Annotated in this window: 96 protein-coding genes, 1 tRNA gene, 2 pseudogenes and 1 riboswitch (2 of these 100 cut by a window edge); of the genes and pseudogenes, 27 read left to right on the forward strand and 72 right to left on the reverse strand. The window is 52.4% G+C overall.

The genetic code is table 11. The annotated features are described in order from the left end of the window. Nucleotides 1-61, forward strand: the end of a protein-coding gene (locus ACFO1S_RS00800) for a helix-turn-helix transcriptional regulator (RefSeq protein ID WP_204604003.1). Its footprint begins 890 nt before the window's first position; only the last 61 of its 951 coding nucleotides appear in the window; the start codon falls outside the window, past its left edge; the stop codon is at nt 59-61. 350 nt (nt 62-411) lie between these two features. Next, nucleotides 412-1509 (forward strand): FkbM family methyltransferase, encoded by a 1098-nt coding sequence (locus tag ACFO1S_RS00805; RefSeq protein ID WP_204604002.1) that lies wholly within the window; start codon nt 412-414, stop codon nt 1507-1509. Between the two features lie 91 nt (nt 1510-1600). Here ACFO1S_RS00805 and ACFO1S_RS00810 read toward each other — a convergent pair whose 3' ends face one another. The 6 genes from ACFO1S_RS00810 to ACFO1S_RS00835 all read right to left on the reverse strand — a co-directional run bounded on the left by ACFO1S_RS00810 (nt 1601) and on the right by ACFO1S_RS00835 (nt 9768). Next, the gene (locus ACFO1S_RS00810; RefSeq protein ID WP_204604001.1) at nt 1601-5764 is read right to left on the reverse strand and encodes an S-layer homology domain-containing protein; all 4164 of its coding nucleotides are present in this window, start codon (nt 5762-5764) and stop codon (nt 1601-1603) included. A gap of 292 nt (nt 5765-6056) precedes the next feature. Next, entirely contained in the window at nt 6057-6515 is a 459-nt protein-coding gene (locus ACFO1S_RS00815) for an SMI1/KNR4 family protein (protein ID WP_204604000.1), read from the reverse strand. Between the two features lie 62 nt (nt 6516-6577). Beyond that, entirely contained in the window at nt 6578-7144 is a 567-nt protein-coding gene (locus ACFO1S_RS00820) for a hypothetical protein (RefSeq protein WP_204603999.1), read from the reverse strand. A gap of 37 nt (nt 7145-7181) precedes the next feature. Further along, a complete protein-coding gene (locus ACFO1S_RS00825) occupies nt 7182-7931 on the reverse strand; it encodes a hypothetical protein (RefSeq protein ID WP_204603998.1) in 750 nt (249 codons plus the stop codon). A 460-nt stretch (nt 7932-8391) separates the two neighbouring features. After that, complete coding sequence (locus tag ACFO1S_RS00830; protein WP_204604109.1) at nt 8392-8550, reverse strand: hypothetical protein; 159 nt, start codon at nt 8548-8550, stop codon at nt 8392-8394. A 498-nt stretch (nt 8551-9048) separates the two neighbouring features. Further along, a complete protein-coding gene (locus ACFO1S_RS00835) occupies nt 9049-9768 on the reverse strand; it encodes a toxin regulator (protein ID WP_204603996.1) in 720 nt (239 codons plus the stop codon). 1163 nt (nt 9769-10931) lie between these two features. Between ACFO1S_RS00835 and ACFO1S_RS00840 the strand changes: the two genes are divergently transcribed. From ACFO1S_RS00840 to ACFO1S_RS00850, 3 genes are all read left to right on the forward strand, one after another. Continuing rightward, on the forward strand, nt 10932-13475 hold the full coding sequence (locus ACFO1S_RS00840; protein WP_378126048.1) for a winged helix-turn-helix domain-containing protein: 2544 nt from the start codon (nt 10932-10934) through the stop codon (nt 13473-13475). 81 nt (nt 13476-13556) lie between these two features. Continuing rightward, complete coding sequence (locus ACFO1S_RS00845; RefSeq protein WP_204603994.1) at nt 13557-14264, forward strand: DUF4386 family protein; 708 nt, start codon at nt 13557-13559, stop codon at nt 14262-14264. Nucleotides 14265-14280: 16 nt separating this feature from the next. Then, nucleotides 14281-15243, forward strand: a complete 963-nt coding sequence (locus tag ACFO1S_RS00850; RefSeq protein ID WP_204603993.1) for an NAD(P)-dependent alcohol dehydrogenase — start codon at nt 14281-14283, stop codon at nt 15241-15243. Between the two features lie 103 nt (nt 15244-15346). On the opposite strand, the gene ACFO1S_RS00855 is transcribed toward ACFO1S_RS00850, so the two are convergent. The 8 genes and pseudogenes from ACFO1S_RS00855 to ACFO1S_RS00890 form a co-directional block, all read right to left on the reverse strand. Then, a complete protein-coding gene (locus ACFO1S_RS00855; protein ID WP_378126079.1) occupies nt 15347-17317 on the reverse strand; it encodes an invasin domain 3-containing protein in 1971 nt (656 codons plus the stop codon). A 93-nt stretch (nt 17318-17410) separates the two neighbouring features. Beyond that, nucleotides 17411-18442 (reverse strand): annotated as a pseudogene (locus ACFO1S_RS00860) (RCC1 domain-containing protein); the annotation flags it as partial. A 15-nt stretch (nt 18443-18457) separates the two neighbouring features. Next, nucleotides 18458-19159 (reverse strand): response regulator transcription factor, encoded by a 702-nt coding sequence (locus tag ACFO1S_RS00865; RefSeq protein ID WP_378126080.1) that lies wholly within the window; start codon nt 19157-19159, stop codon nt 18458-18460. A gap of 146 nt (nt 19160-19305) precedes the next feature. Further along, a complete protein-coding gene (locus ACFO1S_RS00870; protein ID WP_204603990.1) occupies nt 19306-20568 on the reverse strand; it encodes a sensor histidine kinase in 1263 nt (420 codons plus the stop codon). Between the two features lie 983 nt (nt 20569-21551). Then, complete coding sequence (nrdF, locus tag ACFO1S_RS00875; protein ID WP_204603989.1) at nt 21552-22517, reverse strand: class 1b ribonucleoside-diphosphate reductase subunit beta; 966 nt, start codon at nt 22515-22517, stop codon at nt 21552-21554. Further along, the gene (gene nrdE / locus ACFO1S_RS00880) at nt 22505-24598 is read right to left on the reverse strand and encodes a class 1b ribonucleoside-diphosphate reductase subunit alpha (protein WP_204603988.1); all 2094 of its coding nucleotides are present in this window, start codon (nt 24596-24598) and stop codon (nt 22505-22507) included. The genes nrdF and nrdE overlap by 13 nt, the downstream gene beginning before the upstream one ends. Beyond that, nucleotides 24595-24966: a class Ib ribonucleoside-diphosphate reductase assembly flavoprotein NrdI gene (gene nrdI / locus ACFO1S_RS00885; RefSeq protein ID WP_204603987.1), complete on the reverse strand. Its 372-nt coding sequence runs from the start codon at nt 24964-24966 to the stop codon at nt 24595-24597. Before nrdI ends, nrdE begins: the two co-directional genes overlap by 4 nt. Further along, a complete protein-coding gene (locus ACFO1S_RS00890; RefSeq protein ID WP_204603986.1) occupies nt 24963-25187 on the reverse strand; it encodes a glutaredoxin family protein in 225 nt (74 codons plus the stop codon). The genes nrdI and ACFO1S_RS00890 overlap by 4 nt, the downstream gene beginning before the upstream one ends. Nucleotides 25188-25583: 396 nt before the next feature. Between ACFO1S_RS00890 and metE the strand changes: the two genes are divergently transcribed. Beyond that, entirely contained in the window at nt 25584-27854 is a 2271-nt protein-coding gene (gene metE / locus ACFO1S_RS00895) for a 5-methyltetrahydropteroyltriglutamate--homocysteine S-methyltransferase (protein ID WP_204603985.1), read from the forward strand. Between the two features lie 20 nt (nt 27855-27874). Here metE and ACFO1S_RS00900 read toward each other — a convergent pair whose 3' ends face one another. Both ACFO1S_RS00900 and ACFO1S_RS00905 read right to left on the reverse strand, forming a co-directional pair. Then, the gene (locus ACFO1S_RS00900; RefSeq protein ID WP_204603984.1) at nt 27875-28816 is read right to left on the reverse strand and encodes a LysR family transcriptional regulator; all 942 of its coding nucleotides are present in this window, start codon (nt 28814-28816) and stop codon (nt 27875-27877) included. A gap of 61 nt (nt 28817-28877) precedes the next feature. Further along, nucleotides 28878-29369 (reverse strand): NUDIX domain-containing protein, encoded by a 492-nt coding sequence (locus ACFO1S_RS00905; protein ID WP_378126053.1) that lies wholly within the window; start codon nt 29367-29369, stop codon nt 28878-28880. Between the two features lie 369 nt (nt 29370-29738). Beyond that, nucleotides 29739-29944: riboswitch (cobalamin riboswitch) on the reverse strand. 627 nt (nt 29945-30571) lie between these two features. Here ACFO1S_RS00905 and ACFO1S_RS00910 point away from each other — a divergent pair. After that, nucleotides 30572-31462 carry a hypothetical protein gene (locus ACFO1S_RS00910; RefSeq protein WP_204603982.1) on the forward strand — a complete coding sequence of 297 codons (891 nt, stop codon included), beginning with the start codon at nt 30572-30574 and terminating at the stop codon, nt 31460-31462. 599 nt (nt 31463-32061) lie between these two features. After that, nucleotides 32062-33477 (forward strand): MDR family MFS transporter, encoded by a 1416-nt coding sequence (locus ACFO1S_RS00915; protein WP_204603981.1) that lies wholly within the window; start codon nt 32062-32064, stop codon nt 33475-33477. A 143-nt stretch (nt 33478-33620) separates the two neighbouring features. Here the strand turns inward: ACFO1S_RS00915 and ACFO1S_RS00920 are convergent, their stop codons facing one another. Both ACFO1S_RS00920 and ACFO1S_RS00925 read right to left on the reverse strand, forming a co-directional pair. Next, nucleotides 33621-35180 carry a tetratricopeptide repeat protein gene (locus ACFO1S_RS00920; RefSeq protein ID WP_204603980.1) on the reverse strand — a complete coding sequence of 520 codons (1560 nt, stop codon included), beginning with the start codon at nt 35178-35180 and terminating at the stop codon, nt 33621-33623. A 637-nt stretch (nt 35181-35817) separates the two neighbouring features. Further along, entirely contained in the window at nt 35818-35946 is a 129-nt protein-coding gene (locus tag ACFO1S_RS00925; RefSeq protein ID WP_378126089.1) for a hypothetical protein, read from the reverse strand. Between ACFO1S_RS00925 and ACFO1S_RS00930 the strand changes: the two genes are divergently transcribed. Then, complete coding sequence (locus ACFO1S_RS00930) at nt 35945-36277, forward strand: ArsR/SmtB family transcription factor (protein ID WP_378126082.1); 333 nt, start codon at nt 35945-35947, stop codon at nt 36275-36277. The two genes, ACFO1S_RS00925 and ACFO1S_RS00930, sit on opposite strands and share 2 nt — an antisense overlap. Before the next feature lie 101 nt (nt 36278-36378). Next, nucleotides 36379-36762 (forward strand): VOC family protein, encoded by a 384-nt coding sequence (locus ACFO1S_RS00935; protein ID WP_204603979.1) that lies wholly within the window; start codon nt 36379-36381, stop codon nt 36760-36762. A gap of 322 nt (nt 36763-37084) precedes the next feature. On the opposite strand, the gene ACFO1S_RS00940 is transcribed toward ACFO1S_RS00935, so the two are convergent. The 9 genes from ACFO1S_RS00940 to ACFO1S_RS00980 form a co-directional block, all read right to left on the reverse strand. After that, the gene (locus tag ACFO1S_RS00940; RefSeq protein ID WP_204603978.1) at nt 37085-38659 is read right to left on the reverse strand and encodes an ABC-F family ATP-binding cassette domain-containing protein; all 1575 of its coding nucleotides are present in this window, start codon (nt 38657-38659) and stop codon (nt 37085-37087) included. 14 nt (nt 38660-38673) lie between these two features. After that, nucleotides 38674-40413, reverse strand: coding sequence for an ABC-F family ATP-binding cassette domain-containing protein (locus ACFO1S_RS00945; protein ID WP_204603977.1), 1740 nt, complete (start codon nt 40411-40413; stop codon nt 38674-38676). Nucleotides 40414-40758: 345 nt separating this feature from the next. Continuing rightward, complete coding sequence (locus ACFO1S_RS00950) at nt 40759-42030, reverse strand: DEAD/DEAH box helicase (RefSeq protein WP_204603976.1); 1272 nt, start codon at nt 42028-42030, stop codon at nt 40759-40761. 355 nt (nt 42031-42385) lie between these two features. After that, nucleotides 42386-42541, reverse strand: coding sequence for a hypothetical protein (locus tag ACFO1S_RS00955; protein WP_204603975.1), 156 nt, complete (start codon nt 42539-42541; stop codon nt 42386-42388). 970 nt (nt 42542-43511) lie between these two features. Then, nucleotides 43512-44228, reverse strand: coding sequence for a response regulator transcription factor (locus tag ACFO1S_RS00960; protein WP_204603974.1), 717 nt, complete (start codon nt 44226-44228; stop codon nt 43512-43514). Between the two features lie 17 nt (nt 44229-44245). Further along, the gene (locus ACFO1S_RS00965) at nt 44246-45712 is read right to left on the reverse strand and encodes a sensor histidine kinase (RefSeq protein ID WP_204603973.1); all 1467 of its coding nucleotides are present in this window, start codon (nt 45710-45712) and stop codon (nt 44246-44248) included. Between the two features lie 3 nt (nt 45713-45715). Further along, nucleotides 45716-46441, reverse strand: coding sequence for an ABC transporter permease (locus ACFO1S_RS00970; protein ID WP_204603972.1), 726 nt, complete (start codon nt 46439-46441; stop codon nt 45716-45718). Further along, nucleotides 46438-47160 (reverse strand): ABC transporter ATP-binding protein, encoded by a 723-nt coding sequence (locus ACFO1S_RS00975; protein ID WP_204603971.1) that lies wholly within the window; start codon nt 47158-47160, stop codon nt 46438-46440. Before ACFO1S_RS00975 ends, ACFO1S_RS00970 begins: the two co-directional genes overlap by 4 nt. A 27-nt stretch (nt 47161-47187) precedes the next feature. Further along, on the reverse strand, nt 47188-48159 hold the full coding sequence (locus ACFO1S_RS00980) for a hypothetical protein (protein WP_204603970.1): 972 nt from the start codon (nt 48157-48159) through the stop codon (nt 47188-47190). 539 nt (nt 48160-48698) lie between these two features. Here ACFO1S_RS00980 and ACFO1S_RS28715 point away from each other — a divergent pair. From ACFO1S_RS28715 to ACFO1S_RS00990, 3 genes and pseudogenes are all read left to right on the forward strand, one after another. After that, nucleotides 48699-49008, forward strand: a pseudogene (locus ACFO1S_RS28715) (response regulator transcription factor); the annotation flags it as partial. 44 nt (nt 49009-49052) lie between these two features. Next, nucleotides 49053-49334, forward strand: coding sequence for a winged helix-turn-helix domain-containing protein (locus ACFO1S_RS28720; RefSeq protein ID WP_417286488.1), 282 nt, complete (start codon nt 49053-49055; stop codon nt 49332-49334). After that, the gene (locus ACFO1S_RS00990) at nt 49331-50755 is read left to right on the forward strand and encodes a HAMP domain-containing sensor histidine kinase (protein ID WP_204603968.1); all 1425 of its coding nucleotides are present in this window, start codon (nt 49331-49333) and stop codon (nt 50753-50755) included. Before ACFO1S_RS28720 ends, ACFO1S_RS00990 begins: the two co-directional genes overlap by 4 nt. Before the next feature lie 76 nt (nt 50756-50831). On the opposite strand, the gene ACFO1S_RS00995 is transcribed toward ACFO1S_RS00990, so the two are convergent. After that, nucleotides 50832-53714 (reverse strand): leucine-rich repeat protein, encoded by a 2883-nt coding sequence (locus tag ACFO1S_RS00995; protein WP_378126058.1) that lies wholly within the window; start codon nt 53712-53714, stop codon nt 50832-50834. A 284-nt stretch (nt 53715-53998) separates the two neighbouring features. Then, entirely contained in the window at nt 53999-54478 is a 480-nt protein-coding gene (gene rlmH / locus ACFO1S_RS01000; protein WP_204605741.1) for a 23S rRNA (pseudouridine(1915)-N(3))-methyltransferase RlmH, read from the reverse strand. 204 nt (nt 54479-54682) lie between these two features. On the opposite strand from rlmH, the gene ACFO1S_RS01005 reads away from it, so the two are divergent. Beyond that, a complete protein-coding gene (locus tag ACFO1S_RS01005) occupies nt 54683-55744 on the forward strand; it encodes an ABC transporter substrate-binding protein (protein ID WP_204605740.1) in 1062 nt (353 codons plus the stop codon). A 108-nt stretch (nt 55745-55852) separates the two neighbouring features. Next, nucleotides 55853-57430 (forward strand): helix-turn-helix domain-containing protein, encoded by a 1578-nt coding sequence (locus ACFO1S_RS01010; RefSeq protein WP_204605739.1) that lies wholly within the window; start codon nt 55853-55855, stop codon nt 57428-57430. Nucleotides 57431-57484: 54 nt separating this feature from the next. Here ACFO1S_RS01010 and ACFO1S_RS01015 read toward each other — a convergent pair whose 3' ends face one another. Both ACFO1S_RS01015 and ACFO1S_RS01020 read right to left on the reverse strand, forming a co-directional pair. Continuing rightward, nucleotides 57485-57697, reverse strand: coding sequence for a YwbE family protein (locus ACFO1S_RS01015; protein ID WP_204605738.1), 213 nt, complete (start codon nt 57695-57697; stop codon nt 57485-57487). A 164-nt stretch (nt 57698-57861) separates the two neighbouring features. Next, nucleotides 57862-59052, reverse strand: a complete 1191-nt coding sequence (locus ACFO1S_RS01020) for a YhgE/Pip domain-containing protein (protein ID WP_204605737.1) — start codon at nt 59050-59052, stop codon at nt 57862-57864. A 174-nt stretch (nt 59053-59226) separates the two neighbouring features. On the opposite strand from ACFO1S_RS01020, the gene ACFO1S_RS01025 reads away from it, so the two are divergent. Beyond that, the gene (locus ACFO1S_RS01025) at nt 59227-59847 is read left to right on the forward strand and encodes a TetR/AcrR family transcriptional regulator (RefSeq protein WP_204605736.1); all 621 of its coding nucleotides are present in this window, start codon (nt 59227-59229) and stop codon (nt 59845-59847) included. Nucleotides 59848-59960: 113 nt separating this feature from the next. After that, nucleotides 59961-62225 carry a bifunctional diguanylate cyclase/phosphodiesterase gene (locus ACFO1S_RS01030; protein ID WP_204605735.1) on the forward strand — a complete coding sequence of 755 codons (2265 nt, stop codon included), beginning with the start codon at nt 59961-59963 and terminating at the stop codon, nt 62223-62225. 101 nt (nt 62226-62326) lie between these two features. Here ACFO1S_RS01030 and ACFO1S_RS01035 read toward each other — a convergent pair whose 3' ends face one another. Next, on the reverse strand, nt 62327-64018 hold the full coding sequence (locus tag ACFO1S_RS01035; protein ID WP_417286487.1) for a DEAD/DEAH box helicase: 1692 nt from the start codon (nt 64016-64018) through the stop codon (nt 62327-62329). Nucleotides 64019-64583: 565 nt separating this feature from the next. Here ACFO1S_RS01035 and ACFO1S_RS01040 point away from each other — a divergent pair. After that, nucleotides 64584-64739, forward strand: coding sequence for a DUF1540 domain-containing protein (locus tag ACFO1S_RS01040; RefSeq protein ID WP_204605734.1), 156 nt, complete (start codon nt 64584-64586; stop codon nt 64737-64739). A 220-nt stretch (nt 64740-64959) separates the two neighbouring features. Here the strand turns inward: ACFO1S_RS01040 and ACFO1S_RS01045 are convergent, their stop codons facing one another. From ACFO1S_RS01045 to ACFO1S_RS01060, 4 genes are read right to left on the reverse strand one after another with little or no spacing between them, the layout of a single operon-like run. Next, nucleotides 64960-66033, reverse strand: a complete 1074-nt coding sequence (locus ACFO1S_RS01045; protein WP_204605733.1) for an ABC transporter substrate-binding protein — start codon at nt 66031-66033, stop codon at nt 64960-64962. After that, entirely contained in the window at nt 66030-66839 is an 810-nt protein-coding gene (locus ACFO1S_RS01050; RefSeq protein ID WP_204605732.1) for an ABC transporter permease, read from the reverse strand. Before ACFO1S_RS01050 ends, ACFO1S_RS01045 begins: the two co-directional genes overlap by 4 nt. Then, complete coding sequence (locus ACFO1S_RS01055; protein WP_204605731.1) at nt 66836-67642, reverse strand: ABC transporter permease; 807 nt, start codon at nt 67640-67642, stop codon at nt 66836-66838. Before ACFO1S_RS01055 ends, ACFO1S_RS01050 begins: the two co-directional genes overlap by 4 nt. Beyond that, complete coding sequence (locus tag ACFO1S_RS01060; RefSeq protein ID WP_204605730.1) at nt 67639-68766, reverse strand: ABC transporter ATP-binding protein; 1128 nt, start codon at nt 68764-68766, stop codon at nt 67639-67641. Before ACFO1S_RS01060 ends, ACFO1S_RS01055 begins: the two co-directional genes overlap by 4 nt. 367 nt (nt 68767-69133) lie before the next feature. Here ACFO1S_RS01060 and ACFO1S_RS01065 point away from each other — a divergent pair, with 367 nt between their 5' ends. Beyond that, a complete protein-coding gene (locus tag ACFO1S_RS01065) occupies nt 69134-69367 on the forward strand; it encodes a hypothetical protein (RefSeq protein WP_378126062.1) in 234 nt (77 codons plus the stop codon). 71 nt (nt 69368-69438) lie between these two features. On the opposite strand, the gene ACFO1S_RS01070 is transcribed toward ACFO1S_RS01065, so the two are convergent. The 4 genes from ACFO1S_RS01070 to ACFO1S_RS01085 all read right to left on the reverse strand — a co-directional run bounded on the left by ACFO1S_RS01070 (nt 69439) and on the right by ACFO1S_RS01085 (nt 75266). After that, nucleotides 69439-71460, reverse strand: coding sequence for an ABC transporter ATP-binding protein (locus ACFO1S_RS01070; protein ID WP_204605728.1), 2022 nt, complete (start codon nt 71458-71460; stop codon nt 69439-69441). Between the two features lie 53 nt (nt 71461-71513). Then, nucleotides 71514-73265: an ABC transporter ATP-binding protein gene (locus tag ACFO1S_RS01075; RefSeq protein WP_204605727.1), complete on the reverse strand. Its 1752-nt coding sequence runs from the start codon at nt 73263-73265 to the stop codon at nt 71514-71516. Between the two features lie 503 nt (nt 73266-73768). Continuing rightward, nucleotides 73769-73936, reverse strand: coding sequence for a CxxH/CxxC protein (locus ACFO1S_RS01080; protein ID WP_204605726.1), 168 nt, complete (start codon nt 73934-73936; stop codon nt 73769-73771). A 25-nt stretch (nt 73937-73961) separates the two neighbouring features. Continuing rightward, on the reverse strand, nt 73962-75266 hold the full coding sequence (locus tag ACFO1S_RS01085) for a S1C family serine protease (protein ID WP_204605725.1): 1305 nt from the start codon (nt 75264-75266) through the stop codon (nt 73962-73964). A gap of 225 nt (nt 75267-75491) precedes the next feature. On the opposite strand from ACFO1S_RS01085, the gene ACFO1S_RS01090 reads away from it, so the two are divergent. Then, complete coding sequence (locus ACFO1S_RS01090; RefSeq protein WP_204605724.1) at nt 75492-75692, forward strand: hypothetical protein; 201 nt, start codon at nt 75492-75494, stop codon at nt 75690-75692. 16 nt (nt 75693-75708) lie between these two features. Here ACFO1S_RS01090 and ACFO1S_RS01095 read toward each other — a convergent pair whose 3' ends face one another. From ACFO1S_RS01095 to ACFO1S_RS01125, 7 genes are all read right to left on the reverse strand, one after another. Then, nucleotides 75709-76509 carry an MBL fold metallo-hydrolase gene (locus ACFO1S_RS01095; RefSeq protein ID WP_204605723.1) on the reverse strand — a complete coding sequence of 267 codons (801 nt, stop codon included), beginning with the start codon at nt 76507-76509 and terminating at the stop codon, nt 75709-75711. A gap of 57 nt (nt 76510-76566) precedes the next feature. Continuing rightward, on the reverse strand, nt 76567-77331 hold the full coding sequence (gene yycI, locus ACFO1S_RS01100) for a two-component system regulatory protein YycI (RefSeq protein ID WP_204605722.1): 765 nt from the start codon (nt 77329-77331) through the stop codon (nt 76567-76569). 19 nt (nt 77332-77350) lie between these two features. After that, nucleotides 77351-78685, reverse strand: coding sequence for a two-component system activity regulator YycH (gene yycH / locus ACFO1S_RS01105; protein ID WP_204605721.1), 1335 nt, complete (start codon nt 78683-78685; stop codon nt 77351-77353). Continuing rightward, nucleotides 78682-80517 (reverse strand): cell wall metabolism sensor histidine kinase WalK, encoded by a 1836-nt coding sequence (gene walK, locus ACFO1S_RS01110; RefSeq protein WP_204605720.1) that lies wholly within the window; start codon nt 80515-80517, stop codon nt 78682-78684. The genes yycH and walK overlap by 4 nt, the downstream gene beginning before the upstream one ends. Then, nucleotides 80514-81254: a response regulator YycF gene (gene yycF / locus ACFO1S_RS01115; protein WP_204605719.1), complete on the reverse strand. Its 741-nt coding sequence runs from the start codon at nt 81252-81254 to the stop codon at nt 80514-80516. Before yycF ends, walK begins: the two co-directional genes overlap by 4 nt. A gap of 208 nt (nt 81255-81462) precedes the next feature. After that, nucleotides 81463-83031: a peptidoglycan DD-metalloendopeptidase family protein gene (locus tag ACFO1S_RS01120; RefSeq protein WP_204605718.1), complete on the reverse strand. Its 1569-nt coding sequence runs from the start codon at nt 83029-83031 to the stop codon at nt 81463-81465. Between the two features lie 200 nt (nt 83032-83231). After that, nucleotides 83232-83990 (reverse strand): hypothetical protein, encoded by a 759-nt coding sequence (locus ACFO1S_RS01125; RefSeq protein WP_204605717.1) that lies wholly within the window; start codon nt 83988-83990, stop codon nt 83232-83234. 848 nt (nt 83991-84838) lie between these two features. Here ACFO1S_RS01125 and ACFO1S_RS01130 point away from each other — a divergent pair. Further along, entirely contained in the window at nt 84839-85003 is a 165-nt protein-coding gene (locus tag ACFO1S_RS01130) for a transposase (protein ID WP_204605716.1), read from the forward strand. Nucleotides 85004-85178: 175 nt separating this feature from the next. Here the strand turns inward: ACFO1S_RS01130 and ACFO1S_RS01135 are convergent, their stop codons facing one another. The 3 genes from ACFO1S_RS01135 to ACFO1S_RS01145 are packed head-to-tail and all read right to left on the reverse strand — an operon-like array spanning nt 85179 to nt 88153. Further along, nucleotides 85179-86081, reverse strand: coding sequence for a glycine betaine ABC transporter substrate-binding protein (locus ACFO1S_RS01135; protein WP_204605715.1), 903 nt, complete (start codon nt 86079-86081; stop codon nt 85179-85181). Between the two features lie 3 nt (nt 86082-86084). After that, entirely contained in the window at nt 86085-86921 is an 837-nt protein-coding gene (locus ACFO1S_RS01140; protein WP_378126086.1) for an ABC transporter permease, read from the reverse strand. A 2-nt stretch (nt 86922-86923) separates the two neighbouring features. Then, the gene (locus ACFO1S_RS01145) at nt 86924-88153 is read right to left on the reverse strand and encodes a quaternary amine ABC transporter ATP-binding protein (RefSeq protein WP_204605713.1); all 1230 of its coding nucleotides are present in this window, start codon (nt 88151-88153) and stop codon (nt 86924-86926) included. A gap of 260 nt (nt 88154-88413) precedes the next feature. Here ACFO1S_RS01145 and ACFO1S_RS01150 point away from each other — a divergent pair, with 260 nt between their 5' ends. Further along, a complete protein-coding gene (locus ACFO1S_RS01150) occupies nt 88414-88974 on the forward strand; it encodes a GbsR/MarR family transcriptional regulator (protein ID WP_204605712.1) in 561 nt (186 codons plus the stop codon). A gap of 132 nt (nt 88975-89106) precedes the next feature. Here ACFO1S_RS01150 and ACFO1S_RS01155 read toward each other — a convergent pair whose 3' ends face one another. The 9 genes from ACFO1S_RS01155 to ACFO1S_RS01195 form a co-directional block, all read right to left on the reverse strand. Further along, entirely contained in the window at nt 89107-90396 is a 1290-nt protein-coding gene (locus ACFO1S_RS01155; RefSeq protein ID WP_204605711.1) for an adenylosuccinate synthase, read from the reverse strand. A gap of 184 nt (nt 90397-90580) precedes the next feature. Then, entirely contained in the window at nt 90581-91957 is a 1377-nt protein-coding gene (gene dnaB, locus ACFO1S_RS01160) for a replicative DNA helicase (RefSeq protein ID WP_204605710.1), read from the reverse strand. Between the two features lie 3 nt (nt 91958-91960). Continuing rightward, a complete protein-coding gene (gene rplI / locus ACFO1S_RS01165) occupies nt 91961-92404 on the reverse strand; it encodes a 50S ribosomal protein L9 (RefSeq protein WP_204605709.1) in 444 nt (147 codons plus the stop codon). Continuing rightward, on the reverse strand, nt 92401-94365 hold the full coding sequence (locus ACFO1S_RS01170; RefSeq protein ID WP_204605708.1) for a DHH family phosphoesterase: 1965 nt from the start codon (nt 94363-94365) through the stop codon (nt 92401-92403). Before ACFO1S_RS01170 ends, rplI begins: the two co-directional genes overlap by 4 nt. A gap of 68 nt (nt 94366-94433) precedes the next feature. Next, nucleotides 94434-95330, reverse strand: coding sequence for a DUF2232 domain-containing protein (locus tag ACFO1S_RS01175; protein WP_204605707.1), 897 nt, complete (start codon nt 95328-95330; stop codon nt 94434-94436). A gap of 5 nt (nt 95331-95335) precedes the next feature. After that, on the reverse strand, nt 95336-95638 hold the full coding sequence (locus ACFO1S_RS01180; RefSeq protein ID WP_204605706.1) for a MazG-like family protein: 303 nt from the start codon (nt 95636-95638) through the stop codon (nt 95336-95338). 217 nt (nt 95639-95855) lie between these two features. Continuing rightward, nucleotides 95856-97838, reverse strand: coding sequence for an amidohydrolase family protein (locus ACFO1S_RS01185; protein ID WP_204605705.1), 1983 nt, complete (start codon nt 97836-97838; stop codon nt 95856-95858). A 29-nt stretch (nt 97839-97867) separates the two neighbouring features. Continuing rightward, entirely contained in the window at nt 97868-98308 is a 441-nt protein-coding gene (locus ACFO1S_RS01190) for a CBS domain-containing protein (RefSeq protein ID WP_204605704.1), read from the reverse strand. 109 nt (nt 98309-98417) lie between these two features. Further along, nucleotides 98418-99452, reverse strand: a complete 1035-nt coding sequence (locus ACFO1S_RS01195) for an LCP family protein (protein ID WP_204605703.1) — start codon at nt 99450-99452, stop codon at nt 98418-98420. A 294-nt stretch (nt 99453-99746) separates the two neighbouring features. On the opposite strand from ACFO1S_RS01195, the gene ACFO1S_RS01200 reads away from it, so the two are divergent. Together ACFO1S_RS01200 and ACFO1S_RS01205 are read left to right on the forward strand one after the other, a co-directional pair. Further along, on the forward strand, nt 99747-100667 hold the full coding sequence (locus ACFO1S_RS01200; RefSeq protein WP_204605702.1) for an ABC transporter ATP-binding protein: 921 nt from the start codon (nt 99747-99749) through the stop codon (nt 100665-100667). Between the two features lies 1 nt (nt 100668). Beyond that, nucleotides 100669-101616, forward strand: coding sequence for an ABC transporter permease (locus tag ACFO1S_RS01205; protein ID WP_378126087.1), 948 nt, complete (start codon nt 100669-100671; stop codon nt 101614-101616). Nucleotides 101617-101846: 230 nt separating this feature from the next. Here the strand turns inward: ACFO1S_RS01205 and ACFO1S_RS01210 are convergent, their stop codons facing one another. The 4 genes from ACFO1S_RS01210 to rpsF all read right to left on the reverse strand — a co-directional run bounded on the left by ACFO1S_RS01210 (nt 101847) and on the right by rpsF (nt 108123). Further along, nucleotides 101847-106592, reverse strand: coding sequence for an S-layer homology domain-containing protein (locus ACFO1S_RS01210; protein ID WP_204605700.1), 4746 nt, complete (start codon nt 106590-106592; stop codon nt 101847-101849). A 333-nt stretch (nt 106593-106925) separates the two neighbouring features. Next, complete coding sequence (gene rpsR, locus ACFO1S_RS01215; protein WP_204605699.1) at nt 106926-107255, reverse strand: 30S ribosomal protein S18; 330 nt, start codon at nt 107253-107255, stop codon at nt 106926-106928. Between the two features lie 20 nt (nt 107256-107275). Next, nucleotides 107276-107764, reverse strand: a complete 489-nt coding sequence (gene ssb, locus ACFO1S_RS01220) for a single-stranded DNA-binding protein (protein ID WP_204605698.1) — start codon at nt 107762-107764, stop codon at nt 107276-107278. Nucleotides 107765-107835: 71 nt separating this feature from the next. After that, the gene (rpsF, locus tag ACFO1S_RS01225; protein ID WP_204605697.1) at nt 107836-108123 is read right to left on the reverse strand and encodes a 30S ribosomal protein S6; all 288 of its coding nucleotides are present in this window, start codon (nt 108121-108123) and stop codon (nt 107836-107838) included. Nucleotides 108124-108299: 176 nt separating this feature from the next. Between rpsF and ACFO1S_RS01230 the strand changes: the two genes are divergently transcribed. Then, complete coding sequence (locus ACFO1S_RS01230) at nt 108300-108488, forward strand: YjzC family protein (protein ID WP_204605696.1); 189 nt, start codon at nt 108300-108302, stop codon at nt 108486-108488. Nucleotides 108489-108918: 430 nt separating this feature from the next. Next, entirely contained in the window at nt 108919-109350 is a 432-nt protein-coding gene (locus tag ACFO1S_RS01235; protein ID WP_204605695.1) for a hypothetical protein, read from the forward strand. 51 nt (nt 109351-109401) lie between these two features. Here the strand turns inward: ACFO1S_RS01235 and ACFO1S_RS01240 are convergent, their stop codons facing one another. The 5 genes from ACFO1S_RS01240 to ACFO1S_RS01260 form a co-directional block, all read right to left on the reverse strand. Beyond that, a complete protein-coding gene (locus ACFO1S_RS01240) occupies nt 109402-109527 on the reverse strand; it encodes a helix-turn-helix domain-containing protein (protein ID WP_204605694.1) in 126 nt (41 codons plus the stop codon). A 168-nt stretch (nt 109528-109695) separates the two neighbouring features. Continuing rightward, nucleotides 109696-109786 (reverse strand) — tRNA-Ser (locus ACFO1S_RS01245). A 55-nt stretch (nt 109787-109841) separates the two neighbouring features. Continuing rightward, entirely contained in the window at nt 109842-110063 is a 222-nt protein-coding gene (locus tag ACFO1S_RS01250; RefSeq protein WP_204605693.1) for a DUF951 domain-containing protein, read from the reverse strand. A gap of 41 nt (nt 110064-110104) precedes the next feature. Further along, nucleotides 110105-110968 carry a mechanosensitive ion channel family protein gene (locus ACFO1S_RS01255; protein ID WP_204605692.1) on the reverse strand — a complete coding sequence of 288 codons (864 nt, stop codon included), beginning with the start codon at nt 110966-110968 and terminating at the stop codon, nt 110105-110107. Between the two features lie 19 nt (nt 110969-110987). Then, complete coding sequence (locus tag ACFO1S_RS01260) at nt 110988-111233, reverse strand: putative Se/S carrier protein (protein WP_378126073.1); 246 nt, start codon at nt 111231-111233, stop codon at nt 110988-110990. Nucleotides 111234-111374: 141 nt separating this feature from the next. Between ACFO1S_RS01260 and yyaC the strand changes: the two genes are divergently transcribed. After that, nucleotides 111375-111995: a spore protease YyaC gene (yyaC, locus tag ACFO1S_RS01265; RefSeq protein ID WP_204605691.1), complete on the forward strand. Its 621-nt coding sequence runs from the start codon at nt 111375-111377 to the stop codon at nt 111993-111995. On the opposite strand, the gene ACFO1S_RS01270 is transcribed toward yyaC, so the two are convergent. From ACFO1S_RS01270 to ACFO1S_RS01285, 4 genes are all read right to left on the reverse strand, one after another. Then, complete coding sequence (locus ACFO1S_RS01270; RefSeq protein ID WP_204605690.1) at nt 111970-112461, reverse strand: DUF4446 family protein; 492 nt, start codon at nt 112459-112461, stop codon at nt 111970-111972. The two genes, yyaC and ACFO1S_RS01270, sit on opposite strands and share 26 nt — an antisense overlap. Before the next feature lie 30 nt (nt 112462-112491). Further along, complete coding sequence (locus ACFO1S_RS01275; protein WP_204605689.1) at nt 112492-113673, reverse strand: aminotransferase class V-fold PLP-dependent enzyme; 1182 nt, start codon at nt 113671-113673, stop codon at nt 112492-112494. Nucleotides 113674-113766: 93 nt separating this feature from the next. Next, complete coding sequence (locus tag ACFO1S_RS01280; RefSeq protein WP_204605688.1) at nt 113767-114618, reverse strand: ParB/RepB/Spo0J family partition protein; 852 nt, start codon at nt 114616-114618, stop codon at nt 113767-113769. After that, nucleotides 114599-115343 carry the 3' portion of a ParA family protein gene (locus tag ACFO1S_RS01285; RefSeq protein WP_204605687.1) on the reverse strand. 29 nt of this gene lie beyond the right edge of the window, so only the last 745 of its 774 coding nucleotides appear in the window; its start codon lies beyond the right edge, outside the window — the gene reads right to left on this strand; it ends in the stop codon at nt 114599-114601. Before ACFO1S_RS01285 ends, ACFO1S_RS01280 begins: the two co-directional genes overlap by 20 nt.

The raw sequence follows: 115343 nt of genomic DNA on the forward strand, positions 1-115343 counted from the left end.
AATGATGGATAATTACCGTTCATCTCCAAGCATGGATGCCTCCGATGAAATTGATTGCTGAACTGCTTTTTCAATTAAATACTCTTTAATATGGGGGGGCTCAAAATTCACGGTGATTGGTAACCATAAAATCGGCCGGAGAAGAGCTTACCCCTTATATTTGTTTTTCTTAATACTTTGCTGCGCTATTTTTTACACAAATGTACTTGAAGCCTATTTTTTTGATTGGTACATTTAGATCAAATTCTACTTCTGAAAAGCAAGTGCTTCTAATGCAGCATTATAATTTTTTGAAGATTCAGAAAGTATTTATGATTCCCTGGGGAATGTCCACCTAAAGAGAAAAATTTTCAGAGTATAGTCGCCCATACATCAAAGAAAATTGTAGCGAATTTTTGGAGGTCTATACCTATGGTGGAGGAAGAATTAATAGCAAGGCTCACAAGGCACTTCAAAGAACGTGGCGATACTATCTCGATTGATTGCCTAAAATTTCACCTTTCACGTTCTGTATATGCTGAAGAATTTTCCGGTGAGGCTGAGTATAATCAATATCTAGAAAAACGGGAGGTTTTCCTAAAAAAAGTTTCTTCCACAGGGGTCGTCATTTATGGCGCCGGAGATGAGGGAAGATTAACATTTGAAGAGTTGAATACAAATGGGATAAAAATCCATGCATTTTTAGACACTTATAAAGCAATTGATCGCGGTGAGCTTTTTCTTGGTGTTCCCATCATTACACTTGCTGAATATTTGAGTAAATATAATTCTGATAATATACCGATTGTAATAACCCCTGTTTACAGTAAACATGAAATTATTAAACATTTAGAAGATAACGGAATTTCAAATCACTGTTTACTTGTAGAGGCTGGGAAAGAGCTGGCACAAATTCTCAGTGGACGTGTCGTAATTCCTGAAGCTAAACGATTATATGAGTTAAGTGGGGAAAAAAGATATTTTTCAATATCTGAACTTATCCCAAGCGACTCCGAGGTATTTGTAGATGTAGGCGCTAAAGATGGAAATACTACCAGAGACTTTGTAGATTGGTGCGATGGAAATTATTCAAAAATACATGTGTTTGAACCTGAGCCGGACTTTTTTGAATTAACAGTTGATAATTTGAAAAAGTATAGAAATGTAACTATTTCGAGTAAGGGTTGTGGCGAACAAGATGCCATTATCAAATTCAGTACCTTGGGGCTTGTTTCACAAATTGCAGACAACGGAACAATTGAAGTTCCAATAGTCAAGCTTGATGAAGTATTAAGGGACGAAAATATAACATTTATGAAGTATGGCAATAGTGGTAATGAATTATCAGCAATAAAAGGATCGGAAAAAATTATAACTAAACATAGACCGAAGATTGCAAGTATCGTAAGTAATTATGAAAGCGTATGTGAAATACCCAGATATTTATGGCAGATAAACCCGGATTACAAAATTTATTTGCGTCACTATAGTAATTATACTTCTGTAACGGTGATGTATGCGTTACCCTAAAGCGTAAGGCTTTCCACAACAAGAAAACCTATATAACAGGATTATTTCCCCGTTATATAGGTCGTTCAGATACAAGGCAACAAACAGTTGCTCAGCGTAATGTATTCCACAAACGGAATAGAGCGACGGCCGCTTCGGCTCTCGTCGTTAATCCATCCGGCACGAATCGATTGCCCGCCTGCCCTGACAGAATTCCGTGCTCGCGGGCAGCTTCGACATAAGGTTTAGCCCAGGCTGGAATGCTCGTATCATCGGAGAAGAATGGGCTTGCCGCTCTGTCGGCCTTCCATTTCATGGCCTTCGAGACCATCGCGGCCATTTCCGACCGGGTTACCGTCTGCATCGGCCGTAACGTGCCATCGGGATACCCGGCGAGAATGCCTTCGGCAACGGCCGTCCGAATCGCAGGTCGAGCCCACTCGGGGATGCTCCCCTTATCGTTGAAAGATACATCGCTTGTCTCCATTCGGGTAGGGATACCGAGAGCCCGCTGAAGCATAACGGCGAACTCTGTGCGCGTGACGTAGCGATTAGGCTCAAAGCTATGCTTACTCACGCCTTCCACGATTGCCCGACTTGCCGCTTCGCAAATGCTGGATTTTGCCCAGTGATTCTCTATATCCGTAAACGGACATGCCCGAGAAGGGGAAGAGCTATTGTCGTTCTTAACTACGCGATTAATCGTTACGGTATACTTTTTGATCGTTCCATCCTCTGCCTGAACCGTTATCGCCAGTACGTTGGCCCCTATCGACAATGGAACGTTCGTTGTTCCATCGATGCGTTCGCCGAGTAGCTTGACAATCGCCTTGGCATGATCGGAAGTCAATTGCAGTTCTACCTGCTCAGCTTCCGTCACTGCTGCGTACTCCGTAGTCCCCGGCGTGAATGCAGGCGATAATTCCAGTGCTTTACCGGACATGGATACATTTAATTTAGCTAGATCCGCTTGACTGGATCGGGCTGCCGATGGCGCTGATGACGATGGCGTTGGCGCCGCGCCCACTGTAACCGTAGAAGAGTGGGCTGTAACCTCTGCACCATTAAGATAGACGGTTAACCTATGATTTCTAGCGGTTTGGGTCCCGTTAGCCGGTAGAGAGACGATGGCTTCTGCGCTTGTGGCACTGTTCACGCTCGCTGTGGCAGCCATGACTCCGTCCACATATACGTTTACCGTCTGCCCGATCAGGTTCGTGCCCGATATCGTCGCGACAGTGCTGCCTCCCGTGCTAGGCAAGCTTGTTGGAGTAGAGAAGATCTCCGTAATCACGGGTGCAGCGACCGCAAAGCTCGCGCTTGCTGCGTCAAGCGTATTTTGAAAGACATTCCTCACTGCGTTCCCGGCAACAAGCACCTCGTAATCTCCATCTTCCAGAGTGTCGTTAAAACTTAAAGTAAATGTTCGGGAAAGCTCTTCATAGCTTGGCGTATAGGCCGTGAATGCCTGTCCGTCCTTCTGCATGCCGATCAGCGGCAACGCATTGGCTGAAGTCAGCGGAGTTCCGCCTGCGATCCAATACACAGCTTCGCTAACGGAAACCGTAACCGTCGCAGGCGGGGCGATGAACCGTTGATTGTCTGTGAATCCGCCGAATGTCACGGTCGGCTTGGTCGTGTCGTACAGCACGTTCAACGTGTTGGATGCTGTATTGGGAATTCCTACTGTATCCGTCACTGCTCCTGCCGACACCACTACCGTCACGGCCTGACCGCTCGTCGTTGGGCTTACGGTAGCCGTATACGTCGCAGGATTCACCGACACCAGGTTCGACACCGTTCCATTCCCGATCGCCAGGTCATCTTCGGTAAAACCGCTGACGCTTTCGCTAAAGACGATGGTCACCGGAAAATCGGCGTTTACCGTCCCCCCTGCTGAGGTAGAAACCGTTACAGTCGGCGCTGTGTTATCCAGTACAAAGGGATTGGAAACCGCATCGACGATATTGCCGACTTTGTCGCTGGCTCGAACGTGCAAGTACCAGTTGCCGTCGCCGCTTGTTTGACTTAGCGTGTCTCCATCGTCGAAGGCTGTCCATCCGCCGGCCGGAACAGCCGCACTCTGCGTCCATGCATATTGCAAGGAAGCGGAATCGACACCGCTTTCCGTATCGCTTACCGTAATCACACTGGATGCGCTGGTCGCCGCCGTGGTCCGACCATTGGTGCCGAACAGTACACTCGGTTTAGTCTCATCGATCGCTAACGTAACCGTGTACGTTTTACTAGGCTTCAAATACGGCTCGACGCGAACGGGGATGTCGAAGCTGGTCGGCGCTCCCGGTACGTTAATCGTTGCGGCGCTGCCGCTCGCGACCCATTCATGATTGACATACAAGTCTGCTTGAGGCGCATTGTTAAGCGTCGCCGTGAGACTTGCGCTATTCGGCAAGGAATCCTTAAAGTAAGCCGTATAGGTAGTGTCGGAGGCTTGAAAGGATTCGTTGAAGTCTCCCTCTTGAAGCGTTAAAGCCAGTAGATTGTCATTGCCGCGCGTAGTTGCTTGACTACCATCGTTGCGTCCCCATCCAACGACGGTACCATCAGCTTTGAGCGCGAGGGAGTGGTACCCTCCGGCGGCGATTGCCACGACTCCGCTAAGTCCTGCCGGCACGGATGTCTGGCCATAAGCATTGGTTCCCCAGGCGACGACGGTGCCGTCTGATCTCAGCGCGAGTGAATGGCTTTCCCCCGTGGCGATCGACACCACGCCGGTCAGTCCTGCAGGCACGCTAATCTGATTATAATTATTCTGTCCCCATCCAACCACGGTGCCATCCGATTTCAATGCGAGTGAATGGTTGTTGGAGGCGGCGATTGCCGCCACGCTGCCCAGCCCTGCCGGCGGGGAAGCTTGACCATAAGTGTTTAGTCCCCATCCGGCGACAGTGCCGTCAGATTGGAGCGCGAGTGAATGTTCTCGTCCCGTGGCGATCGACACCACGTCCGCGAGTCCCGCCGGGGCGATCCTTTGACCATAACTGTTGTTTCCCCATCCTACAACGGTACCATCCGCTTTCAACGCGAGTGAATGATTTTGTCCCGCGGCGATTGCCGCCACGCTGCCCAGCCCTGCCGGCGGGGAAGCTTGACCATAAACGTCCTGTCCCCATCCAACGACAGTACCGTCCGATCTCAGCGCAAGCGAATGATAGGTTCCAGCGGCAATCGCCGCTACTCCGGTGAGTCCCCCTGGAATCTGATTCGCGACACCTCCTCCCCATCCGACGACCCTGCCATCCGATCTTAACGCCAGCGAATAAAACAGGCCTGCGGTAATCCGGTTGCCTTTGACGGGTAAAGATTGAGCCGCTGGTATGGTCGTTTGTCCACTATGGTTTCTTCCCCATGCGATGATGGTGCCGTCCGATTGCAGTGCAAGCGAATGCGTGGTTCCGACAGCAATCGACATCACATCGGCGAGTCCCCCCGGAACGGTACTTTGACCATTATCGTTGCCTCCCCATGCCACAGCGGTGCCATCCGCTTTCAGCGCAAGCGAGAAGTCATTTCCCGCGGCAATCGACACCACATCGGTGAGCCCCGCCGGAACGGTACTTCGACCGTTTCCATTGTGTCCCCATGCCACAACGGTGCCATCCGCTTTCAGCGCAAGAGAATGAACGTGTCCGGCCGCAATCGACACCACATCGGCGAGTCCCGCCGGTACGCTCCGTTCACCGCTGTTGTTGATTCCTCCCCATGCAACTACGGTACCGTCCGATCTCAGCGCAAGCGAATGATAGGCTCCAGCGGCAATCGATATCACATCGGCGAGTCCCCCCGGAACGGTAATTTGACCAATATCATTGTCTCCCCATGCCACAACGGTGCCATCCGCTTTCAGTGCCAGCGAATGCTCGGATCCTGCTGCGATCGACACCGCATCGACGAGTCCCGCCGGAACGGTACTTCGACCATCTACATTGTATCCCCATGCCACAACGGTGCCATCCGCTTTCAGTGCCAGCGAATGCTCGAATCCTGCTGCGATCGACACCACATCGGCGAGTCCCGCCGGAACCGTACTTTGACTTTGATTATTGCCTCCCCATGCCACAACGGTGCCATCCGCTTTCAGTGCCAGTGAATGCGAATTTCCCCCGGCGATTTGCACGATCTCTCTACTTCCATTCCCTTTGTCCGCAGCATCTGCTGAATGGAGATTGAAGGGAACGATCAAGCTGAACAACATGACGAACGCCACAGCAAGGCGAGCGCTTTTCCATCTTCTAAGCGATAACAATATGTACACTCTCCTTGATCCTCATCCTGATTTTGTCGAAGTTCCTAGAAGGGGATCTTATCATAAGGCTATGAAAGAACAATGAAAGAAAAGTAGCTTAAGATGGATACAATTGAAGATAAGCATTTTGCAATAAACGGCAGCCTATCCGCCATCAAGCTGAAGAACAAAAAAGGCGATCACAGGTTATCCCTGTGCCGCCCTTCAATGTTATGCGCCTTAGTGAGATTATTGAGATACAGCATTTTAACAAGTGGAATTCGCAGGAGAGCATGGCTATCGAACGAGAAGGAATTATTATCTAAGAACGCTCGTCAATCAGCCGTTCTAGAAACTCCGCAAATGTTGAAGCATACTGGTCGATCATATCATTCATGAGATCATAACACATGATCGGAAATTCTCCCTGTTTATCTCTAGTAGACGTATCAAAAAAATAAAGCTCGTCGCTATCCGGTACGAACAAGTCCAGTCTATGGGGAAACCGACTTACCCACCATTCCTCGGCTTTATTCAGTCTGTGTATGTAAAGAAGGTCTCCGTCGTAATAGTCTCTGTGTTCCGGAGGAGCGATCGCCAGAATATTCCCGCCACTCAACTGGGCATTACCGAAATGAACCAGCCACCAGCGATAAGATGGCGGCAGGCGGAATCCTAATTCCTCTTCGACTTCCGCTATCCAGTTCTCTTCCGCACCATGACCAGGAAACCATTTTAAAGCGGAAGTCGTTTTCAGTTTTTCTGCCAAACGTTCATACATGAGTTCGATCCTCTCTCCCTATACATGGGTTTATTGTAGGTTATGGATGTCTCTCCTGCCTTCTACAAATGATATGGCGGCGCTTTTCCTGCTACAATGTTGTCAGGATGAACGTCAGTTGGCTCATAGTCATTCATGCGGAGAAAGATATACTCAATTTCTTCTAATCGCATCTGCAATTTTTGGCTGACTTCATAGAGTTCCATGTCCTGTGAAAGAAGTATCCGTGCTTGATTTATTTTTCCATTTAGCCAATTGTTTTCAAGCATCCATTCTTTCACCAGGTCCAGTAGATGACCTTGGGTTTTCTTATCTCCATGCTTATTATATTTTGCAACTGACTCTGACAGATAGTTCCAAAGATGAATACCTAACATCTCACGTTGCTCATGCTTGGACATCCGTTGGTACTGCTCGTAGCTTATGCGGATATCTAATTCGAGGGTATGATCCCTGCTATCAAAACGTCTGAATGTTTTTCGACCGTAGCTTTCAGGTAAAACACGCAATACAAAAAAGATATCATAGGGAAACTTCCATGTATTTGCTAATTCCTCTAACGGCAGCAGCTCATCTCTCAATTGACCCACACACGTTCCATGCGTATCCAGAGTAAAAACTAGTTTCATGCATGCCTCCCTCTCCCACACTTAAGGAGCGCCCGGCTCATCTGTTATTTTCCGCAATCGCTTCGCACCCTTTCGACAAGAGCCACTGCTCCATAACGGCAAACGCCCGTTGTGCATCCTGTTCATAGATGACGGCCACCTCTTGCTGGTAGGCATAATTCAATCGTACATAGCCACCTAGTTGACGGTAGAACAGGAAGCAAGCATATCGGGTTTCAATGGACAAATCCGGCGGAAAATCCGCTTGGCACATTCCGGCAAGATCGGGCAGCGAAAGCTTGTCCTGCCCTTGCGGCAAACGCAAAAAGAGATGGCTCCGAGTGCCCGTCCACGGCTCATAATAGACGACCTCCTCTTGACTGGTCCCATACACCTGACGATAAACTTCGTTCAGCACCAAGGCGTACATCCCTTCGTCTTCCTGCTCCGGTACCTGCAGGGAAACCGCCTTTACGTGCTCCGCATGCCGAGGCAGCCAGAGCAGCCCAGCCGTCTGGGGATGAACTGCCAGAAAATCACCGTCCACCGTTGTACCTATAACGATACACTCGCCGATCTGTTGCTCAGTTATAGGGCTATCTTCCTCATGCTCCCATAACCCGTACTCGGCAAAAGGTTTAAGCACCTCCGTATCCGGAAACTGAACATTCATCCACCCTCTGTACGTCCCTTGGCCGAATCGCCGCAAAAACCGGAGGTAACCTGGTGGATACACAGTGGCGTCTACCTTCGAAAGTGCTTGGTTTTGGCCTTCAGATAGCGGTCTTGGCCGAGATACGATGTACATAAATGCTCCTCCTGTTACCAGAAACGATCAATAAGCATAGCTCAGTTTGAAATGAACCGGGTCTGCACTCCGCGCAGATGGTCATATCTGCTTTGAGACTTCGATTCTCGCAACCTATCGAGACTGTCGCTGTCGGCTCGAATTTACTTCATGGAATGCTGCGGTCATTTGCCTCTTTTGTATGAATTGGCCAATTGGGCTAGATACCAGACAGCCGCACCCACAAGGACAGTGAACACAAGATTTATGCAGCCGAACACGATCAGCGACTTCGCCTTGCCGGGGCCGATCCGGAAAGCGGCCGCGAGCTGGAAGATGGCGGGTAGAAGAAACGCCATGCAAGAGACGGTTATAAGCTTTTCTGTTTTGAAGCTCCACCATACCGCCGAACATGATGCAACGAGCAACCCAGGTAAAGATTAACTTTAACGCAAAGTTGGTAGGATGAAATTGCGCTTGCTTATGCGTTGCTTTGGCATACGTACATGACCACTTTGTTCTCTTGAGTCTCATCTCTGCCGATCACTTTGGCATGCCCTTCGCTCAGCTCTCTAAGTGCTTCAACCGTCTTCTCATGGTTATTCGACTTGATATGCAAATTAGCAAATGATCTTCCCATAGGTATCCTCCTCAAACCACAGGTGTTATTCGTTCATACCCAATCTATTAACCCTATGTAACATGAGGCTTATCTCCATTATAAAGATCGATTTTCTTGAATCCACTGACTTTTTACCTGAATTCTGGGGATGCGGCCGATCCTCTTCCGCATAAAAAAGAGGGTTTCTCTTCGTCGCTTTAGGACTTTAAGACCTCCTCTGTTGGGGCATTCGATTTCAATGCAATATTTCTGCCTGGAGTTTTAACCCCTCTAGGGATAGGATTCATAATCTGTATTTGCTAAGTTATTCGTTTTACTTGTGGTAAGCTTCGGCTTAACGGGGCTATCGACGAAGTTCACCTTTGCTTCTCCTTTCAAAAATTCGTGGACCTGAGTGTCCATCTCAGGGAAGTACCAATCGATTCTTCGCATCTTCAGCACAGTTGCTGGGCTCATAGAATTACCGCTCAGCTTCTGTGAATGGAAGCGAGCGGCTGCAATTGGTTCGTATTCGGCTTATTTTATATCAATTTTTTCAACCTTTATCAAAGGGATCGTGATATTCCCGCCCATTGTTGACTTGTATGTATAAAGACCTTCTGATACCCCATACAAGTTAACATTATCATCCTCTAGCACTCTAACTTTTGTTAATGATGAAGGATAGTAGACATATATTACATTGTTATAATTGCTATTGACCGCAACTCTAAGATTTACTTCAGAATCACCCTCCACAACTTGAAGCACTTTGCCTGAAAACTTGACCTTCTTTCCTTCATAGTCATCAGGCGTCCGCGCCAACTGCTTGAATGTAATTCCTGTTTCATAACCTTTCTTTTCATCCGCTTCTGCCTTAGCCAGTTTCCTAGCAGCTTCAGCAGCAGCCTCTTCTTTTTCTTGAGCTAGTAATTGTTCTTTAGCTTGTCTATCTTGTTCAGCTTTCAAATCATTTGCAGCTTGTTGAGCATCAACTTCAGCTTCTGACAAATTTTTATATTTAGCCTCAAGCACAGAGAATTCATCAATGCGCTTTTTTGCCGTTTCTAATTCCTCCATCGTTTTTTGTGAATCACTTTTAAGCTTGGCATTGTCATCCAATGTCTTTTGATATTCACTTTGCAGTTTGGCATTGTCTTCTAAAGCCTTTTGATATTCATCATTGGAACCACTAGAGCAAGCGGACATACTTACAGTTAGAATAAGTGCAATACCAATAAGAGATAGCTTTTTCATGTTCTTATACCCCTTTACTGATTAGAAATCTTATAACACGATGTTAGGCGGATTTCTCCGAGATACAAATAGCGAGCCGCCTTTGGGAAGCAAGCTCGCTTGGTTTATTATGGAAATCTTCCATTATGGGAGTATAGTATTGTAAATAAGCTCCCGATGTAATAATACCCCTGCACACCTATCTTGTCATCCATATTTCTACAAATTTAAACAATCGTTGATGTCATTCGTGATAATGTTACAATAAAGAACCATTCCATCGGTCGATCCAGAAATAACGAAAAGGCCTCTACATTCGTCAGCAGTGGATCGTTGCCGGCAGTACGATAATATATGCGCAACTTGATCGGTAATGAGACTCCTAACCTTTTTCCGTGTTAAGGGCCATCCTTTGTAGGATGGCCCTTACGGCGTGTTTTAAAAGTAATTTCGGTATGCTCGATGTCCGCGCTAATAACACCACTGTACCTCCGAACGGTACCGATTCAGAGTAAATTATTGAGCCGCCGTTCGTGTCATAAGACACGATCTGTTGGCTGTTGTTGGACGAATCTAATCCGGCAAATGCGGAAGATCCGAATGCCATTAACGACACAATGACAGCCACCGCCAACAAGTAACCTCTTATCTTCGCTGTGATCCTTTTCTTTCCCTGACGAATTCCTGACCCTTTCATCATCGCGCCCCTTTCTCCTGCCCTAATGATTAGAACTTTTGATACTGCGAGCTCTCCGCAAAGTAGTACAACATCGTATAGTGGCATTAACCGGCATGGCATGCGGCGGCTGGAGCGCATCAGGTAAATACGAACGTTGCAACATTTATGATGTTATTCACAAAACGCGAAAAAATGCATGTCTATCGTTACTAAATAGGTCTAACCGAACCGCAACTGACCTGAGAGCGATGACACCAACGCTGGAAGTACCGTTAGCTTCTGCTTAATCAAGGTCGAAATCACGATCCTTTCTAAATCGCCTTTGCTATCCGATGCAAATACTATTGGGGTTAAGATAAGTCATAATGAGCCGGAGCGAGCTGTGATTGACGCTAATCTTTGGTAATTTTATAATCACAGTATGACAATACCCATTCTATCTACGAAGTTATACATGCCGCCTTCCATGCGCAAAGTCGTGCCCAGGCATAGATTATTCATAAGAATGAACGAGGGGTTACGCGGCAAGTTGACTCTCGTCTCCGCACAGGCCGGCTTCGGCAAAACGACGCTCGTCGCCGAATGGGCAGCCGGTTGCGGCAGGCCAGTCGCTTGGCTGTCGCTGGACGAAGGGGATAACGACCCTGTACGTTTTCTTCACTATTTGGTCGCCGCATTGCGAACAGTCGCGACGAATATCGGGGAAGGCGTATTTAGCATGCTCCGGTCTCCGCAGATGCCACCGACCGAGTCGATCGTGTCGGCACTGATCAACGATATCTCCGCCGTCCGGAGCTCGTTCGTACTCGTCCTTGACGATTATCATTCGATCGATGCCGGACCGGTTGATCACGCGATCACGCTCCTCATCGAACGTATGCCGCCACAGGTCCATCTCATTATCACAGCCCGTCAAGACCCTGCGTTGCCGCTTGCGAGGTTGCGCGTCCGTGACCAGCTATCCGAGATTCGAAGCGACGACTTGCGCTTCACGGCTGATGAGGCCGCGCAATTCCTGAACGAATCGATGAGCTTGCAGCTCTCCGATACCGAGGTGTCGCTTCTCGAAACCCGTACCGAAGGCTGGATCGCCGGCTTGCAGCTCGCCGCGCTCTCGCTGCGAAACCACGCCAACGCTGCGGCTTACCTACATTCGTTCGCTGGCAACCATCCTTACGTGCTGGATTATTTGATTGAAGAGGTGCTGCAACAACAGCCGGATCACGTACAGACGTTTTTGCTGCGCACGTCTGTCCTTGAGCGCCTAAGCGGGCCGCTGTGCGATACGATCATCGGACGAGAAGAAACTTGCGGACAGCGTACGCTAGAGCAGCTCGAACGGATGAACTTGTTCCTCATCCCGCTAGACAGCGAACGCCAATGGTATCGGTATCACCATCTGTTCGCCGAAGCGCTGAGACAACGGTTGAAGCGCGACTCTTCCTCGGGAGAAGAGGCGGAAGTGCATCTTCGCGCCAGCGAATGGTACGAAGAGAACGGCTTTGAGCTTGATGCGTTCCGCCATGCGGCAGCGGCGGAAGACGTTGCGCGCGCAGCTCGGCTTCTGGAAGGAAACGGGGTGCCGCTGCTTTTTCGCGGCTCCGTAGGGCCCGTGCTGAAATGGCTAGCTACGTTGCCGGCCGCGACACTGAACGCGACGCCTTCGCTCTGGGTGACGTACGCTTCCGCGCTGCTGTTCGCAGCGGGGCCTACCGATGTCGAACCGAAGCTACAAGCCGCCGAGGCCATCCTTCAAAGCCGCGATCCGGACGAGGAAATCCGCGATCTGATCGGGCATATCTCGACTATCCGAGCAACAATCGCCGTTTCCCGGCACCAAGCCGATGAAATCGTCGCCCAGTCTCTTCGCGCGCTGGACTATTTGCGTCCGAACAACCTGCCCATCCGCACCGCGACGACATGGTCGCTCGGATATGCCTACCAGTTACGGGGAGAGCGCGCCGCGGCCGGCGAAGCGTATACGGAAGCGATCGCAATCAGCAGGGCGATTGGACACTATATCATCCATATCATGGCTTTAATCGGACTTGGCAACGTGCAAGAAGACGACAATCAGCTCTCTCTCGCGGAAGAAACGTACCGCGGTGTGCTTCGCCTCGCAGGTGAACCGCCGATTCCGGTCGCCTGCGAGGCGCTGCTAGGCCTGGCGAGAATTAGCTACGAACGCAATGACCACGATGCCGCCGAGGAACAGGCCCGTCACGCACTGCGCTTGGCGCGGCTCATCGAGAACACGGACCGGTTCGTTGCCTGCCAACTGTTCCAAGCGCGTATGATGCTTGCAAGGGGAGACCTATCCGGTGCCCAAGCAACGATTGTCGAGGCCGGACATACCGCGCGCTTGCATCGGTTTGTGTTGCAACTGCCCAGTATAGCCGCCGTGCAAGCGGAGACGTTATTGCGGCAAGGCAAAGAGGACGAAGCCCGAGCGGCTGTCGGCTCTTACGAACTCCCGCTTAGCCAAGCCAGAGTGAGCTTGGCCTTAGGCGACGCATCTGCCGCGCTCGCCGCGCTCGAACCCTTCATCGATCAAGCCGAAGCGAAAGGTTGGGCGAACGAACGGCTGAAGGCAACGATCTTGCGGTCGCTCGCGTTTCAAGCGAGCGGAGACAAGAAGTCGGCGCTTCGTCAACTCGGCGAGGCGCTTGCAATGGCGGAGCCCGGCGGATTCGTCCGGAGCTTCGTCGACGAAGGGATGCCGATGGCGAAGCTTTTATTGGAAGCGGCCGATCGTGGCCAATCCCCAGACTACGTTGCCAAACTATTGACCGCGTTCGAAGCGGAGAACGGCGGTAAGCCTGGGGTGCTTTGGGAGACGATCCGGCCGTTCGTCGAGCCCCTCAGCGAGCGCGAGCTCGAAGTACTGCGACTTATCGCGCAAGGGCTCTCGAACGAGGAAATCAGCAAGCGGTTATATCTCGCATTGAGCAGCGTCAAGGGGCACAACCAGAATATCTTCGGCAAGCTGCAAGTCAGACGGCGCACCGAAGCGGTGGCGCGGGCCCGCGAGTTGGGTTTGTTGCAGTAATAACGATACTTTAGTAGCTTCGCGTCAAGCGATGTTGTCGGTACACTATTCTTAAAATGCGCAAGCGGAGGAATCGTACCGATGTTTACGAATCGTAACTTGAACAACTTGACGCTTATTGGCGGCATTGCTGCGCTGATCAATGGATTCGCGTATATCGTGGGGATAGGGCTCGTATTCTCATACCTGAGTCCGATCATGGATGCCGAAACCGAAGAGTACGTTAAATTCATGGTGGATCATCAGACGTTGATGTTCGTCTGGCACCTTCTTATCTACTTGGTTGCCGGCGTGTCTATGGTTCCTCTGACACTCGCGCTACACGAAAGGCTTAAGCATGGTTCACCCTCATTGATGCTGATCACCACCGCTTTTGGGTTGATCTGGGTCGCCACGGTCATTTCCAGCGGCATGATCATCGTCAACGATCTGGGGATCATCGCCGATCTGTACGGAAAAGATCCGGAACAAGCCGTGACGGTGTGGTTATCGCTGTCTGCCGTGGAGAAAGGGTTAGGCGGAGTGATCGAGCTTCCGGGCGGATTATGGATATTGCTCGTGAGCTGGGCTGCACTGCAATCGGGTCGTCTTCCGAAGGTCTTAAACGTCACCGGTCTTGTCATCGGCGCAGCAGGGGTCTTGACGGTTGTCCCCGCGCTTTACAACGGAGGATACGTGTTCGGAATAGGTGCAATCGCATGGTTTATCGGGGTGGGCATCGTCTTGTTGCACAGTCACTACAGCGCCGCATCGTCTAAGCCCAGCGGAATCGCTTCGGGAATCGACTGAATAGGAGGAGAAACCCATGAGAGCCATGGTCCAAATCTCGTATGGTGCGCCGGAAGTGATTGTCCCGCAAGAAATCGCGAAACCGTCGCCTGGAGACAAGGAAATACTCATACGTCTCCAAGCTGCCTCGGTAGGGCCGTCGGACTGCGCTTTTCGCAAGGGCGATCCGTTTATCATTAAACTGATATACGGACTATCCAGACCGAAATTCGCGATCGGAGGATGCGAATTAGCCGGAGAGATCGAAGCCGTCGGCAAAGAGGTAAAGCATTTTAAAGTGGGAGATCGCGTTTTGGGGATGAGCGTCAAAAACTTCGGCGCTTACGCCGAATATAAGTGCCTCTCCGAAGAGAGCCCCCTTGCGGTTATACCGGACAACATCGCCTTTGAAGATGCCGTCGGCATCTGTGACGGGGGGGCTACCGCATTGACGTTTCTAAGAGATAAGGCCAAGTTGCGGAAAGGACAGAAAGTGCTGATTAACGGTGCCTCGGGGGCCGTCGGCATCTATGCCGTGCAATTATCCAAATACTTTGGCGCCGAAGTAACCGGTGTTTGCTCGGCCGGAAACGAGGCACTGGTAAGAGAAGCAGGAGCGGATTACATTATTGATTATACCCGGGAAGACTTCACTAAGGCGGACAACACCTATGATGTCGTTTTTGATGCTGTAGGCAAACGCTCCTTCTCGGCATGCAAGCGCGTGCTTACGGCCAACGGAATTTATTTGACTACCGTACCCAAGCTGTCTAGCATCTTGCAGATGGTGCGGACCTCCCTGGTTAAAGGCAGACGGGCTATTTTCGCAACGGCCGGCCTTATGCAAAACAACGCGAATTTGATGTTTCTCATGGAGCTCGCAAGAAACGGAACGCTGAAAGCCGTGATCGATCGTCGATATCCTCTGGAGCATATGCAGGATGCCCAGCGGTATGTCGAGACCGAGCGTAAAAAGGGTAACGTGATTATTAAGTTTTAAAGTCAAAGATTTTAAACCGAAAAGTGTTGGTACCGGTATAACCCCTGTACCAACACTTTTTCGTTTTGAGCATGACACTGAATAAACCTTAGTGGAGAATGGATTATTTGCGTTCCAGCATACGTTGAATGAGAACAATCGCTTCCGCTCGTGTTGCCGTGCCATTGGGCACGAATAGATTAGCTTTACGGCCTTGTACGATGCCAAGGTCGGATGCCAAGACTACGAATGGCCTCGCCCATGCCGGAATCTCCTTATCGTCTGCAAACTTCGTTGGCGAATCGGCAGCTTGCGTTAAACCCAACGCTCTTACAATTACCGATGTCAGTTCCACCCGAGAGATAAGAGCATTCGGGCGAAAGCTTCCATCGCCGAAACCCGATATTAGCTTATGCTTTACCGCCAAAGCGATAGATTGACGCGCCCAAGCCCCAATATCCTTGTCATCCTTAAATGAAACCGTCGTATCCTCATCCCTATCCGTATATCCCAAAGCTTTCACAATCAGCTTCACAAACTCGGCGCGGGTGATTTCTTGGTTTGGCTGGAAGCTGTTGTTGGCATAGCCGCTCGCCCATCCATCAATTAAAGCCCGATTAATGTAGGCTTCTGCCCAGTGACCGGCCACATCTGCGTAGGTCACTGGCTGCTTAGTGCCTGATCCCGGTTGCTCCGGATCTGGCTTGGGAACGGGTTTATCCGGCTTCGGATTCGTGTCCGTTGGATCAGGCTTCACATTTGTTCCCGGGCTTGTTCCCGGGCCTGTCCCTGGATCTGTTCCCGGACCCTCTCCTCCACCTGTGTTGCTTACAACAACGACGGGAACGGTTGTTTCGCTTCCGCCGAATCGTGCGGTCAACGTCACTTCGCCCGCTTTATGTCCACTTACAAGTCCATTGCCGCTGATTGTTGCAACCGAAGAATCCGATACCGAATAAGCGCTATCCGCGGTTACGTCCTTCGTCTCTCCATTCCAATAATGGGCAGTTACTGTCGTTGCAACGCTGGTCCCGACTACAGCTTCGTAGCGATTTTTATCAAAAACGATCCTTGAAACAACTGGGACGAAGCTCACTTCAACCTGTTTTCCCAGTAGCAAGCCGTCCCGCATCGCTGTAACCGTCGCCTTACCTGGGGTTATTGATGTAATATGCGTCGAATATACCCCATATACCGTTTCCGTAACTGACCCGATCTCGCCTAGATCCGTTGCAAAAATCACGTCACCACCGCTTTGCGTCAACGCATTGCCAAATTTGTCATAGAGATGCAACACGATCTCTGCTTTGCTCTCCCCATCGGCGGGCAGACTGTCAGGCTCAAGCTCCAGCACGGAATTGGCCGCGTCAGGATCGCTAGACAGAAAGTTTACTTCAGTTGTAAGGCCTAGAGGAACACCGTTAATAACGACACTTACAGTAGATTTACCTGCTTCGGTGGACGTTAACCGTGCTTCATACTTGCCGGAAGCAAGCTCTGTTAAAGGCTCCAGAATTCCACGTGTTGCGGTAAGCGACACATTGGGCACGCTAGACGACATTGCGTTCCCCCAAGCATCTTTAATTTCTAGCGTTAAAATAGACGAACTTGTCCCGTCAGCGGTAACCGAAGTCGGAGCCGCATAAAATGAGGAAGCGCTGGCACTTGGAGCCCCGGGGGCCACTTGAACAGTAAGCTTAGTCAAAACCCTTAATCCATTAATCGTAGCTGCTATTTCACTTACACCTACCCGCTCCGACTCGAACGTCGCCACGAATTTCCCCTCGTTCGCATAAGTTACCGTTCTGACGACTCCGTTATTTGCCTCCATTTGCACCCGATCGGTGCCTATGTCCAGAGCCGTTCCTGCGCTATCCGCAAGCTGAAGCGACACCTGAATCGGATCGCCGGCCTTTGTGGTTCGGGCTGTATCCGCTGTCCATGTCGTTTTCGAAAGAGTACCGAAGGTCAATTGCGCCAGCTTACGGATCTCCGTCTCCGTTCGATTGCCTCCCAATGCATTAGAAAAGTTACTGCCTACACTCCATACGGAGCCGTCGGCCCGCAAAATGCTTGTATGTGCATTGCCCGCCACCGCCAATACAATGTCGGTAACCGGCGTTCCGTCTTCGCTATCCGTAACTTGACCCGGTATGGGTATAGCAGGCTGGTCCCATTCTCTGCCCAATTGATATTGGAACGATCCGCTTGAGTCATTTCGGTTGGAGCCCCACGTCCACAACGTACCGTCGTTTTTTACCGCCACGTTGTGCAGAAACCCCGCGGCCATCAGCTTGACATTTCCGAAAGAGCTGCCGTCCTCTGATACGACCGGTCGTGCGCTGGTCGCCATCTGAAAATCGCCTCTCCCCAACTGCCCGCTGTAATTATCTCCCCAGGCCCATAATACACCATCCTCCTTGAGGGCGAGCGAGTTATAGCCTTTAGCCGATATTTGCTTCACTCCAGTCAAATTCCCGGATCCGTCTCCATCGATTACGGACACGGGATACGATCTATTAGCTTGCGATCCGTTTCCCAATTGGCCGTTGGTATTCATTCCCCAAGCCAACACTTCACCGGTCGAGGTCAGCGCAAGAGAATGGAATTGACCTGCCGCTACAGCTGTTATCCCGTAAAGTTTATCCGTAGAAGACGCCATTGTTTGAACGGGAGTCGCTATCTTCGAGGATTGGGTTCCATTCCCGACTTGCCCCATGATATTGCTTCCCCAAGCCCAGACGCCTCCATCCTCGTCAAGTGCAAGCGAGTGAGAGTCGCTCGTCGAAATTTGAATTATTTTGCTGTTGTTAAACCCGGCTATTTTCATGGCCACGTTTGCGTTACCCGTGCGTCCAATCTGACCCATGTTGTTTTCTCCCCAAGAGTAAACCGTACCGTCACGCTTGAGCGCGAGCGAATGCTGTGAGGCCGCCGAAACAGCTACAACATCAGACAAAAGCTGTCCGTTCCCGTCTTTGACCGCCGAAGCGTACCCCCGGTTACCCGTACCCCCTACTCCCAGTTGTCCGCTAATATTCCGGCCCCAAGACATAACCGTTCCGTCACTCATCAAGGCCAACATATGATAAGTCCCCGCAGAAATGGACTGAACGGTCAACGAGGACTGGGGTACATCTGCCGCGTTAACGGTTGGATAAGGAGTTGTCCACGAATTCGCAATGAATATAATGAATAGACTATAAATAAGCTTTTTCACTGCTCTGCCTCCAGATTAGTAGTCTTCCACCCAACAAAACTTGTAGCCAAAGCCGCGAACCGTTTGAATATACTTCGGTTCCGAAGGATTGGATTCGATTTTTTTACGTAAATAGCGAATATGAACGCTTACCGTGTTCTCCTCGCTTGTCCCTTCCAGCCCCCAAATTCTGTCGTATAGCAAGCTTGCGCTGAACACTTGATTGGGGTGATCGGCCAAAAATAAGAGAAGCTGCCGTTCCTTAGCCGATAATCCTACCGTCTGTCCGCCAACTGTCACTTCGCAGCTATCCAGATCGATGCTCAATTCCTGATTACGCAATCTATTCTTATAATTCGACTGCTTCCAATAAGCGTAGCTGCGCAACTGTGTCCGAATGCGTGCGATCACGACGTCGACATCGAAAGGCTTGACGATATAATCGTTTGCCCCTCCCTCCAAGCCGGCTACGATATCGCCGCCTTCCTTCCTGCAAGTAATCAGAATGACGGGGATATCCGAGCGGTTGCGGATTTCAGCGCACAGGCTCATTCCGTCTCCGTCCGGAAGATTAATATCCAGCAGAGCCAGATTAGGCAATTCATTGCCGAGTAAAGCTTGTGCCTCTCTCACGCTACCAGCTGTCGTCACGCGAAATCCGCTGCTCTCCACGCACAACCGCAGCAGCTCCCGAATATCCCGTTCATCTTCAACGATCATGATGTGCCCGTCCGACATTTTAAGCACCTACCCTTCACTCCGATATCGTCTTCATCCTACATTTATTGTGGTATTCCCTCTGAAAATGACGCGGCACAATGTACATCCTAGCTACGCCAGTTTAAGAGTAGATTAAGAGAATGAAAAAAAGGAGGCTCCCGCCCTTATGCGGTCTCCTCCGGCTTCTTCTCCCTTTCATGTGCATAACGCAACGGAAAACGGATATAAAATGTGCTTCCTTGAGCAGATGAACGTTCAAGTCCGACCTCGCCGCCATGAGCGTTCATAATTTCTCGACATATCGGTAATCCCAGCCCCGTTCCCGTAATCGCTCCTGTCTTAGCACCCTTCCCCCGATAATAGCGCTCGAAAATAGACTCACGCTCGCCCTCCTCTATCCCGCACCCACTGTCGATTATCCGGATAGTAATGGCTGAAGGCTGAGCCCCGAGTCCCTCCATTGTCGCCTCGATGCGAATCGTGCCTCCCGGAGCTGTAAACTTCCGCGCATTCGACAACAAGTTAGCAAACACTTGCTCCACGCGCATCGGATCGGCGTAAATGGCCGTAAATCGATCAGGCCAATAAGGCTCCGGCATCGGAACCCAGGAGAAGGTAAAGCCCTGCTCCAGCATGTCCATCTGCACCTTCGAACACAGCCTGGCGAATAAAGCCTCAAACGGAACAAGCTCATATTCGAACTGAATATGTTTATTTTCAAGCCGGACGATTTCCAGCATATCGTCGATCATCCGCTCCATCACCAGCGATTTATCATGAATGACTTGAAGATAGCGGGTTTCTCCCGCCGGAATCGTACCATTGAGCATTAACTGGACATAACCTTTAATCGCCGTAATCGGCGTGTTGAGCTCATGACTCACTTCGGAATACATATTGCTGCGAATCTGATCGATGTGGGATAGCTTTTCATTGGCTATTATGAGCTCGCCATTTACCTTCGCCAGCTCCTTGTTCGTTGAACGTAACTGTGCCATACGCATAAGCCGCATTCCCATGATTATCCCCAGACAGATGATTGCCCCGCCGAAACCAAGAAAGGTCCAGCCGATCTGGGCAAGCGCGTGATGCGACGTCAACAAGGTCCGCGTCGTAGGGAAGAGTCCGAATTGCCCGCTCACCGCCCGGCCAAGTACAAGCCCTCCAATAAACAAGGCATTTCCGATTGCAAACACCATGATTTCTGAATTTCTTCGCCGTTTAAGGGCAAGAAAAAGAACAACGATTAATGCGAGTAACAGACATGTCGAAACATAATCGTAAAAAAGTCGATAGAATAGCAGCTGCGCTTGTTCACCGAACAACAGCCAACCCGCAACCGCAACAAAGGCATAGACTAACACCGCGTAACCCAGATTACGTATCCACTTGCTGCCTTTACCGCCAACAATCGCATACGTAATCATAATCCCGCTGGCATATCCAATATACCAATTAAAGTGAATGAGCGATCCCCAGACCCATAGAGCTTCCGGTCGGAAAGCGAACTGCCAGCCTCCCCACAAGACGGTTAAATCTATAGCAAGACTCGCGAAAAAAACGGCAAAATAAATAAAAAGCGTTTGGCTGCGATTAAAAAAATACAATAGTAAAGATACCGCGCTTAACAGCGATAGCACAATTGCCCCAGCCCACATCGGCGCTTCCGTTCGTAGCAGCTTTAGCGCTAATGTCGATGAGGTTCCGAACCATACCTCGAAGCCTTCCAGATTCTGATGAGGGGAAATGCGAGCTACCAGTACCTGATCTTCATGACCCGTTATATTGTCATACGAAATCATTCTCCAAGAAATAAATCCCGATGGCAGAAGCTTCTCTGACTTGAAGACAGGCTTGCCGTCCAGAAATAAGGTAATCTCAAAATCCTTAACTTGATAGGAATAAACCAGAAGCTGCCCCGATGAAACCCCTTTTTTCGAAAGATTAGCTTTAAGCCAAAGCTCGTCGCCTGGATGAGCGCCATTCCGATCCGAATCCATCTGAGAGAATGGCTGCCATTCCGAGGGCAACTGTCCCTTCGTCATATTTCCGAAATAATAGGCTTCCCAAGCGATCTTTGATGCCCGATCTTGATCCTCTTGCGAGCTTGCCTGCACGGGGTTAGCTTGAAGAATGAAGGCAGCGGCAATCAGCACAAGGATAAGCCGTATGAGGTGTAATCTATTCGAATGGCTCACGAAATTGATCTTGTCTCCTTTGGCACACCCTCGGCTTGTTTTCTTCAGTTTAACCTGTCTCCTCATTAAGTTCCACATAGCTGGGCTTTTGTAACCTCAGAAAAGTCGCAGAAGCCTGTTTCCCAAAAAACTTGCCGCTACTTATGATACGGCTCAGCTTAACGAGGCTATCGGCGAAAGGAAAGGCACCCTCATGACAAGGGTGCCTAGTATTAAAATCGAAACGTATCGTCTGTGATCGGAGCGACCTTCGCTACTGCGTACGTGGAGCCTTTCTGTGAGAAGAAGTCATATGTCGAGCCCTCATTGCGAATTCCATTCATGACGATCGGATTCACTTCCTCGTCCGGGAACATGACTTCAAAGCCGATATTCATGAGCGCTTTGTTCGCATTATAGCGGACATAGCTTTTGACATCTGGGCTAAGTCCGGTTTCCGCGTACAAGTCGTTCGTATAGCTTACTTCGTTATGGTAAAGATCGAGCAGAAACTCGTAGGCCCAGACCGTCAGCTGCTCCTTCTGCTCCGCCGTGAATTGCTTGAAACGCTGCTGGGCGAAATACCCGATTGCAACGCCGTGAATGGACTCGTCCCGAAGAATGAGCGAAATAACTTCCGCGCTGTTCCGCAGGGTGCCTTGTCCGCCCAAGTACAGCGGGAAGAAGAACCCGGAGTAGAACAAGAAGGATTCGAGCATGACCGACGCGAACATCGCCTTCCACAAGGAGACCTCGTCGCCTTCTTTAATCGAAAGATATACGTCGCTGATTTGCTTCGCCTTATATTGCAAATACTCGTTGCGCTTGACCCAGTCGAAGATCGCGTCGATCTCGCTGTTCGTGCACAGGGTCGTGAAAATGTAAGAGTAAGATTTTGCATGAATGGCTTCGAACGAAGCGAACACCGTGTACAAGGCTTTCTCCTGCAAGTTCGGCTCATAACGGGCGATTTCGTTCATTCCGATATTGGTCTGAATGGTGTCGAGCAGCGTTAAGCCCCCGAGCACCTTCTTATAGGTATCCTGATGCGCGAAGTCCTGCCATTGCTTGATGTCTTTGCTGACCGCGATTTCTTCCGGGAACCAGATCTGCTTCCATTGCTGGTCCCAGAACACCTTGGTCAGCTCATGCTGGTTGCGGTTCCAGTTGACGGCTTCGAATGCTTTTAAATCGAACATGAAACACACTCCTCGATCGTTTGCAGGCGCTGACGTACGTAGTACACCGTCTTGATCCCTTTCATCCAGGCGTAGATGTACAGGCGGGCCAACTGCTCGGTCGTCCATTGATCGGTCACGTATAAGGTCATCGATATCCCTTGGTCAATGTGACGCTGAGCAGCTGCGTAGAGGTCTACCATTCGATACTGGTCGATCTCATAAGCTTCCTTATATAAAGAGATGTTGTCGTTGTTCAAGAACGGCATCGGATAGATGGTGCGGCTGTCGGCATAATCGCGGATCTCCACCTTCTCCGTGCATGGCGCAATCGAAGCCGTACTACTACGGATATAAGAGATGCTTCCGGTTGGCGCGATCGCGAGGCGATAGGCGTTGAACAAGCCGTGTTCCATGACCTGCTCCTTCAAGGAGCCCCACATCTCCTGCGTAATCACCGGAACGTTGCCAAGCGCCTTTCTCACTTGCTCCGGCAGCTCGGTAACTTCTTTGGACACGTATTGGTCGAAATAAGTACCGTTCGCGTAATCGCTCTGTTCGAAGCCGTGGAACGTTGCTTTCTTCTGCTGGGAAATCCGCATTGACGCAAGCAGCGTGTAGTAGTTGACGGCTTCCATGAATGCGTCAATAAACTGAACGGACTCCTTCGAGCCATACAATATTCCTTGAGAGACCAAATGGCCATGCAGGTTCATCAGGCCAAGGCCGACCGAATGCATGAGGCGATTCGCTTTAGCGATCGACGGAACGTTCTTGATCTCCGTCATCATGGACACGTTCGTCAATAGGCGCATCGACGTGTCGATCAATTGTTCGAAGTCGTTCTCTTGCACCGCCTTATGAATGTCAAGAGAGCCCAGGTTGCAGGATACGTCTAAGCCGTATTCGTTCTCCGTGCCGTAGTCGTTAATGATGCTCGTCGATTGAACCTGCAGGATTTCCGTACACAGGTTGGACATCTTCACCCGGCCTAGATTGCGCAGCGGATGCTTCTCGTTCACTTGATCGTCGAACACCTCAAACGGATAGCCCGATTCGAACTGCGCTTTCTTGACCTCCGTGTACAATTTGCGCGCATTGATCCGCTTGATCTTACGAATGTTCGGATTGTCCAACAGTTCATAGTACATTTCGCTAATGCTGATTTCGGACATCCTTTTGCCGTATTCCTTGTAAATGTCGTACGGGCTGAACAGCACGATGTCCTTGTCCCGCTTCATCAGCTCGAAGAAGATGCTCGGAACGATAATTCCAGTTGACAACGTCGCAAGGCGGATTTTATCGTCGGCGTTCGGCTTCTTGGCCGAGATGAAGTTCTCAATGTCCGCGTGGAAAATGTTCAGGTAAATCACGCCGGAGCCGTTGCGCTGACCCAATTGGTTCGAGTAGGAGAAGGAGTTCTCCAGCAGCTTCGCTACCGGCATAATGCCGCTCGCGCGGTTCAGTATCCCCTTGATCGGATCGCCAAGCGGTCTGAGGTCAGTTGCGTTTACCCCGACTCCTCCGCCTAGGCGAGACAACTCCAAGCAATAGCCGATATTCTCGGCAATGCTGCTCATTGAATCGTCCATCGTCAGCTTAAAGCAGCTGACAAGCTCCCCGCGCGCTTTTTTGCCGCTGTTGAGTGCGGTTGGAGTTGCCGGCTGATATGCCGACATCATGACCTCTACCGCTCGCTCCGCCAGCTGCTCGTCCCCTTGCGCCAAGTACAACGCGGTAATGACGATGCGATCCTCGTACTTCTCAAGTATTTCCTCGCCATTCCTGCTTTTCATCGCATAGCTTTCATAAAATTTGCTCGCGCTCATGAACGAAGGAAACCTAAATTCGTAAGCGTACGCCTTTTCGTAAAGCTGTTCGATGAACGACATGTCGTACTGCTCCAAAAATTCGGATTCATAATAGCCCTCGTCGACGAGATACCGAATTTTTTCTTCCGTATCGATGAAGTAACGCAGTTTTACGTTGACGTGCTCCAGAAAGTAGCGGCGCGTTGCCTCTTTATCCTTGGCGAGATCCAGCTTTCCCGTCCGGCTGAATTGATTCAGCATCTCGTTGTTCAATTTCAAATAGGATTTCATCCAACGTGCTCCTTTCGGAAACATTGCTCGTAATAGTCGTGAATGGCCTCATAGTCTTCCGCGAAGCCGCGCAAGTCGATCTTGCGCACGAGCGGGACTTTCAGCTGCCGCGCGATCGCATCGCCGGCTCCTCCGAACACGTTATGGCCGAAATTACTGTTGCCGCTCACGATGACGCCGCGGCAAAGCTTGCCGTTCCTCTCAAGAAACAGCTTCACCTTGGCCGGGATCTCCCCTAGGCCGTCCGTATATGTAAAAAGCAAAAAAGGCTCCGCGAGCATACGGTCTTCTTCGATTTCGATCGCAGGCAACCCAAGCCGCGAAACAATGTATCGAACGTTACCAGTACGGCTCGCAAAAGCGATCATACGTTCACCTGCTCCATAAGTTTGACCATTTCGTTCGTATCCAAAATAAACTCGCCGCCAGCTTCCATAACCGGCAAGCTCATGACTCCCGCTTCCACTAGTCTATTACGCGCCTCTTCGTCATGATCGATGTTGACGATCTCGACTGCGACACCAGAACGCGCAATTTCAGATTTGATCCACATGCATTTCGGACATACCGTTTTCGTATAAAGCTTCATACCGATTCTCCTCCGGTTTCGTTTTGGTCGAATAAAAAAGCACCCTCGGGGATGAGAGCGCGGCAACCGATACCATTCGACTCCAGTTTTAGATAGCGGGCCTTATGCCAATGGCGCGCTGAAACATAGAATCCATACGTTTTAACAGCATTAGCACCTGACCAATATTCCTATTTAATTGAGGTATACTTATAATAGCACACGTGCATCAACAGTACAATATATAGCACGATAATCGAGATTACTGTCCTTTCTCATCAATATATTGATTTAACAGGCTTTTCGTTTGGGCCATACAAAAAAACTATGCCTTGGTATAGTTTTTTTGTGTTTCCCGATAACAGTTTCCGCGCTCTATACTAAAGCCAACATATCTCACGTAAGGGGCTGTTTCAATTGAAAGCATCCATCATCGGTTATCCGCGAGTCGGCGCGCTTAGAGAGCTTAAATTCGCATCCGAAAAATACTTCAAAGGCGTACTTCCCGTCGAAGAACTGCAACAAACGGCGGCTCAGCTTAGATCGGCAAACTGGAAGCTTCAGCAGGAGAACGGCGTCGATTTCATCCCGTCCAACGATTTTTCCTTCTACGACGGACTGCTCGACACGGCTTGCTTGCTTGGGATCGTTCCGCAAAGATACGAAGCGCTCGGCCTAAGCCCGCTGGAGACGTATTTCGCAATGGCAAGAGGCTATCAAGGCGACAAAGGCGACGTTAAAGCGCTGGCGATGAAAAAATGGTTCAACACGAACTATCACTATATGGTACCCGAAATCGACGATACGACAAGCATTCGTTTGGCCGGATCGAAGCTGTTCGACGAATTTACGGAAGCAAAACAGCTCGGCATCGCAACCAAGCCTGTGCTGATCGGAGCATTCACCCTGCTCAAGCTCGCGAGATTCACCGGCTCGAAGAAAGCGAAGGATTTCGTGCCTGCGGTTGTCGAAGCTTATACGGCTGTCCTGAACCAATTGAACACTCTTGGCGCAGCATGGCTTCAACTGGATGAGCCAGCATTGGTAACGGATTTGACTGCGGAAGATATCGCGCTGTTCAAGGAGCTATATAACGGTATCCTGTCCGCCAAAGGCAGCGTAAAAGTTGTCGCGCAAACGTATTTTGGAGACGTTCGTGACTGCTATCAGGTGCTTCAAGCGTTGCCGTTCGACGGGATCGGCATCGACTTCGTCGAGGGCAAGCAGTCTTTGGACCTCGTGCGCAAGCATGGCTTCGCAAGCGACAAGGTGCTGTTCGCCGGCGTAATCAACGGCAAGAACATCTGGAAAAACCAATATAAGCAGACGATTGCCCTCGTTCGCGAGATCGGCAAGCATGCCAGCCAAGTCGTGCTCGGCACTTCCTGCTCGCTGCTTCATGTCCCATACACGATTAAGCACGAAACGAAGCTGACGGCGGCGAATAAGCAATATTTCGCGTTCGCGGAAGAGAAGCTGCGCGAGCTTGCAGAACTCAAGTCGATCCTGGAGCAAGCGAGCCCTGAAGCCTCCGCTTTTTATACAGAGAATGAGAAGCTGTTCAGCGCATCACGCCTTTCGAATGACAACTCGGTGCAGAAGAGAGTAGATGCATTGACGGATGCCGACTTCACGAGATTGCCTGCGTTCGCTGAGCGGGAAGCCATTCAGAAAGCGAAGTTCAATCTGCCGCCGCTGCCTACGACGACGATCGGCTCGTTCCCGCAAACGGCTGAAGTCCGCGCAAACCGCGCAGCCTTCAAGAAAGGCAACATCACCGAGGAACAGTACAAGCAATTCAACTTTGATCGGATCGCGGAGTGCATCGCACAGCAGGAAGAGATCGGAATTGACGTCATTGTTCACGGCGAATACGAACGCAATGACATGGTCGAATACTTTGGCGAATGCTTGGATGGCTTTATTTTCACAGAGAACGCCTGGGTACAGTCTTACGGAACACGCTGCGTAAAACCGCCGGTCGTATGGGGCGACATTAGCCGCAGCAAGCCGATTACTGTAGAATACTCGGCGTTCGCGAAGAGCCGTACTAACAAGCTGGTCAAAGGCATGCTGACGGGTCCGGTAACGATCCTGAACTGGTCGTTCCCTCGCGAGGATATCAGCCTGAAGGAAAGCGCTCTTCAGATCGGTCTTGCGATTCGTGACGAAGTGCTCGATCTCGAAGCCAACGGCATCGAGATTATTCAGATCGACGAAGCCGCATTAAGAGAGAAGCTTCCATTGCGTCATTCGGACTGGCAGAGCGAATACTTGAGCTGGGCGATTCCTGCCTTCAGACTTGTACACAGCGGCGTTAAAGCCGAAACGCAAATTCATACCCATATGTGCTACAGCCAGTTCAGCGACATCATTCGCGATATCGATGCGATGGACGCCGATGTCATTACGTTCGAAGCGTCGCGCTCGGATCTGGCCATCATCGATGCGATTAACGAATGCGGCTTCCGTACTGAAGTCGGACCAGGCGTATACGATATCCATTCGCCTCGGATTCCTAGCGTCGACGAGCTTAAACAAGGGCTGGACCGCATGCTCGACAAGATCGAAGTCTCCAAGCTATGGGTTAACCCGGACTGCGGACTTAAAACTCGCGGTGTCACGGAAACGTGGGCCAGCTTGAAAAACCTTGTCCAAGCAGCCAAAGAAGTAAGAGCAACGCTATAATAACATACAAGAGGATGGGCTCAGTCGAGCTCATCCTCTTGGTTTATGATCGGATAGCCGAAATCCGTAATGACGGTTTTGAGCTTCGTCACATAGGCGGCAGCCAGTTGGCTCAAGCTCGCCTTCTGATTCACGATGTAACCTACCCGTATGTTCTCGTCCGTACGAAGTCGTACAGATTTGATTTGCTCCCCGTTCAGATCCTTATTCAGTACGCCCGAGCTAATCGTATAGCCGTTAAGCCCGATCAGCAGGTTGAATAGCGTGGCGCGGTCACTGACCAGTATTTTCTTCTTGTACGATCGTGTACTGAGTATTTCCTCTGCGTAGTAAAAGGAATTATATTCGCCTTGCTCAAAGGCCAAACACGGGAAGTCGTCCAAATCTTCGATGTCCAACAGCGACTTGGAGGCAAGCGGATGCTCCTCACTGATGAATACGTGCGCTTCCGCTTGGAACAGCGGATGAAACTGCAGCTCGTTGTCCTTTAATATCTTCCGAATCACCTTTCGGTTGAATTCGCTCATATAAATGATTCCGAGCTCGCTTTTCATATTCCGTACGTCTTCGATAATCTCGTGGGTTCGCGTTTCGCGTAGCGTGCACTCGTACTCATCCACGTTAAGCTCCTTCAGCAGTCCGACGAAAGCCTGCACAGAGAAGGCGTAATGCTGTGTTGAGATCGAGAACAGCTTTTTCGAAGGCTTACGATTCATATACCGCTGCTCGAGAAGCTCGGCTTGCTCCACGACTTGTCTAGCGTAGGATAAAAACTCCGCTCCGTCGCTTGAGGGCACGATTCCCTTGGACGATCGAAGGAAAATCTCAATACCGGCTTCCATCTCGATTTCTTTCACCGCGTTGGACAAGCTTGGCTGCGAAATAAACAGCTTCTTTGCCGCTTCGCTTATCGAGCCGCAACTCACGATGGTCAGAATATATTTCAATTGCTGCAAGGTCATTGGAATACCCCTTCACTTCAGAATTATACCCGCCGGACATTCGCAAAATTTTTACACAAAATCATTGGCCGACCCTAAACGGATGCTCCTTAATCCATTCAGAAACAATGAGATAAACATTGTCTTTCATATATGGGCTAAATGCGGGATCTTCCATAATTTCGCTCTGTTTTGGAATTGTATCAAGCAGCATAACCTCCTCGGTTTCAAACCCTTTCGGCAACTCCCTTAGAGCGCTCACCTTGGAGATATAGATATTTTTCACAAATAGAAGCTGCCCCTGCTCATAAATTAGATATTGCCCTATCCTTTCGATCAACTCAAGCTCTCCACCAGCCTCTTCGTACATCTCCCTGATAACTGTTCGTATAATTGGTTCGCCTTCTTCTCTATTTCCCCCAGGTAATTCCCATCCGCGACTATGATGTCGAACAAGAACCAATTTCCCTTTGTAAAAGGCGATAATCAACACACAGTTAGCTTCTTCAATCAGGCACGTCTTCGTTAATATTATATTTTGATTTGGCAAAGCACCAGGAAACTCATAATTCACACTGACCACCAACTTACTTTTATTTAATTATGGCCTACTCAGCACTTGTCTCCAATCCGTCATACCGGAACCGTGCGAATGGCCACGTTAATGTGATCGATAATCATGGTAGAAACTGCTAAATAAAAAAGTATTCAATCCTAAGATCAAATACTTTGCCCAGGCGAACGGCGATATGAATATGTGCTCCCTCATGGTTGAGCCTGTTTCTCTCTTTTCAAACTAGGATTTATTTTCCTTCAGATACACGTCTTAGCGTGTTGCAACAATAAAAGGCGTCTTCCCTGTGAAGAAACATAGGGAAAGACGCCTTCATAATCGTGAAATTATGACGGTTCATCTAACACCTCCCTATCTCCCGTAGGTACAGCAGTGCTGTCAGAACAGGCAGGTCTCCTGGCTCCGGAATCGTCACTCGGCAGCGGCCTTCCCAATCAATGTAGATCAGTGGCTGGTTGAGCTGCCTGCTCCTCCGTTACAGTGGCGGGACCGCGTCGGTATTGCACCTAACTTCCCTTTTAAGTCGGAACGACAAGCACGCTCGCCGATCAGACACCTGTTCTCGATATGAAATTTATACAAAATTAATTATTATACCTACATCTTACTCGACAATGAACGATAAAAACAAGAGCAACAGATGTGTCTATTATATATAGCATAATACCAATAATTTATACTTTGATATAGATTTAAGCTATATCCATTAAGTTAATGTCCCTTTGCCTGATGAGCATATCAGTAGTGGGGATGCATTCACATGACTGCTTCCAATCAAAAAGTTTAGCCGTCATTTATGGTGAGGTTCAGCTTAACGGGTCTATCGGCGACAAATGCGAAAGAAACAGCTGCTCCGGTGATCTGCTTGTTTCGTTCAACTATCGTACCTGTTAGTTGCTCACGCCATATTGAAATGCATGTCGACTTGGGGATATTACAGCGGACAATCTTATAGTGGTAAAATATAGATAAGAAATTTTTTTGGGGGGGAAGGTATATATGGCTGAGTACAAAGATAATAGGAAGTTAAACTTACTATTACGGTACCTAGAATATCATAACACCTACAAAAAAGCGTTCAATAATGAGGAAGAAAACGAGAAGGAGCTCCTACATTTTATCGTTGATCGTCCTGGCCGAGTCGCGGGGAATCCCCCTTCGCCGCTCAGGGTGCGAGTATCTTCCTCGGGAGGGCGATGCCAATGAGGGATGCTGCGGAGGGTCAGCAGAAGCACGGGCAGCAAGAACATATCGAGACGCTGCCACTGTTCTCCACCACGGATAAGAACGGACGGATGACTATGCTCCGGCCGGGACGTCGCGTCGGACGCGCGGCTCCGCTGATGCCGTGGCTGCTCACAGCCGGTGCACTGTGGTCGCTGACAGGCTCCGTGCCGTTCGGCGCACTGCTCGGCATGGCACCGACACCGGCGATCAACATGCTCCTCGGTCATCCGGTCACAGTAGGCATCGCCGTTTTGCTGCTGTTCGTCGCGATCGGTACGACCGGCGGAGTGTACTCGCGATCGATTGATCAGTTTGGACAGACCAGGGTGGCTGGCCTGTTTGCGACGCTGTCGGTAGCAGGAGGACTCGCAGCAGTCGCGGGAGTCCTCCTGCTCTGGACGCTGACAAGCGACCTGTCGCGACCCTTTGACCTCGAGGCCATAGCGACATCGCCGACGATCCCGCCAGAGCTTGGCGCCGTCGTCGGAGCTAGCTTCGCCCTCTGGGCCGCCATCATACTCCTGCGGTTGCCCGGCTCTATTGCCCACGCCCGGCGGCGTCAGGCGGACATCGAGCGACTCCGCGTGGAGGGGCTGTCATGTACCGGGACGTTGACCGCCGTAAATTTTACTAACCGTTGGCTCTTTAATTTCCCGATGTTCACGGTTGAGGTGAATTATATTGTTGACGGCGCTCCTCGTGTCGTCTCAGCACACATGCGCACCAGCGCCGACCGCGTTCCCCTCGTCGGGTCGCGAATGAGCGTGCTGACCGATGATCGCGGAACCACCCACATGGAGCTGGACCTGGCGAGTGGAGCGGCATTCGAGCCGGACGTGGGGAAGTACGCCCCATCGGACGGTTGATTTTGCAGCCCTGAGGCAACATGGGGTTATAAGGAGTTCAAGTCAACACAGAGCTAAAGCTTCGCTTCACCATTCTTAACGCAGGACAAATTGGGCGCTCGCTCGGTATTCCTATGCGCAGCAAGCAGAAAGAGAGGCAATGGAAGATCATCCGTGACGAAAAGGAGAACGCCTGTGATGGACGTTCTCCTTTGTGCTGGCCTGATGGAGCGTATGTAGGGCTGTAAACGTATCGCTTATGGATTTTTATTGTCATGATCTACACGACAGGCTGACGATTCGGTGCCAAGGCGCTTCGAAAAGTCGGCCTTTTTATTGATTTACCTTATTGAGTTAACCGGCACGTTATCATAATCCCCAAACCTCATCCTGTCAAGAGATAATGCGCGAATACGCGAAAAAACGGGGGCGCCCCACTAATGGTTTCGAATTAGGAATGAATTTCCGAGAATGAGAAGCATTTTCGCTTTTTCCAATTCATCCAGTTTCACGTAAAATTCTCTTTAGGTCAATGGATGAGGGTAGACAGAATAACTTGCACGACAGGCCGGCCATTCGGTGTCAAGGACAGAACAAAAAGAACATTCGGGAGGTACAAGATGAACGAGCAGGCTCACGAAGCAAGCAGATTGAGAAGAGGGCCTATGTTAGCCGCGCTGCTCATAGGCGCATTTGTTGCTTTTCTTAGCGAAAATTTACTTGCCAATGCGTTTCCTGGTTTGATGCGGGAATTCAATGTTTCTGCTTCGACCATACAATGGTTATCGACGGGTTATATGCTCGTGATCGGCGTACTGGTGCCGGTGACCGCATTGCTGCAGCAGTGGTTCACGACTCGCCAGATGTTTATGTCTGCTATGGGGTTATTTTTAGCCGGCACCTGCTTGTGTGCAGGATCCCCTGGATTCGAAATTTTACTGACGGGCAGGGTCGTTCAAGCTTGCGGGACAGGATTATTGGTCCCGTTGATGATGAATACGATTCTCGCTCTTTATCCTCTAGAACGGCGGGGTGCGGCCATGGGGCTCATGGGGCTGGTCATTATGGTCGCCCCTGTCATCGGGCCAGCTTTGTCTGGACTGGTCATCGATACCTTACACTGGCGATGGCTATTCTTTATGGTGATTCCTGTTGCATTGTTTTCGATTATTTATGCATTCCTGTACTTAAAGAATGTGACAGAACTAACCAAGCCAAGGGTCGATCTTTTATCCATTGTGTTATCGACCATCGGTTTCGGTTGCGTCATCTACGGCTTCGGACGAACAAATGTTTGGTCTAAGCTTGAGGGTTACGGCTTGATTGCCCTAGGAAGCCTCTTCTTGCTCTTGCTTATATGGAGACAGCTCAAGATCAGAGAGCCGTTGATTGATCTGTCCGTATTCCGGCATCGCACTTTTTCTTTGGTTGCGGTATTGGTAGTCGTCCTGATGATGGTTCTATTCGCCACCACGACATTGCTGCCGATCTATTTGCAGAATGTGATGCAGCTGACCGCATTCGCGGCAGGTTTAATTCTGATGCCCGGCTGTATTTTAAACGCAATGATGATGCCGGTAACGGGAAAATTATTCGATAAATTCGGGCCGAGATTCGTCATAGTGCCCGGATTGCTCTTGATCGCCATATCCTTATGGCTGTTTGCCGGTATCGACAGCGATACTGCGCAAGGTTCCGTTCTTTTTAATCATATCCTCTTATTTGTTGGCATATCGTTCGTCGTCATGCCGGCACAGACAACGGGATTAAATCAACTTCCGCGTCATCTAGTCGCCCATGGCACAGCCATATACAATACGCTCCAACAAATTGCCGGGGGAATGGGCATCGCTTTGTTCGTTGGCGTCATGTCATCCGGATCCAATCGTTATCTTCAACATTCGCTCGATCCCACAGCAGTGCATGAGAAAACACAGAGCGTTCTTACCGGCCTACAAACGGTTTTTTGGATTGAGTTTATTCTCGCCATACTTGTTTTGGTGCTGGGGTATTTTGTAACAAAATCTAATCGTTAACCGAAGAAATCAAATAGCACACGAAGCAGAAGTGGATCCATCATACCCTGATCAACGTTGGCCTATTGACGTTGCTCTACTAAATAGTACAATTGATTTCCTACACAATCTTGCAATTGCTATTTTTTCCCCAAAGAAATTGACTAACTCAACTCAAAGTTGTTTAACAATGCCAATGCCTCTTCATGATCAGGCTCGAGTTCTAATAATTTCCGCACGTATCTCAGAGCATCTTCGTCTAACCCTAACTCGAAACAACAAATAGCCAGACAATAAAATACGGTCGATACGATCTCATCTTGTTCTTGATGTATTGAAATTTCCAAAAAACGTTTGGAGTCCTCGTACATTCCCGACTCAAACAGTATTAATCCAGCATCCAACGCCAAGTCATAGCGCTGCTTCATTACGTAGTGCGATGACCACATAAGCTGTATGCCTCTCAAAATATCTTGCCTTTCATCATCGTTTGCATCCAGCAACAGACTAGAGATCCGCTTCGTACTTTGAATGAAAAATTCCGCATCATATCCACCCAGACGCCAAAAACTCAAGAATTGTTGTAATCCCATATTATCTAGATTGCGATCTACCCCTATCTTCAAACTGAAAAACTCATCTGGACCAAAGCGTTTAATACATCGACGATAAGCTAATCTTGTATTGAAATAGTCCATTGGTCTATCCATATTGAGAATACAGCCCACATTTATATTTTGATAATGATGCGGGGGGAATAACGCCATGGCTCCTCTTCGTTCAAAAACATGCTGAATCGCATGGTAGTTTGCCGTTAAAGAAAAACTTCCGTGCAGGATCAACTCTGGCGGTTCTGCGAATTTCCATTTATCAAGCAAGTGGTCTCCCTTGTCTGCCGTTATTAATAGGAATCCCGCCACTTGAGATAGCCGATTCAAACGCTCCAAACAAGTGATTCCAGCGACAGGAAACAAAATATGCGAATCTTCTAGTTGTTCCTGATAGACTGCAATGACAGAACGGTATGGATAGGTTTCTTGTTCATACTCGGGTGCCCGCCGATGCTCATAATGCAAAGATATTTGGTCTAACAAATCTGAAGGTTTAAGTGATCCATGATGTTCGGGATATTCGACAAAAACATCTGCTTCATAAATTCGACCATCACCCACATAAATCAACTCTTGTGGAATGCTATCAAAAAAATAGTTGGCAACAATGATTAATGGTTGCTTTAAATCTCCCTCACTAATCGTTGTGCCTGATACAACAAGGTTCAGATCCATATCATGAACAGCATCAAATTGCGCAAAATCGAGTAATCCTTCGACAATAAAAGATTGAAGAGCAGGATGTTCCCTCCAGGCTAGAACATTGTTTATCGCCAAATCCGTCATAATATAACGGAACGAAGGTAGTGAAGTCCCAGCATAGTCTCTTAACTGGCACAACTCGCTTAACACATGGAAAGCAAGACGTCCCGTTCCTGCTCCAAGCTCCACAATCATAACAGGTTCCGAACTATATTCCTTATTCGCCCGATCTTGAAGAAACCCAAATATCATTTCGGCATAGGAAGTAGCGATCATCGGATTACTCGTTATATATTGAGGAACTTGGTCATTGTTCCAAGCCTTCGTTCCTTCTTCTTCATAGTACTTCCGCTGAATATTCCATATAGGCGCTTCACTAAAGCGGTAGCGTTGTTTGTTATTAAATGCCATTGCAACTTATCCTGCCCTCTTAAAGTTATGAGATACCTGTTGCATTACTTCATTAATAACCATTCTTACGATCATTACCATTATAGCGCACCGATATTCGCCTTCACTTATGGTAAGGTGCAGCTTAACGGGTCTATCCGCGAAAAATGCGCAGCGATGCATAATTGCCAATCTTTTGTACCCGAGCCTTGCACTGAAGACCACCGAAGTAATCGGCGGCCCAATGTCAATGATTCAACTAATGTTTTCCGTTAGAGCTTAACCCGAAAATCAAACATCCAAGCCTAATTGATCAATTAGAAAATCGCCTTGTTCGATTTTCAACGTTTTCTTTTCTAGACTATATTCCCACCCATTTGTAATTGCATATGTAATCAAACGTTCGCAATTCTTTGGCCTATGAGGGTTGAAGTGCCAACTGCCTTTCCATGTAAACAATATTTCGAAATATGAGGTTTTGGATGAATACACCTTAAAATTGACAAATTCATTACTAGGTTTTTCATTAATAACGATGTGGAATTGATAACCATTAATCGTAATCTGTTTTTCCCTTTTACGAAACGTTTTCAAAAAAGAAATCACCCTTCACCTAATGTAAGGTATCTAATTACAATAGTTCGGCAAGTTTTCTTGGCTATCCTGCCCGTTCGTATAGCTTAATAAAATGATCCAACGCCGAATCCACATCTGTGTCCGAGGGCGCCAGGCCCGATGCGTGAATATAGTTGTAGACGAAGTCGAAATCTTCCTTGAAAATGATCATGCAACTTTCCAGTTTCCTATTCTTTACACGCAACTCCGGGGTTGCTTATAATCGAAATATGAACAACGACGCTATATTCAAAGCACTTAGCGACTCAACTAGACGGCTTATATTAGACGAACTATCCGAACGAAACGAGCAGACGTTTTATGAACTTACAGTTCGTCTCATTACGAAGCACGACCTTGTCATTACACGACAGGCGGTGGCTAAACATCTTTCAACATTGGAAGATGCAGGGCTCGTAAAATCTGAAAAAAGGGGGAAATATCGAGTGATTATATTCAGTAATGAACCACTTAAAAATTTGCTGCAAGGATGGATAGAATAATCTTTTAACAACCTCTGACGAATGTATGGTTTTTGTCTGATTGGAGCCAGATTGTTAACATAGCGTCAAGATCGCAAATATTAAAGGGAGGCAAAAACACGATGAAAATCATAGTTTCCAGTATTTTCGTTCAAGATCAAGACAAAGCATTGGAGTTTTATACAGAAACACTGGGCTTTATAAAAAAGCATGACGTTCCTGTCGGAAAATTTAGGTGGATAGCACTTGTTTCTCCCGATAAGCAAGACGGTACAGAGCTTTTACTCGAACCGAACGATCATCCTGCAGCCAAAGAATATCAAATGAAGATATCTGCGGATGGCATCCCAGCAACAATGTTTGGCGTTGAAGATATTCATAAAGAGTACCAACGGTTGTTGGAAAAAGGCGTGAAGTTTACTATGAAACCGACAAAAATGGGGGAAAACACAATAGCTGTTTTCGACGATACTTGCGGCAACCTTATTCAGATAATTCAGAAGTAATTTCATGACGAAGTAACGGGTCATCCATAGTGGGATGGCCCGTTCTTTGAAATCGCCTTGCTGTGATAGAACCGCAAGTCGTGTTAACTCTCAGCAAACGGCTCCGAAAAACTTGCCGTCACTTATGGTACGGTCCGGCTTTACGGGGGCATCGGCGAAAAATGCAAAAAGGGCTGCCGCGACGCATAGTTACGAACCTTTTAATATCCGATTCTTCATTCTTAATCCTACACGGAAAGCCACCAAAGTAATCAGCGGCCAGATAGTCGGTGTCATCATTCCCGTGCAACTCAGTTACGGCCGTTAAGGTGGGGCCTCTCTCTTACAAGCTCTGTTCGGTCACTCCCGTTACCGGATCGAAGGTCAGCATCTTGGTCCCGATCTTATCGATAAAGAAGCGATCATGGCTTACCGTAATGACCGCGCCGGGAAAATGGATCAGAGCTTGCTCCATAACTTGTATGCTCGTGAGGTCCAGATGGTTGGTCGGCTCGTCCAAAATTATAACGGCCGCACCCGAGAGTAGACACTTAGCCAGCGCCACCCGAGCTTTCTGCCCGCCGGACAGATTGCCGATCGCCTTGCTCAGATCCGCCTCCGAGAATTGCAGCATAGCTAGGAATCTGTTCACCTTTTTGCGCGGAGCATCCAGTCCCAATCCATACGTATTCACCGCGTGGCTAACGGTATCCTTAGGATCGAGCTCCTCCCACATCCGGTTGAAGTAGGCGTATTTGACGCCTTTCTCCCAGACAACCTCCCCAGATTCCGGCTTCTCCTGCCCGGTGAGAGCCTTAATGAGCGTGGACTTTCCACTTCCATTCGGTCCCACGATGACCAAGCGATCTTCCTTCTGAATATCGAAGCTAACATTCTCGAAGATCTGCCTGCCCTCGTATGTCTGCCCGATCTTCTTCACTTCGCATAGTTTGTCTGGGAAGCGCAACCTCTCGTAGATATCGGTAATCAGCACGTTAACGGGATGCGGCTCTATCCGCTTCTTGTTATCCGCCAGCTTACGCGAGAGACGGTCCTTGGAACCGGAATTCCGGTTCGCGCGATCGTCGATCGCCTCGGATTCCATGAGCAGCAGCTCTTCCTCCCACTCGAACTGGCGATCCAGCTCCTTCTTGCGCATCTTCTTCTTACGGACATAATCTGTGTAGTTGCCTTCGTATTCCTGAAAATGATAGTTCTCGATCTCGATCGTGCGCGTGACGACCTTGTCGATAAATTGCCGGTCATGCGACACCAGAATCATGGCTCCCTTGAATCGGTACAGCCACTGCTCCAGCCATGCGATCCCTTCCATATCCAAGTAATTCGTAGGCTCGTCGAGCAGAACGACATCGGGTAGCTCAATTAGCATCTTCGCGAGCGCCGCGCGGTTACGCCATCCCCCAGACAACTCATCGATTGGCTGATTGCGAGATCTGTCATTGAACCCTAGCTTCGTAAGCACCGTATTAATCTCGACGGAAACGTTCCAGCCATCGAGATGATCCATCTGCTCGAATAACTCCGCTTGCCTTGCTAGCAGCGCATTCATCTCGCTATCGTCGGTAACCGCACCCAGTTTATCTCCGACCTCTTGCAGCTCTCTTTCAATAAGGGCAACCTGCTCGAAGCAAGCTTCTAGTTCTTGTTGAACGGACAAGCCTCCGCTGAGTTCCGAGAATTGCGAGAAATATCCGATTTGCACCTGAGGATCTATTTCTACTCTGCCGGACGTCGGCTCTTCCTTGCCCATGATGAGCTTAAATACCGTCGACTTGCCGGCGCCGTTCCGTCCGATTAGGCCAATACGTTCCCCTTGCATAACTCGAAAATAAATGTCGCGAAAGATCATGGATTCTTCATACTTCTTCGTGACGTTCTCCAACCGTATTACGCTCATGGCTATCACCTCATCTATAGCAACTTAATCAGCTTTTCTAGCTCATCAACCAATCCTTTTGCAAGTTCAAAATCAGTATCTTTTAAAGCCAATTGTATTTTCATTTCAACTGCCTTTTTCTTTTGTTCCATTTCTAAATAGTCTTTATCAAAATGACTAGCATAAATCATCTGTCTAAATTTTCGCATACTCATTTTTCTGATCGTCTTATCCTCAATGATTAAAACATAATCCATACCGTTTACAACGGAATAGAAATCATGGGAAATCATGAGAATCGCACCTTTATAGTCTTCAACGGCTTTTTCCAACGCGATTTGTGTATAGGTGTCTAAATGACTTGTCGGTTCATCAAGAAGCAATACGTTTGCTCTACTGGCAGAAACTTTAGCCAATTGAAGGATGTTTTTTTCTCCGCCAGATAAAGATTTTATCTTCTGATTAACGATTTCTCCTTCAAAACCATAGTTTGAAAGATACAATCTGACCTCATCATAAGTGTTAAATCCCGCATCAATGAATTCTTCTAATATTGTATTAGAATCATTTAGCATTTCACCTTGAAGCTGAGATAAATAAGCCACTTTAGCGTCGGCATTTATTTCAATTGAATCATGATTATTGCTAAAGATTTCCCGAAGTAAAGTCGTTTTTCCGGTACCGTTTGGACCGATAATGGCCACTTTATCCGTCGTTTTTATCTCAAAGTTAACCTTGTCTAAAAGCAGCTCGTCAAAAGCAACGCTATAATCATGGACCTTTACAACAATGGCGTCTTCCATTTCATTATCCATACCGAAACGAATATTCGGTTGCTTAATCTCAACGAAGGGCGCTTTAATTCTACGCGCTTCCAACCTCTCTTGAAAACTAACTCTAGCTTTTAACGCTCTACCTCTAGAGGCATCTGCATTATAAGTTGCAATAGCCCTTAGATTATTGATGATTTTCTCGTTTCTTTCACTCTCTTCATGTTCGGCGACTGCGAGTTCTTGCAACTCGATTTTTGTCTGAAGTAAGGAGAAGTTATACTCCATATACCGCCCATCGAACTCTTGGATCTCCCTATTTTCAAGGTGTATAATTTTGTTAAAGCAATGATTCAATAAATATCGGTTGTGCGTAACAACCAGCAGCATTCCTTTGTAGGAATTAATCAGTTTTTTAAGTGCGTTTAGGTTTTCGAAGTCTAAAAATACATCCGGTTCGTCCATAATCATGAAGTCGGGACGATTAAGCATTTCCTTCATCACTTGAATAAGCTTGAATTCCCCGCCGCTCAGGTCGGATACCTTATGATCTCTTCGCTTCATGAGGTTTGCTAGATTTAGCTGCTTATGAATGTTGCTTTCAAAATCATCCCCGCCCATTGCATCAAATGCGTCTAAAGCGAATTGATACTTCTCCAATAACGGTTCTATATCCGATGAAGTTTCCATTTCCGTGCAAATCGATTGAATTTCATTTTGAATCTTTATAAATCGTTCTCCTATATATTCAAACACTGTTTTTTCTTTAATGTTGTCTAGTTCTGAGAACTGACTTACATATCCAATTGTGCAATCGGGGTCCATTTCTAATTTGCCATCGAAAAGATATCTTTCCGGGTCCATCAGTATATCAATCAATGTACTTTTCCCACTGCCGCTTGTTCCAATAAAAGCGCAATGTTGTTCTTCTTCTAACGTAAATGAAATGTTGTTATATAGTTCTTTTTGCGGAAACGAGAAGGATAAGCGTTCAACTTTTATCATCGTATTACCCTTTCTTTATAACTGAAATAGTGATTATTATCATTAGATGTTTGCAACATAAGTTTTAAGCTTGCCGTTGTTAGCGTAACACCGTTTACAACCAACCTCAATCCATTTGTATCCCCTCTGATTCCTGAATTCCCCTGCGCTCCATCGGTAGCAATAAAGACCGTTCTCGACGAGATTTTAAAAAGTCTCCAAGTATCTTAAATTTTTTCGGCTTCCATACCATTTAACCACACCATGCAAAAGAGATTTGTTCTAATACTACAATAGAAAGGCACCCGATTGGGTGCCTTCTCTGTGATGAATAAATGTTGATGCTTGCCCCTTCGTTCCCTCTTCTTACTTTCCAGCATTGGATCGCCGTCTGTGGCGGCGGCCAGCCTCGCCGCTATGTCCGCGAGCATCGTCCTTGGATGGCGCACTGTTGACTTTGACTCGGTCCACCACGATCGTCGCCGGTTCCGACTTCGTAATTGTCATCGGGTAAGGATGATTGGTAATCACTGGGATTCTCTGCTTCGTCAACTTCTCGATTTCCTTCAGATAAGGAATCTCCTCGTTCTCGCAGAACGAAATCGCGATCCCACTTAAGCCCGCACGCCCAGTACGGCCGATCCGATGTACGTAAGTCTCCGCTATATTCGGCAAATTAAAGTTAATAACGTGCGATAGTTCCTCAACGTCGATGCCTCGTGCCGCAATGTCTGTTGCCACCAGCAAGCGTGTCGCACCGCTTTTAAAGTTATTCAGCGCCTCTTGTCGGGCATTCTGGGACTTGTCGCCATGAATCGCTTGCGCAGTAATCTTCACTTTCGTCAAGCCTCGCACTACCCGGTCCGCACCGTGCTTCGTACGGGTGAACACGATAGCGCTCGCGATCGACTTATCCTGTAGCAGATCGATCAACAGCGACAGTTTATTCGGCTTGTCCACATAATAGAGGACCTGCTTAATCCGCTCCGCCGTTGAGGAAACAGGAGTAATCTCAATTTTTACCGGATTCTTCAGCAAAGTGTTAACCAAAGATGTGATCTCAGACGGCATAGTCGCAGAGAAGAATAACGTCTGCCGCTTGGAGGGTAGCTTGGCAATGATTCGCTTCATATCATGAATGAATCCCATATCAAGCATCCGATCGGCTTCGTCCAACACCAGAATCTGCACGTGACGCAGGTCAACGAACCCTTGGTTCATCAGGTCGATCAACCGTCCCGGTGTTGCAATCAGAATGTCCGTGCCTTGCTCCAACAACTGCTCCTGAGCCCTCTGCGTGACACCACCCACGATCACGCCGCAGCGCACATCCGTGAAACATCCGTAAGATTTGGCATTGTCGGAAATCTGAATAGCCAACTCACGCGTAGGCGTCAGGATCAGTGAGCGTATAACGCGCTTACCTTTCGGGCGACCCTGCTGTGTACTCAGCAGTTGGATGATCGGCAGCAAGAAGGCCGCTGTCTTGCCGGTCCCTGTCTGGGCGCAGCCAAACAAGTCACGGCCTGCCAGCACCGGTGGGATTGCCTGCTCTTGAATAGGCGTGGGCTGCGAATAATTTTCCTTAGCTATTGCTTTAATAATAGGGGGGATCAACTGCAATTGTTCAAACGTCATACGATCTCCTTCTTCAAGAACCAGTCAATACGCAAGTTTCTATTCTAGTATTATACCCTAGAAAATGCACTTCCACTGAAAAAGTGAAAACGTTTGATAACCTCATCATCATTAGTGCCGATCCGATGGAGAAACACCCTAACTTGAAACTTGCTCATGCAAAATAAAGTCGGGAAAAACCATCAGAGAAATTGTACTGGAGCATTGTGGTTAAGCAGGTTAGGAGGTAGAATGGCGGCCCGGGGCGTAACCCCGATCTCTATCCAGTACGACCATAAACGCTGCGATTGAACTGAGGAGCAGAATCCAGCCGCTTCTTGTTTTGCTATTCCCTTTTTCCAAAATATTCCCCCTCTTATGCCTCATTGACCTCTCTAATTTTATTCAAACTTTCTACTTTCGGAGTCAGTTTAGTGTCGTAAAGTTTTGATATATCATCGAGTTTATTTTTTTCAATCATCTCCCTGAACCCGAGAATATCCATGAATGCAACAACTGCATTGGTTGTCATTGTACTACCACCTTGCAACATAATATTAGGTCATAATTCCTAAAAACATTTTCATATATCCATATCCCGCTTCTCGTACTGAAAGGCATTTCCGGGTTGGTTTCGGAGGTTACACTTTTTGATTTCCACGTAAAAAAGCTGATGGTGTCTGGAATACACCAATCCAATCAGCGGATTCATACCATGAAGCTACTTCGTCTATCGCAGGACCAACCATTATATTGCCATTAGTACTAAGTGGACCATAACATGTAGCTCCTCTAACCGGAATTCCTTGCAAAAGTGATTCTCTAATTATTATTCCTGACATGCCTGCATGAAACTCAAGTGATAAATCACATTCGCCATATGTTACAAGAGCAATGGTGTCAGAAATACTCTTGACGTCTACTTCTAAATCTTTATATCTCTTTCGTTGTCCTATGATTTTTTCTGCTCGTTCCTTTGCATTATCAATTAATTCTAATAAAGATTGAACTGCACTGCTTTACGTTGCCAAATTCCCTTCCAACCAAGAATATCTAAAAGTGTAACTGCTCCTTCTTGCATATCCAAAATATTGCTTTGGTAATTGTTCATTTAAAGAGTCTCCTTTAAGTTCAAGCATTTAAGTTTTCGGGGATTTCACATAACGTCTCATTTGTGAAGTTCGCAAATAGTCCATATCATTTTCGAATTTATTCGCATCACAATCATACCACGAATCTGGAAAACTTTGGCGTATGAAGTCACGCGAAAATCCCCTAAAATCCATCTTTAGGGGGATAAACATATCTCTATAGCACCTTGCTCCACTACTACAACAGGCCTCTAGCCCCTACCCGATACCAATATTTTTCGCCGTCACTTATGATACGGTTCAGCGTATCATCCATAAAGCGAAATCAAAAGGCACCCGCGAGTGTGCCTAAGTCACCTTTAGTAGATACAGTTTCTCCGCGATATAACTAAGCAACAAACGACCCCGCAGTCACACCTTAAACCGATAACCCGCGCCCCATACCGTCTCGATAAACTGGTGCTTCGCCGGGGCCTTCTGAATCTTGTCGCGGATCTTCCCGACGTGGACCGTGACCGTCGCGGAATCCCCGAAGTTATCGATTCCCCACACCTTATCCAGAAGTTCCTCCTTGGAATGGACCCGATCCGGATTTTCCGCGAGGAAGAGCAGCAGGTCGAATTCTTTGGCGGTCATCGTGATCTCTTGCCCGTTCAGCGTGACCCGTCTGGCATCGACCTGAATCGTAAGTCCGCGAATGTTCAGCTGGCGCATCTTCCGGACAGATGAAGAACCGGCGCCTGCCGCGGCCCCGGTCAATCGGTCATACCGTTCAAGATGCGCCTTCACCCTCGCCACGAGTTCTGACGGGCTGAACGGCTTCGTTACGTAATCGTCCGCGCCTAAGCCGAGTCCCCGGATCTTATCGATATCTTCCTTGCGGGCGGACACCATCAGCACCGGAATGAATTTCGTCTCGCGAACCCGCCGCAGAATGTCGAAGCCATCCATACCCGGCAGCATGACGTCTAGAATAATAAGATCGTACGCTTGCTCCAACGCTTCTTCCAGCGCTTGTCGGCCGTCCGCCCGAAGGGTCACCTCATAGCCGTGTACCTCAAGGTAATCCCGTTCCAGCTCGGCGATCGCTTGATCGTCCTCGACGATTAACACTTTCCGCTTCGTCATCCTCTTACTCTCTCCCGTCATGATCGAGACTCATTCATCGGTATCGTAAACATCACCGTCATCGATTGCCCAAGCTCGCTTCTTGCGGTAATCGTCCCGCCATGAACCGCGACGATTTGCTTTACGATGGCCAAACCTAACCCAGAGCCAGCCACGTTCTGATTCCGATTGGCATCCGCCCGATAGAAACGGTCGAAAATCCGTTCTAACTCGCTCTGCTCCATGCCGGGACCGTTATCCCTCACCACGATAACCCACGACCCCGATTGCCGGCCAAAATACACATGGATATGCGGTTCCTTCTTATCCATAAACTTCACCGAGTTGCCGACTATGTTCAAGATGGCCCGCTTGATCTTCTGGGCATCCATCGTCGCGACAGCATCCGATCCTGCCTCGTATTCGCCCGTCAACCGTATTCCTGCTCTCTCATATTCGATGGACAGCTCGCTCATAGTCTGCCGATAGAAATCCTCTAGCGACACCGTATCGAAGTGGAACTCCTCTTGCTCGAGATCCAGCTTTGACAGCAGGAACAGGTCGTCGATCATCCGGTCCATGTCGAGCGTCTTCATATAAATAACGTCGATATACTTCCTCAGTTTCTCCGGATCGTTCGCGATACCTTCCCGAATCCCCTCGACATATCCCTTAATCGAGGTAAGCGGCGTCTTCAGATCATGCGAAATGTTCGAGATCAGCTCTTTGCGGTTCTCCTCCAGCGCCAGTTGCGCGCCGATCGATTGCCAGAGCTCGCTTCGCATTCTCTCGTACGAGCGAATCACTCTGCCTACTTCGTTGCTCACCTTCGATTGCAGGCTAAAGTTCAGGTCCCCCTCCGCGATACGGCGGGAACCTTGTTCAAGCTGTCGCAGAGGTCTGACGATGTCCTTCGTCGTAATCCAGATCAGCGGGACAATAATGATCCCAAATAAGATCGCTATGCCAAGCAGCACAAAAAACGGGAAACGGCCGCCCTTTGTCCACATCTCCGTCACGTCGATGACGAGGTAATAAGTTAAGGGATCGTCGATTGCCGGAAAATCGTACCGCAGCGCGAGCAAATCGCGTCCTTCCCACGAACTCACCGTGAACGCGCCGTCCGCATGTTTTCGCGGCTTCGAAAAGTCCTTCCGCAACTGCACAAGGAACGCATCCTCTTCCTTGAGCGCGCCGTAGCTTTCCCATCGCTCGTCTTCTTGGACGACAAGGAACCCCCCGAACGGCTGCAGTTGGTTCCCTAACAAGCTTGCGAATGCGGGGGAAAACAGCTCCTCAGGTTTATACCGCTCCGCATAGCGCAAGTCCACGATCACATCGATGCCCCGCTCCAACGCCTCGCGCGGGGTTTGATCCTTCGCGATGCCGTTCGCGAAATACGAGACGATCCCCGTAACGAGTCCGATCCCCGTCACCGCGACGATCGCCGCGGTCAGCAAAATGCCGATAATATACGTTAAAATGAGCTTCAGTCGAATAGACATCTATTAGATCTCTTTTCTTTGGAAGGCTAACAAGCCCAATATAGTGCCAATGATATAGTAGGCTATTATGAATAGCAATGCCGAGATCGACGCGCCGGGATCGCCTGAATACAGAAGCGGCTGCACCCAGTCCGTGTAGTCGGTTACGAGGAAACGGCTCAACTGCGGTTCGAGCAAGCCCACAACGCCCATCGCCATCCACAGCACAACGCTTACCAACAGCCCGACTCCGCCGCTCCCTGTCCATAAGGCCACGCAGTTAACCAGCACCACCAGTAATCCGCAGAAAAGAATCGCAGCGCAGAGCTCAGCCAAATTCGCGCCCAGTTCGGAGAGTGCAGGCACGCCCTGGAGTAGCAGGCTTCCGATCAACGTCGGCATAAACACGCTTAGTACGATCAACGCCCCGGCGGTCCATCCTGCGAGCATTTTCCCTATGAAGAGGGACTCTCGGCTGACCGGCAGCTTCAGCGCATGCTTGATCGTACGGTCCTTAAATTCGCCGACCATAAGGTCGCTCCCTAACGATACCATGAATAAGGGGAACACGATCGCAAGCAACAGTTCCAGCGCGGTCGACGGGAGGTTGTCGTCCACCCCGATACGGTCGCCGATGAAGACGAAGAAGACGCCGATCAAGAAGGCGAGCAGCAGCAGCACCTTCAGCTTCCCTCCGCGGAGCAGCTTACGCAGCTCTTCGCCCGTGAGATAGTTCAATTGTGCGATCATGCTACCCCGCTCCTTTCCTGCCCGATACCGTGTAAATAGTATTCTTCTACGCTAGGGAACGACTCCCGAATCTGTGCGACGCTCGCGGTACCGACATACCGCCCTTCGAAGACGATGCATGCATGCGTGATCCAATCCTCGATGTCGCGCACCTGATGCGACGAGACGATGATGCTCATCCCCGTCTCGGCTACGAGATTGCGCAATATCGCGGCCATCTCCCGCCGACCCTCGATGTCCATGCCCGAGAACGGTTCGTCGAGCAGCAGCAACTTCGGCCGGTGGAGCAGCGCGCTAGCGAGTTCGATCCGCTGTTTCATGCCGGTGGAGTACTTCTTGATCTTGAGCCCGTGGTACTTCGACATTCCCACAAGGTCTATCGTCTGCCGAATACGCGCTTCGTCGATGCCCGGGTACAGCTTATGATAGAGTCTCAAATACTCGTAACCTGTGAGATAGGAGTACGGCGTCGGCTCGCCGATCATCAAGCCCATGTGCTGCCTCGTCAACTCGGGATGGTCGGCGACGCTGGCCCCATTCAATCGCGCATTCCCGCCGTCGCTCTCGAGCCACCCGGCCATCGCTTGCAGTGCTGTCGTCTTCCCGGCGCCGTTCGGCCCCAATAAGGCGACAACCTCACCGGGAAGTACGGTGAGATTGAGCCCTTGGATACCGCGGCCGCCGGGGTAGACCTTCGATAGATCGTTCACTTCGAACATAAGACAGGTCCCCCCGTTATCGTGATGTTAGTCGCGATTTTCGAACGTTGCCGCGTCGATGATTTCGATGTTCTTGCCGGCAGGGTCGTATACGTCCGGCATCGTAGCGTTAATGCCGCTGACGTCTCCCGCGCCCTCGATCTCCACCGTATGGGCGACGCCCGCTTCGTCCTTGCCGCTTAATTCAAGCTCGCCTTGCACGTTCTGAAGCTCGTTGTTCGCATCCACCGTGAACTGGAGCTTCACGTGCTCAATCGCGAAGTCCTTCGTCAGCTTTGGCATTTGCTCTTCGAAGTTGATATCCTTAAGTCCTTGGAAGAAAGGCAGTTGCTTGATCCGCTCCCATTCGGCAGGTACTTCCCCCGTATGCTTGCGCTCAGCTCTGTCTTTAGACTCTGCCACGTCCATTAGCAGGCGAATCGGAAGCGGAATGTCTTTCTCGTCAATGTCCGCCGTAATCGTCTTCGAGCCGTCCGCATGGTTCGCCACGCTGAAGTTATTCTTGAGGTCGCCGACGATGAAATCGAGAAACACTTCTTCCGCTTTGCTCATCGAGCGGTCATGGGAGTCGTCCTGATGGGACCACATGCGGTGCTTGCCGGCGTTCCCCTCGTCAATGTTAATCACCTGGTAGTTCAGATCGTGCGTGCGGTCGACCATATAGATGCTTTCATCACCGTTGCTGTACAGGCTGCCGCTGCGCGCGACGCCCATGAGGGTGAAGTCGAAGTCACTGCTCACGATGTGTCCGTCTTCTGCGTCCTCCACCTTCGCCTTACCTTCCGCGGCCAGCACCGACTTGCCGTCTACCGTCACGGTGAAGTTCCCGTTCATCGTCGTGCTCTCAATCGCATTGCCCGACAATTGGTTCGCCTTCAGCACCTCTTTGAACGCGTTGTACCCCTCCGTATTCGGGGTGTACGCGAACGCCGTCGCCGTAAACAACGTAACTGCAGCAACAGTCCCGCCAATCATCAACCATTGGTTTCTCTTTTTCATTTCATTCTCGCTCCTTTAAGGTTGTATCGTTTCTCTCTTGCTTACAACCTTAGTCTAAAGGAGGAGTCTAAACTCCCTCGAAACCAATTCGAAAATATTTCTAAAATGTGGGTTCGAATGATCAGTAACGGCTCTTCGCGCTGTCTGCAACGGCAAGTTTAAGGGCCATCCTTTTTACGTGATGGCCCTTTCTTTGATCTCGCTATGTTTCAACTATCGTAATCCGTTAGCGTGATTCAAAAATTTGACCTACTTGTGATACGGTTCAGCGTAACATCTATAAAGCGAAATTTAGATCTGGCATTCAGAGTATCGATTTATTGAATCAATGTGCCATCGATCAAACATATCAAAATACAGATGTACTTTTCTTAATAGATTCTTAATGAAATGCCGTAAATATGTATTTCTCTATCTGTTATTGATATGATTTGATCGTGATCAAGATTGGCTTCATTTCGCTGAAGTAGGAGGAATGATTCACCATCAATCAAATTTTAATAGTAGACGATGAACCCGAAATTCGTCAGTTAATTAGGATGCATTTAGAACAAGCGGAACTTCAAGTCATAGAAGCCAGTTCAGGACGACAAGCTATTCAATACTTACAGGAATATGCCATAGAATTAGTGATATTGGACCTCATGATGGATGATGGCAACGGGTTCGAGGTACTGGAGTATCTACGGGACGCAAATATGGAATCATTAGTAATTGCGCTTAGTGCAAGACGAGAAGTGCAGGACAAAATCCTGACACTCGGATTAGGTGCAGACGATTATGTCACAAAGCCTTTTAGCCCGGTGGAATTGGTTGCCCGTGTGCAAGCACAGTTAAGAAGACACCGCCCTCATTCTTCTTTTCCTACCAAGATTCTACGTTTAAACAAATTAGTGCTGGATATCGATAATTATTTTTTGCGATATGATGGAGAATCATTTTCTGTAACCCCGGTAGAGTGCCGGCTTTTAGAATTGTTCATGCAAAATCCAGACCGCGTTTTAACCAAAAGAGAAATTTACAAACGGGTATGGAATCATGAAAACTTTGATGATAACAATTTAAGTGTTTTTATAAGCAGACTGCGAAGCATTCTTGAACCCACGGAGGGCTCGCCTCATTACTTTCACACCATACGTGGAATCGGTTACAAATTCTCAGGAGATGGACAATGAAAAGTCGAACAAAGCTTTGGCTATTTATGCTCATTAGTGCAATCATTAGTGTTCTTCTGTTTTCTTCACTTAGTCTCGTTATAGGTAAAATAGGAGATAGCGGTTATGATCTGAAAAGCCTGAACGCCATCTCGCAAGAAGTCCTTGATACGATTGCAACCCGTCAAGCTTTTCATATCGAAGACATAACGCCAATATTGGATAATGCTCATAGCAACCATCCTGATATTCGTTATGAATGGATTTCGGCAGATGGATCGACGATCTATGATACCTTCGGAGAAAAGAAAACCTATGCTTTTGGGCAGCTTGCGAATCGAATGCTTCATATGCCTCAGAACCTATGGGGGGTCGATAAACCGGTTACGCTTACATATTCCATTAGCCAAGGGGATCAACCCTATTACTTGCTAATGAGCTTTTCCAGTGACGCCATGAAACAAGGGCAAATTTATTTTTTCATGCGCACTTTTAAAGCCATGTCTACTTTTATGCTACCGTTAATCATTGCTTTATTAATTCCCTATCTGCTATCTCTATGGTTTTTCTCTTCCATGAACAAACGAATCAATACGCTCAATCATGCTATTGGGCAGCTTAACCTCCAAAGTGAACTCACTGTACTTGAGGATACGAAAAAGGATGAGATTGGCCAACTCACCAAGCATTATAATGCCATGGCTCGCCGTATTCAAAATCAAGGCGAACAAATCAAGCAATTTGACATCAGACGAAATGTGCTGTTATCTAATCTTTCCCATGATCTACGCACCCCGCTAACGATGATTTTAGGTTACGCAGAAACGATTCGCGCTGGTTTGTATAAGGATGAGAATGAACTGCAAGCGAGTGCCAAAGTTATGCTGCAGCGCTCTCGTTATATCGATAAGCTATTAGATCAATTGTTAGATATTACTAGGCAGGATGAGGGGAATTTAGAGCTTCTTGTTGAACAGCATAATTTATCTGAAATGATGCGAAAAATTGCTGCAGAATACCTGATGTTTCTTGAGGGGCAAAACTTCACTGTTGAAGTAAATATCCCTGACGAGGATATCCAAGCCTGGATTGATGCCTCCCTAATCGAACGTGCGCTGCGAAACCTGTTGGACAACGCGATCCGTTACGGATCAGAAGGCCATTATCTTGAGATCGGGCTTACGGAAAAGGAGGATGCCCTATTCATGACGGTTATCGATAAAGGACGCGGCATTCCCTTACAGGATCAAAAGCATGTTTTTGAACGGTTCTACCGTGTCGATGGCAGCAGAAAAGGCGAAGGACTCGGCATTGGACTATCCATTGTCCAAGAAATCATTTCCCTTCATGACGGATCAATTACCTTGACGAGTGTCCCTTTTGAAAGAACAGTATTCGAGGTCCAGCTTCCAAATCATCAGCGTGAACAATCAAAGTCATAATAGGTAATGTAATAGGGCACCCAAAAGGTGCCCTATTATCTGTTAATCATATTTCTGATAACGGTGATCGCTTGCTTTAACCCTGCTTACTCTTTTGAGCAATCATCTTTAGCAGAATTGTTACGGCCTCCGCTCTAGTTCCCTTATCATTGGGAGCGAATTTGTTCGTACCATTGCCTGATATAAGGCCAAGATTCTTCAACACTGCTACCTGAGCCTTCGCCCAGCTTGGAATGTCTGCGTCATCCACGAAGTCGGTTACCGTATTTGCTTCCACCTTCAGTGCTAGCGCTTTGGCAATCATCACGGCCATCTCTGTGCGAGTAATTTCCGCATCTGGACGGAATCTGCTATCCGAGTAGCCTTTAACGATGCCAGCTTGAACAGCTTGCTCTATTGCTTTCTGCGCCCATGTGCCAATTTTCGCCGAATCAGTGAATGTAAGCTTCGCAGCTTCCTCTTGCGATTTCAGCGCCTTCATCAGCATTACCACAAATTCCGCACGAGTTACGATGACATTCGGCTTGAAGGTGCCATCCAAATACCCATTCACAAATCCACTCTGTGCTGCCTTATTGATGTTAGACGCTGCCCAGTGTTCGGTTATGTCGGTAAAGTTAACTTCCTTTGACTCGTCTATCGACGGTGCTCCAATGGGCAACCCCGACACCCGATCTACCACCAGCACCGCAAATTTCATGAAGTTGTCCACCTCTACGCTGATGTGATTGCCTTCGATTTTGCCGTTCTCGATTTTCACCCATGTTTTCGTAGCATCATTATAGTAAAAAATCGCTACCGTCTGGTTGCTATTCACTTGAATTGGGTTGAATACCATAACCAACGTAGCTGGCTTGTTGAGGTTTTCCGGAATATTCTTCTGGACATTGTACACCGAGCTTGCCGGAACTTCATTGTGAGCAAAAAGAGGTTGCGTATTCGATACCTTCTTAATGTTAATTTCCAATGGTTTGCTGGTAGCATTAGCAGGAATACGAATGAAGATCTCTTGATCTAAACTCACTTCGCCGGTATTTCCTAAAGGAAGCGTTAGTTTCCCATTCGTTGAGTAGATTGGGCTGCTGATTGAACCGTTGTTACTACTTGAACTTCCGCTTGAGCTGTTTCTTGGCGAAACGGGGTTGGAGGGGGAAGAAGCTGGGCTTGGTCCCACGCCATTCGTTGCAACCACCGTGAACGTATATTCCGTGCCATTCGTCAACCCCGTAACCGTGATCGGACTCGCAGTTGTGCTCGTTCCTGTGAATCCTCCTGGACTAGACGTAACCGTATACAGCGTGATCGCACTTCCCCCATCACTCGCTGGGGCGTCGAACCTGACCGTCACCGTTCCATTGCCTGCGATCGCCGTTACATTTGTCGGTGCGCTCGGCACAGCAACTACTTTAAACGCATTTGAATAAGAATATCCTGCTGCATGACTTCCATTCTGATCGTCAACACGAACGTGCAAATACCACATACCCGCAACAGGAGGCGTAGAAATGGACTCTTCGCTCGTGAACCCTACCCACTCCACGTTCGGCCAATTGGGCACCGTTACCGCTGTTGACCATTGGTAATACGTTCTGGCTGATTCTATAAAATCAGGAACAGCTACCGTTACTTTTGTAGAATTAGCTTGCTTTCCCTCTGATTCGCCGTTTGGAGAATAGCTGACTCCGTAAGATAAAATATTGAGGAATGGATACCCCTTCTCAGAAGCATACGTCTTTGCTGGAGAAGGATCAAAAGCTGTCATCGAAATACTCGGATTTCCAGAAAACGCATTAGCTCCAATTGTAGTTGAATCCCCTTCAACAATAACACTCGTTAATAAAGCGTTAGAATCAAATGCCCCGTCCCCTATGCTCGTTACATTGTTCGGGATCGTCACACTCGTTATTTTATTATTATAAAATGCCCGTTCCCCTATGCTCGTTACACTGTCCGGGATCGTCACACTCGCTAATTGGTTACTTCCAAATGCCCATGCTCCTATGCTCGTTACACTGTCCGGGATCGTTACACTCGTTAATTTATTATTATTAAATGCCCGTTCCCCTATGCTCGTTACACTGTCCGGGATCGTCACACTCGCTAATTGGTTACTTCCAAATGCCCATGCCCCTATGCTCGTTACACTGTCCGGGATCGTTACACTCGTTAATTGGTTCGAACCAAATACACTATACCCTATGCTCGTTACACTGTTCGGGATCGTCACACTCGTTAATTGGTTCGAACTAAATGCCCCATCCCCTATGCTCGTTACACCGTTCGGGATCGTCACACTTGTTAATTTGTTATGAGCAAATGCATCTCGCCCTATGATCGTTACACTGTTCGATATCATCACAGTCGTTAATTCGTTAACATAAAATGCCCCGTCCCCTATGCTCGTTACACTGTCTGGGATCGTTACACTCGTTATTTGGTTATGAGAAAATGCCCATACACCTATGTTCGTTACACCGTTCTGGATCGTCACACTCGTTAATTGGTTTCCATAAAATGCTTCTTTCCCTATGCTCGTTACACTGTTCGGAATCGTTACACTCGTTAATTGGTTTACATAAAATGCCATTACCCCTATGCTCGTTACACTGTTCGGGATCGTTACACTTGTTAATAGGTTACCAGCAAATGCCAATTCACCTATGTTCGTTACACTGTTCGGGATCGTCACACTCGTTAATTGTTTATTAGTAAATGCCAGTTCCTCTATGCTCGTTACAGGATATCCATTTATTGTGGAAGGAATATCAACCTCTTTGTCCGTTCCATTATATTTTGTAATGGTTACTTCTGAGTTACTTGTTGTGTATACAAAATCTCCGAATGCATCCGCCTTCGCTTCCCGAATACTACCTCCTGTCCACCAACCTAGCGTAATCAAAGCCAGCGTGAGTAGACAAATCATCAACTTCCTTATCTCCAACAAATTCGATCGCATCATGTAACTGTTTCACCCTCTTCTATTATTGTCCGATTGCACCACTCCATATTTTACTAGATAATTTTTACTTGAATCTTAATGGACTCTTAATAGATAATGTAAATTTATGTAATTAAAAATTCCAAATTTCGCGGGCTCGTCTATTCCCTTCCCACTTCTTCACCGTGTTCTCAACCGCAACGGTACCCATACCTCAAGCACTCATTTTTCTCCGTTTTATATCAACAAGTAGCACTATTGAAACATTGTAGTCCCTTTAAAATCCAACAGCTATAAATTTCGCCCTACTTATGATACGGTTCCCCTCGAATAATCTTAAACCCCCGATAAACCTGCTCCAGCAGCATCACCCGCATCATCTGATGGGGATACGTCATCCGCCCGAAAGACAGCTTCTTGTCGGCGCGGGCCAGTACTGCCGGGGAGAGCCCAAGGGACCCGCCGATGACGAAGGAGACGGAGCCGCCGCCGTAGACGGCCTGCTTCTCCAGGAGGGCGGCGAGCTGCTCGCTCGTCCACGTCTCGCCCTCGATGGCGAGAGCGACGACGTGGGCGCCGTCCCGAAGCGCCGCCAGAATGCGCTCGCCCTCGCGGACGCGCACCTGCTCCTCCTCCGCCGCGCTCATGGAGTCCGGCGTTTTCTCGTCGGGCAGCTCTCGAATGTCGAGGCGAGCGTAGGCTCCCAGCCTTTTGGCATACTCCTCGATCGCTCCCGTCCAGTACTTTTCCTTCAGCTTGCCTACGCAAACGATCTGAATCTGCATGCGATTTCCTCCCGGCCTTCGACCTGTTCTCGTTCTCCTTATCGTATCACACGCCCGCAGCCCGCCCAAGCCGCCCTCGCCTGACCGTCCCAAATCCGTCCATCCAAAACTGCATAAAAGTCCATTGCGCCCCGCAAGGGAACGGAGTACGATAAGAACGGCTCAATTGAGAATCATTATCATACCAAGGAGAGATTTCATCTGATGCTCGCCCCCCTGTTAAGAAAATCGGCCTCGGCCGCCCTGACTTTATTGCTCTCTGCAACATTGCTCTCCGCCTGCGGAAGCAACAACAACGATCAGCCCGCCTCCAGCCCGAGCAACCCAAGCAGCCCGAGCGCTTCGCAGACTCCGGCTCAGACGGAACAAGCGTCGCCCGCAGCTTCCGAATCGCCTGCCAGCGAACCCGCGACGCGCACCTACAAGGATGCGCTTGACCGGACTGTCGAGATCCCGACCTCGCCCAAGCGGATCATCGCGCATTACTACGCAGCCGAGATGACTGCACTGGGCGTGCCGATGATCGGCACGAACCACATTAACGCCAAGCTGGCTTTAACGGAGGAGCAGCTGCAAGGCATAGAGGATATCGGAGGCGAGTCGCTCGTTCCCAATCTGGAGAAGACGCTTACGCTTGAGCCGGACCTCATTCTCGTTCCCGACTTCCTGGAAGCGAAGGACCTTGAGGCCTTGTCCAAGATTGCCCCGACCGTTGCGATCGGCTACGGAGCAGACGCGTTCACCCGTCTCCGCGCTCTGGGCGATCTCATCGGCGAGTCCGCGAAGGCGGAGGAATGGATCAATCGCTACAATGAGAAGACGCAAGAGAAACGCAGCCTCGTCCAGTCGCGTATCGGCGAGGGAGAGACCGCTTCTGCCTTCGTCATCTACATGGATAAGCAGCTCTACGTCTATAACAAACAAAGACTAGGCCCTACGATGTACGACGCGTTCGGCTTCGCCATTCCTCCGAAGGTAACCGAGCTATTCGCAAGCGAGCCCGAGACCCTCTGGAAAACCATCTCTCTGGAGACGCTGCCCGACTACGCCGGAGACCGAATGTTCCTTATCTCTACGGACGACAGCGAGGAAGCGAAGAAGGTCATTGAAGAAGTCATCAACGGACCGGTATGGAAGTCGCTTCCGGCCGTCAAGAACGGCAAAGCCTATATCGTCGGCAAGCGCTGGTCGATGAACGATCCGCTGACTCTGGACTGGCTGCTGGACGAGATGGCCGGCTCTACTTGCCAAATAACAGCCGCATAGCGCCAAAAAAGTCCGCGACGGAGCTCTCCGTTGCGGACTTCTTTTTTTCCTGGACATGCTCTATAATGAAATTTACTGATAATGATTCTCAACAAGGTGGGCCCAAAAATGAATCCGCTCGCGCAGACGCAACACTCGCCGCCTCTTGTCCTGCTGCATCATATCGAGTCCCGGACGATTGGGCATACGATTCCCGAAGCCTCCTATTGGCTGGATGCGCACACCGTGCTGTTCATTGCCGACGGCAACGGTGCCGCAAGCACTCCCCTCCATCGGCATATTGCCGTCCGAGGCAGCGTTCTCCTCCTTCAGCCCGGACAATCCTTGCATCTGCAGGCCGCCGATGAAGCTTCGCTGCGGTTTTTTCGACTGTCCTTCGTCGTACAGCAGGACGAGACCGGGCTGTTCGCGCAGGACGAGGCGCTGGTCTTCGAATCCTGCTCCCGGCTGGAGGATATGCTGCAAGAGCTGCTGCGATACGGCGAGCAGAGCGATCGGCTGGACGGGTTTGAGCGCCACATCCGCTTCCAGACCGTGCTGTACGAAGTCATCAAAAGAATCCCCTCCCTTCGAAGCGATGCCGGGGATGCGAAGGAAGCCGTGGAGCGTACGATCGCCTTCCTGCACCGCGCTTACCGTGACGATATCGAGATCGGACAGCTTGCCCAGGATACGAATCTGAGCCGCTGGCAATACGGGAGCCTCTTCAAGTCGCTCACCGGACAGACGCCCACGCGTTATCTGACCTCCCTGCGCATCGAGCAGGCGAAGAAGCTGTTGACCGTTTCTTCGGCGCGCGTGAACGACATTGCCGCGAGGGTCGGGTTCCGCGACGAGTACTATTTCAGCCGCCGCTTTAAGCAGTCGACAGGCATGTCTCCCACCCAATACGCGCACAGCCACGGCAGATCGCCGAGAATCGTCTCCATTCAATATCTGGGCGAGCTCCTCGCTCTGGGAATTCGGCCGGTCGGCACGAATCGCTCCATGCTGTACGCGCTCCCCGAGGTCTCGGCCGACGTCAGCGCCGTCGACGAACCGCTTGATATCCAGCAATTGTCCAAGCTGGAGCCGGATCTCATCCTCTACCCGAGCTTCACCCCCGCCGATCTGGCACAGCGTCTGTCCGGCATCGCCACCGCCGTAGAGATTGATTGGAACGTTGATGTCTACACCCGGCTGCGGGGAATGGGCAGTCTGCTCGGCAGAACCAAGGAAGCCGCTCAATGGATTGAGCGCTATAAGGAGAAAGCGGAGCAGGCGCGGCGCAAGCTGAAAAAAGCCGTCCGCGAGGGAGAGACTGCGGCTGCTTTTATCGTTCATTCGGAAGGACTTTATGTGTACGGAGGGCATCATTTCGGGCATACGCTCTATGAGGGGATCGGCTTTCGGCCGCCTGCCGGCATACAGGCATGGATCGAGCGCGATCGCAATGCCAAGTGGCGGGAGATTCAACTGGAGGAAGTCCCCCTTTTCGCGGGAGACCGTATTTTCATAGCCTTGCCCGAGCAGGGGGACGATGCCCGCAGAGGCAAGGAGATGCTGGAGCATCCGGTCTGGCAGAGCCTGTCCGCGGTGCGGGAGGGCAAGAGCTATATTTTCAAAGACCGCTGGGCGAACTATAACCCCGTGACGCTTGAGCGCCACCTGGACGAGGTTGTCGAACGGCTGCTTTCTCACTCGTGACCCGCTCCAGCCTATCGCAGCTTCTTCATTGCGCTACCGCCCCACCGCTCCTGTCTAATCGTCGCTTCCGCTCAAAATATGCTGAACTCGGCCGACCTGTCCGTCCTGCAGTCTCACCTTGATGCCGTGCGGATGCTGCGCGGAGTTCGTCAGCAGATCCTTCACAACGCCGCGGGTCAGCTTGCCCGTTCTCTGATCCTGCTTTAATACGATATCGACTTCAAGTCCCGGCTTGACGTCGCTGCGGATTTTTCCGTTGCCTGCCATGCTATGATCATCTCCCGTATTCCGAATAAGTGAATCCTATCGTACCATAGCCGCCCTTGAACGCCAAACCAAACAGGCCGGCCCTCCGAGGAGAGCCGACCGATTCTGCTTGCTTGGTCCCTTCAACAAGCGACGAAGCCATTCTTTGCCGCCATCCCCGCGACTTAAGGATTCATTGCTGGCGCAGCAACGTCCAACTTTTCCTTGGCGGCCTTAGCTTTCTTGGAGCCCGAAGCCAGCAGCAGCACAAGGAATGCGCCCGCGATGCTCCACAGAACAGTAGCATTCCGATCCGCCGTATCCCAGCCTCCGAAATACATGACCTCGCGCAGCCCGACCGCAGCGTACCGCATCGGCGTCCAAGAGTAAATCCAATCCTTCGTCCCCTGCGACAGCAGCTCCGGAGCCATGTTCAGCAGCGGCATGGAGAAGAACATCAACAGCACGAGCAGCGCCATAGCCGGAACCCCGATCCAATTCAACAGCGCCGATTGCAGCAGGAAGAAAGCCGCTCCGATCAGCCACAGGAACAGCCATACCGCTCCTGCGCTCGCCAGCTCCATCCCGTACCATGAGGCGGCCATCCAGACAACGAAGCCTGATGTTGCGCCCGCAATGGCCGCTCCGAACGCCGCTTGCGCTCCGGCCATCGCCCATTTCTTCGCGGCTGCGAGGACAGGCTTCCGGCTAGCCAGAAACAAAATCGCCGCGGTCGCCAGACTGCCGACCCACATAAGCTGCACGAGTATGCCCGGCGCATTCCCGGCGGCATTGTTGACCCCGACGGGATGAACGATCTCCTCCTTCACGATGAGGGGAGCCAGCAGCGCTTGCGCCGTCCCGACCGGGATCTGCCCTGTCTTCTGCCCGATCTGCTTCAACAATTGTCCGCCCAGCTCTGCGCTGGCCCTATTCATCGCCTGATTCAGGATCTGCCTGACCAGAGCGGAAGCCTGCGTATTCATCCCTTCATTCACCAGCACAGTTACCGTCGCGGGCTTCGGCTCTGGCGTAGCCAGCGACAGCAAGCCTCGGCTCAGATCGGCCGGCAGCACCAGCGCTCCGTAATACTCCCGATTGTTTAAGCCCGTCCGGGCCTCCTCCTCGGAATCGACCCTGACCCAGGCTACCGGCAGCGCCGTATTCGACTCGAGCTTCCCTCCCAAGTCTTCTCCGACAGCCAGCGCTCCTCCTCCAGGCATCTGCGCGGGCTGATCCTCCACGACAAGAGCCACCGGAAGATTTTTCGGCTTCGAGCCGGCGACCGACCCCATCAGCGCCGCTCCGAACACGACCAGAACGATTAGAACGATGCCCAGCGAGAACCAGGCAAGCTTTTGTTTGAACAGCTCCATTTCTCTCCACCCCTTTTTATAATGAACATAATGTTGATTATCGTTCACTGCGTTCATTATAATGAGGGGGAGGCGATTGCGACAATAAGCAATGCAGTCCGCAGCTGTTAAGTAACCGACATTCGGTCAGCGCTTTGTTGATTAACTTTCAAAAAAAACGGGAGGCATAAGAGCGTGAACAGAATCGATCGCAGGCAAGCACGAACAAGACAGCTTCTGCTTCAAGCGTTCCTTGGGCTGATTCAGGAGAAGGGAATCGACTCCGTAACCGTGACGGACATCGCCAACCGCGCGGACGTCAACCGGGGAACTTTCTATTTACATTACCGCGATGTGCCGGATATGATGGAAAAGATTGTAGAGGACTTGTATGGGCGGTTTTCCAGGCTGGTTACCCGACTGGACCCGCGCGAGCTTATACAATATGCCGATAAGAAAGAGCCCTATCCGAAAATCGTGGATATCTTCGAGGAAGCGCGCCTTCACGCAGACATCATGAAGGTCTTGTTCGGTCCGAAGGGCGATCTGTCGTTTGCCCTGCGCTTCAAGAATTTGCTGACTAACAACCTTTTTAATAAAATGGAATTTAACTTCCCGGAAGACGGCCCGAGGCTCGTTCCCCGAGATTTTCTGGTAGCCTACATAGCCTCCGCCAACTTCGGCCTGTTCCTGCATTGGGTTGAGGGCGGCTTCAAGGAAACTCCCTATCAGATGGGCTTGATCATCACCCAGCTCAGCAACCACGGTCCGCTTATCACGTCCGGGATTCGGAATAAGCTGCCTTCGACGAAGTAAGTGTCGCCCGCATCCTCACAGTCTGCTAAAGCTTTTGCCGATATACTTTTAACAATTAAGCCGTACACTTAATCCACCATCACTCTTCTTAACTCGGGGAGACCATCCTGCCTATGCTCAGAGCCTTCTCCAAAACCGCCCGATCCTACACCGTGCCGATCAACATATGGATTATCCTCGTCTGCGTGGCGCTTGTTCTGGGGAGTCTGATCGGGTTCTTTACCAATGCCTTTCGCGACCGTCTGACGGAGGAGATCCATCGCGATGCGACTTACGAGCTGGCTGCCAACGCTTCGGCCCTCGCCACCACCATTAACAGCAAGCTCCTTCTGACCAACGGGCTTAAAGCCTTCGTCATCAATGAGCTTTCCCATACGCAGAACATCTCCCACTCTCGCTTCAATACGTTCGCCGCCGCCTTCATCGACCGAATTCCGGGCGTTCGCAATGTGTCCATCTATCCCCGCGGAATCGCCGAATACGTCTATCCCATGGAGGGCAACGACAACGTCATCGGCATGAACGTCTTTACCCATTCACAGGCCAATGTTCGGGAAAATGCGGAGAAAACCAAAGGCACGGACGACATGACGATTCTGGGGCCGCTGCAGCTGACCCAGGGCGGGCTGGGGATTCTCTCCCGGCAATCGATCTTCGTGGGCGACCGCTTCTGGGGCTTCGTCTCGGTTGTCCTGGATATTTCTCCGATTCTGGAGGAGGCCGATTTGAAGAACGGGGACAAGGGCATCGATTTCAGCGTGCGGGCCAACGGTCACGTCCTCATGGGCGACCCGGAGCTGTTCAACTCCCCCATGATGCTGCTCAAAAAAGTCAACCTCTCCGACGGACAATGGGAGATCGCGGCGGTTCCCAACCGTTCCCGGCTGGAGTCCATCCCACCCAAGATTCGGCTCATCCATGCCATATGCGCGGGCTCCTTGCTCCTGTTTATGTATTTCATTTATATTCAGCTCACGCAGAAGGCCAAGCTCCGCCAGCTTGTAGACGAGCGCACCCGGAATCTGGAGATTACGAACCGCCGTCTGGAAGCCACTTTCGACGAGCTGACGACTACCGCATATCATGACGCGGTTACCGGCCTGTACAATCGTTCCTACTTTAACGAGCATCTAGCCAGAAGCATTACGGAATGCCAGAACGCCGGGGACAAGCTGGCGCTGCTGTACCTGGATCTGGATCATTTTAAAATGATCAACGACTCGCTGGGTCATATCTACGGGGACATGCTGCTGAAGGAGATTGGACGGCGGTTGACGGGCACCATCAAGCCGGGGATGGTCATCTCGCGCATCGGCGGCGATGAATTCGCGATTCTCGTCTCGCAGGTGGAGGACGCCGCGCAGGTCAAGCAATTGGCCGTCGACATTCGGGAACTATTTCAGAAGCCGTTCGTGTTCAAGGAATCCGAATACTTCGTTACCACCAGCATCGGGATCGCGCTCTACCCCGACCATGCGCACAGCGATTCTTCCCTCGTTCGCAATGCCGACCTGGCGATGTACCGCGCCAAGGAAGAGGGCAAGAATCAATACCGCTTCTTCGACGTAACTTTGAATCCGAACGCCGAGGATACGATGGAGCTTAAGAACAGCCTGCGGCGCGCCCTGAAGAACGACGAGTTTACCGTGCACTACCAGCCCCAGGTAGAGGCGCACTCCGGACGCGTGATCGGGCTGGAGGCTCTTATCCGATGGGAGCATCCGGTCCGGGGGACAATCCCGCCCAACAGCTTTATTCCGATTGCGGAGGAGACCGGGCTGATTGTGCCGATTGGAGAGAAGATGCTGCAGATGGTCTGCGCGCAGAGCTTGGCCTGGCAGCAGGCGGGGCTTCCCCCGATCCGCATTGCCGTCAACCTGTCCGCCAGACAATTCGCTCAGAAGGATCTGGCCGACCGCATCAGCCGCATTCTGGAGCAGTATGAGATCGACCCGCGTTACATCGAGCTGGAGATCACGGAGAATATGGCGATGAAGGACGATATGCAGGACTCGCTTCATGCTTTACGGGACAAAGGCTTCACCATCTCCATTGACGACTTCGGCACGCAGTATTCTTCACTGAATTATCTGAAGCGGCTGCCGATCGACAAGATCAAGATCGATCGTTCCTTCGTCAGCGGCATCGCAAGAGACCGCAAGGACGAGGCAATCATCGTGGCCATGCTGCTGATCGCCCGGCGCCTGAACCTGACCGTCATTGCCGAGGGCGTGGAGACTCAGGAGCAGCTTGCGTTCCTGCAGGAAAACAATTGCCACGAGGTTCAAGGCTTTATCTTTCACAAGCCCAAGCCCGCCGTGAAAATCGAGCCCTTGCTGGCCCAGATCGCCGCGGACGAGAGCGACGGCCCAACGTAAAACAGGACGGAGCAGGGAATTCCCTGCCTCGTCCTGTTTCTTTGTTTGGCTCGGCCCGGGCCGGGGCCCGCGCTCCGCTCAGCCTTGCTTAGGCGTTCGCGTTATCTGCCGCGCGAAGCGCCGCGGCCTCCGCGACCGCCGGATGGCCCGCCCTTCGCGCCTTTGGGCCCGCCGCCAAAGCCGCCGCTCTTCGGCCCGGACGGACGCCCGCCTCCGCGACCGTCTCGCGGCTCGGATTTGCTGCCGCCCTTGGAGAAGCCGCTTGTCGCTCCGGCGCGGCCTGGCTTGCCGAAGCTTCCGGCTCCCGTGCGGCCAGCTTTGCCGAAGCTCTCGGAGCCGCCTCCGGCCCCCGAACGTCCGGCTCTGCCGAAGCTCTCGGTGCCGGATCGGCCCCCGCTTCCCGCACGACCGCCGCCGAAGCCACCCCGGCCAGCCTTCGCAGCCTCGCGGCCCGCACCCGGTCCGCCGCTGCGCTCATACCGCTCGCCCGACGCAATGCCGCCCGAGCGGCCGCCCTTGCCCGGCTTCGCCTCAGGCGCGCCTCCTCCGCGGCGGTCGCCGCGGCCTTTGGCGCCGCTCCGGCTTCCGCCTGCTCCGCCGCGAGGACGATGCTCGCCGCCTGAACGGCCGTAGCCGCCGCTGCTTCTCGGCCCTTGCAAGCCTCCGCCCTGCAGCGGAGCTCCGTTCGCGCTTCTGCGCTCCATCGCCATCTGAATCCCGTTCTCGATGTCCGCCAGCTCTCGGCGATCCTTAGGCGCAATCAGCGTAATCGCAAGGCCCTTCTCCCCCGCCCGGCCCGTTCTGCCGATCCGGTGAATATAGCTCTCCACGTCAAGCGGCACATCGTAGTTAAACACGTGCGTTACGCCTTCGACGTCCAGTCCGCGCGCCGCTACGTCCGTCGCCACCAGCAGCTGCAGCTTCGCGTCGCGGAACCGCTTCATGACCTGCTCCCGCTTCGCCTGGGACAAGTCCCCGTGCAGCTCGTCCGACGCATAGCCCATTTCCTGTAAGGCGACATTAAGCGTATTCGCCCGTCGCTTCGTCCGGCAGAAAATAATGCTCAAATAAGGCTGCGTCTCCTCCAGCAGCCGGACAAGCGTCTCCTGCTTCGCCCGGTCCGAAGTCTCCACGAGCCACTGGCGAATATCCTTCACCGTCACCCGCTCCGCCTTCACGGTAATATGCTGCGGGTTGCGCAAAATACGGCCCGCAAGCTCCCGAATGGAAGGCGGCATCGTCGCCGAGAAGAGCATGGTTTGTTTCTTGTAAGGCGTCTGCCGCAGAATGTCCTCGACCTCCTTCAGGAAGCCCATATGCAGCATTTGATCCGCTTCGTCCAGAACCAGCATTTTTACGCCGTCGAGGGTAATCGTCTCCCTCCGCAGATGATCCAGCAAACGTCCAGGCGTAGCTACGATCAGATGCATGTTGCCCTTCAGCTTATATAGCTGAGCCTCAACGTCCTGCCCGCCGTACACGGCCAGCACCTTGATTCCGTCCTCCGGCCGCAGCAGCTTCTTGATCTCGCCCGCGATCTGTATAGCCAGCTCCCGCGTCGGCGTCAAAATAAGCCCCTGAACCTGAGGCACGTCCGTTCTAATCTTATCCAGCATCGGCAGCACGAAGGCCAGCGTCTTCCCCGTGCCCGTCTGCGCTTGGCTAATTACGTCATGGCCCGCCTGTACGATCGGAATCGTTTCCTCCTGTACCGGGGTAGGCTTTACAATGCCCATCGCCTGCAAGATTCCCGCCCGGCTTGCCGATATTCCCATTCCCGCAAAATCCGTCACCAAATCCACTCCATCCTCGATTCCATTACCCTCTATCCTACCACACCCGTCAACCGGACATGTAATTTACTTGGCTAACCGAGCTCTAATCCTCCTTAACTCCCTCACGCGCGATGAGCTGCGCACAGCCTGCCGCATGCTTCTTCTATTCGCACAAGCAAAAACGTCTTTGGCGTCCTCTGACAGCCGAAGAAGCTTTGCGGAGACGATACAGGGATGATTAAGCGTGAAACTTATAAGGTCTGTATCGTTAAAAAAATCCCCGCACTCCCTTGCACCAAGCAAGGCTGTACGGGGACTCTTCCCGGGCATCGTCTAGACCGATAGCGCGTTTCCGCAAAACTCGCATTCCTGACGCACGCCGGGAACGATTCGCGAGCTCGATCCGCAGCCGAAGCAGATCACGGCCTGCGTCGCCGGCGGCGGGGATGCCGACGGGCTTCCCGCCGAGCCGGCAGCCTCCTGACAAAAAGCCCCTTAACTCCCGAAAAAGGCAAGTTTACGAGGCGATGCGAGTATAAAGCGACCGGCTTCGAACATCCTAATGAAAGGAGGTGAAATAGAGATGGCCAAGGATGTCATGTGCGAAGTGAATTCCTGCAAGCATTGGGCGCCCGGGAACGCATGCAACGCTTCTTCGATCTACGTTGTGAACAACCGGAACAAGCAAGCCTCCCAATCCGAGGAGACCGACTGCAAAACCTTCGAATCCAAGCTGTAAGCCGTGCCCTCACACGGCTTACGCTGAACCGAGCGTTGTTTTCCTTCCAGTCGGCAGACCGCGATTCGAAGCGAAGTCGCTGTACCTTGATTGAGTCGAATGCCAAGGCATCCCTCGCGGGGTGCCTTTGGCTTTTCTCCTCAGTATTGTAACCAACAATGAGAATTATTATCACTTCTATTCTCATCTTCTGCTAAAGTTCCGATTTCTATTCAGGAGCTTACTTCCGATGCATCTTGAACTCCAGGAACAGCTCGTTGTAGTGGGAGAGCATTTTTTTCCCCAGATTCTCGTAGACCTCCAGCTTGTCCGTCATCTCGGGATTGGGATAGAAGCGCTCATCCTGCGCAATTTCCTCCGGCAGCAGCTCCAACGCCTTCGCGTTCGGCGTCGAATACCCCACATACTCGGCGTTCCTTGCCGCAATCTCGGGGTCCAGCATGAAGTTGATAAACTTGTGCGCCCCCTCCACGTTGCGGGCCGTCTTCGGAATAACCATATTGTCGAACCACAGGTTCGAGCCTTCCTCGGGAATGACATAATCGAGCTTCTCGTTCTCGCCCATAATCTCCGACGCATCCCCGGACCACACGACGCCGACAGCCGCTTCCTCGCCCGCCAGCAGCATCTTGATCTCGTCGCCGACGATCGCCTTCACGTTCGGGGTCAGCGTCCCGAGCTTCCGCTTCGCTTCCTGGAGATGCTCTTCGTTCGTATCGTTCAACGAGTAAGACAGGCTGTTCAACCCGAAGCCGATGACCTCTCTCGCACCGTCCACCAGGAGAATTTGATTGCGCAGCTCCTCGCTCCACAGATCGTTCCAGCTCTTGAACGTCCGGCCTCCGAGCAATTCGGGGTTGTAAATAATGCCTACCGTGCCCCAGAAGTAAGGAATCGAATACTCGTTCCCGGGGTCGAAGCTCAGGTCCATGAACCGTGAATCGATGTTGGCTAAGTTGGGGATTTTCGCGTGATCGATCGGCAGCAGCAGCCCTTCCTCTTTCATCTTGCTAATGGCGTACTCGGAAGGAATACTGATATCGAACGTCGTTCCGCCCTGCTCGATCTTGGTCATCATCGCTTCATTGGAATCGAACGTCTGGTAGATGACCTTCAGGCCCGTCTCCTCCTCGAACTCGGCGATCAGCTCCGGGTCGACATAGTCGCCCCAATTGTAGATCGTCAGCGTATCCGAACCCGAATACCCATGCGATGAATTGAGGTAGGACGCCCAGTACATTAACCCTAATGCGATAACGAGGACTGCCGCGAACATGCGAACCAGCTGCTTCATGGCTGCGCGACCCCCCAATCCGGCTTATTGCTGCCTCGCCGGGTCAGGAAATAATAGCCCACCACCAGCGTGATCGTGAACAGGAAAATCAGCGTCGACAGCGCATTGATCGAAGGCGAGATGCCTTGGCGGGCGCGAGAGTAGATTTCCACGGACAGCGTGGAATAGCCGTTGCCGGTGACGAAGAACGTCACCGCAAAGTCATCCAGCGAGTAGGTCAGCGCCATGAAGAAGCCTGCGAAAATTCCCGGGCGGATGAAGGGAAGAACCACCTTCGTCAGCACGCCCCACCCGCTCGCTCCCAGGTCTTTGGCCGCATCGATCAGCGTCGGGCTCATTTCCTGCAGCTTGGGAAGCACCATCAGAACCACGATCGGCACGCTGAACGCAATGTGCGACAGAAGCACGGATGTGAACCCGAGCTGAATGCCGATCAGCGTGAAGAAGATCAGGAAGGAGGCTCCGATAATGACGTCCGGACTTACGATTAACACATTATTCAGCGCCAGCAGCGTATTGCGGGGCTTATTCCTTCTTACGCGCTGAATGGCCAAAGCTCCGACCACGCCGACAATCGTAGAGATTGCCGAGGACAGGAGCGCGATCACGACCGTGTTCAGAACGATAATCAACAGACGCGTATCATGGAACACTTCCTCATACCATTCCAGCGTGAAGCCCTCGAATCCGTGCATCGTACCCGCGCTGTTGAACGAGTAGTACATCAGATAGAAGATCGGGGCGTAAAGAACGATAAACACCGCTACGAGATACAGTCTGGCGAGCTTGCCGTTTTTAGTCGTCATCGAATCGTATTCCTCGCTCCCCGATTGCCCGTCATCAGCATGATGACGGCCATTACGATAATGAGCAGAACCGCGATCGCCGAGCCCATTCCCCAATCCTGCGTAACGAGAAAATGCTGCTCGATCGCCGTTCCCAGCGTGACTACGCGGTTGCCCGCGATCAAGCGCGTAATCATGAACAACGACAACGCAGGGATGAACACCGCCTGACATCCGGCTTTCACGCCGCCGAGCGTCATCGGGAATATCACCCTTCGGAACGTCATCCACGAGGAAGCGCCGAGATCCCTGGCCGCATAGACCAGCGAGGGATTCAGCTCCTCGAGCGCGTTGTAGATAGGCAGAATCATAAACGGGATAAAAATATACACCGATACGAATACGAAGCTGAAATCGGTGAACAAAATCTGCTGCGCCCCGATGCCGACCATCTCGAACACGGAGTTGACGAACCCGTACGTTCCGAACAAGCCGATGAACGCATACGTCTTCAACAGCAGATTGATCCAGCTCGGCACGATGATCAGCAGCAGCCAGAGCTGCTTATGCTTCGTTCGCGTCAGCCAGTAAGCCGTCGGGTACGCCACGAGCAGAGAGAAGACCGTAATCAGCAGCGCATACCAGAACGAATTGAACGTCATGCGCAGATAGACCGGCGTCAGGAACTTGCGGAAATTGTCCAGCGTATAATGTCCCTCAACGTCGAAGAAGGAATTGTAGACAATCAGGACGATTGGCGTCGCGACGAATAGGAGCATCCATGCGGCGTAAGGGACAAGATACAGATTTCGCGTTCTTGTCATGTGCGGCCACCCGCGCCGGTCGGGGCTTCCGCCGCCTGACTGCCGTAGCCTTCAAGCCTCCGGTCGAACTCCTCCTCCGTCTCGCCGAAGCGCATGACGTGGATCGCTTCCGGGTCGAAACGCAGTCCTACGCTTTCTCCGACGACGGATTTTTTCGTTGAGTGGACCAGCCATTCGTTGCCTGCGTCGTCATAGCCGCTGATTTCGTAGTGAACGCCCCGGAACAGCTGGCTGTCGATCTTGATCACCAGATTTCCCTGCTCCGGCGTCGTCAGCTCCAGGTCCTCCGGGCGAATGATAATCTCGACCGGCTCGTTGGCGGAGAAGCCCCCGTCGACGCACTCGAACTGACGGCCCGCGAATTCGGCCAAGAAATCGCGAATCATCCGGCCCGGCACGATGTTCGATTCCCCGATGAAGTCGGCGACAAAACGATTGATCGGCTCGTCATAGATGTCCGTCGGAGTTCCGCTTTGCTGGATCTCCCCTTCGTTCAACACGAAGATCTCGTCCGACATCGCCAGCGCTTCCTCCTGATCGTGCGTAACGAATATGAACGTGATGCCGAGTCTTTGCTGAAGTTCTCTGAGCTCATATTGCATCTCCGTGCGCAGCTTCAGATCAAGGGCCGATAAAGGTTCGTCCAGCAGCAGAATTTCCGGCTCGTTCACGATGGCCCTGGCAATCGCTACCCGTTGCCGCTGGCCCCCGGACATCTCCGCTATCCCCCGGTCCTCGTAGCCTGCCAGATTGACGAACCGAAGCGCCTCCTTCACCTTCTCAACAATCACGGCATTTTTCAGCTTCTTGATCCGCAAGCCGAACGCAACATTCTCGAACACGTTCAGATGCGGAAACAGCGCATAGTCCTGAAACACCGTATTCACCTGGCGCTTGTCCGGAGGAATGTCGTTGATCACCTTGCCGTTGAAGTAGATGCTTCCTTCCGTAGGCGCGATGAACCCCGCGATCAGGCGCAGAATCGTCGTCTTGCCGCAGCCCGACGGTCCCAGCAGCGTATAGAACTTGCCCCGCTCGATCTCGAAGCTGACCTGATTAAGCACCGTATCGCGGTCGTAGCTCTTGGTCACGTTCTCGAACCGAATAATCGTTGTGTCCGTCATCTCCGTTTTCCGGTCCCCTTTCCCGGGCTCTCACCCATTTACTTTTGACTTCATTATACAAAAATAGACACAATCCACAATGCGTAAACACCAACCTTCTCTCATACTTAAGCACTTGAGGCTCTCTCCTCCGTGTCTGGACGGAAAGCCGGCATGGTTAGTTGTACGCGATACAAGTATTTCCGCCGAAAATCTCTCTTACGAGGAATTAGTTGTATTTTGTACACCTATTTCGATTGAAAATCGTAAACGTTCCATTCCTAGAACGGATTAACTGTACAAAATACAACAAAATCTACCGTACGCCTACATATGCGCCAACTAGTTGTACTGCATGCAATTAGTTGGGGGCTCGGGGCTCGGCACCTTGGCCCCCTCGGCACTCTTGGCACTCTTGGCACTCTTGGTGCTCTTGGCGCTCTTGGCGCTCTTGGCGCTCTTGGCGCTCTTGGCGCTCTTGGCGCTCTTGGCGCTCTTGGCGCTCTTGGCGCTCTTGGCGCTCTTGGTGCTCTTGGCGCTCTTGGCGCTCTTGGTGCTCTTGGCGCTCTTGGCGCTCTTGGCGCTCTTGGCGCTCTTGGTGCTCTTGGGCTCTCAAGTCTGATGGGCAATGGCAGGCACGCCCAAGCAAAAAAGCTCCGCGATCCCTCGCGAAGCCCTCGCTTCCTCTTGCTCTTACGCCACGCCCTCGGCAGCTCCTAATTGCAGCTGATACATCGCATAGTACTTGCCGCCCTGCTGCATCAATTCATCGTGGCTGCCGCGTTCTACTATTCGGCCGCGGTCGAGTACGAGGATCTGGTCGGCTGCGCGAATCGTCGACAGCCGGTGGGCGATGACGAACGTAGTCCGCCCTCGCTTCAGCACGTCCAGAGCCGCCTGAATGATCGCCTCCGTCTCCGTATCGATGCTCGCGGTCGCTTCGTCAAGGATAAGAATCGCCGGGTCGAACGCCAACGCCCGCGCGAACGAGATCAGCTGCCGCTGACCGGCGGACAGCGTGCTGCCCTTCTCGATGACCGGCTCATCCAGACCCTCCGGCAGCTGCATGAACATCTCGTACGCGCCGACGTCGCGCAGCGACTGCTCCACCTTCTCCCGCGTAATCGCAGGGTCGTCCAGACTCACATTGGAAGCGATCGTGCCCGTGAACAGGAACGGGTCCTGCAGCACGATCCCCATATGCTGGCGAAGCTCCTGCTTGGACATGTCTCTCACATCGACTCCGTCTATGGAGATCGTTCCCCGCTCTACATCGTAGAACCGGAACAGAAGGTTCAGGATCGAGCTTTTGCCGGACCCCGTATGCCCGACCAGGGCGACGGTCTGTCCTTGCTTCGCCTGGAAGGAAATCTCCTTCAGCACATCCTCGCCTGGCTTATACCCGAACGTGACGTCCTCGAACGCCACATTGCCTTGGTAGCGGGCGATTCGGCCATTGGACACCTCGATGCCCGGCTCGTCGAGCAGGCTGAATACCCGCTCCGCCGACACTCTGGCCACCTCCAGATTGGAGAGCTGGCTAACGATGCCGACAATCGGCTGCATCATCCGGCTCATGTAGTCGATGAACGCGTACAGAACGCCGACGGTAACGGCCGTACCCAGCCAATCCCCGGCGAACATCCAGACGACCGCAATAAACAGCACGTTCCGGAACACATTGACCAGATTGTGCGTCGTGAGAGAATTCAGGGTCAGCATCTTGTTCTGATACTTGAAATACTCGTCGTTCATGACGTGAAACTCGTTCATCGTCTCCTTTTCCTTGCGGAAGGCCTGGATGATCGGCATACCGTGAATCGATTCGTTGATCATTCCGTTAATGTCGCTGAGCCGCGAGCGAATGACGTGATTGTATTTGCCCGCGAACTTGCGGTAGACGATAATCCACAAGTAAAGAATCGGAATGAACGGCAGCGCGATCAGCGCTAGGTTCACATCCAGCAGGAATACGGCTCCGATAATGGCTACGATATAGATAACGCCGGAGAAAAAGTTCGCCAGAACCGATACGTACAGCTCGCGAATCGCTTCCGTATCGTTCGTGACCCGGGCAACCACCTTGCCTGCCGGCAGATTATCGAAGTATTGCACCGGAAGACGCTGGATGTGGCGGAATACGTCGTTGCGCATCTGCCGAATGATCCGGTTCGCGGACACCTGCAGCAGCAATCTCTGCCAATAGGCGAGAACGCCTCCGACCAGCAGCAAGCCGATGTACGTAATCGCCAGCACGATAATACTGCGGAATTCCGGCTTGTAAAATTCATACACCTCGCCCGCCGACAGCTTCTTCGCCGGAAATTCCCATACGGTGCCGTCTTCCATAGCGATGGACAAGGAATTCCCTTCGAACGTTCGCTTCCCGGTATTCGGCACGTCGGCCGCATCGACGAAATAGTAGCTCCGCCCGGTCTGAAGCACGCGAACCTCGCGGCCTTTCGCCTCGCCCGCCGCGAAATGATCCTCCCGCTGATACCAAGAGCCGTCGTGGTATACCCCATATTTCGCATCCTGCTTGGCTTCGTACCAGTTTTTCTCGATTCCCATAATGTTCGTATCGATCATTCTTTTGGCGAGGAACGGCCCCACCAGCTCGACGCCTACCGCCAGCAGAAGCAGCGTCAGCGCCAGCAGAATCGGTCTTTTGTAGCTCCAAGCGTATTTAAATAATCTTTTGCCGTTTTGACCCATAAGTTCGATTCACCTGCATTTCCTTATAGACTCTCTATCTATGTGCGACCTGCTCAGCCTTCCGTCGTCGCGGCGAGCTGCTGCCGGTCATATTGCTCCTTATACCAGCCATCAAGCCGCAGAAGCTGCTCGTGAGTGCCTTCTTCCGCGATCCGGCCCTCATCCAGCACAACGATCCAATCGGCATGCTGAACAGCCGTCAGCCGATGCGTCGTAATGATCGTGGTTTTGCCCTGACGCTCCGTTCGAATCCCTTCCAGAATCTCCGTCTCCGTCTTGGCATCCACCGCGGACAACGCATCGTCGAGAATAAGAATCTCGGGATCGGCGATGACCGCTCTGGCGATGCTGACCCGCTGCTTCTGTCCCCCGGACAGCGCGACGCCCTTCTCTCCTACGATCGTCTCCAGTCCTTCGGGCAAAAAGGCAACGTCCTTGCGGAACGAGGCCAGCTCCAGCGCCCGGTTCATCCGCTCCTCATCGACCGCTTCGTCCGTCGTGCCGAACCAGATGTTCTCGCGAATCGTTTTGCTGAACAGAATCGGCTGCTGAGGCACATATCCGATCCAGCTGCGCAGACGGTCCAGCTCCAGCTCCGTCAGCGGAACGGCGCCCACCGTAAGCGCCCCCTCGCCCTTCGGATATTCCCGCAGCAGCTGCTTCAGCAGCGTTGTCTTCCCGCTCCCCGTTCGGCCCACTACGCCAAGCGTCTGTCCCCGGCGAAGCGCAAAGGAGATATCCGTAAGATTGTCGACAGATGAGGTCGGGTAACGGAAGCGCACGCGATCGAAGACGATCGACTCCGGCACCTCCACCTGGATAGGCTGCTCCGACTCCTTCACGTCGGCTGGAGCTCCCAACGTCTCGTTAATACGGTCAAGAGAAGCGTTTCCTCGCTGCATGATGTTGATCAGCTCGCCGATGGCGAACATCGGCCAGATGAGCATTCCGAGGAACATGTTGAACGATACCATCTCGCCCAGCGTGATTTCCCCGTTGAATACGAGCGCCGCACCATAGCACAGGCCGATCAAATAGCTCAATCCGACCAGGATTTTCACCGTCGGCTCGAACAGGGCGTCGATCTTGGCCACCCTGACATTGTTGTTAAACACGGTGTCCGTCGACTCGCTGAATCGCTTCCGGTCCGCATCCTCCTGAACGAACGCCCGGATGACCCGTACCCCGGACACCGATTCGAGAACCTGGTCGTTCAGCCCTCCGAAGGCGTTCTGAGCCTTAATAAACCGCTCGTGAATTTTTTTGCCGAAGTGCTGCATGAGCAGCGCCATCACCGGCAGGGGCAGCAACGCCACCAGCGTCAGCTTCCAGCTGATAAAGCCGGCCATCATCACGAGGATCGTGAGCATGAACAGCGTTGAATCGACGAGCGTCAGAATCCCGAACCCCGCCGTCACCGACACCGCGCCCAGATCATTCGTCGCCCTAGCCATGAGATCCCCGGTCCGATTGCGCTCGTAGAACGTCGGACTCATTTTCAACAGATGCCTCATCAGTCTCGAACGAAGCAGCCGCTCCATGACGAATGCGCCGCCGAACAGCTTGTGCAGCCAAATGTAGCTTAATCCGTAGCTTGCGACCGTCAGCCCGACCCAGAATAGCAGCAGCTCGACCATTCTTCCCGCAGTCAACGTTTCCTGCTGAATGCCGTCAATGGCAATTCCGATCAGCTTGGGCGGCAGAACGTCGATAATGCCCACAACCGTCAGCAGCACAATGGCTATCGTGTACCTCTTCCATTCCATTCTAAAAAACCAGCTCAACTTCTTTAGCACGCTAAACATCGATCCGTATTCACACCCTTCTGCATGAAGAACAAAAAAAGGCATACCGTCGTAAACGATACGCCTTGAGGACGAACTCCGTCCTCATCACACAGCCGAATCGCGGAGTCTCTGCACAAGACCGTCCCGACAGCTCGCCATGTGAATATAAAAGGCGCACGATTACGTTACGTAACCATGCGCCCTACCCATTCGTCCCGAACAATGATCCATTGCCGGTCCTTTAATCAGTAGTGATTCGCCAGAGGGTTACGTTCATGACAAGCATTAACTGCGCCGTTGGCGCCGAAAAGCATTCCATGATCTGCAGCATGATTAAACCTGTCGAAGTTAATGCTCCTCATGTCCGTAACCCTCCTTTCCGTTCATCAAAGTATATTTGTCACTTTACCATCGCCCCCCAAATGCTGTCAACGGGAAAATGGTATTTAATTTGTTTTCTTCTAAAGCCTTGCAGGGAAAACATCGTACAACGGAAACTTTGACGCTGCGGCATGCGTCGCCTATACGACCAGCACCTCAGCCGCGTTCTCGCACCATTCGCATTGCTGCGGCGGAGTCCAGGCCGAGAAGACGGTCGTCTGCAGATTGACCAGATCAGGCGCGTCCTCATATTCATCCACGAATTTGTCTATCGCTAATTCCACATGCTCACGGCATACGCAATACATCGATGTCTTTCCCTTCCGCCCGTTTCTATTCCTGCTCTTCCGTTTTCTCCGCCAGCTTCACGTCCAGCGTCATCTTCTTGCCGTCGCGGTAATAAGTAACCTTGACCGACTCTCCGATTTTCTTGGTATTGTACAGATGCTTGCGAAGCTGCAGCGTGCTCTCGATGGCCTGCCCGTCAAGCGCGACGATGATGTCGTTGAAGGCCAGACCCGCATCGAGAGACGGTCCGACCGCCTCCAGCACGATCACGCCTTCGGTAATTCCCTTCGGAATGTTCGGCGCTGCGATCTCGAAATCCTCGCCTTCTCCGCCCTCGTCGGAAGACGAGTCCTCATCCAGCCAATCCCCCGAACCGGCGCTGTCGAGATAGAGGTCCAGATCCATCGTGTACACTCCCATGTAAGGCCGGGCGATCTTACCCTTCTCCATCAGCGTTCTCACAATCGGCATCGCATCATCCACCGGGATGGCGAAGCCGATGCCTTCGACCCCCGACTCCGCAACCTTCATGCTGTTGATGCCGACCAGCTTACCGTTCAGATCGACCAAGGCGCCGCCGCTGTTGCCCTGATTAATCGCCGCATCTGTCTGGATCACTTCTTGCTCCCAGTCATAATTACCGTCCTGATTCATCGAGATCGGCAATATTCGCTTCGTGGAGGAGACGATTCCCTGCGTCAACGAGTCCCCGAAGCCTAGCGGATTTCCGATGGCGATAACCATCTCCCCGACACGGAGCTTGCTTGAGCTGCCGACCTCCACGACGGTATCGATGCCCGCGTCGTCGACCTCAAGCACCGCCAGATCGGTAACCGCGTCCTGTCCTACGATTTTCGCTTTTTTGCGATCGCCGTTTACAAGAACAGCCTGAACGTCCCCGGCGTCGGCCAGAACATGGGCATTCGTCACGATATAAGCTTTGCCGCTTTTCTTCTGAATGATGACTCCGGAGCCCATATTCGTATTGTAAGGAAGCTCATTGTCTTCGAGCGCCTCGCCCCCCTGAGCCTCCAGCGCTTGCTTCGTCACATTGATAATGCTCACAACCGCCGGCCGAACCTTCTCCGAGGCGGAGATGATCCGCTCCGAGGTTTCGACGAGCGACTGCCCGCCGCCCAGCGCCGGCTTCGCAGCCTGCTCCGAATCGGCTCTGCCGCCCAGCAGCGCGAATAGGATCACCACGAACAGAGAGCTGCTAATCGATGAAATGAAAGCAACGCGAAGCATAGACCCCTGGCGGTAGCCTCTCGACCGGGACTCGGAGCCGGACAGGAACCGCGAGCGCCTCTTCACCCGCGTGGAGTAGAAATCATCATCGAACAAGCTCATGGTCACGCACCATCCTTCTATAAGGGAGGCTTTCCGCCCCCGCTCTCCGCTGCGGGTCTTCCTCTTACTTATCCTAGCTAAATATGAATCTTCTATACTCGTTTTTTTATAATTATAGGAATGTTTCCAGCCGTTCTGACTAGAATAGTAATACTAATGGATTCAGGACGGACAAGCAAGTGATTTTCACTCATCTTTATCATGTAAAGAAAGGAAGAATGCGCAATGAAAAGAGCGGATTTCGGCTGGCAGTTCCTTGATCTGGCTTCCCAAATCTCGGAGATGAAGCACGACCATTACAAGCAGCTCCTTGCTGTCTCGACGCTGATCGAGCTCCTCGTGGACAAAGGCCTGCTGACCCCGGAGGAAATCCGGCTGAAGGCTTCCGAGATGGAGACCGAATTGAACCGGCAGCTTCTGTTATAAAATTTTCATAACTTTCTCATTTTATAATATCCCAAGGCGTCGGCCGATCGTGGTAAGTATCGCACAGAGCGAACTCGTGCTTATGATAGAAGAATCCGTTGCTCTCTAATACTGTATTCACCGTTAGTTTGGCTAAATCCATCAAGTTGTGCTCCTGGCTCAAGTGCGCCAGATACACTCTGCGCAAGCTCCCCGTCAGCAGCCTGCACAAGGCGTCGCCGGCCGCTTCGTTCGAGAGGTGCCCGGTGTCGCCGAGAATGCGCCGCTTAATATTCCACGGATATCTGCCCATTCGAAGCATGTCGACGTCATGATTGGATTCCAGCACCATGACATCCGAGTTTTGCAGCTGCTTCATGACTTTGTCGCTCACGTACCCCAGGTCGGTAGCCAGACTGAGCTTGGCGCCGTCGGCCTGAAAGCAGTAGCCCACCGGCTCGACCGCATCGTGGGAGATACCGTAGGATTCGATTCTCAGGTCGGCGATCTCCATCACGCTGTCGGTCGGCAGAACCTTGCGGTTGGGCTCCGGAATGTCGCCCACGATTCTCGCCATCGCTCCCCAGGTTCTTTCGTTGGCATAGACCGGCAGCCGATGCTTGCGGGCGAAGGCGCCCAGCCCCTTGATATGATCCGAATGCTCATGCGTGACGAATATGGCGTCCAGATCTTCCCCGGAAATCTCTCTTTCTTTCAATAGCTCATCTATCTTCTTGCCGCTAAGACCGACATCTATCAATACGGTTGCCGCATCCGAAGATACAACCGTCGCATTGCCAGTCGATCCGCTGCCCAATACCGTGAATCGAAGTCCCATAGTTACGTACTGTTCCTCTCCCCGGCTGCGCTCCCGCCTTATCCCCAAGCTTGCGCGTCAGGGATTGGCAGGCGCGTCGCCTTTCTCTGTCGTGACCTCCGCGCTGATCGCATTCACGTAGTACACTTCTTCGCCATTTTCCAGCAAAACCCTCCAAGAGGGCGCCGAAACCTGTACCTCCGCGTCGTCGAAAATTTCCCCATGGTAGCCCAGACGGATTTCCTTGATCACCGAGCCGGAAGGCAGGTTCCTCTCAATCACTTTGGCTAACGCCTTGGCTGCGGGGAGCACCTGCTGCTCCTTGGCGCCCGGCGACGGCTTGATCTCGATCAAATCCTGCGTGAACGCCCTGATCTTCTGCTCGCTGTAGTACAAATTCAAGTGGATGTCGAACATCGGCCAGCCGCCTTCCATCCGGTTGAAGAGGAAGTACACCCCTTCCCGGCTTCCGGGCTGGTCGAAGGTGTAACGGTCCAGCTCGGGAATGATGCCGCCAAGCACCTGCCCCAGCTCTTCATCGAACACGATCCGCGTCTCCGGAGAGGGCTCGATCGGCTGGCGGCCTTCTATGCCCGCCTCTGCCCGCTGCTTGAACGTATAGGTCAGCTCGCGCATCGCCGGCGTGTCCGTAGGAATCTTGGCGTTATCGTCCACCTGAATGTTCTTCTCCCGCATGAACTGCAGCGTCTCCGGGGGCAGGGATGTCCAGTTCACCGTCGTATTCAGCCTCTCCCGCCATTCAATCCATAGCTGATAGCCAAGCACGATATTCAACAGCAGGAAAGAAACGATCAGCACGCTCTTCGCTCTTCTCCAGTCCATCCCGCACCTCCTTCCCCGCTTATCGGTTTGCTCCTCTGAACGCCGTCGCAGCCGGCCCGGAATCGGCTACGATGATGACCTCGCCGTTCGCCAGCCTCGCCGCCCATACCGGACTTAACGCAACCGTCTCCTCCTTGAGCGTCGGCCGGAAGGCCGGGAACAGCGCCACGATCTTGCCCTGGGTCGCCTCGACCTTCTTCATGATCGTCCGCAGATCGGCTCCTCCGGGCAGCTGCTGCAGCTTCTTGCTGGTCACTTCGTTGTCCAGCGTAACGAGGGAGCGCGTGTACGAGGTTACGAGCCCCTGCCTCATTCCCAGCTGCATGTAGCCGAAGTTAATCGCGCTCCCCGATACGATCGGCACCTCTCTGTAATATTGCTGGAAGCGGATGACCGCGCTGTCCGCCTCGGTGCTCAGCCCTTGAACGAAGGCGTGCTGGCCGTTCCAGCCTCCGTGCTGATTGACGAAGCCGACCGCCGCGATCAGGTTGTCGACAAGCTCGTTCTCCCCTTCGGTCGGAGCCGCCGGATCTGTATACGACAGCCATGTTCCGTCCTGCTCGATCTTCAACGCGCGCTTGCCGTCCGTGTAAAATTGCGGCCCCTGCTGGCTGTCCTGAATCGTTCGCGTGCTTCCCGGATCGAAGAAGAGATTGTCCTGCATCTGAGCCGTCGTATAGCGGTCAAACGAAACCTCCATCGCCAGCATTCTATTGATTGGCTTCTCCGGAATATAGATGTCCTCGCCATAGATCGTGTAAGGGTCCCAATATTGGCCGAAGCCTACGAACCCTTCCACATCCCCTACGGTCAAATCCGCTTTCTGCGCCTCGTAGACGTTGCGGCCGTCCGAGCTGAAGAAAAACGTCCGCACTTCGTCCCGTTGCTTGCTCGTATAGATCCAGATGCGATCAATGGAATCCCGATAGAACAAAAAGTCGCCGTCGATCTTGTACACTCTCTGCAGCATCTCGAAAGGAATCGCCCGTCCGAAACGCAGCTCCACGCCCTGATCCTCGCGGCCGATCCGGTCCCAGTCGACCGAATTTACCGAGTCGCGTTGCAGCCCTTTGAATTCACGGCTTTGCAGCTTATCCAGAATCAGTCGATAGTAAGGCTGCGTATTCGGATAAAATACCGTGTGCTTGTCGCTGCCCAGATGCATAACGAGCTGCTCCGGGAAGATGAGGTTTTTAACCTCCTCCTCCTTGCCCAGGGGCTCTGCCTTAACATAATCCAGCTCCGTCTTGACCTTCGCCTCCATAAAAGGCTTGCTGTACGCCAGCAGATAGCTCTGCATCAGACTCAGGACAACCAATAGAAACAAAAGCAAGGATTTGCCCTTCTCGATCATGCGCTCTCACTTCCTTCCGGCACGATGGGCAGCAACACGGTCACGACCGTCCCGACGTTCATGTCGGAATCGATCGCGATGGCCCCTCCGTGAGCGCGGACAATTTCCCGGGCAATCGATAGCCCCAGTCCGGTTCCGCCCATATTGCGAGAGCGCGCCTTGTCTACTCGGTAGAAGCGTTCAAAAATCCGCTGCAAGTCCTTCTTCGGTATCCCGATTCCGGTATCCTTGATCGCGATGGCTAATTGGCCCGACTCGTGGCTTCTGGCCGAAATATCAATAGAACCGCCGTCTAACGTATACTTGATCGCGTTCGATACCAGATTATCCAACACTTGATCAATGCCGTCCCGATCCAGCCAAGCGTTCTGTTGCCGGTCTTCTACCTTGACCGATACCGTAATCGCCTTCTGGCGCAGCTGGAACGAAAAGCGGTCCACGACCTCCTCCAGCATCTCCGTCAGATCTACCTTCTGTTGGCGAAGCTGATTACGCCGCGAGTCGAAGCGCGACAGGTGCAGCAGATCGGTTACAAGACGAATCATCCGCTCCGTCTCGCTGCGAATGACGCCGACGAATCGGTCGGCGAGCGGCGGCTCGTCCAAAGCTCCGTCGTCCAGCGCCTCCGCGTAGCTCTTGATGGTGGTCAACGGCGTGCGCAGCTCATGCGAGACATTCGCCACGAATTCTCTCCGTGACTGCTCCAGCTTCTCCGCTTCCGTGACATCCTGCAGCACCGCGATAACGCCCGCCACTCCTTTATCCCTGCGGCGGATCGGGGTCAGCGTCACCCGGAACACCAGATCCTCCGCCTGCTCCTCCAGCTCGCGCTCCAGCAGCAGGGACGATTCCTTGCCTTGAAGCGCTTCGGCGATCGGCTCCTTCTCAATGCCGAGCGCCTCGGACAGCGTCGCTCCGTCCTTCAGCTCCGAGATACCCAGCATCGTCTTCGCTCTGCGATTCGTTACGATGACCTTGCCCACCTCGTCGGTAGCCAGAACGCCGTCGCTCATATTCGAGAGAATCGAAGCCAGCTTCTCCTTCTCCTCCTCGTTCACCGACAAGGCGTCGCTCAGACGGTCGGTCATATCGTTGAAGGCAATGCTCAGCTGGCCGATCTCGTCCTTGCCGAATACGGGAACGCGTTCGTCGAAGCGCCCTTCCGCTACCGCGGTCGCCTGCCGGGTCAACGCCTTGATCGGGGACGTGATCGTTCCCGCCAGCAGCACCCCGAGCACCGCCGTCAATCCGAGCGCGATCAAGGTCGCGGAGACGAAGATTTGGTTAATGCCCTCCATCGTCTGGTACAGCTCGCTCATCGAGGCGACGATATAGATGGCGCCCACTATCTTGCCGTTGCTGAATACCGGCTTGGCAATGACCTTCTTGCGCGTATTGTCCTCGTCGATAATCTCTTCCTCGTTGTCGCGAACCCCCTGCAGAGCGCGGCTGACGAGCAAGGACGTGTTCTTGCGTCCGATGTATGTCTGCTGCGAGGACTTCGACGTCGCCAGAACCTTGCCCGCAGCATCCAGCACCTGAATCTCCGCGCCGCTTATCGAGAAGAAGCCGCTGACCAGCGTGCCCAGCTTCTCCTCCGTGACCGCCTGCGTACCGGTCTCTTTGTTATCCGAAGGAAGGCTTGGGGCAGAGAGATATAGCGTCAGCAAGTTCGCTTGCGTATTCAAATTGCTGGTGAAGGAGTTGATCAGCGAGGTTTTCATCGTACTGATGAAATAAACCCCGATGAGCTGCACCGCAATCAGAATGAGCAGCAGCACCATCATAATCAGCTTGATCTGAATGCTGCGGAACATGCGAATGCCTCTCATCCGTAATGACCGCCCGTCATTTTCGGATTGCGCACCAAATAGCCCAAGCCTCTTCGGGTCAAAATAATCTCCGGCCGGCTTGGATCATCCTCCAGCTTCTCGCGAAGGCGGCGTATCGTCACGTCGACCGTGCGCACATCGCCGAAATATTCGAACCCCCACACAGCCTGGAGCAGATGCTCCCGCGTCATGACCTTGCCGCTGTTCTTGGCCAAGTAGTGAACAAGCTCGAATTCCCGATGCGTCAGATCGAGTGGCTGGTTGTTCTTATAGACAACATACATATCCGTATCGATAAAAAGGTTAAACAGCTTAATGCCCTGCCGCTCCGCTTCCGCAGGCGTCTCCTCGTCCGGGCGGACCGCCTCCACCTTGCGCTGGCGGCGCAGGTGCGCCTTCACGCGGGCCAGAAGCTCGCGAGTGCCGAAAGGCTTCGTCACGTAATCGTCGGCGCCCAGCTCCAGTCCCAGCACCTTGTCGATCTCATTGTCCTTTGCCGTCAGCATAATGATCGGAGTAGACAGCCTAGTCCGCACCTCCCGGCAGACGTCCATTCCGTCTTTAATAGGAAGCATGAGATCGAGCAGGATTAAATCAGGCTCTTCCTCGAACGCTAGCCGGACAGCCGCATCTCCGTCGAAGGCGCAGACGACCTCGTAGCCCTCTTTTTCCAGGTTGAATTTTAGAATATCCGCAATTGGCCGTTCATCGTCGACGACCAGAATTTTGCCTAGCATCTGACACCGCCTCCCGCTTCTCGGAAGCTATTCCTCTTGCTAATGTTATCTTACCATAATGCGGTCAAGACCCCAATGGCGTTTCGTGGCAGGCTCTCGGGCCTGGTCGCCTTCTGTGCCACGATAGGTCAGTGCTGTCTTCGGAAGGGTTACAAAAAAAGGCTTCCCTGCGCCCCACAGGGGGGACAAGGAAGCCTGATTCATTCGATTATAGATAGCTTGTCGGATTCTTCAGCTTGCCGTTGAGGTGAACCTCGAAATGCAGATGCGTTCCGGTTGAACGGCCCGTGCTGCCCATCACTCCGATAGCATCGCCTTTCTCGACAATCTGTCCTTCTTTCACGCTGACGCTTTTCATATGGCCGTAGACGGTTTTGAATCCGTTATTATGGTTAATAATAACTGCGTTCCCTAATCCGCCGGATTTGTAGCCCGCGAATTCAACGGTGCCTTCGTCGGCCGCCATAATGGTGCTCTTGCCGATCATGTCGATGCCGTTATGCATCCGTCCCCAGCGCGCGCCCTGATAGCTTGTCACGCGTGCCCCGGACACCGGCCAGATGAATTTGCCTGAGCCTTCTCCCCGGATGACCTTCGTTCCTTTGAGAATGATCGTCGCGGTCGGCTTCACCAGCACTTTAAGATTTACCTGTTCCTCTTCGATCAGCGAGCCGTTGCGCTTGAGCAATCGGTAGGTAACCTGCTGGCTGCCCGGTGTGCCTTCCCGGAGCACCTTCTGCTGTCCCAGCTTCATCGTATCATTCTTGCGATATTCGATAGGCGCCTCGATCGTCTCGATCTCTGTGACCTCTTCCTCGGAGTTCACGTTTAGAATCGGAGGCTCCTCCTCGGACAGATCGAGGACATCGCCGACATTAATGAAGTCGTTCTTAATCCATTTGTTGTTCTGATAGATAAGTTCTTCGGAAATATTCAGCTTGGCGGCGATGCATCCAATGCAATCCCCTTGCTTGACCGTATACTCGCGGGGAATCGGCTCCCCTTCCGTCAAGGCGACGAACAGCTCCTCCGGGTCGGCCAGCTCGGAGGCATCGATGTCCGCCTTGACCATCTCTACCTTCTCAGCGAAACTGACGGATGTCACGACGCGCTGCGGCTTTGCCTCATCGGCTGCCGCGTCCGCTGCGGCGTTCGTGCTTGCCGACAACGAGCGAACCTCCGGTTCGGTCTTCTTCGCGAGCAGCCGGGCGGGCGCGTATTTGTTCTTGACGCGCTGCAGCAGCTTCTTCGCGGTCATCTCGTCGCGGACGACTCCGACGACTTCGCCGTCGACGACAACCTCTACGCCGACCGCATGGGTTTGGAGCATGCTCTCGAGACGGGCCAACGTTGCTTCGTCGTCGGTCTTTTTCTTATACGCCCGCTCTTCCGAATAGGAGACCTGGTTATCGTTTAAGACCATCTGCACCGGAGAATCGGCTGTCTCCAGCGCTGCGACCTTCGCCGCGACGAATTGCTCCACCTTGTCCTGGCTGCTGATCTCTCCGGCGACTTCGCCGTTAACCATGACCTTATAGTAATCTACCCGATTTGCCTCTACGTAATTGAATCCAAGAATGCCTGCCGCGGCAATGACGGCCAAACTGCAGGATGCGATGAGAATCGGCTTGCGGTATTTGCGTATTCCTGTATGTGTCTGTCTCTTTGTTGTTGAAGAGTGGTTGCTTTGTGCTTGAGCGGATCGAACGAACCGGAAGGTTTGCCGCGCAGCGACAAGGATTTTCCGGATTCGATCCATTCCCTTTAAATCGGCCATGATCTTCCCCTTTTCCCTTGCTTTCGGTGTTCATTTTCCCGGTTTTGGCAGAAAGCTCGTACCTCACTTTAGCATAGGTCTAATGGCACTATCAACCATTTGGAACCATTAGAATTATGAAAAATGGCAAGAGCCCCCGGCGATAAACACCGGGAGCCCGCGATATTGTAAGCGTTTTATAGGTCTGACCAAGCGAATAGTTAAGGAGTTTGGCGTCCCAGAAGACGTCCCATGATTTGGGCATATTCCGCCTCGGTAAGGGCCGATTTAAGCATTTCCTGGAGGCCTGTCAGCTCCCCTGCGGTCAAGCCGTCCTTCAAGGCATCCGACAGCTGCTGCAGCTGCTCTTGATTCAGCTTCGAGACCACCAGGGAATAGAGAACTTGCCTGTCCTCATCGCTTAATTGGGTCCAGGCTGACTCCGCCTGGAATACGGGTATGGAGCCGTTCGGCGCTTCATCCGTTTGCGGTGCGTCGCTGCCCTGTACCGGCTGCTCTGGGACCCCTTCATCCCCGCCCCCGGTCGTTGCTCCGCCGTCCGTCCATGCCCCTCCGGCCTCACTCGGGGATGGCGGAGGTTCGGGCGACTGACTTTCCGCTTGGGAAGTTTCGCTCTCCGGCTTCGCCCAGGCTCCTGAAGACGGATCTATCTCGTCCGTATCAGAATCGTCAACTGAGTCTTTAGAACTAGACTCTTCCTTCGTCTGCTCTCCAGAGGAGCGCTCCTGCGACGGCGTGCGGTTGGCTTCGATCTCCTTCTTCGCCGGCTTATCCGCTCCCCATAACGTTCCCCAGACTCCGCTGAGCGCTATCGGCTGTATATCGAACGGAAGCCCTAGTTGCTTTACCGCCGATTCCATATAGCTATTCACGATATAGCCCGTCGTCCATATACATAAGAAGCTGAGCAGCAAAGCGGTCGCCCCCATCCGGATGACCCAGCTTACCCACTTAAACATCCCGCTACCTCCTGCGCATCGTTTTCATAGCTTTTAGTATGGGCAAACCTCCCTGGAAACATTCACTTTGGTTCCTTTGATGATGATAGGAACGGGTAATTCGCAACTCGGAGCTGCTCCGTACCCTCTCCTAGCTCACAATTAGTTTAACTTTTCCCAACTATCGCGCTCTCAGCTACCCCTGCCGGCCGATCGTTCGACTTTATGACAACTACTGCGCTCCGAGCGGGCTTCACGTAGGCAGATAGTTTTGTAAAAGCAAACTACTGCACTCGGCAGCAGCACCGAGCAGGCAGATAGTTATGTAAAAGCAAACTACTGCACTCCGCAGCAGCACCGAGCAGGCAGATAGTTATGTAAAAGCAAACTACTGTGCTCCGCAGCAGCACCGAGCAGGCAGATAGTTATGTAAAAGCAAACTACTGCACTCCGAAGCAGCACCAAGCTGGCAGATAGTTATGTAAAAGCAAACTACTGCACTCCGAAGCAGCACCAAGCAGGCAGATAGTTATGTAAAAGCAAACTACCGCATTCCGAAGCAGCACCGAGCAGGCAGATAGTTGTGTAAAAGCAAACTACCGCACTCCGAAGCAGCACCAATCAGGCAGATAGTTATGTAAAAGCAAACTACCGCACTCCGAAGCAGCACCGAGCTGGCAGATAGTTATGTAAAAGCAAACTACTGCACTCCGCAGCAGCACTAAGCAGGCAGATAGTTATGTAAAAGCAAACTACTGCACTCCGAAGCAGCACCGAGCTGGCAGATAGTTATGTAAAAGCAAACTACTGTGCTCCGCATGGATGTAGACTCAAAAGTAGACACGCTGTAACAGCGACCAATACATGTCATGGGTGATATCCGTCAGCATTTTGATGAGGAGTTCAAACGTCAAACCGTAAAGCACATGCTAGAAACAGGTAAGACTCCGTCTGAGGTTTCAAAAGAGTTAGATGTCCCCGTCAGCAGCTTGAGGCGCAGAACCGTGAACAGCAAGAGGAGCTTGAGATCCTAAAAAAGGCAATGCATTTCTTCACCAAAGATCGAAGTTGATATAGCAAGTTCAGCATCATTTCGCCTTCAAGCGACGTTGCGCGAAGACGGCTGGGTGTACCGTGGCTCGCCTTATGAAATAGAAAGGCCGGAAGACGCCATTCCGCGCGTCCCCGGCCTTCCATTCTTTCTATCTATCAGATGCCGTCAATCCACTTACTCACCTTGTCGGCGTTATTTTCCACCCATTTCCTGGAGGCCTCTTCTTCGCTCATGCCTCCGTTGATGTCTACCATAACGGCTTCCATGTCGGCGGGCGTCCATTCAAACTGGTCCAGAAACTTATAGGCCTCCGGTTGATCGTCCTTCAAGCCGAGTCTGACCAGCGTGTGGATCTGCTCGTCGCCCCCGTATACGCCCTTGGGATCATCCAAATATTTCAGATCCATCTTGGCAAACATCCAGTGAGGCGTCCAGCCCGTGACAATAATCGGCTCTTCCTTCGCATAGGCATCCTGCAGCACCTTGGCCATCGCGGCGGAGGAGCTCTCCAGCAGCTTCCAATCCTTCAGCTCGTATTGCTCGATGACCTTGGCGGTGGCCGTCATAATTCCCGCTCCCGGCTCGATACCGGTGATCGTATAGTTGACCGATTGGCCGACATCGCCCTTCAAGTCTTCAATAGAGGAAATGTCCATATAAGTCGGAACAGCCAGACCGACCTTCGTTCCATCGAGATTCATGCCGAGATCCTCGAATTTGTCCTTGTTCGGCTCGTAATAGTTTTCTCCGTGCGTGCTGGGCAGCCAGGCCGCCACCATGGCATCGGCGCTGCCGTCAGAGATTCCGAGGTACATCGGCCCCGCATCGACCTGAAGCATGTTGACCTTGTAGCCCAGCTTGCTCTCCAGCACCTCTCTCACGACGTTCGTGCTCGCAATCTCGGAATCCCATGCTACATAGGCGAGCGTGATGGTTTTATTTTTCGCCGGAGAACCGGAGCCTTTGCTCTCATTGTCTCCCTTAGAGCATCCCGCAAGCACGAATGCAAAGACCATTACGGTAGTCAGCAACAGATTTACGCTTTTTTTCAAACTCATCACTCATCCTTTTCGTTTTTTGGTCACCAGATTTTGTGTGATCCGGTCCAGTATGATCGCCAGTACGACGACAGCCAGGCCCGCTTCGAAGCCGACTCCGGTCTTCGTCTGCGTAACCGCCCGGTATACGTCCACCCCGACGCCCTGCGCTCCGATCATCGACGCTACGACAACCATGGACAGCGCCAGCATAATCGTCTGGTTGATGCCTGCCATAATGGTCGGCACGGCTATGGGTAGCTGCAGCTTCAGCAGCTTCTGCATCGGAGTCGAGCCGAAGGCGTCCGCCGCCTCGACCAGATCGCCGGGAACCTGGCGAATGCCGAGATTCGTCAAGCGGATGGTCGGCGGAATGCTGAATATCACGGACGCCACAACGCCGGGCACGACGCCAAGCGAGAAGAAAGACACCGCCGGCAGCAAATATACGAACGCCGGCATCGTCTGCATGAAATCGAGCACGGGCGTCACAATCTTCTGCACCTTCTCGTTTCGAGCGCATCCGATTCCTATAGGAACCCCAAGCAGGATAGAGATCAACGACGCCGTCAGCACCAGAGCGAGCGTCTCCATCGTGTTCTCCCAGTAGCCAAGGTTGTAGACGAGGAACAACCCGAGAAGCGTGAACAAGGCCACTCTAGCTTTCGCTATCCAATAGGCCAGCACCGTAAACAGCGCAATCAGCACAAGCGGGGGCAACGCGTTAAAGCCGTCGGCCAAGCCGTTCACAATCGAACCGATGAACACCTTAATGCCTCCGAAGACAGGTCCCGCGTTCGATTCGAGCCAGGCCTCTCCGGCTTCGACCCATTTCCCGATAGGGATTTTTGGAAGGTCCAGATTCATGGCGCTTCACCCGCTTCCGGCCCGCTGCCCGGATTGCCGTCGCTGCCGCCATGGCTGCCACCGCTTAATGCGGACAACACGGCCCCGCGGATAATGATGCCCAGCAGCCGCTGACGCTCGTCCACGACCGCAACCGGGATTTTGGCCGAGCTGACCGTATCGAACAGCTCCCCGAGAAGCACCTCGGGAGGGACGGTTGTCATGTCCCTAATGAGGATGTCCTCCAGTGTCCGCCCGGATCTCGCCGCTTCTGCAGAGGCTTCGGCCGTTACAACGCCGATCAGCTTCCGGCTCTTGTCCACGACATACAGATTGGAGATGCCGCGATCCCTCATAAGCTGCAACGCGACCCGCGGTCCGCGATCCATCGCAATCGTCTCGGCGCGAATCATGACGTTAGCGGCTGTCAGCACCTTCGACAGGTCGACATCCTCCACGAAGCGCTCCACGTAAGCGTTCGCGGGATGGGTCAGGATTTCCTCGGGCGTGCCGATCTGAACGACGGCTCCATCCTTCATCAGCGCGATCCGGTCGCCGATCCGCAGCGCTTCGTCCAAGTCGTGAGTAATGAATATAATCGTCTTCTTCATCGTCGATTGAAGCTCCAGCAGCTCATCCTGCATATCCTTGCGGATCAGCGGGTCCAGCGCGCTGAACGCTTCGTCCATCAGCAGAATATCGGGATCGTTGGCCAGGCCGCGGGCGAGGCCGACACGCTGCTGCATCCCTCCGCTTAGCTCCTCCGGACGTTTGTCCTCCCAGCCGGCCAGGCCGACCAGAGCAAGCGTATCCTGCGCTTTCTTGCGCCGGATCTCTCTGGATTCGCCTTGAATCTCCAAGCCGTATTCCACGTTCTCCAGCACCGTTCTATGCGGGAACAAGGCGAATTTCTGAAATACCATGCTGATCGTCTTGCGTCTCACCTGGCGGAGCTCCTCGGCGTTCAGCTGCACGATATCTCTTCCGTTGATCAGCACCTTCCCCGAGGTCGGCTCAATCAATCGGTTGAGCAGCCGTACGAGCGTCGACTTCCCGCTGCCCGACAAGCCCATGATGACGAAGATTTCTCCCTGCTCGATGGAGAAGCTGACGCGGTTGACCCCGACGGTGAGCTTGGCTTCCTTGGCGATCCGCTCCTTGGACCAGCCCTCCTCCAGAAGGCGATAGGCCCGTTTCGGATCGTTGCCGAATACTTTCGTTAACGACTGTACTTCGATAATCGCCATCTAACTCCCCCTTCTTTCCATTCTCATCTTTCTCATCTAGCGGCTTTTACAAGTGTAGACCTCTCCCGTCGGGAGGGTCAAAACGGATATCGCTCCGTATAGTACGTACAGTTTTAACTTTACATACTTTTTTTACTGTATGCTCCGTTTTACTCAAACTTCCTCCCGAAGCGCTATCTTTACTTACGGGCTACTCTTTTTTACAATAGGAGACAATGGTTCGCGACAGTTCAATGAGCGGTAATTAAGGAGTGTACAGCATGGCGCCTATCGAGGGCTTAACAGAAGAACAGATCAGGGTAATCGAGAAATCGCGCCGACGCGTCGTCGATTCCATCGGCAACAATATGGATCTGTACGGCGTCACGACGTCGATCGGGCATCTGTACGGCATGATGTATTTTCACGGCGGTCCCGTCACGCTCGACGAAATGGGAGAAGAGATGGGGCTTAGCAAGACTAGCATCAGTACAGGGATGCGCACTCTGGTAGATTTGAAGATGATCAGCAAGATATGGGGCAAAGGCTCAAGGAAAGACTTGTACGAGGTGGAAGAGGACTGGCATCAGAATTTCGTCGATTATTTCTCCATCAAGTGGCGCAAGTCGCTGGAGATGAACATGACGGCCTTGAATAAATCGTTAAAGGAGCTGCGTGCGCTTCGCGACGAGAACCCCGATAACGAGCAGCTGACCGCTCAGATCGAGCTCGATATGGCGAAGATGACGCACGCCCAGCAATACTATAAGTGGCTCGACCGTTTTATCGATGCGCTGGAGTCCGGGGACATTTTCGATTGGGTACCTAGAGAGGACAGCTAAGCGTCCGACAGAATTAACCGTCCGGGGGTTCCCGCAGGCGGTGTTTGCTCGAATGAACCTGTGGCGGCCTAGTCCGCTTCCATGTGATCAAAAAAACCCGTTTAGCGAATTTCCGCTAAACGGGTTTTCGAATTAGGAATTGTAGATCTGAACAACCGGATTCGTCTGCTCGCGATTGCGTCCCACAGAGAAGATCGCGATCGGAATGCCTGTCAGTTCCGTAATCCGTTGGATAAAACGCTGCGTAGTCTGCGGCAGATCGGAGATTTGCTTCGCACCGGAAATATCCTCGCTCCAGCCCGGAAGCTCCTCGTAGACCGCTTCGCACTCCTCCAGCAGCTTAAGGTTAGCCGGATAGTGCTCCATCAGCTCTCCTCGGAACTTGTAAGCCGTACAAATCTTGACGGTCTCAAGTCCAGTCAGAACGTCGAGGGAGTTCAGAGACAGCCCTGTAATCCCGCTTACGCGGCGCGCATGGCGGACAACGACAGAGTCGAACCAGCCCACGCGGCGAGGACGGCCGGTAACCGTGCCGTATTCATGCCCCTTGTCGCGAATCCATTGGCCGATCTCGTTATCCAGCTCGGTCGGGAATGGGCCGTCGCCCACGCGCGTTGTATAGGCTTTGGCTACGCCGATGACTTGCTGGATTTTCGAAGGGCCTACGCCCGAACCGATGCACACGCCGCCGGCCGACGGGTTCGAGCTTGTGACGTACGGGTATGTGCCTTGGTCGATGTCCAGCATGACGCCTTGCGCGCCTTCGAACAGAACCTTTTTCCCTGAATCGATCGCGTCGTTCAGCACGACGGAAGTATCCGTTACGTAAGCACGCAGCTTCTCGGCGAGAGCCAGATAATCCTTGATGATGCTCTCCGGATCAAGCGCCTCTCCGTTGTACATCTGCGTAATGACTTGATTTTTGTCCGCGATAATGGCGCGTGCCTTCTCCTCGAACGCTTCCGGCACCATCAGATCGGCGATGCGAATCCCGTTGCGTGCCGCTTTATCCATATAACAAGGACCGATGCCTTTGCGCGTCGTACCGATCTTGTTGTCCGCTTTGCGATCTTCCTCCAAAGCGTCCAGCACAAGATGATAAGGCATGATGACATGAGCGCGGTCGCTGATTTTCAGATTATCGGTTGAAAATCCGTTGTCGTGGATGTACTGGATTTCTTCCACCAGAGCTCCCGGATTAATGACCATTCCGTTGCCGATGACGCATAGTTTATCTTGATTGAATATGCCAGAAGGAACCATCGTTAACTTGTACTTTTTGTTATCGATTAGGATAGTATGCCCGGCGTTATTTCCGCCTTGATAACGAGCAACGACATCAGCTTTTTCCGCCAGAAAATCGGTGATTTTCCCTTTGCCTTCGTCTCCCCATTGCGTACCTACAACAACGACTGTTGACAATGCGATCCCTCCATCCGAATGCGCTTACTACGCATATCGGCATGATAGTGCCGCCCGATATCGCGCAGGTGCGATCAGGCAGCAAGAATAGTTTATCAACTGTATTCCAGGAAGTCAACGGAAAAACGAACGATGCCGCGACCACCTATATTAATGTTCGGAATTTGGTTGAATAGTTACCGATTTAAGCGCTCCCCGCATAGGCTTCCGCGTGAGAACGGTCAAGACTGACGAACTTATTAAAGTTTTTCAAGAAGACCAGCTCTACTGTGCCCACCGGGCCGTTCCGCTGCTTCGCGATTATGATCTCGATAATATTTTTCTTCTCGGATTCTTTGTCGTAGTAGTCGTCGCGATACAGAAACGCAACGATATCGGCATCCTGCTCGATGGAGCCCGATTCCCGCAAGTCGGACATCATCGGGCGCTTGTCCTGCCGCTGCTCGACCCCCCGCGACAGCTGGGACAGCGCAATGACCGGAACCTCCAGCTCACGCGCGATCTGCTTAAGCGTACGGGAAATTTCCGAGACCTCCTGCTGCCGGTTCTCCCCGGCTTTGCCGCGGCCTTGAATCAATTGAAGGTAGTCGATCAAGATCATGCCGAGCCCCTTCTCTTTCTTCAACCGGCGGCACTTGGCGCGAATATCGGACACGGTGATGCCCGGCGTATCGTCGATATAGATCTGCGCTTCCGACAGCGAGCCGATGGCCATGGACAGCTTCTCCCAGTCGTCGCCTTCCAGATGCCCCGTTCTCATGCGCTGGGCGTCCACGTTCGACTCCGCGCAAATAATCCGTTGGACAAGCTGGGCGGCGGACATCTCCAGACTGAAAATGGCGACCGTCTCGGAAGCGCGAACCGCTACGTTCTGGGCAATGTTCAGCGCGAAGGCGGTTTTCCCTACGGATGGGCGCGCCGCCACGATAATCAGATCGTTCGGCTGGAAGCCCGAAGTCATCCGATCCAGATCGACGAAGCCCGAGGGGATGCCCGTAACGCCGCCGCGGTTGTTGAACAGAAACTCGACGCGCTCGAACACCTCCATGAGCACGTCCCGGATGCTGATGAACCCGGTGGAGGTTCGGCGGCTGGCGATTTCCATAATCCGCGCCTCGGCATCGTTAAGCAATACGCCGACGTCCTCTTCCGTCGCGTAACCGTTGGAGACGATCTGAGTGGCCGTACGGATCAGACGACGAAGGATGGCCTTCTCCTCGACAATCGTCGCGTAGTATTCCACGTTCGCCGCCGTCGGAACCGCATGCGCCAGCTTCGTAAGGTAGATGATTCCCCCGACCTCTTCCATCTGTCCGAGATCTTGAAGCCGAGCCGTTAGCGTGACGAGATCGATGGGCTCGTTGTCATCGTTCAACGCCGTCATCGCATCGAAGATCCGCTGATGCGAGACGCTGTAGAAGTCCTCCGACTTGAGGCGCTCCATCGCCGCAACGAGAGCCTCTACTTCCAGCAAAATCGCACCGAGCACAGCCTGCTCGGCTTCCAGATTCTGCGGCGGAATGCGATCATACATCAGCTGCTGATCTCCGTTTCCGTTCATCGCTTATTCCTCCAAGACTTGTACGCTTAGCGTGCCCTTTACGTCCGGATATAATTTTACGGCTACCTTCGTAACGCCAAGCACGCGAATCGGATCGTCCAGCTCGATCTTGCGCTTGTCGACCACGATGCCCTGCTGCTCCAATGCTTCCGCGATCTGCTTGCTCGTAATCGCACCGAACAGCCGACCGCCTTCGCCGGCTTTCGCCTTGATGACAATCTTCAACTCGTTAAGCCGCGCAGCGAGCTCCTGAGCTTCCTTCTTCTCGTTATCCTTCTTCTTCTGCACGGAGGCCGCTTGCTGATTCAACGTCTTCTTCGCGCCCTCGGTAGCGAGCTGAACTACGCCCTTCGGCAGCAGAAAATTACGGGCATACCCTTCGGATACCTCTTTGATCTCGCCCTTCTTCCCTTGACCCTTCACGTCCTGCAAGAAAATTACTTTCATTCGAATAACCCCTCTTCCTTCTCAAGATCTTGTAATACAAGCTTCAGCCTTGCGGCCGCTTCGGCTATCGTGCCTTGCATCTGGGCGGCGGCATTGGTGAAATGTCCCCCGCCGCCCAGTCTTTCCATTACGATCTGGACGTTGATCTGCCCCAGGGAACGCGCGCTTATGCCCACAAGGCCGTCCTGCCTCATGCCCAGTACGAATGAGGCTTTGATTCCCGTCATATTCAGCAGCGTATCCGCTGCCTGCGCGATCAGCAGCTGCGGCAGCTGCTTGCCGTTATCCGCCGCCGCGATGGCGATGCAATCGCGGTACGTCTCCGCGTGGCGGATAATTTCCGCCTTGCGGATGTACTCCTCCAGGTCCTCTTTCAGCATCCGCTGAATGAGCACGGAGTCCGCGCCATTGCGCCGCAAGAACGAGGCCGCTTCGAACGTGCGTGAGCCCGTGCGGAAGGCGAAGTTTTTTGTGTCGACGGTGATGCCCGCCAGCAGAGCGGTCGCTTCGCGCACGTCCAGCACGACCCGTTCGTGGATATATTGCAGCAGCTCCGTCACCAGCTCGCAGGTGGAAGACGCGTAAGGCTCCATATACACGAGAACGGCCTCGTCGATGAATTCCTCGCTACGGCGATGGTGATCGACGATGACGATTCGTTCCGTCCCTTGAAGCAGGCGGGGCTCGGCGACCATCGTCGCCTTATGGGTATCCACGACGACGGCAAGCGACCGCTTGCCCATCAAGCCCATCGCTTGCTCCGGCGTGACGAAGCGCTTCATCAGCTTCTCGTCTTCCTTCAGCATATCCATCATCCGCTGGATGGCGGGGTTAACGCCCTCAAGCACAATATAAGCTTCCTTGCCGTAGATCTGCGCGGCCTTCAGAACGCCGATTGCCGCTCCGATGGCATCCATGTCCGGCATTTTGTGACCCATGATCACCAGGTTGTCGCTTTCCTTCATCAGGTCGCGAAGCGCGTGGGCGATCACCCTTGCGCGCACCCGCGTGCGCTTCTCCACCGCGTTGCTCTTGCCGCCGTAGAAGCTTTGACGCTGCCCGAACTTGACGACGGCCTGATCCCCGCCTCGCCCGAGCGCAATGTCCAAGCTGCCTTGCACAAGATGGCCCAGCTCCACGGCGCTGTCCGAGCCGGATGCGAATCCGATGCTCAGCGTCATCGGCAGCTTCTGTTCAATCGTAATCTCTCGCACGTCATCCAGCAGCTCGAAGCGCGATTGCTCCAGATTTTTCAGCGTGCCCTGATTCGTAATGACCATATAGCGATCCGAGGACAATCGGCGCAGAAGCAGGCCGTATTTCAATGCCCATTCGTTGATCTCTCCGGTTACCTTGGACAGCATTAACGCGCGCTGCTGCTCATCCATCCCCTGCGCAACCTCTTCGAGGTTATCCATCATGACGATGCCCAGGGCCAGCTTCTCTTCCTCGTAACGCTTCTTGAGCGTCCAGCGCTCGGTAATATCGACCACATAGAGCACGCGTTCATTCACGCGAAGCTGCAGATCGTAGACCCGTCCGCCGATCGTAATCTCATGGCCCGGTTCCTTGTCCTTGCCGGAAGGCTGAAGAACCGGAAAATGCGCGAACAACGACTCCCCGACAATCGAAGCTTTGCTTATAACCGTTCCGATGTAGGCGTTGTGCCATTGGATTTCCTTATTTTCATCAAAGATTACGATGCCGAAGGGCAGTTGACCGATAACGTCGTTTCCAACGCTCTTGATCCGGTAGGACAATGTTAATACGTAGTCGTCCAGGTCCCGGCGAAAGGCTTTCTCCGCCAGAATGCCATATACGGCGATTCCCCCGCCCAGCACCAGACCAAGCAAGCCCAGCAGCCACTGGTACCAAGCCAGCGCTACCGTCAGCATAAAGATCAACACCAGCGCCCATACGATATGCATGCCGTGCCATCGCTGCACGAGAAACTTGGGCATTTCCGCTTCTCTCCCGTCTAATTGGCGTTATTCGTGGGCTCTATGGAGAGCCCCTGCAGAAAACCGCCTTATTTCACGAAGTATTTACGCAGCGGGAAGGCCGCGTCCAACAACCCGATAAGAAAAGTCCAGGGTAGCATCAGAAGAGGAATGCATAGCAGCAGCGGGGCGATCTTCGGCCAATCCTTGTTGTCTGCCAGGAAGAACAGAAATCCGATTGCCTGGATCGTAAATGCGATCTGCAGAACCGGAACAAGATTATATATGGCTATCCACCAATAGCCGCCTTGATCCTTGGACATCGCAGAGACGGCAAGCATTGCGATAAAAAAGTACAGCAACAGGCTTCTCGGCACTCTCCACGTCTTCGCTTCCGGAAGCGCCGGCGCTTCGATGTCGACCGTTCGCAAGGCCAGTCTGGAGAGCCCGTGGCCCGTTGCGGCGATCACGAAGGCCATTGTGAGCACTACCGTCGGAAGGTACAGGACTATGGCATCAATCAAGTTTTTAAAAGCCTCGACTACCCAGCCGGACTCGACAAGCTTGGCGTTTTCCAGGCTTTGCGTAACCACCGCCACCAGCTCGGCCTTCACATCAATGTCGATCATAATCGAGAAGAAGACAAGTCCCAACAGCATTTGCGCCAGCAAAATCACGAATCCGGCGGTCAGCGCCGCCCTCGCCGAGCTGCCTTTCTTGTACAGGTGCCCCATACCTATTGCCGGAACGAGGTAGATCAAACCCAGCGCCGCAACCATCGGCCCCAGCACTCCGGTCAGCAGGTAAGCTATAATTCCGACAGGAACCAAATGCAAGACGAAGGACTTAATATCCAGCATCGTGAACAGTACGATAAAAGGAACCATTAATAAAAATAAACTAAATACACTAAAAGGCGTCGCCAGCAAAAGCAGCAGTACGACCGCCGCCGCACTCCATGCCAGCGATTTCCAACTGATGTTCAACCGATTCACCTCTTGCGGATGTGTTCGGACAGCTCGGAGAGATCCTGATAATGCTCCTCCAACTGATGCCCTTCTTGTTTAAGCCTATTTAGCTTGTCCGCGATGGCATTATCTACTTCCCGGTAGGGTATGCCAAGCCTTCGGCCCAGAATATAAGAGCTCGCGATTAATCCTGCCAATCCGTCCACTACGCGCGCCGTACTGCCATCCCAGATGGCTTTGAACAAGCGGGACATTTGATCGACGACTTCGGTTTTGAGCCACTCGATCATTCTCGTCCGAGTCGCCACATCCAAGTCACGTTCCATCGCTATTCCTCCCACGCTTCGTCTCTTCTTAGATGCGGAAGCCCAGAAAGTTGCAAATCTCATTATAGCACAAAATCAACACTGTACGGCACCCGTTTGTCGCTGGGCCATTCCGTCCGCACAGGTTTTTCTTCCTCCGCCGCAAACGGCGCTTGAACTAAAAACCCGCTTGCGGCAAGCGCAAACGGGTTCCTTATCTCTTCATCGCCGCTGGCTCTCAAGCTTCTGTCAGCTTGAATGCAGCGCCGTCCTTCGTCAGCTTCCAGCCTTGCGCCTTAAGCGCGGACACGGGCACATAGCTGCGATCTCCGACGGAAAGCAGCTTCACGCGCGTTCCGTCCGCCCAGACCAGCTCATAGCCCCGCTCCAGAATCAGCTCGCCGACCTGCGGTGCGGGCACATCGACCGAGGCGGCTTCCGAGCTTTCGGCCGCTGTCGCCACCCGCTTCGTCTTGTCCCATTCCACCGCGTAGCCGTGGCTCTTCAGCGCTTCCAGATCCACGTAGTTGGCGCTGCGATATTCCAACAGCGTAAGCTCCGATTGTCCCCAGGCCAGCGCCGGCCCCCCCGCCTTCACGCGCAGGAATTCGCTCTTGATCGGCTGTCCCGCGTGAATATCCTTGTGAATGCCCTGCTCGTCCAGGGCCACTTGTCCGTTCACAAGCACATACTTGATCCCTGCGGATACAATCTCAGGCTTCGCCACGGTGGATTTATCGCTGATCGTGTCGTAGTCGAACACGACAATATCCGCATCCATTCCTTTGGCGATCCGTCCCTTCTTCTGCAGGGCGGGCGCTTGCTTCTCCAGGCGCTGCGCGGGCATCAGCGACATCTTCGCAATCGCGTCGGACAGCGAGATGACCTCCTGCTCCCGAACGTAGAGACCCACCGTTCTGGCGAAAGTTCCCGAGGCCCGCGGATGGTTGTTGAAGCCCGGCTCCAAAATGGCGTCGCTGCCGATCATGACGAACGGCGCCTTCAGCGAATCGATAACGTCCTGCTTCGGAATCGCATAGGCTACGGCAAGCTTGCCTTCCTTCTGATATTTGCGGAAGGTCTCGGCCGTCAGCCGCTCGTCGGTTCCCGCGATCTGAAGATCCTTATAAGTAATCCTGAACCGCTCCTGCCAGCCCTCGTCGAATCTGGCGGAGTTCAAATACGTGCCCCAGTAGTCGTAAGGATAGATGCAGGATGTAATATCCAGCCCTTCTTCGATCGCATCGGACACCATTTGCAGCGATTGCAGCATAGAGAAGGTGCCGCCGGTGCTGTTGATGTGATCGATATGTACCGCCGCCCCGGAAGCGCGGGCGTAGCCGAGCAGCTCGTTGATCGCATCAATGTTCGTTCCCGGCTCCTCCATGTCGGAGTATCTCGCATGGAAGTAGACCGGCACATTGTACTTCTTCGCCAGCTTCATGAGCGGCAATATCTCTTTGTCGTTTACTCCAGGGACGTATTCCAGACTGAACGAGATTCCCAGCACGCCGTTGTTCAGCGCCTTCTCCGCTTGATCCACCAACGTCTGCGTCTGTTCCGGCTTGGCCGTGTCGTAGCGGCTCAGCTTGAACTGGTTGCGCGCCTGGGTGTAGAAGAACGAGGCCCCGAAATGTACAGGAGTCCTGTTGCGCTCGTAATAGGGGTACCATTTCTCCGGGCTGGCCGTGCCTCCATGCATGGCGATATTCGTCGTCACGCCATCGGCAATCTTGTTCCACACGCCGACAGGATTAGGATCGTATGAAAGGTTGTCGATAAAGCCCGGGGCTACGACAAGTCCCTTCGCCTCGATCGTCCGCTTGCCCTTAAGGGGCTGATCGGTTACGAGCGCGATCTTGCCGTCCTGCACCGCAACATTCAATCCTTCCCGGTCCAGCTTGGTCTCGGGATTAATGACACGGCCATTGGCGATGACGATGTCGTACGTCCTGTCCAGCTCCGCGGAGGTCGCCTGATCAATCTCCGCCGAGGCATTCTCGGCGGACGCCTGCGGGGAAGTCGACGAACCGTCGGAAGCCGTTCCTTTAGCCGTGCTCGTATTGCCGCTACTCGTGCCGGGGGAGGATAACGGGCCGTCTCCGCCTCCCGAGAACAGGGATGAGGCCGCCCATGCGCCGCCCGCAACGGCCAACACTGCGATCAGAATCAATAAAGGATACTTGGTACGATTGCGTCGATTGCTCCGGCTGTAAGTCATTGTCCCTCCAAAAGGTGTCCAATATTTTCCTATGCTTCCCTTTTCAAGCCTTTTTCATTCTGAACGGGCGGGAGAAGCAGCTTCTCGCAATAATCGATAATATCGCTCCGGCGTACAATGCCGATGAACCGGTTCATATCATCCACAACCGGGACGAAATTTTGCGTTTTGGCGAGCGAGATTAAATCCTCCATATTCGCGTCGATGCGAACCGGCAGATTGTTCATCCTAAGCGGAACGTCGCTTAGCGAGACCCGATGGAGCTGATCGAAGCTCAGGTCGGGGTTCGCCTTCAGATACCACAGCAGATCCCCTTCGGTAACGGTGGACTTATATTCTCCGGTCTCGCCGATTACGGGAACTGCCGTATAACGATGTCGCTCCATGCGCTCCAGCGTCTGGCGAAGCGTCGCGTCCTCGCTGACGCATACGACCTCCTGCTTGGGCAGTAGAAAAAATGCAATATTCATACGTTCCTCCTCCGTGGCGACGAAGACCCTGCAAATGCTTGCTTTAACAACCCCATTATATCACGCCTTGCCGACGATTCACCATCGGGGAAAGGCGCTATTTGTCCATTTATAGCGAACGATCGGGGGAGGCGCCCCCCTCATCTGTATCCTTGCTCTTCCCGGGAACGGTCAATTGGGCGACCGCCGTATTGGGGTCCATCCAAACCGCAATCGTAGAGCGCACCGCGGCCAAATCTTCCTCATCGCTCACGAAGTACCATAGATTTTGCTTGCCCATTCGCTGGCCTTCGCCTTTAAGCGTATAGCTTTGAATCTCATGGCCTGTCTGAAGAAACTTTTTGGCTAGCTCGCTCATCGTCGAAGGCGGAAGATCCGTCAGAAAGTTGTCCCCGACGATATCCAGCACATCGGGAATCTTGTTCCATTGCTGCATGGAGGATGCCTTGGAGATCAGCTCCTCCATAAACACCCGGTTGCGTTCCGTACGGGACATGTCCCCTCCCGCATCCTCACGGTAACGGACGTAATTGAGCGCCTCTACGCCGGTGTAGCTGTCCTTGTTCGCCTTGACGGTGAACTTCTCATGGTTGGGGTCCTTGTTCACGATATCCTTGCCGATCGGCAAATGAATGCCTCCAAGGGTGTCCACGACTTTCACGAATCCTTGGAAATTAATAGAGGCATAGTGATCGATCTTCGCATCCAGCAGCTTCTCTACGCTGTTGACTGCCATCTCCGGGCCTCCGAACGCGTAGGCATGGGTGATTTTGTCCATCTTATCCTTACCCACGATGTCGGTATACGTATCGCGCGGAATCGAAACCATCAGCACGTTGCCGTCCTGCGGGCGCACCACCGCGTAGATCAAAGTATCGGAACGGCCCCGCTCCCGTGCTCTTGCGTCCACGCCCATCAACAGTACGCTGAACGGCTCCTCCACTTGTGGCGGCTCCGAAGCGACAGGTCTGTCGGTCAACGGCTGATAGGAATTGGCAAAGCTTGCCTCTACTTTATCCGCCAGAAAAATATCGTAGCCCCATGCGGAGATCGCGCCCCTGTTCGCGTATCCAACGCCCGCCAGGACAATCAGCGCAACAACCGTGGGAATGAGTATCTTTTGCCAACGACGCAGCTTGTTCATATAAACCTCTCTCCTTTTTCTGTCCTCATGGCCTATGTGTTCTCTCTCTACCAGGACCTAGACCCCTAATATACGATTCACAAGCATTGATTGTTACATTTAAACCTTAATATTTCATTAAACAAACCTGATAATTCCCACACCCCCAACATGTGCCAATGCAAGGCAAGCACGGTCTGATTAGGGAAAACCTCGACCAAAGTAGGGGAAGCTCCTCATCCCGAGGCCGTTCTGCTTCATCTCTCTTCCCCGTTATACTGCTAACATCGAGGAAACACAGGAGGATGAAAGCAAATGAAAGAAGCCGTGCTGCAGCTCCGCAACGTCACTAAGAGCATCGGCAAGCGCACGATTGTCAACGATCTCTCATTCGATATTCCCGCTGGCGAGGTCTTCGGATTTCTCGGACCTAACGGCGCCGGAAAAACGACGACCATTCGTATGATCGTCGGCTTGATCTCCATGACGAAGGGCGAAGTTCTAGTCAAAGGCATTTCCGTCCGCAAGCATTTCGAGCACGCCATGACGCACATCGGCGCTATCGTTGAAAATCCGGAGATGTATAAGTTCCTGACGGGCTATCAGAATCTTGTTCATTTTGCCCGCCGCCATTCCAATGTCACGAAGCAACGGATCGACGAGGTTGTCCAGCTGCTTGGTCTGCAGAATCGGATTCACGAGAAGGTCAAGCGTTACTCTCTAGGTATGAGACAGAGACTTGGCGTGGCGCAAGCTATTCTTCACAAGCCGTCCGTGCTCATCCTAGACGAGCCGACCAATGGACTGGACCCTGCGGGCATTCGCGAATTGCGCGACTATCTGCGCAGACTGACCCAGGAGGAGGGATTGTCCGTTATCGTATCCTCCCATCTACTGTCGGAGATGGAGCTGATGTGCGATCGCGTGGCCATCATCCAAGGGGGCAAGCTGATCGACGTCCGCTCCTTGCAGGAAGCCAAGAGCGAGCTGCAATCCAAGATTGTGATCGAAGTTAACGACACCGACTCGGCATTCCAGCTTCTGTCCGGCGCTTTCGACGGTCAGAAGGCGAGCCTCTCGGGAAATCGTATTGAAATCATAGCGGACAGAAGTCTTATTCCGAATATTGCCCGTTTGCTGGTGAAGGCGGAAATCGATATCTACGGCATTCACGCCACGCAGAAATCGCTTGAGGATCAGTTCTTGGAAATGACCGGAGGTGAGATGATTGTCTAGCATGGGGAACTTGCTTCGCAACGAGAACATGAAAATCTACCGGAGACCGCGTACGTGGCTCATGATCGGCTTTCTCGTAATCGTGCTGGGGCTGATGAGCGGCTTGATGAAGTGGGACGAGAGCCGCACATCCAAAGGCGACTGGGAACAAAACCTTAGGCAGCAGAACAGCCATTTCCAGACGGAAATCGCCAATAATCAAGACCTGGACTCGGACACCAAGGAGTACTTTACGAATGAAATCAAGTTCAATGAATATTACTTGGAGAACCAAATCAATCCCCACGAGCTGACCTTATGGGATTACGTGAACAGTTCGGCTTCGCTGGTTATGCTGATTACGATTCTGACCGTCATCGTCGCCGCCGACATGATCGCGGCTGAATTCACTTGGGGAACGATCAAGCTCCTGCTGGTCGGTCCGGCCTCGCGGACAAAGATCATGGCGAGCAAATACGTGGCGACGATGGGCTTCGCCCTGCTCTTGCTCATTATGGCCTTCGTGCTCGCCTTCGTCGCAGGCGGGATCCTGGGGGGCTTCGGTGGAATCAGCCAGCCTCATCTGGCCATTGGCTCCGACGGACTCGTGCACGAAAGCTCCATGATCCTGGATTCACTTCAGAAGTACGGTTATGCCATCGTCTCCATGCTGATGTACGTCACACTCGCCTTCATGATTTCCGCAGCGTTCCGCAGTTCTACAATGGCTATCGCTTTCTCGCTGTTGTTTATGCTCGTCGGCAATTCGCTGACCATGATCTTCAGCAGCTACAGTTGGGTGAAGTACCTGCTGTTCGCCAACATCGATCTCGCCCGGTACTTGCCGGGCGGCGAGCCGATTCGACCCGAGATGACCCTCGGCTTCTCGATCGGAGTGCTCGTTGCTTACTATGTCCTGTTCCAGTTCATCTCGTGGCTTCTGTTCACCAAGCGAGACGTGGCGACTTAATCCAATCCTGTATTCAGACAATCAGGTCGACCGGCTCATTAGGACAAGTGAAATAACAAAACCTAGTTGCCAAGGATCGCTGACTGAGCCGATGTCCGATCTGGCAAACGAAGTTCAAGGACAAAAAGAAGACGGCTCGATCATCCGTAAAGGGGATCGAGCCGTCTTCTTGTGTATTCTTCTTCCCTACGTCTATTGCCGCAGCTTCTGACCGGGAATAGTCAGCCTGCTCACTTGCCGATCAGTTCAACTTCGCCGCTGAGGTAGCGGTGCGCTTCAAAGGTTTGCGAAGCGGAGCGGATAGCGCCGGCGGCCCAATAGGACGCAGGCACATCGGACCAGCTCGGGCCACCGTCCGGCAGGGGCGGACGACCGAGCACGCGATTCAACAGTACGATCGCTTCGGCGCGCGTCACGCTCTGGTCGGGACGGAAGCTGCCATCCGCAAAGCCGGTAATCCAGCCCTCTCGTTCGGCGGCGGCAATCGATGAGGCAGCCCAATGGGATGCCGCATCCGGGAACCGGGAAAGGCCGGATGCCTGTGCTTCGCGCCATCTTACAAGCACTACGGCGAGCTCGGCGCGGGTCAGCGAATCGTTCGGGCTGAACCGCCCGTCAGACTTGCCGCCCATCCAACCCGCGGCGGATACCCGCTCGACTGCCTCGGCTGCCCAATGCGCTTGCGGCACATCCCGGAATGCCGTCGCTCTGTCGCCAACTGTGCGGGTATCGTTGTCCGCCGGTGTCAGCTTGGCTAGCAGGGCAGCAAGCTCCGCTCTCGTTACCGGCCGCTGAGGACCGAAGCTGCCTGCGGCATAGCCGCTGACGTAAGGCGCGAACAAAGCCTCGACCGGCTCGGCTTCTAGCACCGAGGCTCGCCCGGAAGCGCCGGAGCGCACCGCGATGCCGGTCGGGCGACCTTTCGAGTCATAACGAATCGTACCGGGTACGATCGAACTCGTGCCGTCGCCGTTCTCCAGGAAGACGGCCAGCTTGCGCAGGGCGGCTGAATCGAGCCCGTCCGGTAAAGGCAGCACTAGCCGAACGGCTTCGGCTCCCGCCGCATCCCCGGGATTTGCTGTTATTTCAACAGGAACGCTCACGAGCCGTGCTTGGTGCTCGCCCGCACCGGCTTTGCGGGCCCGGCTCAGCGTCTGTTCGGCATCCTTGGATTGCTGCAGAGCCTTCAACTGTACGATCAACTTGCTGTCCGCTGGAATCGAAACCCCTGTCGGCAATTCATAAGCGACTGCACCTATGTCCAGCGTCAACCGGATGTTGGACGCCGACAGCTGGCTCAGCGCCTTCGTCGACATCTGAAGCCTGACGGCCTCGGCGAGCGGATCGGCCTCGCCGCTCCACCCGATACGCAGCTCGTTCACTCCGCTTTGCTGCGCGAGAGCCGTAATCGCCGCGGCATCCTCCAGTTTCAATTCTTTCGTCAGCCGTCCATCCGGGCTGCGGCTGAAGGTTTCGATCAACGCCGCCTTCGTCGGCTTGCCGTTCAACCATACGGTGAATGCCGTGGACGACAAGTCGGATGCTCCGCCAATCGGCGATCCAGATGCTCCTCCGGAAGATGGCGGGCTTTGGCGAGTTGCCTGGATCGTATAGATCTTCTGCACGGAAGGAAGCTGTGCAGACACGACAATCCGAATCGTGTTGACTCCGAATGTCAGGGGAATCGAAGCCGATTCTCCACTTACAAGTTGGTTGCCGTTCACCGTGATCGAGGCATCCGCATCGGCCGCCGAAGCTTCCAGCGTAATCGCGCTTACCTGTTGACCAACATTAAGCGCATATTGCAGCCGCTCGGGATCGAAAGCGGAGGAGAACGTGAGCTCTTCCTCTCCGTTTCGCGCGAAAAGCGAGGAAAGCTCGGCATTCGTACGCCGGAGATTGTCGATCTCAATCGTCTTGCGCGCTTCGTTGCCGGCGGCATCGCGAACGTAGACGGTATACGTTCCGTTGGCCTGCGCATCGAAATGCTTGATTGATGTAATATTCTCGCTCGGACCTGCGGGAAAATAACTTAGCGCCTGATCTCCCACTGTCCAAAGGATAGTCGAAATGGCATTTCCGCCTCCTAGCGCCGCCGCTTGGACGGACACGGTCACCTTGCCGCCTGTCGGCTCAGTCGTCTCTGGACTCAGGCTCAGCGTCGGCACATCCCGGAATATGTTCGCCATCGTTGCCTGCCGGATGGTCTTGTTGCCTGCATGGTCAGTGGCGATTACCGTATACGTCCCATTGGTTTCGGCAGTGAACTTGCCATCGACAACCTCGCTAGAAGTCCACGGGGAGTCCGGATTGAACGCCTCCGCCGACCAGCGGACGCTCTCTAGGCCACTGCCGGAGTCTGCCGCATTCACGGCAATGGTCACGTTGTCGTTCGTCGGGGCAGTCGTGCTTGGCGTCAGTGCTAACGTCGGCGCTTCGCGGTCAATATTGGATAGATCGATGAACGAGACCGCCTCATTGCCAGCGGTATCCCGCGCATACACCGAATAGCGTCCGTTCTCATTCGCCTTGAACTCTTGCTCCGCAAGCGCGTCGTGACCGCCTCCAGCCGTAAAGAAAGCAGCCTCCCGCTCTCCGCTCGCCCAGCGAAGCGCGACTAGCGGATTGCCATCGTCCTCCCCTTCGGGATGAGCTTCAATGCCGACCGTTACCGGCCTGTTCGTCAACGAGACCGGAAACGGAGTTAACGCGACCGATAGCACTTGTCGGAATAGATTGGATACCGTGATGCTCCGCAAAGCTGTATTGCCGGCCGAATCTTCAACATACGCGGTATAGGTCCCGTTGGCGGCAACGGAAAAACTCCCGGTAAACGAAGTGCCATTGCCTGCTTTGAAGTAAGCGGCATTCCTCGTGCCTTCCGCCCAGAGCAGCTTGCTAATCGCGACATTGTCGGCCGCCGTCGCTGCGACCACGACGTCCGAATTCGTCGGCGCGGTCGTGCTTGGCGCCAGCGCTAGTGTCGGCGCTTCGCGGTCAATGTTCGCAATGTCCACTGTCGCTATCGTTTCGTTGCCCGCATAGTCGGAGGCGATCACCGTATACGTCCCGTTGACTTCCACGGTGAATTCGTCGTCGACAACCTCGCTCGATGTCCATGGGGAGTCCGGGTCGAATGCCTCCGCCGACCAGTGGACGCTTTCTAGGCCGCTGCCGGAATCCGCCGCATTCACGGCAACGGTTACACTTTCGTTCGTTGGCGCAATCGTGCTTGGCGTCAGCGCTAACGTCGGCGCCTCGCGGTCGATATTGGAAATGTCGATGGTTGAGACCGCTTCGTTGCCTATTGCATCCCGCGCATACACCGAATAACGATCGTTTTCGTCCGTCTCAAACTCTTGCGCCGTAAGCGCATCGTGACCGCCTCCGGCCGCAAAGAAGGCGGCGGCATACTCCCCCTTGGCCCATCGGAGCGCGACCAGCGAATTGCCGACATCCTCTCTTACGGGACGTGCCTCAATGCCGACCGTCACCGTCCCGTTCGTGAGGGAAGCGGGGGAAGGCGTCAACGCAATCGACGGCGCCTGACGCAGCAGGTTCGATACCGTGATGCTCTCCAGCACTGCATTTCCGGCCGTATCCTCTGCGTAGACGGTGTAGGTTCCGTTCCCGCTCACCGAAAACGCATCGGAGAAAGACGTACCGTTTCCGGATTTGAAGTAAGCGGCGTTCCTCACGCCTTCTGCCCAGAGTAGCTTGCTGATCGCGACATTGTCGGCCGCCGTCGCCGTTACCGCGACATCCGCGTTCGTCAGCTCGGTCGTGCTCGGCGTCAGCGCTAGCGTCGGCGCTTCGCGATCGATGTTGGACACTGTCACCGGCAGCAGAGCTACATGGCCGATGCGATCGCGCGCATACAAGGTGTAGGTTCCGTTCCCGCTCACCGTAAAGCTATCCGTCACGACGGTGCCTCCCGTCGCAAAGTAGGCGGCATCTCGCGAGCCTTCCGCCCATTTCGTCTGCTCCACTCCGCTTCCCGCATCGGATGCCGTAATCTGCACGGTCACGTCCTGGTTCGTCGCTCCGGCCGGCGATAGCGTATAGGAGAGCGAGGGAGCCGCTTTGTCATGGATCAACGATGTCCCGTCCGTCGTCGCCGTAAGAATCGGCCCCGGCGCCCCTTCCGCGGAATAGAATTCCGCAGATACGGGAATCGGGCCCTCCTCGACATTGTAATTGAATAGATAGAGACCTCCTTGCCACATCGTACCGCCGGTCCCTTCGGAGAACAGGGTGCGGTCTGCCATTCTCAAGATGGGTTCCATGATGGGACGATCGGTTACAAGCGTGATCGTTAACGAATCGCCCACCTTGGCATAATGCGGATCCCCGCTGTCCGACGAGATCGAGAACGAAACGACAGACGGGAGCGGACGGCTTAAAGTGTAGGACGTAAACTGAACATTGCTAATTCTCACCCACTCCGTGTCGAAAGAAACGAGCGTCGCCCACAAAGCGTTCGTCGGAATTTCGGTCGCGGACGTCGTGTTCAGCACATCGGTTCCGTTGACCGAGTAATGAAAGACCGGATTCTTAATGGATTGACCTGCGACACCATCGATTTCGAAAGAAGAGATCGTAGCCCATGCGGCTGTTGGCGGAATACTCATCCGATCAGACGTTTGCCGGATTTTGCCGTTATGGCTATAAGTATAGATTTCTTCGGTGCTGTTGCGTAGCCAGCTATCCTCATAGAAATTAGAGGGCGTTGCCCATGCGGCTCCCGCCGGGGGGAGACCAAAGGTTTCATGAACGGTGCCGTTTGCGCTGTATACATAGTGAGTCGCTCGTCCGTTATAAGATTGGTTAAACACCATGTTGAAGGTTGTCATCAACTGACCTTGGAATGCAGCCGCACTGGCTGTTCGAAGGGTACCGGCTGTTGTCAGAGCGCCAAGCAGCGGCAGCAGCAATGCAACGGCTGCCAGCAAGGATGGGATACTGCGTTTTTTCATAGATTTATTCCTTTCATCTGTAATGCGTGTGTATTCAATGCCGTTAGCTTAAAGCGCGCACCAAAAAAAGACCATACTCCATTGGAGGTATTCCTGCGTATGACGTCGCAGACTCCCGAAAATACTTATATGTAGGTAGACAACAAGGGTTGCCGCAATGGGGCATATATAAAAAGCTCTAGGGGATTTCTTTCGAGGTAATGACGAAGGGGAATGTTGAGGGGAGCAACGGAAAGGCTTCGGAACAGACCATTGGATTACACAATGCTCAATCTTGCCCAACAATGCAAAAAAGACACGGCCATTGAATGGCCGTGTCTCTTGTCGTAAAGCTTACTCCGTCGTGTAAGGCAGCAAAGCCATTTGACGAGAGCGTTTGATCGCTACAGTCAACATACGTTGGTATTTTGCCTTCGTACCCGTCACACGGCGTGGCAAGATTTTGCCGCGCTCGCTGATGAATTTGCGAAGCAGATCCAGATCTTTGTAGTCGACGTGCGTAATTTTATTAACGGTGAAGTAGCAAACCTTCTTACGCTTGTTACGACCGCCACGGCGGAATTTGCGCGGCTCGCGTTGCTCTCCGCGATCGCCACCGCCAGTACGGCCGCCCTGCGCAGGGCGCTCTTCACGTGCTTGTGGTTGTGCTTGTTGTTCGCTCATTTGTTCTCCGTCCTTTCCAGTTAAAATGGCAGATCATCGTCCGATATGTCTATCGGTCGCCCGTCATCTGCGAAGGGGTCGCTGTTATTGCTGCGGTTGCCGGAGCTGCGATTGCCTCCGCCGTAGCCGCCGCTTGCGCTCGGAGCGCTGCCCATACCTTCTTCTCTTCCTTGTCCGCCACCCTCGCGGTTAGGCGATTCAAGGAATCGAACATTATCGGCAATGACTTCCGTCACATAAACGCGCCGACCTTCGTTATTCTCGTAGTTGCGAACTTGAATCCGGCCCTCTACAGCAGCCAAACGGCCTTTGCGAAGGTAATTGGCACACGTCTCGGCCAACTGCCTCCAAGTTACAATCGGGATAAAATCCGCTTCGCGTTCCTCCCGGTTGCCCGAGAACGAGCGGTCTACCGCCAGTGTAAATTGGGTTACGGCAACGCCTTGTGGCGTATAGCGCAATTCGGGATCCTTGGTCAGGCGTCCTATGAGAATCACTCGGTTCAGCATCGCGGTTTCCCTCCACTAAAACATGACATTATAAGGCTTGCGGCGGTTATCCGCCCGGTGCAGTGCGGTTATTACGCGGTTTGTTCTCTGACGACGATATGACGGATAATCTCATCCGTAATCTTCAGAACGCGCTCAAGCTCCGTTACAACTGCTGGCGAGCTTGTGAAATGAACCAACACATACGTCCCTTCGCGGTGCTTGTTGATCTCGTAAGCCAAACGACGTTTACCCATAACGTCATGCTTTACGATCTCTCCGCCGTTGCCGATGATGCCCTGGAATTTCTCCGTGACAGCTTGAACGGTTTCTTGATCCACGTCCGGACGGATGATGTACATCAACTCATAGTTGCGCATCTTCCGTTCACCTCCTTAAGGTCTTTGGCCTCCCACTTGGTATACCGATAGCTTGGCTAACGGCTGGGAAGCAAGGAGTATGCAATATATAGCATACCTGAATACTTTATCATAACGGGCCGAATATCGCAAGGAATTTCGCGCTACACTAACCTCTGAGACAGGGGGTGAAGGCATTGGGTGAACAGACGCAATTCGAGCCTGGGCAGCGCGCCCCGAATGACGGGGAGTACATGGAGATCGGAGAAGACTCCTTCCATATGGGGGTTAACCATCCGCAGCATGTCTTTCTGCACAAAGGCGAGAAGTTCCCGGAAACATCGAATCATAACCGGAAATGGAAAAAGATTAAGCGGCAGCGATAATTTTTTGGATCGGTCGTGTATAGATCACGGAAGATCGGGACATTCTATATTTCGGCGACGGAAAACGAGAGGTGTGGTTCCGTTGGACGAGATCGGGCAACAACCGCAAGAGGCGTTCCTGTCGGAGTAGGGAAACGGAGGGTTGTGCTAAAAACACACATCTGTAACACATGGTGTTAGAGAATCCGGTAGACCGAAGCGCTGAATGAAATCAGCAACGAATGAGGTTACGAAGCTCCAAGCAACTCATTAAACGTCGCCCCAAAGAACCCCGCAAGGGGTTCTTTGTGCTATCGCCATTCGGCACTGTTAGTGGGATGGTCATCTGTAGTTTTTTTCGGAAAAAGGCAGGCGGCAACCCGCTCCCTTACGGCTTGTTCGCATATGCTGTCCCGGTAACGATTCCGCGAAAGGAAGGAGAATGGTAGCCATGACCCGTTTGCTTGATGCGCGAACGTCGCAGAACGCAAGCTTCGTGAACTCGGCGGTCGTCCCTCTCCGCTCCGGCGAATCCGCGCTGATGGGTATCGTCGGGTTGCGAGTTATAAACCCTACAGGAATCATCCGGGTGGACTTGTACGCCATCGCTACATTTTTCTCCGAACCCGGCGGCATCATCACCTACTTCATCACAATCCACAGAGGCCCGACGGAAGCGGACCCGTTGGTCTATTCGGGCGCCCAGTTCCAATATATCTCCTCTCGCTCCTCCGTCCAATCCGTCTTCGCCATCGCTTCTGACTTCGACGTCTCCGCTCCCGCGTCCGGACAACTGACGTATTCCGTTTATCTTCAGTCTACGGTCGATTCGATCAGGAGCGGTCCTGAGAGCTTCAACGCGGTTGCGTACTGCGACACCTAGATGCCCCCGGATCCGATCGCCAGATGGTTCAGAAGTTTCGTCTCGGGGTCGTCAAGCCGAAGACCGAGCTCGCTCTTTGATTCGCTCCAGCCGGTAGTTGATCGTGTCGTAGTGGACGAACACCTGCTCCGCCGTCTCCTTGGCTTTGCAATTGCATTCGAAGTAAAAGCCCCACATCTGAGATCGCCTGCCGCCCGGTCAGCATTCGTTTACCTGTCTGCTTATCCATGAAAAAACCTCCTACGCTTTATTTAACGTAGAAGGTTTGGATTCAGTTAGGCTAGTGCGCTAACGTATGTATTTCGGTATTGTTCCAACGTTGATGAAACGGGGGTTCGCGAGTAATGGCGGAGAGGGTGGGATTCGAACCCACGCACGCCTCGCGACGCCTAGATGATTTCGAGTCAACCCCCTTGGACCACTTGGGTACCTCTCCGCAGCAATAAATATCATATCACACTAAAGATTGTTTTGCAATAGCCTATATCTCGTCATTCTTCCGCTTCCGGCGGGGAGCTCTCGGCCGTCGATCTAAGCACCTTCTTCAGGCTCTTCTCGAACTTGGCGCGAGGCAGCAGGATGCTGTGCTTGCATTTGACGCATTTGATTCGAATGTCCATCCCCATGCGAATAATCTCCATCTCGTTCGCCCCGCATGGATGGGATTTCTTCATCATGACTACATCTCCAAGCTCAAACGTTTTACGCTCCATCTCGATCCCCCCACCTCGAATATCCATCGTTCTCGCACGTTCTAGGCGTTATCGCCCAATTTCGCCAGCTCCAGAGCTTTCTTCACTTCCGTATTGATTAATCGGGTAACCATATCCGTTGTGTTGGGCTTGCATCTGGCTGTGATCCTTATCGTCATTTGATTCATGGCCAGCGTCTGAATTCCCAGAACCTCTGGCATCCCTATCAGATTCCCGTCATTGAGTTGATTAAGAACGTTGCGCAGCAATGTCATCATGTCTTCTATTGTATTGTCATAAGCCGTTGTAATATCGACCACGGCCAGCAGGGGGCTGACCGAGAAGTTCGTGACTTCATTAATTGAACCGTTAGGAATAATATGGACCTCGCCCGTCCAATTGCGAATGCGCGTCCCGCGAAGCCCGATCATCTCGACCGTTCCCTTGTAAGAGCCCGTCTGGATGACGTCCCCTACGGCGAACTGATCCTCGAATATAATGAAGAATCCCGTAATGACATCCTTCACCAGGCTCTGCGCTCCAAAGCCGATTGCAAGACCGATCACTCCGGCGCCTGCCAGCAGCGGAGCTATCTGAATGTGGAACTCTCCCAGAATGAGTAGAATCGAGATGAAGTTAATCAAATAAGCGGATGCATTTTTGAGCAGGCGCCCCATCGTCTGCACGCGTCTTTTGCGAAGCTTAAGCCTTCTCGATTTTTTCTCATTCGTCACATGGTCTATAAAACGGTTGATGACGAGCAGAGCGAGACGGCTGACAAGATAGATAAGTACGATTCTGAGCAGCACCATGGACGCCGCAGTCCACATCTCCGTATCGCGCAGCAGCTCCCATATCCGATCTATGAACTGATTCCACAGATTGGCTTCACGCGGTGCCTGCTCTGCAGCAAAGAATAGGCGCATGGATCAAGTCTCCTTTGGCTCAATGAATCTGTTCGTAGCCTTCTGGCGATTTCTCGAATAATCCTCGTATTTCCACGTTTTCTGTAGCGATAATCTCCTGGACCTGGACTAGATCGGTTCGGGGAAATGCAATAGACAACGCGCAGCCTGCGGTGATTTCCTTGGGTGTAGGACATATGTCGATTTCGATCTCCGCGTATTCCAGCAGCATCTCGGCGCGCAGCGCTTGCTGCGTAGAATCGAAGGCTATCAAGAGCGTATCCAATCTGCCAACCTCCTGCCTTTCAATATACGGCAGCGAATCGTTCTGCGAACGCCCGCTGCCGTCCTTTTCCATCGCCGAGTATAAATACGCTAGTTCGTCCATATACTAGTAACATACTAGGGTAGGAGGCGAATCAGACGAATGAACGGCGCTTGGGAAAAGTATTCGAGACCTGCAGCGGAATCTGCAGCTCTCTCGTTAAAAATTCCTTTTAACGAACCAACCGTATTGCAGCGATTGTCCCAGCAGTTGGAAGACTATCTCGCCGCATTGTCGCCGGATCGCCGGATCGTGATTGTCTGCGTAGGCACTGACCGCTCTACGGGCGATTCGCTTGGACCGCTGGTCGGTACGGCTCTAGCCCGGGAATATAGCCCCCTGTTCGACCTTTACGGAACACTCGACGAACCGGTCCATGCCATGAACTTGGGCGATACGTTGCTTAAGATCATGAGAACGTCTCGTCAACCCTTTGTCATCGCCGTAGACGCGTGCCTGGGTCAAGTATCCAGCGTAGGCTGCATTCAGCTTGGCTCCGGCCCCGTCAAGCCGGGTGCAGGCGTTAATAAGGAGCTGCCTCCGGTCGGTGATATTCATATGACCGGAATAGTGAACGTCGGCGGTTTCATGGAATATTTCGTACTCCAGAATACTCGCTTAAACCTCGTCGTGAAGATGTCCGACATTATCGCGCAGAGTCTGCTGAAAGCCGTCCGTCAGGCGCGGGGGAGTTCGGTTATCCCTTTTGCATTGCCTGATTGATCGCGGTTTTTTCCTCAGGTGTCAGCATATAGGCGGATTGGCCTTTGTCGATGGGCTTAGCGTACAGGAACATTTGCTCACGACCGTGAATACCGGTAATGACGACGCCATCCTGCTCGTCGTTAACGAATGCAACAGAGAAGCTTAGATCGCTCCCCGAATCGGAGAAAGCATTAAAACGATGGACGCCCACCCGTCCCTTTAGCGACGAAAGGCGTTTTTCGTGTTGCTCCATCGTTTGGCCTTGAGCGGCTTGTCTATGATCCACGGCGGAGAGGCGCTCATGAATGACGCGCATCACCTCTTCCATGTTCGGCACGCCGGTTTCCCCAACGAGATTACGATGAGCGGCTTTCATTTTCCGCAGCCTGGACGATAGTACGCCAAGCCAGATGAATAGCACCAACAGCAGCACCAGGGTGCCTCCCGCAACCATCATTGCGATTTGATCGTTCCAGCCTTCCATTATTGCATTCTCCCCCATTATCTCTTCCCATTATGCGAAGTTTCCATTTCTCAGCCTTCCGACTATTTCTCCCACGGCGTCTATCATAGATACGATTTCCGATTTTTTCGTAAAATATCCGGGGCTTGCTCTTACTGCGCCGGATGCATAGGTACCTGCGGTTTCATGACCCAAAGGGGTACAATGAAAACCAGCCCTTACGGCTATGCCAAACTGCTGGTCCAGCAGGAAAGCCATTTCGGACGGGTCAACCCCCTCGACGACAAAAGAGACGATGGCCGTTCTCTCTACGCCGATCTCCGGCCCCAGCAGCGTTATTCCGTTGATGCGCTGCAAGCCTTCCATTAACTCAAAGGTAAGCTGAAGCTCTTTTTCGCGAATCGCATCGGGAGTTTCCTTAAGAATATATTGCACGCCTTCGCTCAGCCCGGCAATGCCCGCTGTATTTTGCGTGCCTGCCTCATACCGATCCGGCCGCACTCTCGGTTGCTCCGGGGCTTCAGACTTGCTCCCGGTGCCTCCATGCATGAGAGGCTCTAATTCCAGGTTCGGATGAATGTATAGCCCTCCCGTGCCTTGCGGCCCCATCAGGCCTTTATGGCCGGGAAATGCCAGCATATCGATCCCCATCTGTGCGACATCAAGAGGAAGCACGCCTGCGCTTTGAGCCGCATCGACCAGAAGCTTTATTCCCCTCCTGCGAGCGATTTCTCCGATTTCGCCAATCGGTGCGATTGACCCAAACAGATTAGAGCTGTGCGAAACGACAATAAGCTTTGTCTTGGCGCAAATGGCCGCTTCGAGTGCCTTGACGTTCAACACTCCCTGTGCGTCCGAAGACACGAAGGTCGCATCAATTCCGAACCTGCGCTTCATTGCCTCGATCGGCCTTCTAACCGAATTATGCTCTAAGGTCGTCGTAACGACATGATCTCCCGGCTCAAGCAGGCCTTGAATGGCAAGATTCAACGCATGCGTCGTATTCAATGCATACGCAATGTCGTTGGGATTCCCCACGCGGAACAGCTTTGCCAGCCGCTTGCGGCCCTCGAACAGCACCCTGCTTGCTTTAACGGCCATACGATGGCCGCCTCTGCCGGGATTCGCCGCGCTTTCTCTCAAGCTCTGTTCTATCGCCTCAATTACGCCCGGAGCTTTCGGCCAGCTCGTCGCGGCATTATCTAAGTATATCGTCGGTTTCGTATCGTCCATGGCTCTCACCGTCCTAATACAACAATAGCACACCTTAGTTTAATCCTTCCGTAGAAAGATTACAACTCGGGCATGCTACCGATTGATGACCTATTAGGACAAAGCCTTCAGGAGCTCCAACAGTCGCTCCAGATCGTTCTTACCGAAGTACGAGAGCTCGATCTTTCCTTTATCCTTGTTTGGTTTTATCCGCACAGTCGTCTGGAATTGCTCGCGCAGCTTTCCTTCGAGCTCCTCGATATAAGGGTCGCGTTTCTTCGTTTTCGACTTGGCCTTATCGCTCGATTTGGAATCCGGCTTTTGCTGCACCGCGTCTTCCAGCTCGCGTACGCTCCATTCGTTCGCCACCGTTTCCTTGGCCAGCTGGCGCTTCGCGGCATCGTCCTTAATGCCGGCCAATGCTCGGGCATGTCCCATCGACAATGTTCCACGTGAAACATAATCTTTGATTTCTTCCGGCAAGGATAGCAGCCGCAGGAAGTTCGCGATATGAGATCGGGACTTCCCGACTTTAAGCGACAGTTCCTCTTGCGTCATATTGAACTGATTCATGATTGCCTGATAAGCAACGGCCACCTCTATAGAGTTCAGGTCCTCCCGCTGCACGTTCTCGATCAGAGCGATTTCCATTACCTGCTGATCGCTGTACGTCCGCGCGACGGCCGGAATCGTAGCGTTCCCGAGCAGCTGGGAAGCTCTAAAGCGTCTCTCCCCCGCAATAATCTCATAGCCCTTTAAGGCTTGTCTCACGACGATCGGCTGGATCACGCCGTGCTCGCGAATGGACTCAGCCAGTTCCTTGATCGCTTCTTCATCGAACGTTTTGCGAGGCTGGTAAGGGTTCGCTCGCAACTGGGATAACGGAATTTCAACGACCTTATCGTCTTCTTTAATAGAAAGAGAAGTAATTAACGCGTCCAGTCCTTTACCTAGCCGCTTGCTCATAGGAGATCACTTCCTTTGCCAACTCAAGATACACTTCCGCACCCTTGGACTTAGGATCGTAGGTAATAATCGATTGTCCGTGCGAAGGCGCTTCGCTCAGCCGGACATTGCGAGGAATAACCGTCTGATAGACTTTCTGCTGAAAATACTTTTTGACCTCTTCGATAACTTGAATCCCGAGATTCGTTCTGGCATCGAACATCGTCAGCAAGACGCCTTCAATCTGCAAATTCGTATTCAGATGCTTTTGCACAAGCCGAATAGAGTTAAGCAGCTGGCTCAACCCTTCCAAGGCGTAGTATTCGCATTGAATAGGAATCAACACGGAATCCGCCGCCGTCAAGGAGTTGATCGTCAAAATGCCTAGCGAAGGCGGACAATCGATCAGCACGTAATCAAACTCTTTGCGCACTAACGCCAGAGCCTTCTTCAACCGAATCTCGCGAGACATTGTTGGGACAAGCTCGATCTCCGCTCCTGCCAGTTGGATCGTGGCCGGAATGATCTTCAAATCCGGAATTTCCGTATCGGCAATCGCTTGCTTCGGGTGAACCTCATTAATTAAAACGTCGTAGATGCAATAATTCACATCCGCTTTATTGATCCCGATTCCGCTCGTCGTATTGCCTTGGGGATCAATATCTACGATCAGCACTTTTTTGCCTAGCGAAGCCAGGCAGGCGCCCAGATTCACCGATGTCGTCGTCTTGCCAACCCCACCCTTC

Source organism: Cohnella boryungensis (genome assembly GCF_042651945.1).
GTDB lineage: Bacteria > Bacillota > Bacilli > Paenibacillales > Paenibacillaceae > Cohnella > Cohnella boryungensis.

Bases quoted from the DNA above. Each gene is read 5' to 3' on its own strand.
- ACFO1S_RS00805 (WP_204604002.1), top strand. From the start codon at position 412: ATGGTGGAGGAAGAATTAATAGCAAGGCTCACAAGGCACTTCAAAGAA.
- ACFO1S_RS00815 (WP_204604000.1), bottom strand. From the start codon at position 6,515: ATGTATGAACGTTTGGCAGAAAAACTGAAAACGACTTCCGCTTTAAAA.
- ACFO1S_RS00820 (WP_204603999.1), bottom strand. From the start codon at position 7,144: ATGAAACTAGTTTTTACTCTGGATACGCATGGAACGTGTGTGGGTCAA.
- ACFO1S_RS00825 (WP_204603998.1), bottom strand. From the start codon at position 7,931: ATGTACATCGTATCTCGGCCAAGACCGCTATCTGAAGGCCAAAACCAA.
- ACFO1S_RS00830 (WP_204604109.1), bottom strand. From the start codon at position 8,550: ATGGGAAGATCATTTGCTAATTTGCATATCAAGTCGAATAACCATGAG.
- ACFO1S_RS00835 (WP_204603996.1), bottom strand. From the start codon at position 9,768: ATGAAAAAGCTATCTCTTATTGGTATTGCACTTATTCTAACTGTAAGT.
- ACFO1S_RS00840 (WP_378126048.1), top strand. From the start codon at position 10,932: ATGAACGAGGGGTTACGCGGCAAGTTGACTCTCGTCTCCGCACAGGCC.
- ACFO1S_RS00845 (WP_204603994.1), top strand. From the start codon at position 13,557: ATGTTTACGAATCGTAACTTGAACAACTTGACGCTTATTGGCGGCATT.
- ACFO1S_RS00850 (WP_204603993.1), top strand. From the start codon at position 14,281: ATGAGAGCCATGGTCCAAATCTCGTATGGTGCGCCGGAAGTGATTGTC.
- ACFO1S_RS00865 (WP_378126080.1), bottom strand. From the start codon at position 19,159: ATGTCGGACGGGCACATCATGATCGTTGAAGATGAACGGGATATTCGG.
- ACFO1S_RS00870 (WP_204603990.1), bottom strand. From the start codon at position 20,568: ATGATTACGTATGCGATTGTTGGCGGTAAAGGCAGCAAGTGGATACGT.
- nrdF (WP_204603989.1), bottom strand. From the start codon at position 22,517: ATGTTCGATTTAAAAGCATTCGAAGCCGTCAACTGGAACCGCAACCAG.
- nrdE (WP_204603988.1), bottom strand. From the start codon at position 24,598: ATGAAATCCTATTTGAAATTGAACAACGAGATGCTGAATCAATTCAGC.
- nrdI (WP_204603987.1), bottom strand. From the start codon at position 24,966: ATGATCGCTTTTGCGAGCCGTACTGGTAACGTTCGATACATTGTTTCG.
- ACFO1S_RS00890 (WP_204603986.1), bottom strand. From the start codon at position 25,187: ATGAAGCTTTATACGAAAACGGTATGTCCGAAATGCATGTGGATCAAA.
- ACFO1S_RS00900 (WP_204603984.1), bottom strand. From the start codon at position 28,816: ATGACCTTGCAGCAATTGAAATATATTCTGACCATCGTGAGTTGCGGC.
- ACFO1S_RS00910 (WP_204603982.1), top strand. From the start codon at position 30,572: ATGAGGGATGCTGCGGAGGGTCAGCAGAAGCACGGGCAGCAAGAACAT.
- ACFO1S_RS00915 (WP_204603981.1), top strand. From the start codon at position 32,062: ATGAACGAGCAGGCTCACGAAGCAAGCAGATTGAGAAGAGGGCCTATG.
- ACFO1S_RS00920 (WP_204603980.1), bottom strand. From the start codon at position 35,180: ATGGCATTTAATAACAAACAACGCTACCGCTTTAGTGAAGCGCCTATA.
- ACFO1S_RS00930 (WP_378126082.1), top strand. From the start codon at position 35,945: ATGCAACTTTCCAGTTTCCTATTCTTTACACGCAACTCCGGGGTTGCT.
- ACFO1S_RS00925 (WP_378126089.1), bottom strand. From the start codon at position 35,946: ATGATCATTTTCAAGGAAGATTTCGACTTCGTCTACAACTATATTCAC.
- ACFO1S_RS00935 (WP_204603979.1), top strand. From the start codon at position 36,379: ATGAAAATCATAGTTTCCAGTATTTTCGTTCAAGATCAAGACAAAGCA.
- ACFO1S_RS00940 (WP_204603978.1), bottom strand. From the start codon at position 38,659: ATGAGCGTAATACGGTTGGAGAACGTCACGAAGAAGTATGAAGAATCC.
- ACFO1S_RS00945 (WP_204603977.1), bottom strand. From the start codon at position 40,413: ATGATAAAAGTTGAACGCTTATCCTTCTCGTTTCCGCAAAAAGAACTA.
- ACFO1S_RS00950 (WP_204603976.1), bottom strand. From the start codon at position 42,030: ATGACGTTTGAACAATTGCAGTTGATCCCCCCTATTATTAAAGCAATA.
- ACFO1S_RS00955 (WP_204603975.1), bottom strand. From the start codon at position 42,541: ATGACAACCAATGCAGTTGTTGCATTCATGGATATTCTCGGGTTCAGG.
- ACFO1S_RS00960 (WP_204603974.1), bottom strand. From the start codon at position 44,228: ATGACGAAGCGGAAAGTGTTAATCGTCGAGGACGATCAAGCGATCGCC.
- ACFO1S_RS00965 (WP_204603973.1), bottom strand. From the start codon at position 45,712: ATGTCTATTCGACTGAAGCTCATTTTAACGTATATTATCGGCATTTTG.
- ACFO1S_RS00970 (WP_204603972.1), bottom strand. From the start codon at position 46,441: ATGATCGCACAATTGAACTATCTCACGGGCGAAGAGCTGCGTAAGCTG.
- ACFO1S_RS00975 (WP_204603971.1), bottom strand. From the start codon at position 47,160: ATGTTCGAAGTGAACGATCTATCGAAGGTCTACCCCGGCGGCCGCGGT.
- ACFO1S_RS00980 (WP_204603970.1), bottom strand. From the start codon at position 48,159: ATGAAAAAGAGAAACCAATGGTTGATGATTGGCGGGACTGTTGCTGCA.
- ACFO1S_RS00990 (WP_204603968.1), top strand. From the start codon at position 49,331: ATGAAAAGTCGAACAAAGCTTTGGCTATTTATGCTCATTAGTGCAATC.
- ACFO1S_RS00995 (WP_378126058.1), bottom strand. From the start codon at position 53,714: ATGATGCGATCGAATTTGTTGGAGATAAGGAAGTTGATGATTTGTCTA.
- rlmH (WP_204605741.1), bottom strand. From the start codon at position 54,478: ATGCAGATTCAGATCGTTTGCGTAGGCAAGCTGAAGGAAAAGTACTGG.
- ACFO1S_RS01005 (WP_204605740.1), top strand. From the start codon at position 54,683: ATGCTCGCCCCCCTGTTAAGAAAATCGGCCTCGGCCGCCCTGACTTTA.
- ACFO1S_RS01010 (WP_204605739.1), top strand. From the start codon at position 55,853: ATGAATCCGCTCGCGCAGACGCAACACTCGCCGCCTCTTGTCCTGCTG.
- ACFO1S_RS01015 (WP_204605738.1), bottom strand. From the start codon at position 57,697: ATGGCAGGCAACGGAAAAATCCGCAGCGACGTCAAGCCGGGACTTGAA.
- ACFO1S_RS01020 (WP_204605737.1), bottom strand. From the start codon at position 59,052: ATGGAGCTGTTCAAACAAAAGCTTGCCTGGTTCTCGCTGGGCATCGTT.
- ACFO1S_RS01030 (WP_204605735.1), top strand. From the start codon at position 59,961: ATGCTCAGAGCCTTCTCCAAAACCGCCCGATCCTACACCGTGCCGATC.
- ACFO1S_RS01040 (WP_204605734.1), top strand. From the start codon at position 64,584: ATGGCCAAGGATGTCATGTGCGAAGTGAATTCCTGCAAGCATTGGGCG.
- ACFO1S_RS01045 (WP_204605733.1), bottom strand. From the start codon at position 66,033: ATGAAGCAGCTGGTTCGCATGTTCGCGGCAGTCCTCGTTATCGCATTA.
- ACFO1S_RS01050 (WP_204605732.1), bottom strand. From the start codon at position 66,839: ATGACGACTAAAAACGGCAAGCTCGCCAGACTGTATCTCGTAGCGGTG.
- ACFO1S_RS01055 (WP_204605731.1), bottom strand. From the start codon at position 67,642: ATGACAAGAACGCGAAATCTGTATCTTGTCCCTTACGCCGCATGGATG.
- ACFO1S_RS01060 (WP_204605730.1), bottom strand. From the start codon at position 68,766: ATGACGGACACAACGATTATTCGGTTCGAGAACGTGACCAAGAGCTAC.
- ACFO1S_RS01070 (WP_204605728.1), bottom strand. From the start codon at position 71,460: ATGGGTCAAAACGGCAAAAGATTATTTAAATACGCTTGGAGCTACAAA.
- ACFO1S_RS01075 (WP_204605727.1), bottom strand. From the start codon at position 73,265: ATGTTTAGCGTGCTAAAGAAGTTGAGCTGGTTTTTTAGAATGGAATGG.
- ACFO1S_RS01080 (WP_204605726.1), bottom strand. From the start codon at position 73,936: ATGTATTGCGTATGCCGTGAGCATGTGGAATTAGCGATAGACAAATTC.
- ACFO1S_RS01085 (WP_204605725.1), bottom strand. From the start codon at position 75,266: ATGAGCTTGTTCGATGATGATTTCTACTCCACGCGGGTGAAGAGGCGC.
- ACFO1S_RS01090 (WP_204605724.1), top strand. From the start codon at position 75,492: ATGAAAAGAGCGGATTTCGGCTGGCAGTTCCTTGATCTGGCTTCCCAA.
- ACFO1S_RS01095 (WP_204605723.1), bottom strand. From the start codon at position 76,509: ATGGGACTTCGATTCACGGTATTGGGCAGCGGATCGACTGGCAATGCG.
- yycI (WP_204605722.1), bottom strand. From the start codon at position 77,331: ATGGACTGGAGAAGAGCGAAGAGCGTGCTGATCGTTTCTTTCCTGCTG.
- yycH (WP_204605721.1), bottom strand. From the start codon at position 78,685: ATGATCGAGAAGGGCAAATCCTTGCTTTTGTTTCTATTGGTTGTCCTG.
- walK (WP_204605720.1), bottom strand. From the start codon at position 80,517: ATGAGAGGCATTCGCATGTTCCGCAGCATTCAGATCAAGCTGATTATG.
- yycF (WP_204605719.1), bottom strand. From the start codon at position 81,254: ATGCTAGGCAAAATTCTGGTCGTCGACGATGAACGGCCAATTGCGGAT.
- ACFO1S_RS01120 (WP_204605718.1), bottom strand. From the start codon at position 83,031: ATGGCCGATTTAAAGGGAATGGATCGAATCCGGAAAATCCTTGTCGCT.
- ACFO1S_RS01125 (WP_204605717.1), bottom strand. From the start codon at position 83,990: ATGTTTAAGTGGGTAAGCTGGGTCATCCGGATGGGGGCGACCGCTTTG.
- ACFO1S_RS01130 (WP_204605716.1), top strand. From the start codon at position 84,839: ATGGGTGATATCCGTCAGCATTTTGATGAGGAGTTCAAACGTCAAACC.
- ACFO1S_RS01135 (WP_204605715.1), bottom strand. From the start codon at position 86,081: ATGAGTTTGAAAAAAAGCGTAAATCTGTTGCTGACTACCGTAATGGTC.
- ACFO1S_RS01145 (WP_204605713.1), bottom strand. From the start codon at position 88,153: ATGGCGATTATCGAAGTACAGTCGTTAACGAAAGTATTCGGCAACGAT.
- ACFO1S_RS01150 (WP_204605712.1), top strand. From the start codon at position 88,414: ATGGCGCCTATCGAGGGCTTAACAGAAGAACAGATCAGGGTAATCGAG.
- dnaB (WP_204605710.1), bottom strand. From the start codon at position 91,957: ATGAACGGAAACGGAGATCAGCAGCTGATGTATGATCGCATTCCGCCG.
- rplI (WP_204605709.1), bottom strand. From the start codon at position 92,404: ATGAAAGTAATTTTCTTGCAGGACGTGAAGGGTCAAGGGAAGAAGGGC.
- ACFO1S_RS01170 (WP_204605708.1), bottom strand. From the start codon at position 94,365: ATGCCCAAGTTTCTCGTGCAGCGATGGCACGGCATGCATATCGTATGG.
- ACFO1S_RS01180 (WP_204605706.1), bottom strand. From the start codon at position 95,638: ATGGAACGTGACTTGGATGTGGCGACTCGGACGAGAATGATCGAGTGG.
- ACFO1S_RS01185 (WP_204605705.1), bottom strand. From the start codon at position 97,838: ATGACTTACAGCCGGAGCAATCGACGCAATCGTACCAAGTATCCTTTA.
- ACFO1S_RS01190 (WP_204605704.1), bottom strand. From the start codon at position 98,308: ATGAATATTGCATTTTTTCTACTGCCCAAGCAGGAGGTCGTATGCGTC.
- ACFO1S_RS01195 (WP_204605703.1), bottom strand. From the start codon at position 99,452: ATGAACAAGCTGCGTCGTTGGCAAAAGATACTCATTCCCACGGTTGTT.
- ACFO1S_RS01200 (WP_204605702.1), top strand. From the start codon at position 99,747: ATGAAAGAAGCCGTGCTGCAGCTCCGCAACGTCACTAAGAGCATCGGC.
- ACFO1S_RS01205 (WP_378126087.1), top strand. From the start codon at position 100,669: ATGGGGAACTTGCTTCGCAACGAGAACATGAAAATCTACCGGAGACCG.
- ACFO1S_RS01210 (WP_204605700.1), bottom strand. From the start codon at position 106,592: ATGAAAAAACGCAGTATCCCATCCTTGCTGGCAGCCGTTGCATTGCTG.
- rpsR (WP_204605699.1), bottom strand. From the start codon at position 107,255: ATGAGCGAACAACAAGCACAACCACAAGCACGTGAAGAGCGCCCTGCG.
- ssb (WP_204605698.1), bottom strand. From the start codon at position 107,764: ATGCTGAACCGAGTGATTCTCATAGGACGCCTGACCAAGGATCCCGAA.
- rpsF (WP_204605697.1), bottom strand. From the start codon at position 108,123: ATGCGCAACTATGAGTTGATGTACATCATCCGTCCGGACGTGGATCAA.
- ACFO1S_RS01235 (WP_204605695.1), top strand. From the start codon at position 108,919: ATGACCCGTTTGCTTGATGCGCGAACGTCGCAGAACGCAAGCTTCGTG.
- ACFO1S_RS01240 (WP_204605694.1), bottom strand. From the start codon at position 109,527: ATGTGGGGCTTTTACTTCGAATGCAATTGCAAAGCCAAGGAGACGGCG.
- ACFO1S_RS01250 (WP_204605693.1), bottom strand. From the start codon at position 110,063: ATGGAGCGTAAAACGTTTGAGCTTGGAGATGTAGTCATGATGAAGAAA.
- ACFO1S_RS01255 (WP_204605692.1), bottom strand. From the start codon at position 110,968: ATGCGCCTATTCTTTGCTGCAGAGCAGGCACCGCGTGAAGCCAATCTG.
- yyaC (WP_204605691.1), top strand. From the start codon at position 111,375: ATGAACGGCGCTTGGGAAAAGTATTCGAGACCTGCAGCGGAATCTGCA.
- ACFO1S_RS01270 (WP_204605690.1), bottom strand. From the start codon at position 112,461: ATGGAAGGCTGGAACGATCAAATCGCAATGATGGTTGCGGGAGGCACC.
- ACFO1S_RS01275 (WP_204605689.1), bottom strand. From the start codon at position 113,673: ATGGACGATACGAAACCGACGATATACTTAGATAATGCCGCGACGAGC.
- ACFO1S_RS01280 (WP_204605688.1), bottom strand. From the start codon at position 114,618: ATGAGCAAGCGGCTAGGTAAAGGACTGGACGCGTTAATTACTTCTCTT.